Origin of the sequence: Actinoplanes subglobosus, assembly GCF_042650585.1 — a bacterium.
GTDB lineage: Bacteria > Actinomycetota > Actinomycetes > Mycobacteriales > Micromonosporaceae > Actinoplanes > Actinoplanes subglobosus.
Map to the genome: position 1 here is coordinate 1 of NZ_JBHSBL010000025.1, position 115343 is coordinate 115343.

98 protein-coding genes, 2 tRNA genes, 1 other RNA gene and 4 pseudogenes (1 of these 105 running past the window's edge) are annotated in these 115343 nt (G+C 69.5%); 50 read left to right on the plus strand and 55 right to left on the minus strand.

Translation table 11 applies throughout. The features are described from left to right. From ACFO0C_RS37365 to ACFO0C_RS37375, 3 genes and pseudogenes are all read right to left on the minus strand, one after another. A pseudogene (locus ACFO0C_RS37365) lies at positions 1-202 on the minus strand (winged helix DNA-binding domain-containing protein); the annotation flags it as partial. 129 nt (positions 203-331) lie between these two features. Continuing rightward, entirely contained in the window at positions 332-3889 is a 3558-nt protein-coding gene (locus ACFO0C_RS37370) for a hypothetical protein (RefSeq protein ID WP_378071524.1), read from the minus strand. 144 nt (positions 3890-4033) lie between these two features. Continuing rightward, positions 4034-5698, minus strand: a complete 1665-nt coding sequence (locus ACFO0C_RS37375) for a copper resistance CopC/CopD family protein (RefSeq protein WP_378071525.1) — start codon at positions 5696-5698, stop codon at positions 4034-4036. Positions 5699-5754: 56 nt separating this feature from the next. Between ACFO0C_RS37375 and ACFO0C_RS37380 the strand changes: the two genes are divergently transcribed. From ACFO0C_RS37380 to ACFO0C_RS37395, 4 genes are all read left to right on the plus strand, one after another. Beyond that, on the plus strand, positions 5755-6303 hold the full coding sequence (locus ACFO0C_RS37380) for a sigma-70 family RNA polymerase sigma factor (RefSeq protein ID WP_378071526.1): 549 nt from the start codon (positions 5755-5757) through the stop codon (positions 6301-6303). Between the two features lie 87 nt (positions 6304-6390). Then, positions 6391-6882, plus strand: a complete 492-nt coding sequence (locus ACFO0C_RS37385) for a MauE/DoxX family redox-associated membrane protein (protein ID WP_378071527.1) — start codon at positions 6391-6393, stop codon at positions 6880-6882. Continuing rightward, positions 6879-7607, plus strand: coding sequence for a DsbA family protein (locus ACFO0C_RS37390; RefSeq protein WP_378071528.1), 729 nt, complete (start codon positions 6879-6881; stop codon positions 7605-7607). Before ACFO0C_RS37385 ends, ACFO0C_RS37390 begins: the two co-directional genes overlap by 4 nt. Next, positions 7604-8569 carry a hypothetical protein gene (locus tag ACFO0C_RS37395; RefSeq protein WP_378071529.1) on the plus strand — a complete coding sequence of 322 codons (966 nt, stop codon included), beginning with the start codon at positions 7604-7606 and terminating at the stop codon, positions 8567-8569. Before ACFO0C_RS37390 ends, ACFO0C_RS37395 begins: the two co-directional genes overlap by 4 nt. A 204-nt stretch (positions 8570-8773) precedes the next feature. Here ACFO0C_RS37395 and ACFO0C_RS37400 read toward each other — a convergent pair whose 3' ends face one another. Next, positions 8774-9145 carry an Asp23/Gls24 family envelope stress response protein gene (locus ACFO0C_RS37400; protein ID WP_378071530.1) on the minus strand — a complete coding sequence of 124 codons (372 nt, stop codon included), beginning with the start codon at positions 9143-9145 and terminating at the stop codon, positions 8774-8776. Positions 9146-9435: 290 nt separating this feature from the next. On the opposite strand from ACFO0C_RS37400, the gene ACFO0C_RS37405 reads away from it, so the two are divergent. The 3 genes from ACFO0C_RS37405 (at position 9436) to ACFO0C_RS37415 (ending at position 11273) form a co-directional block, all read left to right on the plus strand. After that, entirely contained in the window at positions 9436-9861 is a 426-nt protein-coding gene (locus tag ACFO0C_RS37405) for an S-adenosylmethionine decarboxylase family protein (RefSeq protein WP_378071531.1), read from the plus strand. A gap of 20 nt (positions 9862-9881) precedes the next feature. Next, complete coding sequence (bcp, locus tag ACFO0C_RS37410; RefSeq protein WP_378071532.1) at positions 9882-10358, plus strand: thioredoxin-dependent thiol peroxidase; 477 nt, start codon at positions 9882-9884, stop codon at positions 10356-10358. Between the two features lie 831 nt (positions 10359-11189). Then, a tRNA-Leu gene (locus tag ACFO0C_RS37415) sits at positions 11190-11273 on the plus strand. Positions 11274-11551: 278 nt separating this feature from the next. On the opposite strand, the gene ACFO0C_RS37420 is transcribed toward ACFO0C_RS37415, so the two are convergent. Next, positions 11552-12496, minus strand: a complete 945-nt coding sequence (locus ACFO0C_RS37420) for an expansin EXLX1 family cellulose-binding protein (protein WP_378071533.1) — start codon at positions 12494-12496, stop codon at positions 11552-11554. 43 nt (positions 12497-12539) lie between these two features. After that, complete coding sequence (locus tag ACFO0C_RS37425; RefSeq protein WP_378071534.1) at positions 12540-13373, minus strand: MOSC domain-containing protein; 834 nt, start codon at positions 13371-13373, stop codon at positions 12540-12542. A gap of 307 nt (positions 13374-13680) precedes the next feature. On the opposite strand from ACFO0C_RS37425, the gene ACFO0C_RS37430 reads away from it, so the two are divergent. The 6 genes from ACFO0C_RS37430 (at position 13681) to hutH (ending at position 21586) form a co-directional block, all read left to right on the plus strand. Beyond that, the gene (locus tag ACFO0C_RS37430) at positions 13681-14526 is read left to right on the plus strand and encodes a MurR/RpiR family transcriptional regulator (RefSeq protein WP_378071535.1); all 846 of its coding nucleotides are present in this window, start codon (positions 13681-13683) and stop codon (positions 14524-14526) included. 21 nt (positions 14527-14547) lie between these two features. Beyond that, positions 14548-16179, plus strand: a complete 1632-nt coding sequence (hutU, locus tag ACFO0C_RS37435) for a urocanate hydratase (protein WP_378071536.1) — start codon at positions 14548-14550, stop codon at positions 16177-16179. A 73-nt stretch (positions 16180-16252) separates the two neighbouring features. Continuing rightward, entirely contained in the window at positions 16253-17407 is a 1155-nt protein-coding gene (locus ACFO0C_RS37440) for an allantoate amidohydrolase (protein ID WP_378071537.1), read from the plus strand. Next, complete coding sequence (locus ACFO0C_RS37445) at positions 17404-18684, plus strand: formimidoylglutamate deiminase (RefSeq protein ID WP_378071538.1); 1281 nt, start codon at positions 17404-17406, stop codon at positions 18682-18684. The genes ACFO0C_RS37440 and ACFO0C_RS37445 overlap by 4 nt, the downstream gene beginning before the upstream one ends. 38 nt (positions 18685-18722) lie before the next feature. Beyond that, positions 18723-19868, plus strand: coding sequence for an imidazolonepropionase (gene hutI, locus ACFO0C_RS37450; protein ID WP_378071703.1), 1146 nt, complete (start codon positions 18723-18725; stop codon positions 19866-19868). Next, positions 19865-21586: a histidine ammonia-lyase gene (gene hutH / locus ACFO0C_RS37455; protein ID WP_378071539.1), complete on the plus strand. Its 1722-nt coding sequence runs from the start codon at positions 19865-19867 to the stop codon at positions 21584-21586. Before hutI ends, hutH begins: the two co-directional genes overlap by 4 nt. A gap of 57 nt (positions 21587-21643) precedes the next feature. On the opposite strand, the pseudogene ACFO0C_RS37460 reads toward hutH, so the two are convergent. Together ACFO0C_RS37460 and ACFO0C_RS37465 are read right to left on the minus strand one after the other, a co-directional pair. Next, positions 21644-22855 (minus strand): annotated as a pseudogene (locus ACFO0C_RS37460) (MFS transporter); the annotation flags it as partial. After that, complete coding sequence (locus tag ACFO0C_RS37465) at positions 22852-23901, minus strand: MerR family transcriptional regulator (RefSeq protein WP_378071540.1); 1050 nt, start codon at positions 23899-23901, stop codon at positions 22852-22854. The gene ACFO0C_RS37465 and the pseudogene ACFO0C_RS37460, both read right to left, overlap by 4 nt. Positions 23902-24043: 142 nt before the next feature. On the opposite strand from ACFO0C_RS37465, the gene ACFO0C_RS37470 reads away from it, so the two are divergent. Beyond that, positions 24044-25288, plus strand: a complete 1245-nt coding sequence (locus ACFO0C_RS37470) for an alpha/beta fold hydrolase (RefSeq protein ID WP_378071541.1) — start codon at positions 24044-24046, stop codon at positions 25286-25288. Here ACFO0C_RS37470 and rdgB read toward each other — a convergent pair. From rdgB to ACFO0C_RS37490, 4 genes are read right to left on the minus strand one after another with little or no spacing between them, the layout of a single operon-like run. Beyond that, a complete protein-coding gene (rdgB, locus tag ACFO0C_RS37475) occupies positions 25285-25905 on the minus strand; it encodes an RdgB/HAM1 family non-canonical purine NTP pyrophosphatase (RefSeq protein ID WP_378071542.1) in 621 nt (206 codons plus the stop codon). The two genes, ACFO0C_RS37470 and rdgB, sit on opposite strands and share 4 nt — an antisense overlap. Further along, positions 25902-26630, minus strand: coding sequence for a ribonuclease PH (gene rph, locus ACFO0C_RS37480; protein ID WP_378071543.1), 729 nt, complete (start codon positions 26628-26630; stop codon positions 25902-25904). Before rph ends, rdgB begins: the two co-directional genes overlap by 4 nt. Before the next feature lie 10 nt (positions 26631-26640). After that, positions 26641-27864 (minus strand): glycosyltransferase, encoded by a 1224-nt coding sequence (locus tag ACFO0C_RS37485; RefSeq protein WP_378071544.1) that lies wholly within the window; start codon positions 27862-27864, stop codon positions 26641-26643. A gap of 49 nt (positions 27865-27913) precedes the next feature. Further along, positions 27914-28660, minus strand: a complete 747-nt coding sequence (locus ACFO0C_RS37490; protein ID WP_378071545.1) for an MBL fold metallo-hydrolase — start codon at positions 28658-28660, stop codon at positions 27914-27916. A 240-nt stretch (positions 28661-28900) separates the two neighbouring features. Here ACFO0C_RS37490 and ACFO0C_RS37495 point away from each other — a divergent pair, with 240 nt between their 5' ends. Next, positions 28901-29281 (plus strand): hypothetical protein, encoded by a 381-nt coding sequence (locus tag ACFO0C_RS37495; protein WP_378071546.1) that lies wholly within the window; start codon positions 28901-28903, stop codon positions 29279-29281. Here ACFO0C_RS37495 and ACFO0C_RS37500 read toward each other — a convergent pair. The 5 genes and pseudogenes from ACFO0C_RS37500 to clpS all read right to left on the minus strand — a co-directional run bounded on the left by ACFO0C_RS37500 (position 29278) and on the right by clpS (position 32030). Continuing rightward, positions 29278-30243 carry a PLP-dependent cysteine synthase family protein gene (locus ACFO0C_RS37500; RefSeq protein WP_378071547.1) on the minus strand — a complete coding sequence of 322 codons (966 nt, stop codon included), beginning with the start codon at positions 30241-30243 and terminating at the stop codon, positions 29278-29280. The genes ACFO0C_RS37495 and ACFO0C_RS37500 overlap by 4 nt on opposite strands. Before the next feature lie 5 nt (positions 30244-30248). After that, entirely contained in the window at positions 30249-30566 is a 318-nt protein-coding gene (locus ACFO0C_RS37505) for a MoaD family protein (protein ID WP_378071548.1), read from the minus strand. 68 nt (positions 30567-30634) lie between these two features. Next, positions 30635-31131, minus strand: a pseudogene (locus ACFO0C_RS37510) (Mov34/MPN/PAD-1 family protein). A gap of 59 nt (positions 31132-31190) precedes the next feature. After that, a complete protein-coding gene (locus ACFO0C_RS37515; RefSeq protein WP_378071549.1) occupies positions 31191-31691 on the minus strand; it encodes a DUF2017 domain-containing protein in 501 nt (166 codons plus the stop codon). 48 nt (positions 31692-31739) lie between these two features. After that, a complete protein-coding gene (clpS, locus tag ACFO0C_RS37520) occupies positions 31740-32030 on the minus strand; it encodes an ATP-dependent Clp protease adapter ClpS (RefSeq protein WP_106315234.1) in 291 nt (96 codons plus the stop codon). A gap of 106 nt (positions 32031-32136) precedes the next feature. On the opposite strand from clpS, the gene ACFO0C_RS37525 reads away from it, so the two are divergent. The 5 genes from ACFO0C_RS37525 to ACFO0C_RS37545 are packed head-to-tail and all read left to right on the plus strand — an operon-like array spanning position 32137 to position 36137. Then, a complete protein-coding gene (locus tag ACFO0C_RS37525; protein ID WP_378071550.1) occupies positions 32137-33423 on the plus strand; it encodes a nicotinate phosphoribosyltransferase in 1287 nt (428 codons plus the stop codon). 8 nt (positions 33424-33431) lie between these two features. Next, positions 33432-34010 (plus strand): isochorismatase family protein, encoded by a 579-nt coding sequence (locus tag ACFO0C_RS37530; RefSeq protein WP_378071551.1) that lies wholly within the window; start codon positions 33432-33434, stop codon positions 34008-34010. Then, complete coding sequence (locus ACFO0C_RS37535; RefSeq protein ID WP_378071552.1) at positions 34000-34500, plus strand: GNAT family N-acetyltransferase; 501 nt, start codon at positions 34000-34002, stop codon at positions 34498-34500. Before ACFO0C_RS37530 ends, ACFO0C_RS37535 begins: the two co-directional genes overlap by 11 nt. Next, the gene (locus ACFO0C_RS37540; protein ID WP_378071553.1) at positions 34497-35084 is read left to right on the plus strand and encodes an RBBP9/YdeN family alpha/beta hydrolase; all 588 of its coding nucleotides are present in this window, start codon (positions 34497-34499) and stop codon (positions 35082-35084) included. The genes ACFO0C_RS37535 and ACFO0C_RS37540 overlap by 4 nt, the downstream gene beginning before the upstream one ends. A gap of 54 nt (positions 35085-35138) precedes the next feature. Continuing rightward, on the plus strand, positions 35139-36137 hold the full coding sequence (locus ACFO0C_RS37545; RefSeq protein ID WP_378071554.1) for a hypothetical protein: 999 nt from the start codon (positions 35139-35141) through the stop codon (positions 36135-36137). A 364-nt stretch (positions 36138-36501) separates the two neighbouring features. On the opposite strand, the gene ACFO0C_RS37550 is transcribed toward ACFO0C_RS37545, so the two are convergent. The 4 genes from ACFO0C_RS37550 to ACFO0C_RS37565 all read right to left on the minus strand — a co-directional run bounded on the left by ACFO0C_RS37550 (position 36502) and on the right by ACFO0C_RS37565 (position 41126). Continuing rightward, positions 36502-37767 carry an MFS transporter gene (locus ACFO0C_RS37550; protein ID WP_378071555.1) on the minus strand — a complete coding sequence of 422 codons (1266 nt, stop codon included), beginning with the start codon at positions 37765-37767 and terminating at the stop codon, positions 36502-36504. Between the two features lie 159 nt (positions 37768-37926). Next, on the minus strand, positions 37927-39675 hold the full coding sequence (ctaD, locus tag ACFO0C_RS37555) for an aa3-type cytochrome oxidase subunit I (RefSeq protein WP_378071556.1): 1749 nt from the start codon (positions 39673-39675) through the stop codon (positions 37927-37929). 112 nt (positions 39676-39787) lie between these two features. Beyond that, positions 39788-40894 carry an FAD-dependent monooxygenase gene (locus ACFO0C_RS37560; RefSeq protein WP_378071557.1) on the minus strand — a complete coding sequence of 369 codons (1107 nt, stop codon included), beginning with the start codon at positions 40892-40894 and terminating at the stop codon, positions 39788-39790. Between the two features lie 91 nt (positions 40895-40985). After that, positions 40986-41126 carry a hypothetical protein gene (locus tag ACFO0C_RS37565; protein WP_378071558.1) on the minus strand — a complete coding sequence of 47 codons (141 nt, stop codon included), beginning with the start codon at positions 41124-41126 and terminating at the stop codon, positions 40986-40988. Between the two features lie 103 nt (positions 41127-41229). On the opposite strand from ACFO0C_RS37565, the gene ACFO0C_RS37570 reads away from it, so the two are divergent. Continuing rightward, positions 41230-42297 (plus strand): DNA polymerase ligase N-terminal domain-containing protein, encoded by a 1068-nt coding sequence (locus ACFO0C_RS37570; protein WP_378071559.1) that lies wholly within the window; start codon positions 41230-41232, stop codon positions 42295-42297. A gap of 127 nt (positions 42298-42424) precedes the next feature. Beyond that, entirely contained in the window at positions 42425-43798 is a 1374-nt protein-coding gene (locus tag ACFO0C_RS37575; RefSeq protein ID WP_378071560.1) for an MGH1-like glycoside hydrolase domain-containing protein, read from the plus strand. Here the strand turns inward: ACFO0C_RS37575 and ACFO0C_RS37580 are convergent. The 5 genes from ACFO0C_RS37580 to ACFO0C_RS37600 form a co-directional block, all read right to left on the minus strand. Then, positions 43795-44880: an S-(hydroxymethyl)mycothiol dehydrogenase gene (locus tag ACFO0C_RS37580; protein WP_378071561.1), complete on the minus strand. Its 1086-nt coding sequence runs from the start codon at positions 44878-44880 to the stop codon at positions 43795-43797. The two genes, ACFO0C_RS37575 and ACFO0C_RS37580, sit on opposite strands and share 4 nt — an antisense overlap. A gap of 54 nt (positions 44881-44934) precedes the next feature. Then, complete coding sequence (locus tag ACFO0C_RS37585; protein ID WP_378071562.1) at positions 44935-45414, minus strand: MarR family winged helix-turn-helix transcriptional regulator; 480 nt, start codon at positions 45412-45414, stop codon at positions 44935-44937. 198 nt (positions 45415-45612) lie between these two features. Continuing rightward, positions 45613-46002, minus strand: coding sequence for a cupin domain-containing protein (locus ACFO0C_RS37590; protein WP_378071563.1), 390 nt, complete (start codon positions 46000-46002; stop codon positions 45613-45615). 20 nt (positions 46003-46022) lie between these two features. Next, complete coding sequence (locus tag ACFO0C_RS37595) at positions 46023-47696, minus strand: EAL domain-containing protein (RefSeq protein ID WP_378071564.1); 1674 nt, start codon at positions 47694-47696, stop codon at positions 46023-46025. 338 nt (positions 47697-48034) lie between these two features. Beyond that, a complete protein-coding gene (locus tag ACFO0C_RS37600) occupies positions 48035-52240 on the minus strand; it encodes an AAA domain-containing protein (protein WP_378071565.1) in 4206 nt (1401 codons plus the stop codon). 129 nt (positions 52241-52369) lie between these two features. Here ACFO0C_RS37600 and ACFO0C_RS37605 point away from each other — a divergent pair, with 129 nt between their 5' ends. Next, positions 52370-53236: a hypothetical protein gene (locus ACFO0C_RS37605; RefSeq protein ID WP_378071566.1), complete on the plus strand. Its 867-nt coding sequence runs from the start codon at positions 52370-52372 to the stop codon at positions 53234-53236. A gap of 516 nt (positions 53237-53752) precedes the next feature. On the opposite strand, the gene ACFO0C_RS37610 is transcribed toward ACFO0C_RS37605, so the two are convergent. The 4 genes from ACFO0C_RS37610 to ACFO0C_RS37625 all read right to left on the minus strand — a co-directional run bounded on the left by ACFO0C_RS37610 (position 53753) and on the right by ACFO0C_RS37625 (position 56785). Continuing rightward, positions 53753-54421 (minus strand): hypothetical protein, encoded by a 669-nt coding sequence (locus ACFO0C_RS37610; protein WP_378071567.1) that lies wholly within the window; start codon positions 54419-54421, stop codon positions 53753-53755. A gap of 721 nt (positions 54422-55142) precedes the next feature. Beyond that, positions 55143-55643, minus strand: coding sequence for a hypothetical protein (locus ACFO0C_RS37615; protein WP_378071568.1), 501 nt, complete (start codon positions 55641-55643; stop codon positions 55143-55145). Between the two features lie 162 nt (positions 55644-55805). Beyond that, entirely contained in the window at positions 55806-56381 is a 576-nt protein-coding gene (locus ACFO0C_RS37620; protein ID WP_378071569.1) for a YbaB/EbfC family nucleoid-associated protein, read from the minus strand. A gap of 80 nt (positions 56382-56461) precedes the next feature. Then, a complete protein-coding gene (locus ACFO0C_RS37625) occupies positions 56462-56785 on the minus strand; it encodes a hypothetical protein (RefSeq protein WP_378071570.1) in 324 nt (107 codons plus the stop codon). Positions 56786-56835: 50 nt separating this feature from the next. Here ACFO0C_RS37625 and ACFO0C_RS37630 point away from each other — a divergent pair, with 50 nt between their 5' ends. From ACFO0C_RS37630 to ACFO0C_RS37645, 4 genes are all read left to right on the plus strand, one after another. After that, positions 56836-58140: an AAA family ATPase gene (locus ACFO0C_RS37630; RefSeq protein ID WP_378071571.1), complete on the plus strand. Its 1305-nt coding sequence runs from the start codon at positions 56836-56838 to the stop codon at positions 58138-58140. 15 nt (positions 58141-58155) lie between these two features. Further along, the gene (locus ACFO0C_RS37635) at positions 58156-59160 is read left to right on the plus strand and encodes a beta family protein (RefSeq protein ID WP_378071572.1); all 1005 of its coding nucleotides are present in this window, start codon (positions 58156-58158) and stop codon (positions 59158-59160) included. 19 nt (positions 59161-59179) lie between these two features. Then, entirely contained in the window at positions 59180-60016 is an 837-nt protein-coding gene (locus tag ACFO0C_RS37640) for a bifunctional DNA primase/polymerase (RefSeq protein ID WP_378071573.1), read from the plus strand. A gap of 335 nt (positions 60017-60351) precedes the next feature. Further along, entirely contained in the window at positions 60352-62256 is a 1905-nt protein-coding gene (locus ACFO0C_RS37645) for a GAF domain-containing SpoIIE family protein phosphatase (RefSeq protein ID WP_378071574.1), read from the plus strand. Here ACFO0C_RS37645 and ACFO0C_RS37650 read toward each other — a convergent pair. Both ACFO0C_RS37650 and ACFO0C_RS37655 read right to left on the minus strand, forming a co-directional pair. Beyond that, a complete protein-coding gene (locus ACFO0C_RS37650) occupies positions 62149-63708 on the minus strand; it encodes a hypothetical protein (RefSeq protein ID WP_378071575.1) in 1560 nt (519 codons plus the stop codon). The two genes, ACFO0C_RS37645 and ACFO0C_RS37650, sit on opposite strands and share 108 nt — an antisense overlap. Then, positions 63705-64745, minus strand: coding sequence for a hypothetical protein (locus ACFO0C_RS37655; protein ID WP_378071576.1), 1041 nt, complete (start codon positions 64743-64745; stop codon positions 63705-63707). The genes ACFO0C_RS37650 and ACFO0C_RS37655 overlap by 4 nt, the downstream gene beginning before the upstream one ends. Positions 64746-64852: 107 nt before the next feature. Between ACFO0C_RS37655 and ACFO0C_RS37660 the strand changes: the two genes are divergently transcribed. After that, entirely contained in the window at positions 64853-65137 is a 285-nt protein-coding gene (locus ACFO0C_RS37660) for a DUF427 domain-containing protein (RefSeq protein ID WP_378071577.1), read from the plus strand. Positions 65138-65153: 16 nt separating this feature from the next. Here the strand turns inward: ACFO0C_RS37660 and ACFO0C_RS37665 are convergent, their stop codons facing one another. Together ACFO0C_RS37665 and ACFO0C_RS37670 are read right to left on the minus strand one after the other, a co-directional pair. Continuing rightward, entirely contained in the window at positions 65154-65546 is a 393-nt protein-coding gene (locus ACFO0C_RS37665; protein ID WP_378071578.1) for a hypothetical protein, read from the minus strand. Continuing rightward, positions 65536-65721 carry a hypothetical protein gene (locus ACFO0C_RS37670; RefSeq protein WP_378071579.1) on the minus strand — a complete coding sequence of 62 codons (186 nt, stop codon included), beginning with the start codon at positions 65719-65721 and terminating at the stop codon, positions 65536-65538. Before ACFO0C_RS37670 ends, ACFO0C_RS37665 begins: the two co-directional genes overlap by 11 nt. Before the next feature lie 238 nt (positions 65722-65959). Here ACFO0C_RS37670 and ACFO0C_RS37675 point away from each other — a divergent pair, with 238 nt between their 5' ends. Beyond that, positions 65960-67630, plus strand: coding sequence for a putative bifunctional diguanylate cyclase/phosphodiesterase (locus ACFO0C_RS37675; RefSeq protein ID WP_378071580.1), 1671 nt, complete (start codon positions 65960-65962; stop codon positions 67628-67630). Here ACFO0C_RS37675 and ACFO0C_RS37680 read toward each other — a convergent pair. Next, positions 67614-68891: an MFS transporter gene (locus ACFO0C_RS37680; RefSeq protein WP_378071581.1), complete on the minus strand. Its 1278-nt coding sequence runs from the start codon at positions 68889-68891 to the stop codon at positions 67614-67616. The two genes, ACFO0C_RS37675 and ACFO0C_RS37680, sit on opposite strands and share 17 nt — an antisense overlap. A 53-nt stretch (positions 68892-68944) precedes the next feature. On the opposite strand from ACFO0C_RS37680, the gene ACFO0C_RS37685 reads away from it, so the two are divergent. The 10 genes from ACFO0C_RS37685 (at position 68945) to ACFO0C_RS37730 (ending at position 78437) form a co-directional block, all read left to right on the plus strand. After that, positions 68945-69916 (plus strand): GlxA family transcriptional regulator, encoded by a 972-nt coding sequence (locus ACFO0C_RS37685; RefSeq protein ID WP_378071582.1) that lies wholly within the window; start codon positions 68945-68947, stop codon positions 69914-69916. Positions 69917-70010: 94 nt separating this feature from the next. Then, complete coding sequence (locus ACFO0C_RS37690; RefSeq protein WP_378071583.1) at positions 70011-71675, plus strand: GspE/PulE family protein; 1665 nt, start codon at positions 70011-70013, stop codon at positions 71673-71675. A gap of 85 nt (positions 71676-71760) precedes the next feature. Further along, a complete protein-coding gene (locus tag ACFO0C_RS37695) occupies positions 71761-72885 on the plus strand; it encodes a type IV pilus twitching motility protein PilT (protein WP_378071584.1) in 1125 nt (374 codons plus the stop codon). Positions 72886-72889: 4 nt separating this feature from the next. Next, complete coding sequence (locus ACFO0C_RS37700) at positions 72890-74119, plus strand: type II secretion system F family protein (protein WP_378071585.1); 1230 nt, start codon at positions 72890-72892, stop codon at positions 74117-74119. A gap of 127 nt (positions 74120-74246) precedes the next feature. Continuing rightward, a complete protein-coding gene (locus tag ACFO0C_RS37705; RefSeq protein ID WP_378071586.1) occupies positions 74247-74741 on the plus strand; it encodes a type II secretion system protein in 495 nt (164 codons plus the stop codon). Positions 74742-74790: 49 nt separating this feature from the next. Next, the gene (locus tag ACFO0C_RS37710; protein ID WP_378071587.1) at positions 74791-75573 is read left to right on the plus strand and encodes a prepilin peptidase; all 783 of its coding nucleotides are present in this window, start codon (positions 74791-74793) and stop codon (positions 75571-75573) included. 43 nt (positions 75574-75616) lie between these two features. Then, on the plus strand, positions 75617-76639 hold the full coding sequence (gene pilM / locus ACFO0C_RS37715; protein ID WP_378071588.1) for a type IV pilus assembly protein PilM: 1023 nt from the start codon (positions 75617-75619) through the stop codon (positions 76637-76639). Next, entirely contained in the window at positions 76639-77331 is a 693-nt protein-coding gene (locus tag ACFO0C_RS37720) for a PilN domain-containing protein (RefSeq protein ID WP_378071589.1), read from the plus strand. The genes pilM and ACFO0C_RS37720 overlap by 1 nt, the downstream gene beginning before the upstream one ends. Then, positions 77331-77906: a type 4a pilus biogenesis protein PilO gene (pilO, locus tag ACFO0C_RS37725; protein WP_378071590.1), complete on the plus strand. Its 576-nt coding sequence runs from the start codon at positions 77331-77333 to the stop codon at positions 77904-77906. Before ACFO0C_RS37720 ends, pilO begins: the two co-directional genes overlap by 1 nt. Positions 77907-78050: 144 nt before the next feature. Then, positions 78051-78437 carry a response regulator gene (locus ACFO0C_RS37730; RefSeq protein WP_378071591.1) on the plus strand — a complete coding sequence of 129 codons (387 nt, stop codon included), beginning with the start codon at positions 78051-78053 and terminating at the stop codon, positions 78435-78437. A gap of 181 nt (positions 78438-78618) precedes the next feature. Here ACFO0C_RS37730 and ACFO0C_RS37735 read toward each other — a convergent pair. Beyond that, positions 78619-78691 (minus strand) — tRNA-Ala (locus ACFO0C_RS37735). Positions 78692-78780: 89 nt separating this feature from the next. Continuing rightward, positions 78781-79329, minus strand: coding sequence for a YqgE/AlgH family protein (locus ACFO0C_RS37740; protein WP_170167265.1), 549 nt, complete (start codon positions 79327-79329; stop codon positions 78781-78783). Positions 79330-79451: 122 nt separating this feature from the next. Here ACFO0C_RS37740 and ACFO0C_RS37745 point away from each other — a divergent pair, with 122 nt between their 5' ends. Further along, complete coding sequence (locus ACFO0C_RS37745) at positions 79452-80258, plus strand: S-methyl-5'-thioadenosine phosphorylase (protein WP_378071592.1); 807 nt, start codon at positions 79452-79454, stop codon at positions 80256-80258. 72 nt (positions 80259-80330) lie between these two features. Here ACFO0C_RS37745 and ACFO0C_RS37750 read toward each other — a convergent pair whose 3' ends face one another. Next, positions 80331-81644, minus strand: coding sequence for an extracellular catalytic domain type 1 short-chain-length polyhydroxyalkanoate depolymerase (locus ACFO0C_RS37750; RefSeq protein WP_378071593.1), 1314 nt, complete (start codon positions 81642-81644; stop codon positions 80331-80333). 253 nt (positions 81645-81897) lie between these two features. Here ACFO0C_RS37750 and ACFO0C_RS37755 point away from each other — a divergent pair, with 253 nt between their 5' ends. Then, on the plus strand, positions 81898-82590 hold the full coding sequence (locus tag ACFO0C_RS37755; RefSeq protein ID WP_378071594.1) for an aggregation-promoting factor C-terminal-like domain-containing protein: 693 nt from the start codon (positions 81898-81900) through the stop codon (positions 82588-82590). A 3-nt stretch (positions 82591-82593) separates the two neighbouring features. Here the strand turns inward: ACFO0C_RS37755 and ACFO0C_RS37760 are convergent, their stop codons facing one another. Continuing rightward, the gene (locus ACFO0C_RS37760; RefSeq protein WP_378071595.1) at positions 82594-84900 is read right to left on the minus strand and encodes an MSCRAMM family protein; all 2307 of its coding nucleotides are present in this window, start codon (positions 84898-84900) and stop codon (positions 82594-82596) included. A gap of 272 nt (positions 84901-85172) precedes the next feature. Between ACFO0C_RS37760 and ACFO0C_RS37765 the strand changes: the two genes are divergently transcribed. From ACFO0C_RS37765 to ACFO0C_RS37775, 3 genes are all read left to right on the plus strand, one after another. Next, complete coding sequence (locus ACFO0C_RS37765; RefSeq protein ID WP_378071596.1) at positions 85173-86474, plus strand: vanadium-dependent haloperoxidase; 1302 nt, start codon at positions 85173-85175, stop codon at positions 86472-86474. Between the two features lie 638 nt (positions 86475-87112). Continuing rightward, on the plus strand, positions 87113-88372 hold the full coding sequence (locus ACFO0C_RS37770; protein WP_378071597.1) for a sigma-70 family RNA polymerase sigma factor: 1260 nt from the start codon (positions 87113-87115) through the stop codon (positions 88370-88372). A 31-nt stretch (positions 88373-88403) separates the two neighbouring features. Beyond that, positions 88404-88583, plus strand: coding sequence for a hypothetical protein (locus ACFO0C_RS37775; RefSeq protein WP_378071598.1), 180 nt, complete (start codon positions 88404-88406; stop codon positions 88581-88583). Between the two features lie 390 nt (positions 88584-88973). On the opposite strand, the gene ACFO0C_RS37780 is transcribed toward ACFO0C_RS37775, so the two are convergent. After that, entirely contained in the window at positions 88974-90608 is a 1635-nt protein-coding gene (locus ACFO0C_RS37780) for a restriction endonuclease (protein ID WP_378071599.1), read from the minus strand. A 1087-nt stretch (positions 90609-91695) separates the two neighbouring features. Continuing rightward, positions 91696-92370, minus strand: coding sequence for a Kiwa anti-phage protein KwaB-like domain-containing protein (locus tag ACFO0C_RS37785; protein WP_378071600.1), 675 nt, complete (start codon positions 92368-92370; stop codon positions 91696-91698). Positions 92371-93514: 1144 nt separating this feature from the next. Here ACFO0C_RS37785 and ACFO0C_RS37790 point away from each other — a divergent pair. Together ACFO0C_RS37790 and ACFO0C_RS37795 are read left to right on the plus strand one after the other, a co-directional pair. Beyond that, a complete protein-coding gene (locus ACFO0C_RS37790) occupies positions 93515-95257 on the plus strand; it encodes an FtsK/SpoIIIE domain-containing protein (RefSeq protein WP_378071601.1) in 1743 nt (580 codons plus the stop codon). A 199-nt stretch (positions 95258-95456) separates the two neighbouring features. Then, a pseudogene (locus ACFO0C_RS37795) lies at positions 95457-96485 on the plus strand (recombinase family protein); the annotation flags it as partial. 613 nt (positions 96486-97098) lie between these two features. On the opposite strand, the gene ssrA reads toward ACFO0C_RS37795, so the two are convergent. From ssrA to ACFO0C_RS37835, 8 genes are all read right to left on the minus strand, one after another. Continuing rightward, positions 97099-97480, minus strand: a transfer-messenger RNA (tmRNA) gene (gene ssrA / locus ACFO0C_RS37800). A 25-nt stretch (positions 97481-97505) separates the two neighbouring features. Further along, entirely contained in the window at positions 97506-98180 is a 675-nt protein-coding gene (locus ACFO0C_RS37805) for a cellulose binding domain-containing protein (protein ID WP_378071602.1), read from the minus strand. A 140-nt stretch (positions 98181-98320) separates the two neighbouring features. Next, a complete protein-coding gene (smpB, locus tag ACFO0C_RS37810; RefSeq protein WP_378071603.1) occupies positions 98321-98797 on the minus strand; it encodes an SsrA-binding protein SmpB in 477 nt (158 codons plus the stop codon). A gap of 22 nt (positions 98798-98819) precedes the next feature. Continuing rightward, entirely contained in the window at positions 98820-100061 is a 1242-nt protein-coding gene (locus tag ACFO0C_RS37815; protein ID WP_378071604.1) for a M23 family metallopeptidase, read from the minus strand. A 102-nt stretch (positions 100062-100163) separates the two neighbouring features. After that, on the minus strand, positions 100164-101039 hold the full coding sequence (ftsX, locus tag ACFO0C_RS37820; protein ID WP_378071605.1) for a permease-like cell division protein FtsX: 876 nt from the start codon (positions 101037-101039) through the stop codon (positions 100164-100166). Between the two features lie 66 nt (positions 101040-101105). Beyond that, positions 101106-101786: a cell division ATP-binding protein FtsE gene (ftsE, locus tag ACFO0C_RS37825; RefSeq protein ID WP_317788419.1), complete on the minus strand. Its 681-nt coding sequence runs from the start codon at positions 101784-101786 to the stop codon at positions 101106-101108. Positions 101787-101927: 141 nt separating this feature from the next. After that, positions 101928-103040, minus strand: coding sequence for a peptide chain release factor 2 (gene prfB / locus ACFO0C_RS37830; protein ID WP_378071606.1), 1113 nt, complete (start codon positions 103038-103040; stop codon positions 101928-101930). A 50-nt stretch (positions 103041-103090) separates the two neighbouring features. Beyond that, positions 103091-103606 carry a PadR family transcriptional regulator gene (locus ACFO0C_RS37835; RefSeq protein WP_378071607.1) on the minus strand — a complete coding sequence of 172 codons (516 nt, stop codon included), beginning with the start codon at positions 103604-103606 and terminating at the stop codon, positions 103091-103093. A gap of 377 nt (positions 103607-103983) precedes the next feature. Between ACFO0C_RS37835 and ACFO0C_RS37840 the strand changes: the two genes are divergently transcribed. Then, positions 103984-104934 carry a hypothetical protein gene (locus ACFO0C_RS37840; protein WP_378071608.1) on the plus strand — a complete coding sequence of 317 codons (951 nt, stop codon included), beginning with the start codon at positions 103984-103986 and terminating at the stop codon, positions 104932-104934. Positions 104935-104965: 31 nt separating this feature from the next. Here ACFO0C_RS37840 and ACFO0C_RS37845 read toward each other — a convergent pair whose 3' ends face one another. Further along, on the minus strand, positions 104966-105427 hold the full coding sequence (locus ACFO0C_RS37845) for a DUF6912 family protein (protein WP_378071704.1): 462 nt from the start codon (positions 105425-105427) through the stop codon (positions 104966-104968). Positions 105428-105642: 215 nt separating this feature from the next. On the opposite strand from ACFO0C_RS37845, the gene ACFO0C_RS37850 reads away from it, so the two are divergent. Both ACFO0C_RS37850 and ACFO0C_RS37855 read left to right on the plus strand, forming a co-directional pair. Beyond that, positions 105643-105873 (plus strand): helix-turn-helix transcriptional regulator, encoded by a 231-nt coding sequence (locus ACFO0C_RS37850; RefSeq protein ID WP_378071609.1) that lies wholly within the window; start codon positions 105643-105645, stop codon positions 105871-105873. Positions 105874-105997: 124 nt separating this feature from the next. Next, on the plus strand, positions 105998-106552 hold the full coding sequence (locus ACFO0C_RS37855) for an Rv3235 family protein (protein WP_378071705.1): 555 nt from the start codon (positions 105998-106000) through the stop codon (positions 106550-106552). Between the two features lie 217 nt (positions 106553-106769). On the opposite strand, the gene secA is transcribed toward ACFO0C_RS37855, so the two are convergent. After that, complete coding sequence (secA, locus tag ACFO0C_RS37865; protein WP_449191655.1) at positions 106770-109670, minus strand: preprotein translocase subunit SecA; 2901 nt, start codon at positions 109668-109670, stop codon at positions 106770-106772. Positions 109671-109855: 185 nt separating this feature from the next. Between secA and ACFO0C_RS37870 the strand changes: the two genes are divergently transcribed. Beyond that, positions 109856-110815 (plus strand): GNAT family N-acetyltransferase, encoded by a 960-nt coding sequence (locus tag ACFO0C_RS37870; RefSeq protein ID WP_378071610.1) that lies wholly within the window; start codon positions 109856-109858, stop codon positions 110813-110815. Here ACFO0C_RS37870 and hpf read toward each other — a convergent pair. The 4 genes from hpf to mtrB form a co-directional block, all read right to left on the minus strand. Continuing rightward, positions 110804-111421: a ribosome hibernation-promoting factor, HPF/YfiA family gene (gene hpf / locus ACFO0C_RS37875; RefSeq protein ID WP_093618553.1), complete on the minus strand. Its 618-nt coding sequence runs from the start codon at positions 111419-111421 to the stop codon at positions 110804-110806. The genes ACFO0C_RS37870 and hpf overlap by 12 nt on opposite strands. A gap of 271 nt (positions 111422-111692) precedes the next feature. Then, entirely contained in the window at positions 111693-112409 is a 717-nt protein-coding gene (locus ACFO0C_RS37880) for a ComF family protein (protein ID WP_378071611.1), read from the minus strand. Position 112410: 1 nt separating this feature from the next. After that, positions 112411-114228, minus strand: coding sequence for an LpqB family beta-propeller domain-containing protein (locus tag ACFO0C_RS37885; RefSeq protein ID WP_378071612.1), 1818 nt, complete (start codon positions 114226-114228; stop codon positions 112411-112413). Then, positions 114228-115343, minus strand: the 3' portion of a protein-coding gene (mtrB, locus tag ACFO0C_RS37890; protein WP_378071613.1) for an MtrAB system histidine kinase MtrB. The gene runs 510 nt beyond the window's last position; 1116 of the gene's 1626 nt are visible here — the last part of the coding sequence; the start codon falls outside the window, past its right edge; its stop codon occupies positions 114228-114230. The genes ACFO0C_RS37885 and mtrB overlap by 1 nt, the downstream gene beginning before the upstream one ends.

Below are 115343 nucleotides of genomic sequence, written 5' to 3' on the forward strand. Positions count from 1 at the left end.
AGGGGCTTGACCGGCCGGTCAACTCCTCGATCTCGAACGTCGAGGACCGCGCCCACAAGCCGAGGTACGGCGAATCCGACTCCTGTCCCTGAACCGCCACCAGATGCCCGACGATCTCGGCGGCGGGGCGCGGGTGTCGCTCGGCGAGCAGCTGGCGCCGCAGGTAGGTCCGATTCAACACACGCGTGGTGAGGACTGTCATGCCGGTGACGCTATCGACCTTTGCGGCCACTTCCTGACCGCATTGTCTCGCTTCTGGCCGCAATGCGAACGGGCCGCCCCTGCGGGACGGCCCGTTCTGCTGCGCCTCTGTCGTGATGCCCTTCTGTCGCTACGGCTTGGGAGCCGCTGTGTCGCCGGGCGGCGGGTCGGACTTCGGGCGGCTGCGGCCATCGACCGTGCGACGTCGGCGCCGTTCGGTGCCCTTGGCAGCGGCCAGCAGCTCGGCGGCTTCCTCCCGGTAGCTCAGGGGCCGGGTCGCGGCGTCGGCCGCCAGGTCCGCTTTCGGGATGGTCGCGTCACCGGTCTGGCCGGTCTGGTCCGTCTGGTCCGTCTGGTCCGTCTGGCCGGTCTGGTCCGTCTGGCCGGTCTGGTCCGTCTGACCTGCCTGGCCGGCCCGTGCGGCCATCGACTCGGCGGCCTTGATCCAGGCGGCCGGGGCGCGGCGGGCCGCGGGCGCGGGCCGGGCCGGAACCGGCTTGCCGCCGGCCCTTCCCTGCGCCCGGGCCATCAGGTTGTCCGTGCCGCCCTTGGCACCGACGGTCTTCCGGGCCCGGCCGGCGCCTTTGTCCGCCTTGCCCCCGGCACTCGTGGCCCCCGTCACGGCCGCGGGGTCGGCGCCCTCCGCCTGTGCACCCGGTCGCTCGGCCGGCCGGGGGCTCGCTGGTTCGACGGCTGCGGTCTTCGCCGGACGACCGGGCGCCGGGGTCGATCGGGTGGGGACCGGGGCAGGCTTCTGCGGCAGGGTGGCCAGGCCCTGTGCCTCCACCTCGTGCATCGACCGCCGGGGCTCACCGGGTTCCGCGAGCATCTGTGGTGACATGGGAACCGCGGCCACCAGGTCCGGAGCCGAATCGGTCTTATCTGCAGAAATCGTCTCAGCCGGAGTCGCGTCATCGAGAGCCGGGATCGCGGCTTCCATCGAGTGGATCGACGCGCGGCCGGCACCGGTCTTCTCGCCGTCCTTCGTCGCCGGGTCACCGGCCGGAACGGACGACGCCGAACGAGCCGGAATCGGGACGATGGGTTCCTTGGCCGGATCCGCCGGCACCGGGGTCTCCACCGCGGTCGCGGCGACGGTCGTGGTTGCCTTCACCTCGGGCTCAACGAGCGTCGCGGTTTCCTCGGCCGGTCCGCTCGGCTGCCCGGATGGGCGTTCCGGTGAGGGAGCGACCTGTTCGATCGTCTTCGGTGATGCGGTGCCGGACGGCCTCGCCTGCGTGCCGACGATCTTCGCCGTGGTGTCGCCGGTCGCCTTCGCGGACTTCTCGGCGGCACGCTCGCCACGTGGCGGCCATTCCGGGGGCGAACCAGCGGTCTTCCGGTCGCTCGGGGCGTTCCGGGAGGTCCCGGGCCCGGACTTCTTCTGCGGAACGACCCCGGTACCCGTCGCAGCCCGGCCCGTCGTCGCCGGAGCGGACGGTGCCGGAGCCGGAGCCGGAGCCGACGATGCCGGAGCCGACGGCGCCGCAGCGGACGGCGCCGGAGCCGACAGTGCGGCAGCGGACGGCGCCGGAGTCGACGGTGCCGCAGCGGACGGCGCCGACGGGCGTCCTCCGGCGGGAACCGGCTTCGGGGAGGGACGCGGGGCCGGGCGGGGTGCCGGGGCCGGGCCGATGCGGGTGATACCGGTCGCCATCCAGTCGGTGGCCGCCGGGCCGGTGTGGACGGCGATCCGGGTCACCCTGGGCGACGCGCCATGAGCCGGGTGATCAGTGGTCTCCTTGCCACCGGCCGCGTTCGGCGACTCGCCCTGGTCTTCCGTCCGGGCGCGCCCGGAGTCCGCTGTCGCCGGTTCGACGGTCGCCTCCGCAGCCGCCGGGGTCGCTTCGAACGCCTCGCCGGCCCTCGCGGACCCGTCGGCATCCGCCACAACAGCCGCCGCCGGAACCTGGGAACCCGGAACAGGCGCCTCGGCAGAAGTCCCGTCGGCCGTCACCGATCCATCGACCGTTGCTGTGGATGCCTCGACGGCGGTGGACGCCTTCGCCGCCTGTTCGGCGGGTGCCGGCTGGGTGGGCGCACTCTTCGGGTCCGGGACGCCGGACTGCGCGGGAAGGTCGCCGTTGTCGCGCCGGGGGGCGGCGATCGGGATGCGGACGTTGGCCGGCATGTTGCGGCTTCCGGGCTGGGTGGGGGCGAACTTGCCGGCGTTGCGGCGGGCCGCCTCGGCCAGTCGGGCGGCGGCGCGGGCCTCGGTCTGGCGGGCGCGTTCCGGGGCGGTCGCGGCCACCCAGGCGCCGACCGCCGTCGCCTGGAACTGGGGCGGTTCGGCAGCGGTCTGCGGGCGACGGTCGCCACGGCGGACGGGTACCTGACCGGCCTGGAGACCGGCCGGCGCGGGGGTCTCGCCGAGCATGCTCAGGGGCTGGCCGGGAGCCGGGGTCCGGGCTCCGACGGGAAGACCGGCCGAACCAGCCGCTCCCGAGCCGGAGCGAGCCGATCCGACCGCGCCGGAGCCCGCGAGTGCGGAGCCCGCAGACCCGGAGCCGGAGCCGGAGCCGGCAAGACCAAGACCAGCAGACCCCGTGCCGGCAAGGGCGGAACCGGCTGGCCCGGAACCCGTGGGAACCGTGTCAGGACCGGCCACGCCGCCCGGCGCCGCGGCGGAGCGGGGCGTCCCGGCGGGAGCGGAACGGGAAGCGGTGGTGAGCGGGACGGCCGGGCCGGCGAGTGTGCCGGTGAGCGTTCGGGACGGCGGGTAGCCCGGGCCGGAGAGGTCGTCGTCCGGGTCGGCGGTGGCCGTACCCCGGGGGGTGGGGTCGAGGGTTGCGGTCGAAAGGGTGACCGGGTCGCCGGCGGTGAGTTCGGGAGTGAGCGTGACGGGGGCGTTCGGGGGCCAGGCGAACTGCGGGAGCGCCGGCGGGCGGGGACGGGTGTCGGCGAGGGTGCGGGGGCGGTGGGCGCCGCCGGTGCGGGTCCCGGAGAACCAGGCGACGCCGCCGGGGAGGGGCAGGGGGGCACCGATGGCGTGCATGAGTTCGGGGACCTGGCTGGGTTCGACGATGTAGACGACCTCGCGCCGCCGGGTCGGCCAGACCAGGATGATCATGCCGGCCATCAGCAGGAGGGTGCCGAGGGTGAGCAGGCCCCAGGTGCTGGAGTTGAGCCAGCCGGGGCGGACCTCGGCGACGGCGGCGATGCGGAGGACGGGCGCTCCACCGGGGTTCATCAGGACCAGGCTGTACGGCCGGTCGGTGAGCCGACCGGGCGTGAGGCTGATCTGGCCGGACCCACTGGTGGTCCAGAATCCCTGCTGGCTGGGAGCTCCGGCGGGCCCGCGACGGCCACCGACGCGGGAGGTGGTGAGCGGCAGGACCCCGGTGCCGATGTCGATGCCGTCGACCTGGCTGTACGGGACGCCGGCCAGGTAGCGGGCCACCTCGTCGGAGGGGGCGAGGCCGAGGAAGGCCCGCCCGTCGACGGTGGCCGCGGAGAGCCTCAGCTGGGTGTCGCCGATGCGGGCGAACGGCGCGTCGTCGCGCAGGAGCCGGTCGATGTCGGGGATGACGACGGCGTATCCGGGGACGGTGAGCCGCTGAAGCTCGCCACTGAACGCGCCGCCGGGATCGCGATGCTGCATGACCGCCCACAGTCCACCGCCGCCCAGCAGTGTGGGCAGTCCGATGGTGAGTAACACCATGCCGAGGATCGTGCGGAACACCCGCATCTTCTCTCCCCCTTCCCGGGCCCTACCTCGCGCACCATACAGACGCAAATAACCCCAAAGTGGTCAAATCGGCACGCGTTCCCCGATAGATGTGAAACGAGGCCCGAACCCCCGCAGGGGCCGGGCCTCGCCGAGCGTGCGACGTCAGGAGATCGTGGCCGTCATCGTCAGGGTGCTCTGGTCGATCTCGCTCGTCCGTGCGGTGAACTTGAACGTCCACTCGCCCGCCTGCGGCAGCCCGATGTCACCGATGGCGTGGAAGTCGGTGATCCGCAGCAGCGGGATCTCGATCGCCTCGATGCCCTTGGCCGGGAGCGACGCCGTGGCCTTCCACTCCACGACCGGCAACGGCTTGCTGTCGGGCGTGTACGCGTACAGATGGATCGAGTTGTTGCCGACCGCCGCCGGGTAGATGCTGACCTGGAGCGACATGTCCTTCGAGGTGAGCGTCTGCGCGATCGTGGTGCTGGCCGGGCCGGTCTCGGCGGCCTGCACGGTGCGCGGCGGCGGCTCCTGGACCAGGAAAGACGTCACGCCGAGGATCACCGCGATGATCGCCAGCTCGGCCAGGACGATCCGGCGCAACGGGCCCGGCGAGTCGTCCTCGGCGCGCTTGCTCACCAGCTTGCGGGAGAAGGCCGCGACACCGATCACCAGTGCGGCCAGGCCGATCTTGGCGAGGATCATCCGCCCGTAGGTGCTGTTGATCAGGCCGTCGAAGTCGGACACCTCGATCAGCGCCTGCACCACGCCGGCGAAGACCAGCACACCCACAGCGGTCATCGCCCAGCGTGACCAGATCGGCAGGATCGCGCCGAGCTCACGGCCGGTCGCCCGGGGCAGCAGGAACCCGAAGAGCATCACCAGGCCACCCACCCAGACGGCCATCGCGCCCAGGTGCAGTGCATCGATCACCACCGACACCCCGGCCACCGGCGAGGCCGTCGGGTGACCGGTCAACGGCCAGGTCGCGAGGGCTGCCACGCCGAGCACGCCGAGCAGCGCCAGGTCGATCCGCGACTCGCCGCCGCCGGGTCCGACCAGCAGCGGCCGCAACAGGAAGGCCGCCGCCACCACAACGCCGAGACGCACCAGCATGACCGCGCCGAAGGTGGTGCCGAGAACATCCCGGATGTCACTCACGGTGACGTCGAACAGGCCGGTGCCCAACGTGTAGGGCGCCTGCAGCCAGATGGCCAGCAGGGTGCTGCCGGCGACCAGGCCGATACCGGTCCAGATCAGCCGGCCGGGGCCACGCCGGTCCAGCCGGTGCGGCCACAGCAGGGCCAGGACGAGCACCGGGCCGACCAGGAGCACCAGTCCGGCGTACCCCAGATATTTGCCGACCGGGATCAGGGCCTTGACCAGCGGATCGACGGTGACGTCGGACTCGCCGCCGTCCGCCGGAGGCGTGGAGGCCGCGCCCACCGAATAGGTGATCGTGCCCGCCACCGGGTGGCTGTCGGCCGAGGTCACGCGGTAGCTGACCAGGTACGTCCCGCGCTCACCACCTGAACGCAGCGGGATCGTCACCTCGGTGCCGTTGACCGTCGGATCGCCCTGGTCGGCGCGGGAGCCGTCGGGCGCGAGCACCCGGATCTTGCCGGCGATCAGCTGGACCGACTCGCTGAACTTCAGCGTCACCCGGTTGGGCGCGTCCGGGACCACGGAGTTGGCGGCCGGGTCACTGCCCACCAGGGCGGCGTGCGCGCTCGCCGGAGCCGCCCCGAGGAGAGATCCGAAAAGTCCGATCAACAGCCCTACCAGCGCAGTTGTCACCCGGCGTCGGTACACGGTCTTGACTGGCATCCCTGCATGGTTCCAGATCGTCACTCGCGCTGCCGGAGCGCGTACCATGACGCCTCGTGACGGCAGGTGACGGAGAATCGGACGAGACCACCGCGCTGGCCCTGGCCGCCCGCGACGGCGACCGGGCGGCGCAGGCCGCGTTCGTTCGTGCCACCCAGGCCGAGATCTGGCGTTTCACCGCCGCGCTGGTCGATCCGGGCGCGGCCGACGACCTCACCCAGGAGACGTTCCTACGGGCCTTCCGCGCCCTCGACACGTTCGAGGGCCGCTCCAGCGTCCGCACCTGGCTGCTCGGCATCGCCCGCCGGGCCTGCGCCGATCATCTGCGCACGGTGGTGCGCCGCCGCCGGCTCGACGCCCGGCTCGCGGCCCAGGCCGTCACCGAGTCCCCGGTGCCCGACCCGGCGCACCGGCTCAGCAGCAGCGACCTGCTCAACCGGCTGAGCGAGGACCGGCGGACCGCGTTTCTTCTGACCCAGGTGCTCGGTTTGTCATACGCGGAGGCTGCCGAGGTCGAGTCCGTTCCGGTCGGCACCATCCGCTCCCGGGTCGCCCGCGCTCGTGACGAGCTCATGGACGCGGTGGCGCAAGCCAGGGCAAGTTAGGACCTTTGCCTCTTCCCCTGTGAAGATGCTGCGGATCACCATGCTCGGGAACCGAAGCGGAACGGACTCCGACCAACCTAGGTGACCATGGAAATCTCACGGCAGACCCGATTGCCGGCTGCCTGGCCGTGGATCGGCACGGCGGCGCGGATCGGTCTCGCCGCGGTCTGGCTGATCGCCGGCGGCCTCAAGGTCGGTGACCTCGCCGCCTCCGCCCGGGCCGTCAACGCCTACCAGGTGATGTCCTACGACACGGCCAAGGTGGTCGGTGCCGTCCAGCCGTTCCTGGAGATCGCTCTCGGCCTGCTGCTGCTGATCGGTCTGTCGACCCGGCTCACCGCCGCCATCTCGGCACTGCTCATGGTGGTCTTCATCGCCGGCATCGCCTCGGCGTGGGCGCGCGGGCTGCGGATCGACTGCGGCTGCTTCAGCACTGGTGGTGAGCTGGGTCAGGGTGAGAGCACGGCGTACGGCGCCGACTTCCTGCGCGACGCGGCGTTCCTGGCACTCTCCGGGCTCCTGGTATGGCGGCCCCGGACCAAGTACTCACTCGACGGCATCCTCCTGGGGGAACGATGAGCAGCGGTAAGAATCGTGCCGCCAAGGCGCGGCAGATCGTCGCCGACCAGCGGGCGGCCGAGCGCCGGCGGACCGTGACGCTCTGGACCTCGATCGCCGTGGTCCTGGTCCTCTTCGTCGCCGGCATGATCGGCTGGACCACACTGAGCGGGCAGGAGAAGGACACCGGCACGCTGGTCACCCCGAGCGTCGCCGTCGACGAGGGCACCGCGTTCGCCGTCGGCACCGGCCCGGTCGTCGTCGACGTCTACGAGGACTTCCTCTGCCCGGCCTGCGGCAACTTCGAGACCACCAGCGCGCCGGCCCTCCGGCAGCTCGCCGAGGCCGGCAAGATCACCCTGCGGTTCCACCCGGTGGCGATCCTCGACGAACTCTCCAAGGGCACCGAGTACTCCACGCGTGCCGCCGCGGCGTCCGCCGCCGCCGCACAGGAGGGCAAATTCACCGAGGTGCACGACGTGCTCTACGCCAACCGGCCCGAGGAGAACACCACCGGCCTCAGCAACGAGAAGATCATCGAGCTGGCCGCGTCGGTCGGCGTGACCAGCGACACTTTCACGACCGCGGTGAACGAGGGAACCTACAAGACGTGGGCGACCAAGGCGACCGAGACGTTCTCGAAACGGGGCTACACCAGCACGCCGACGGTCCTCGTCGCCGGGCAGCAGATCGACAGCCCCTCGACCGAGGTGCTCACCGAAGCCATCACCAAGGCAGCCGGGTGAGACGACTCCTCAGCACGATCCTGGCGGTGGCCGGCGCGATCCTCGTGCCGGCCACCCCCGCATCCGCCCACGCCGGCGACGCCACGTCGGTCAGCGACTACCGGGTCACCGTCACCGGGCTCAGCGCACCCGTCGACGGCCTCACCGTCCGCGTGGTCGAGGGCGGCGCACGACTCGAACTCAGCAACACCAGCGGCCGCACCATCGAGGTCCTCGGCTACTCCCGCGAGCCGTACCTCGAGGTACGCCCCGACGGCACCTACGAGAACGTCAACTCGCCGGCCACCTACGTCAACCAGACGCTCGGCGGCGAGACCCCGATCCCGGCCACCGCCGACCCCACCTCGCCACCCGTCTGGCGCCGCGTCTCCGGCGACACCACCGTCCGCTGGCACGACCAGCGCACCCGGTGGATGGAGGCCGCTCCCCCGGCTCTCGCCCTCGACCAGCCGCACCGCCTGCGCGAGTGGGCGGTGCCGCTGCGCGACCAGGTCCGCACCTTCGACGTCCAGGGCACTCTCGACTACGAGCCACCCCCGGCGGCCTGGGCCTGGTGGCTCGGCTCGGCCCTGCTGGGCCTCACCGTCGCCCTCCTCGCCCGTCGGTGGCCGAGGTCCGCGGGGACGCTCGCGCTCATCGGGGGTTTGACCACCTGGGGGTACGTGGTGACGACCGCCCTGGACGGTGGGGGCTGGGCGCCCGTACCGATCCTGGCCGGGCTCCTCGCCGGTGCGGCCGTGTGGCGGAGCCCGCCGTTCTACCTGACGCTGTCCGGTTTCATCCTGGCCGCGTTCGCCGGGTTCGGCAGCGCCGATGTGTTCTTCGCGTCCGTCGTCCCGTCGGCCGGGCCCGGGTGGTTCCCGCGGGCCGCCGTGGCGTGCGCCATCGGCGTGGGCGCCGGCCTGGCCCTCACCGGCGTCCTCCGCCTGCGCGCCGCGGTCCCGGCGCCGGTGCCCGCCTGACTCCCCGGTTTCCCGGCCGATCGCGTTTCCCGGCCCGCCGTCCCGGCCGATCGCGCTGCCCGGCCCGCCGTCCCGGCCGATCGCGCTGCCCGGCCCGCCGTCCCGGCCGATCGCGCTGCCCGGCCCGCCGTCCCGGCCGATCGCGTTTCCCGGCCCGCCGTCCCGGCCGATCGCGCTGCCCGGCCGGGATGCCTCTGCTGGCGGTCAGACTCCGGCGATGTCGTCGACGTTGACGTTGACGGCCAGGACGTTGAGACCGTAACCCTGGAGGGCCGCGGTCACCGCCTGCTGGACCGCCGCGGTCACCTCGGCCACCACCCGGCCGGCCTCCAGCACCAGCACCACATTCACCGTCACGTCGCTGCCGGTCACCTTCGCCGTCACGCCACGGCTCCCGTCGCCGACCTGGTCCAGGCCGACCTTGTCGAGAACGCTGTTGAAGAAGCGGGCCACGTCACCGCCCAGCTCCGCCACACCCGGCACGGCCTTCGCCGCCGCGACCGTGATCTTCTCGACGACCTCGCTGGAAACCGTGGTGGTGCCCGCCGGGGTCGTGCCGTCCGTAGCCTCGCTCATAGCGCTGATCTCCACTCTCGACGCTTGTGCCGCGCAGCGTACTCACGCCCGGCGGGCCGATGCCATCCCGGACGGCTGAAATTCTCGCGAAGGCTGTCACTCGAAGCGCAGAACCCCTTGCGGAACGCCGCCGTTTCCGTTCCCGAACGACATTCGGATCGCCAGAAAACCAGCTTCCGAATGGCTCGCGAAACGGAATCCACGGGGCTCGATTATTGGCATGAACCATTACGGACACGGGGCGTGAACAATTGCTAACGTTCAGTTACGGCAATGTTTGAGGAGGAACGATGCTCGACCATTACGGTGACGAACTCACCCTCCGGCTCTCCGGCATCACCGAGATCCGGCTCCTCGACGACGACGCGGCCCTCACCGGCTTCATGCGTGACCTGGTCGAGCGTATCGGCATGACGGTCATCGCCGGCCCGCTCGTCGGCACCGAGACCGGCACACCCGAGAAAGCCGGGAAATCCGCCGTCGTCATCCTCGCCGAATCACACGCGGCCATCCACACGTACCCGCACCTGCGCGAGATCTTCGTGAACATCTTCTCGTGCAAACCGTTCCTCGAAGCCGACGTCCTCGACGAATTCCACCGCCTCGTCGGCGACTACGAGATCAGCGAACGCACCTTCACCCGCCGCGGTGAGGAATGGCCCCGCGATCTCACCGCCGCCCGTGACTTGTGGAGCGCACAACGGATCCCACTGTGATCCCCACTATCGTCGGTTCCATGACAGACAACGTGCGTCTCAGCGCCGGCGACGCCGCGCCCGACTTCACCCTCCCCACCGACACCGGCGACAGCCTGTCCCTCAAGGACCTGCGCGGGCGCAAGGTCGTGCTGTACGCCTACCCGGCCGCCATGACGCCCGGCTGCACCAAGCAGGCCTGCGATTTTCGCGACAACCTCGCCTCGCTCCAGGCCGCCGGATACGAGGTAGTCGGGATCTCCCCCGACAAGCCGGCCAAACTCGCCAAGTTCCGCGAGCACGACGCCATCACGTTCCCGCTCGTCAGCGACGAGGACAAGAGCATCCTCACCGCTTACGGCGCCTTCGGCGAGAAGCAGCTGTACGGCAAGACCGTCACCGGCGTCATCCGGTCCACCTTCGTCATCGACGAGAACGGCGTGATCGAACGAGCCCTCTACAACGTCAAGGCCACCGGCCACGTCGCCAAGTTGCGCCGCGACCTCGGCCTCGACTGACCCACCCGTCCCGCCGGCCGAAATGTCGGCGGAAAAGCCCTAACTCCGGGCAGCCCCGGCCGATGGTGAAGACGAACCTTCCCCGGCAAGCGGAACCCGGACTCACGGCGGCCGTCATGCGGTACCAACCCGCAAGGCGGCCGCCGTGCACGTTCCATCGACGGTCGCTCCTGAAGACTGCGCACCATGTCCTGTGCCAAGTAAGCCCGTGACATGTCGACGGAGGCCGTCGCCGCCCACCCGAGGCGAAACGGCAGGCCCCGACCATGCCGCGCCGGGCATCAGAGGAGATCGGCCGGCCATATCTCTGCGCCCAGTGCGGCATCGGCGGCACCCGGAACGAGCGGCCTCTGGCCTTGCAGGTCGACGGACGAGGACCGGACCGCGGTGATCCGCCAGGCCGGTCGGAAGACATGTCCGTCGTCGATGCCGCACGCGCTCTCGGCTGCCACCCCAGCTATGTGTACAACGCTCCGGCGATGGGAGACCACCGGGACACTGGCCACGGCACCTCGACGGCGGCGTATTCCGGCAGAGACACGCGACGAGACAGTCACGTTCGCGGTGGCGAACCTCGACCCGGGTGTCGCGGTGGCGAACCTCGACCCGGGTGTCGCGGTGGCGAACCTGGACCCGGGTGCACGCAAGGTCGCCGGGGTGCTCCGGGCACGACCATTGCTGCCGATCGCGGTCTCCCCATCCACGGTGGAGAACATCCTCCGAGAGGCCAAGTTGAGCACCGCAGCGGCCAGATCAGCCACGAGCGGTGCGCCGGAGAGACATCGGACCGATTACACTCATCACAACGCATTGCCTGAACCGGCAAATCGGGCGGAAGTGGCGAAATAGGCATACGCGCGGGTTTTAGGTACCCGTGCCCGAGAGGGCGTGGGGGTTCAAGTCCCCTCTTCCGCACCCAGAAAAAGCGGCCCGGACTCTATCGCCGGGCCGCTTCGCGTACCGGTCAGCAGTTGCTCGGGTACCGCCTGGCAGACGCCCGTAAGCAGCTAGCTGCCTAGCCCCGCCAGCAGCTGCCTAGCCCCGCCAGCAGCTGCCTAGCCCCGCCAGCAGCTGCCTTGCCCCGCCAGCAGCTGCCTGGGCCCGTAAGCAGCTGCCTGGGCCCTGTAAGCAGTTGCCTAGCCCCATAAGCGGCTACCTCACGTTGTGGCCGGCAGCAGCTCGAGGGTTGCCGGTCAGCAGCCGACGGCGACTGGCTGGGCGGCCAGGTCGACCAAGGGCTGGGTAGCGGTGGCGGGCTCGGCGCCGGGAGCCGCGGTGGTGGACTCCAGCAGCGGCGCCGCGGTGGAGGCCGACGTGGAGGGGGACGGCGACTTCGCGGACTTCGCGGCGGCTGAGGTCGTGGCCTTTGCGGTGGGGGTGGTGGCCTTCTCGGCGCTCGCGACCGTCGTGGAACCGCCGGTGATGCGGGTGCTCGTCTTCTGGACGGCGCCGGGGGACATCTTGATGCCTGTGACGGTGGCCGTGTTGCCGTACACATCGGTGATTTTGATCTTGAAGGGTCCGGAGCCCGCCCCGGCGTCGATCAGCCAGTAGTTGAAGTCGGTGCGGTGCGCCGACTTGAAGCTGCCGCCGCCGCTCGCGACCTTGACCGAGGAGAGCAGGTTCGCGTGGTTGTCGATGCGGGCCGCAAACCAGTACTGGGAGGCGCCCTCCTTGATCCGCACGCTGATCCCGGCGGGCGTGGAGGGGTTCGTCACCAGCTTGTACTTGATCGGGATGATGCCGTCGATCTCGTTGCCGATCTTCTTGAACGCGGTACGACTCAGGTCGATGTGGCCGGCGGGGCACTCGGGGCAGGAGTCGAAGACCTTGACGCGGACCTTCCCCTTGGGGCCGGTGACGTCGAGGTAGGCACCGCAGGACGCACCGGCGGAGTATTCCGAGGGCCCCAGAGCGACGTAGAGGTCGTCGGCGGGAACCTCGAAGGAACAGTTCCCCGAGGTGCCGGCGAGGTCGTAGAACGTTGCCTTCCCGGATTTCTGCGTGGTGCCCGGCGGGGCGGCACAGGCCGCTCCGCTGTCGTGCAGGAGCATGGCGACGCCGAGGATGCCGGCGAGGACGGCGGCGCCGCCGGCGGCGAGCCATCGTGCACTGAAGCGGGATCGATGAGCACTCACGACCTGGCATCCTGGTCGCCCGGCGGGGGTGGGGGCAAATCTTCTAAGACTCTCCTAAGGCTGACTCACTCGCGACGGTGACCTGGTCACCCACTCGGACAAGGCCGGTCTGGCCGGCGGTGAGGTCCGGGATGAGGTTGACGGCGAAAAGGAGGCCGTCGCCGATGCGGCGGTGGCGGCCGAGGACATGCAGGGGCTGGCGGCCGGTTTCGCCGGTTTCCTGGTCGATGGTGGTGACACGGCATCGGGCGCAGGCTTCCGCGACGCGGAAGGTGAGGTCGCCGATGCGCAGGCGGTGGCCGATCCAATCGTCCTCGGCCCAGGCGGGCGCGCCGGTGAGGACGAGATTGGGGCGGAAGCGGTGCATGGGGACGGGATCGTCGCCGCCCTCGACGAGCCAGTCGTTGACGGCGTCGAGTGAGGCGGTGTTGGCGAGGAGGACGGGGTAGCCGTCGGCGAGGTTGACGCGGTCATCGGGCTGGGCGGCTCCGGCCACGGCGCGGGTGGTGGGGTCGGCCTGCCAGACCAGGCGGGCATCGCGGCCGAGGAACGCGCTGACCCAGGTGGTGTCGGCGAGGCGGGCGGGCACGGGTGGCTTGTTGCGGAAGATCCGGACCTGGATCTTGGACCCGTCGGCCGGCTCGGGAACGTCGATGTCGGGCCTGCCCGGGGCGCTGAGGTGCAGGCCGCCGGGGCGGGGCCGGGCGGTCAACTGGGTGAGTGCGGGGGTCTCGCGCTGGGTGATGCCGACGCCGTCGGGGTCGACGATCATCCAGCGGCGGTCGGCGGCCAGGCCCCACGGCTCGACGACGGCTTCGTCGTGGTCAAGGCGGTGACAGCCCTTGACCGGGTAGGTGTGAAGCGAGGTGATCCGCATGTCCGCAAGCCTGCCACAGCCCCGCTGACCCGCAGCTGAATCGCCAACGGTCGATACAGTTGCGCCGTGTCCGGTGACCGGGTTACGGATCTGCCCGGCACGGTGGCGAGCGGGGTGTGGTGTGGGTCCGGCGCGGGTGACGCTCGATCGGGCGCAGGACCGGACGTGCGGGCGTTCGCCGAGATCGCCGAGGAACGGACGCGGATCGCGTTCCGTCCGGATTACACCGTTCTCTGCGAAGGCGGCCGGGCGTTGAAACGGACACGAGGACTGGTCTTCTGAAAGATTTTATGCATAAGCTGCGTGAGTGAATGACGGAGCGGTCAGAACGGCCGGGCGGGTCCTGGATCTCTTTCAGGGCGCGCGCCTCACCCCCACTCAGCGGCGCATCGCGCACAGCCTCGTCGAGCATGCGGCGAAGGCGGCCTACCTGTCCGCCGCCGAGGTCGCCGACCTGGCCGGGGTCAGTCAGCCGTCGGTGACCCGGTTCGCGATGGCACTGGGCTACTCCGGTTACCCCGCGTTGCGACGGGAGCTGCGGGATCTCACCGCGGACGCGCCGGCCGAGCCGGCGGCACGCAACGCGATGCAGCGTGCGGTGCAGGCGGAGACCGAGCACCTGCGGCGTCTGGAGGAGCAACTGCACGACCCCGAGGATGTACGCAGAGCGGCCGCCCTCCTGATCGGGAGCCGCCCCCTGCCGGTGCTGGGCCTGCGGGCCGCGGCCCCTCTGGCGGCGTACTTCGGATATTTCGCGGCCAAGGTCTTCCCGGGCGTGCGGGTGCTCGACGGCGGCGGGACCAGCCTGCTGGACCGGCTCGATCAGGCCCGCGCGGACGGCGCCGGTGCGATGCTGGCCATCGTGCTCCCCCGCTATCCGCGTGAGTCGGTGGAGGCCGTCCGCGAGGCACGGGCGGCCGGGCTGTCGGTGGTCGCGATCACCGACTCGGCGGTCAGCCCGGTGGCCGAGCACGCTGACGTGGTGCTGCCCGCCGCGGTGGGCACGCAACTCGTCTTCGACCTGCACACCGGCCCGATGGCGATGGCCATGGTGCTGTTGCAGGCGATGTGCGACGCGGCTCCGGAGCCGGTGCAGCAGCGGCTCGAGGAGTTCGAGGCCACCGCCGCCCGACGGCACATTTTTCTCGCGTAAAGCGTGTGGGAGGAGACGAGGATGTCCGAGATCCGGGCGCCGCGCGGTACGGCGTACACCGCGAAGGGCTGGCCGCAAGAGGCCGCCAAGCGGATGCTGATGAACAACCTCGACCCGGAGGTGGCCGAAAGGCCGCAGGATCTGGTGGTCTACGGCGGGACCGGTAAGGCCGCGCGGGACTGGCCGTCGTTCCACGCGATCGTGCGTGAGCTCGACGAGCTGAAGGGTGACGAGACGCTTCTCGTGCAGTCCGGCAAGCCGGTCGGCGTGCTGCGCACGCACGAGTGGGCGCCGCGGGTGCTGATCGCGAACTCGAACCTGGTCGGCGACTGGGCGACGTGGCCGGAGTTCCGCCGGCTGGAGCAGCTGGGCCTGACCATGTACGGCCAGATGACCGCCGGCTCGTGGATCTACATCGGCACGCAGGGAATCCTCCAGGGCACCTACGAGACCTTCGCCGCGGTGGCCGCCAAGAAGTACGGCGGCGACCTGGCCGGGACGCTGACGCTGACCGGCGGCTGTGGCGGCATGGGCGGCGCGCAGCCGCTCGCCGTCACCATGAACGGTGGCGTCTGCCTGATCGTCGACGTGGACCGGACCCGGCTCCAGCGGCGTGTCGACACCCGCTATCTGGACGTGATCGCCTCCGACCTCGACGAGGCGGTCTCCCGGGCCCTGGCGGCGAAGGCGGATCGATCGGCGATCTCCATCGGTGTCGTCGGCAACGCCGCCGAGGTCTTCCCCGAACTGCTGCGCCGCGGTGTCGCGATCGACATCGTCACCGACCAGACCAGCGCCCACGACCCGCTCAGCTATCTGCCGATCGGCGTCGAGCTGGCGGACATGGCCGAGTACGCGCGGACCAAGCCGGAGGAGTTCACCGACCGGTCCCGCGTGAGCATGGCCCGGCAGGTCGAGGCGATGGTCGGTTTCCAGGACGCCGGGGCCGAGGTGTTCGACTACGGCAACTCGATCCGCGGTGAGGCGAAACTCGCGGGGTACGAACGGGCCTTCGACTTCCCCGGTTTCGTGCCCGCGTACATCCGGCCGCTGTTCGCCGAGGGCAAGGGCCCGTTCCGGTGGGCGGCGCTCTCCGGTGACCCGGCCGACATCGCCGCCACCGACCGGGCCGTGCTCGACCTGTTCCCGGACAACGACCCGCTGGCCCGGTGGATCCGGATGGCCGGGGAGCGGGTCGCCTTCCAGGGGCTGCCGTCGCGGATCTGCTGGCTGGGTTACGGCGAGCGGGACAGGGCCGGTGTCCGGTTCAACGACATGGTCGCGCGCGGCGAGGTGAGCGCGCCGATCGTGATCGGCCGTGACCACCTGGATGCCGGTTCGGTGGCGTCGCCCTATCGGGAGACCGAGGCGATGCTCGACGGCTCCGACGCGATCGCCGACTGGCCGCTGCTGAACGCGCTGGTCAACACCGCCTCCGGGGCGAGCTGGGTGTCTATTCACCATGGCGGTGGGGTGGGGATCGGGCGCAGCATCCACGCCGGGCAGGTGTGCGTGGCCGACGGGACCGCGCTGGCCGGGCAGAAGATCGAGCGGGTCCTGACCAACGACCCGGCGATGGGTGTGCTGCGGCATGTGGACGCCGGATACGAGTCGCACTCGGCCGGTGGCGTGCAGATCCCGATGAACCGATGAGCGAGCTCGCGAGCGGATCAGGCAGCAACGCCTGTGACTCATGGCGACGCCGGAGCGAAGCGGAGGTGGCGGCATGAGCCGGTTCTCCCAGCTCTGGGCGGAGATCGCGCCGATCGGGCGTGCGGACAGCGGTGGCTATCTGCGGTTCGCCCTGACCGAGCCGGAGCTGACGTTGCGTGACTGGTTCCGGGGGCAGGCCGCCCAGCGGGACATGACGGTCACCGAGGACGGGAACGGGAACCTCTTCGCGTGGCGTGGTGAACCGTGGGCGCCGGGCACGGTGCTGACCGGATCGCATTTCGACTCCGTGCCACACGGGGGCGGCTATGACGGCCCGCTCGGGATCGTGAGCGCCTTCCTCGCCGTGGACGCGGTGCCGAAGGATCGGAAGATCGGCGTCGCTGCCTTCGTCGAGGAGGAAGGCGGTCGTTTCGGCGTACCGTGCCTGGGGTCGAGGCTTCTGACCGGGGTCATGGACCCCTCTCGTGCCGCCGCCCTGACCGACCGTGACGGCATCTCCTTCGAGGAGGCGCTCGGCGCCCGGCCGGTCGGGCGGATCGAGCAGATCGCGAACATCGCCGCCGTCGTGGAGTTGCACATCGAGCAGGGCATCGCGCTGCGGACGCCGGTCGGTGTGGGTAGCGCGATCTGGCCGCACGGCCGCTGGCGGATGGATTTCGCGGGGGTCGGCGATCACGCGGGCACCACGCGGATGACCGACCGGCACGATCCGATGCTGACCTTCGCCTTCACCGTGCTCGCCGCCAACAAGGAGGCCCGCCTGTCCGGGGCGCACGCCACCGTCGGCCGGGTCCAGGTCGAACCGAACGCGACGAACGCGATCCCGTCGCTGGTCCGCGGGTGGCTCGACGCGCGCGCCGCCGACACGGCCACCCTCGACCAGCTCGTCGAGTCGGTGGTGAAGAAGGCGACCGAGCGGGCCGGCCGGGACGGGACCGCACTGTCGGTCACCCCGGAGTCGGTGACCGCGGAAGTGGCCTTCGACACAGCGCTGGCCGCCCGCTTGAGCGCACTGCTCGACGACGCGCCGATCCTGCCGACCGGCGCCGGCCACGACGCCGGGGTGCTGTCGGCGCACGTGCCGACGGCGATGCTCTTCGTCCGCAACCCGACCGGTGTCTCGCACTCCCCCGCTGAGCACGCCTCCGACGCCGACTGCGAAGCCGGTATCGAGGCCCTGGCCCGGGTGCTGGAGGACCTCTCATGAGAACTCTTTTCCACGCACGGCACGCCTGGATAGGGGACGGTGTGGCCGAGGACGTGCGGATCGAGATCGAGAACGGCCGGTTCACCGCGGTCACGCCCGGGTCGCCGGCCGAGGGCGAACCGCTGCCCGGTCTCGTGCTGCCCGGTCTCGCGAACGCGCACTCGCACGCCTTCCACCGGGTGCTGCGCGGCCGCACGCACAGCGGACGGGGCAGTTTCTGGACGTGGCGGGAGCAGATGTACGCCGTCGCGGCCACCCTCGACCCGGATGGCTATCTGGCGCTGGCCCGGGCCGTTTACGCCGAAATGGCGCTGGCCGGGATCACCTGCGTCGGCGAGTTCCATTACCTGCACCACGCACCCGGCGGAGTCCGTTACGACGACCCGAACGCGATGGGCGCGGCCCTCATCCAGGCCGCCGACGAGGCCGGCATCCGGATCACCCTGCTCGACACCCTCTACCTCACCGGTGGTGTCGACGGCACGCCCCTGGACGGTGTGCAGAAACGTTTCGGTGACGGCGATGCCGCGGCGTGGGCGTCGCGGGTGGCCGGGCTCCGCGGCGGGCCGCACTCGCTGATCGGGGCCGCCATCCATTCGGTACGGGCGGTGCCCGCCGACCAGCTGGCCACGCTCGCCGGCCGCGCGCCACTGCACGTGCACCTCTCCGAACAGCGGGCCGAGAACGAACAGTGCCGGGCCGTGCACGGCTGCACCCCCACCGAACTGCTCGCCCGGCACGGCATCCTCGGGCCGGGAACCACCGCCGTCCACGCCACCCACCTCACCGACGGTGACGTGAAGCTGCTCGGCGACAGCGGCACCGGAGTCTGTCTCTGCCCCACGACCGAACGTGACCTGGCCGACGGCATCGGCCCGGCCCGGCGGCTCGCCGACGCGCACGTGCCGCTCAGCCTGGGCAGCGACAGTCACGCCGTGATCGACCCGTTCGAGGAGATCCGCGGCCTGGAGATGAACGAACGCCTGGCCAGCGAAAGCCGCGGCCATTTCCCGGCCACCGCGCTCGTCGGGGCGGCGGCGGCTCATGCGGCCCTCGGCTGGGACGATGCGGGCACCATCGCTCCGGGCATGCGGGCCGATCTGGTGGCGATCTCCCTCTCCACCGTACGGACCACCGGCGCCCGTCCCGACCAGGCGATCCTCGCCGCCACCGCCGCGGACGTCACGCACGTGATCTCCGGCGGCCGGCGGATCGTCGCCGACGGGACGCACACCCTCGTCGACGTCCCCCGCGAGCTGGCGGCGGTGCTGTCGTGAGTGTGCTCGTCACCAACATCGGTGAGCTGGTCACCAACATGGACCGGCGGCTCGGGCTGGCCCGCGACATGGCGGTCGTGACCGAGGGCGACCGGATCGCCTGGATCGGGCCGGCTTCCCGGGCCCCGGCCGCCGACACGGCCATCGACGTGGACGGCGCCGCGGTACTGCCCGGTTTCGTCGACAGCCACGCTCACCTGGTCTTCGCCGGGGATCGTGCACCCGAGTTCGCCGCCCGGATGGCCGGTGAGCCCTACACCGGCGGCGGCATCCGCACCACCGTCGGCGCGACCCGCGCCGCGTCGGACGCGACCCTGCGCTGCAACACCACCCGCCTGGTCACCGAGATGCGCCGTCAGGGCACCACCACCGTCGAGATCAAGAGCGGTTACGGGCTGAACGTCGAGGACGAGGCCCGCTCGCTGCGGATCGCCGCCGAACTGACCAGCGAGACCACCTTCCTCGGGGCGCACGTGGTGCCGGCCGAGTACGCGGACGACCCGTGGAAGTACGTCGCCATGGTCACCGGCCCGATGCTGGCCGCCGCCCGGCCGCACGCCCGATGGATCGACGTGTTCTGTGAACGCGGCGCCTTCGACGAGGACCAGGCCCGCACGATCCTCGCCGCCGGTCAGGCCGCCGGACTGGGCTTGCGGGTGCACGGCAACCAGCTCGGCCCCGGCCCCGGGGTGCGGCTCGCCGTCGAGATGGGCGCCGCCAGCGTCGACCACTGCACCCACCTCGACGACGCCGACATCGACGCGCTCGCCTCCACCGCGATGGACTGCATGTGCGCCGAGGGTGGGCACTCCACCACGGTCGCCACGCTGCTGCCGGGCGCCGAGTTCTCCACGCGGTCGCCCTACCCGGACGCTCGGCGGCTCCTCGACGCCGGAATCACCGTCGCCCTGGCCACTGACTGCAACCCGGGGTCGTCCTACACCTCGTCCATGCCGTTCTGCATCGCCCTCGCCGTCCGCGAGATGCGGATGACACCGGCCGAGGCGGTATGGGCGGCGACCGCCGGTGGCGCGCACGCGCTGCGCCGCGACGACGTCGGCCGGATCACGATCGGCGCCCGCGCCGACCTGATCGTCCTCGACGCGCCCTCCCACCTGCACCTGGCCTACCGGCCCGGTGTCCCCCTGATCCGTTCCGTCCTGCACAACGGGGTGCTTCAATGATCGTCACCGTCCAATCCACCGGCGTCTCCGCGGCCGACGTCGTCGCCGTCGCCCGCTCGGGCGCCTCCATCTCCCCCACCGCCGACCACGGCGGCCCCAGCAACGGCACCGGCGGCCCCACCAACGGCGTTTCCACCGCCGGCCAGGGCATCCCCACCGCCGATCACGGCATCTCCGCCGCCGGCCACGGCATCTCCGCCGCCGGGCTCGGCGATTCCGCTGCCGGGCTCGGCGGGCACAGTGGTGCCGTCCATGTCGAGATCTCCCCCGCGGCCGTCGAGGCGATGGCCGCGAGCCGGGCCATCGTCGACGGCATCGAGGCGTCCGGACGGCCCGTCTACGGTGTGTCCACCGGGTTCGGTGCCCTGGCCAGCACCTCCATCGAGCCGGCCCGGCGTGCCGAACTGCAGCACGCGCTGATCCGCTCGCACGCCGCCGGCATCGGCGCGCCCATGCCCCGCGAGGTGGTCCGGGCGATGATGCTGCTGCGGGTGCGGTCGCTGGCACTCGGTCGTTCCGGGGTCCGGCCGGTCCTCGCCCAGGGCCTCGTCGACCTGCTCAACCACGACATCACGCCGTGGGTCCCGGAACACGGATCGCTCGGCGCCTCCGGCGATCTGGCTCCGCTCGCCCACTGCGCGCTCGTGCTGCTCGGTGAGGGCTGGGTGCTCGGCAAGGACGGCATCCGCATCGCCGGGGCCGAGGCGCTGCGCGGGGCCGGTCTCCGCCCGCTCGACCTGGCCGCCAAAGAGGGGCTGGCGCTGATCAACGGCACCGACGGCATGCTCGGCATGCTGCTGCTGGCGATCGCCGACGCCCGCCACCTCTTCACCATGGCCGACGTGACGGCGGCCCTGGCGATCGAGGCGATGCTCGGCTCGGACCGGCCCTTCCTGCCCGAGCTGCACGACATCCGGCCGCACCCGGGCCAGGCGGCGTCGGCCGCGAACATCCACCGGCTGCTCCAGGGCTCGGCGATCATGGACTCGCACCGGGACGACCTGGCACACGCGGTACAGGACGCATACTCCATGCGGTGTGCCCCGCAGGTCGCCGGCGCGGCCCGGGACACCCTCGATTTCGTCATCACGACGAGCGGGCGGGAACTCGTGTCGGTGGTGGACAACCCGGTCGTGCTGACGGACGGGCGGGTCGAGTCGACCGGCAACTTCCACGGGGCGCCGCTCGGTTTCGCCGCCGATTTCCTGGCCATCGCGGCCGCCGAGGTCGGTGCCATCGCCGAACGCCGGGTCGACCGGCTTCTCGACGTCACCCGCTCCCGGGAACTGCCTCCTTTCCTCTCACCGGACGCCGGCGTCAACTCGGGGTTGATGATCGCCCAATACACCGCCGCGGGAATCGTCGCCGAGAACCGCCGGCTCGCGTCGCCGGCCTCGGTGGACTCGCTGCCGACCAGCGGCATGCAGGAGGACCACGTGTCGATGGGCTGGGCCGCCGCCAAGAAACTGCGGACCGTCCTGGACAACCTCACCAGCCTCCTCGCTGTCGAACTGCTCTCCGCCGTCCGTGGGCTGCAACTACGCGCCCCGCTGACACCGTCCGCCGCCGGGCGGGCCGCCTTGGCCGCGATCGGCCCCTTCGCTGGTGAGCCCGGCCCGGACCTGTTCCTGGCCCCGGTCCTGGAACAGGCCCGTGCGGTCGTCGCCGGCCCGGCCCTCCGCGCGTCGATCGAGGCCGCGGTCGGCCCCCTCCGCTGACTGCCGCACCGCGCTGAGCTCCGGCACCGCGCTGAGCTCCGGCACCGCGGTGAACTCTGGCACCGCGCGGACGGTGGCGATCACGGCGATCATCGTGAGCAGGCCGCCCACGATGATCGCCGGACGTGGGCCGGCAACGGTGCCGGCGGCCCCGTGCAGCAGGTTCGCCAGCTGCGGGCCGCCGGTCAGGACCACGGTGAGCAGGCCCTGAACCCGGCCGCGCAGGGCATCGTCGGTGTGCGCCTGGGTGATCGCGTTGCGGTGGGTGCTGAGCACGAAATTGACTGTGCCGCCGAGCACCAGGGCGGCCAGCGCCACCCAGAGGTGAGCCGTCAAGCCCAGGACGACCACGGTGCCGCCCCAGGCGATCGCGGCGGCAGCCATCGTCCGGCCGGGGCGGCGGACCCGGGTGAACGTGCCGGAGAAGAGCCCTGCCAGGATCACGCCCGCCGGGTAGGCGGCATGGAACAGGCCCAGCACCGGTCCGCCACCGGACGGGTCGCCGTAGGTGTGCGCGGCCAGCTCCGGGAAGAGCACCACGGGCATGCCGAGAACCATCGCGGCCAGGTCCACCAGCAGAACGGCCGTCAGCATCCGGCTCGTCCGAAGATGCCGCAACCCGTCACGGAGACCGCTGGGCCGCCGCGAACCCACTCCCTCCGCAGACGACGGCGCTGGTGGTGGCATTTCGGGCAATCGGACGACCGCCCAGAGGACGGCCAGCAGCGTGACCGCGTCGCAGAGGTAGAGGGTGCTCAGACCGGCCACCGGAATGAGCAGGCCACCCAGCATCGGGCCGAGGATCCAGCCGCCGTAGCGGACCAGGGAGTTCAGGCTGTTGGCGGCGGCCAGCAGCTCCGGGGGCAGCAGACGGGGCAGGACCGCGCCCGCGGTGGTGGAGATCGCCGCGAAGGTCAGGCCCTGGCAGGTCACCAGGGCCAGCAGCAGCGGCAGTGGACCGTCGAGAAGCGCCAGCGCCCACAAACCCGCATAGGTGGCGGCGAGACCTGCCTGCGCCACCAGCAGAACCAGCCGCCGGTCCCAGCGGTCGGCCAGGGCGCCGGCGGTCAGCGCCCCGATCACCAGGCCGGCGAACGACAGCACCGCGGATCCACCGAGTGCCGCCGACGAACCTGTCTTCGCATACAGCTGAGCCGGGACGGCAACCACACTGAACGAGCCGCCGACTGCGATCACCAGGGACGCGACCCACCAGCGGCGGAACGCGGGAACGGCGAGCGGACGGCGGTCGGTGAGGGCCGCCCTCACTCGGCAACCACGTCGGCGACCACCGCGGCGACGTTGTCGTGGGCGCCGGCCCGGTAGGCACGGGCGAACAACTCGTCGAGAACCTGATGCGGGTCACCGGCGGCAGCCAGGGCGGAACGCAACTCCGGCTCCGGGACCGTCGTGGCCAGGCCGTCCGAGCAGAGCAGGTAGCGATCGCCGGCGGCTGCCTCGTGCAGGGACAGATCGGGGGTTTCGTCGCCCGCCCCGGTCAGGGCTTTGACCAGCAACGACCGCTGTGGGTGAACGGCGGCCTCGGCCTCGGTCAGGCGGCCCTCGGCCACCAGCGACCGGACATGTGTGTGGTCGACGGTGATCAGGCTCAGCTCACCGTCACGCAGGCGGTAGGCGCGGGTGTCGCCGATGTGCGCGAGCGCCAACTGTGAGCCGGACCAGTAGAGGGCGGTCAGCGTCGTGGCGGCCTCGCCGTCGATCTCGCCGACCGACCGGGACGCCACCCGCACCGCCTCGGCCAGCGCTCCGAGCAGGTCACCGGCCGGGACCGTCACCGTCTCCAGTGCCCTCAGCGCGTCGACCGCGGCGGCGCTCGCCCGGTCGCCGCCGGGTCCGCGCATCCCGTCGGCCACCGCCATCAGACGGGGGCCCGCGTAGGCGGTGTCCTCGTTGCTGTCACGTATCAGGCCGGTCTCGGACCGTGCCGCATAACGGATCCCCAGTGTGCCCATCGCGCTGCCCCTCCCGGAGAGATAGTCGACGAGGAAGGTGGCGAGGCGGCCCCGCTCGGCGGTCTCGGCGAGCACCTGGTCCCAGTAGGTGCCGATCTGGGCCGCCTGCTCGGGAGCGGGCAGCTCGCAGATCTGCCGGATCCGCTCCAGCGGCATGCCGAGCCGGCGCAGCCAGGCGATCAGACGGGCCTGGTCGAGCTGCTCCGGAGCGTAGAGCCGGTAGCCCGAGGCCACGTCGACCTCGGCCGGTCGCAGCAGACCCAGCTCGTCGTAGAGTCGCAGTGCCTTCGGCGACAGCCGGGCCGCCCGGGCGAAGACACCGATCGTCAACAGCTCACGCACCGCGTCTCCCGTCCCCGTGTCCTCGTGCCGGCCACCCGGCCGACACCGACGATGCTCGACCCTGCCCCAAGGGCAAGGTCAAGCCATTCGCGACAGACCACCGAAGTTCTGATGAGTGCCGTCGATGGGGGAGGCTCGGTGGATGATCCATCGTCATTCCGGGCTCGTCTTCGTCGGGCACACTCTGGCCGTACCACTGAATCATGCGGATCCGGACGGACCGCGCATCGAGATCTTCGCGCGGGAGGTGCGGGAATCCGGGGCCGAGGCCGAAGGCCGGCCGTTCCTGGTCTATCTCCAGGGTGGGCCGGGTAACCGGTCACCGCGGGACCTGCCGGTGTGGCTGCGCCGGGCGGCGCGTGACTACCGGGTGGTGCTGCTCGACCAGCGGGGAACCGGGCGCAGCACGCCGCTCACCCGGCAGACGCTGGCGAAGGTGGCGGATCCGGCCGGGCATCTGGCGCACTTCCGGGCGGACAGCATCGTGGCCGACGCCGAGTTGTTGCGTGCGCACCTGGCCGGCGACCGGCCGTGGAGCGTGCTGGGACAGAGTTTCGGCGGGTTCTGCGCGGTGACGTATCTCAGTTTCGCGCCGCACGGGCTCCGCGAGGTGATCATCACGGGTGGCCTTCCCGGGCTGACCGCGACGGCGGAGGACGTCTATCGGGCCGCGTATCCGCGCGTTCTCGCGCACAACGAGCGCTACTTCGCCCGCTATCCGGAGGACGAGGCGATCGCCCGGCGGGTCGTCGACGCGCTACGTGAGCAGGACGCCCGCCTGCCCGCCGGTGACCGGCTGACCCCGCGCCGGTTCCAGACCCTCGGCATCCACCTGGGCTCGAACGCCCGTTTCGACCTGCTGCACCACCTGCTCGAGGAGGCGTTCGCCGGGGACGAACTGTCGGAGCTGTTCCTGCGCCGGGTCGACGCCGCCGTCTCGTTCGCCGAGCAGCCGCTGTTCGCGGTACTGCACGAGGCGATCTACGGTCAGGGCGCGGCCACCGGATGGGCGGCGCACCGGGTGCGCGCCGAGTTCCCGGCGTTCGACCTGGACGCGGGCGGGCCGGTCCGGTTCACCGGGGAGATGATCTACCCCTGGTTGTTCGAGGAGGACCCGGCCCTGGTGCCGCTGGCCGAGGCGGCCCAGCGGCTGGCCGGGAAGACCGACTGGGCGCCCCTGTACGACGCCGACCGGCTGGCCGCCAACGAGGTGCCGGTGGCGGCCGCGGTCTACTTCGGCGACATGTATGTGGACCGGGACATGTCGCTGGCCACCGCGGCGCAGATCGGAAACCTGCGGCCGTGGGTGACCAACGAGTACGCCCACGACGGCCTCGGACGTGAGGAACGCGTCCTGGACCGTCTCCTGACGATGCTGAGGGACTAGCGGGGCAGTTCCTTGGCGATCACCTTCGCCAGCTCGCGGAACGCCTTGCCACGGTGGCTGATGGCGTCCTTTTCCGCGGGGCTGAGCTCGGCGTTCGTACGATCCTGGCCCTCGCCGAGGAAGATCGGGTCGTAACCGAACCCGCCCTCGCCGCGCCGGCTGCGCAGCAGTCGGCCGGCCTGGCGGCCCTCCACCAGGTGCTCGCGCCCGTTGGGCAGGACGAGTGCCGCGGCGCAGACGAACGCACCGCCCCGGTGCTCGTCGGCCACGTCGGAGATCTGCGCCAGCACCAGGTCGAGGTTGGCGGCGTCCTTGTCGTCGCCGCTCGTGCCGGACCATCGGGCGCTGAACACGCCGGGCATGCCGTTGAGCGCGTTGACCGCGATGCCGGAGTCGTCGGCGACCGTGGGCAGGCCGGTCCGCTTGGCGCCCTCACGGGCCTTGATCAGCGCGTTCTCACCGAAGGTGAGGCCGGTCTCGGGCACATCCGGATAATCGGGGAAGGCACCGAGGCCGACCAGCTCGATCTGGGCCACACCGAGGGCGGCGTCGAGGATGCGCTGCAGCTCGACGAGTTTCTTCTTGTTACCGGTAGCGAGTAGGAGCCGGGCGCTCACGCGGCGAGCGCCTTCTGCTGCAGCGTGGCCAGCTCGGCACAACCCAGCACGCCGAGGTCGAGCATCGCGTCCAGCTGGGCGCGGCGGAAGACGCCGTTCTCCCCGGTGCCCTGCACCTCGACGAAGTCGCCGGCACCGGTGCACACCACGTTCATGTCGACCTCGGCCGAGACGTCCTCGTCGTAGTCGAGGTCGAGGCGGGCCTCGCCGTCGAGCATGCCGACGCTGATCGCCTGGATCGACGTGTGCAGCACCTTGTCGACCTTGCCGGCGAGCGACTTGCGGTCGGCCAGCCAGGTGACCGCGTCGTGCAGCGCAACATAGGCGCCGGTGATCGCGGCCGTCCGGGTCCCCCCGTCGGCCTGGAGCACGTCACAGTCGAGGACGATCGAGTTCTCCCCGAGCGCCTTCAGATCGATGCATGCGCGCAGGCTCCGGCCGATCAGCCGGGAGATCTCCTGGGTGCGGCCGCCGACCTTGCCCTTGACGCTCTCCCGGTCACCACGCGTGTTGGTGGCCCGGGGCAGCATCGCATACTCGGCGGTGACCCAGCCGAGGCCGGAACCCTTGCGCCAGCGGGGAACCCCCTCGGTGACGCTTGCCGTGCACAGCACGCGGGTGTTGCCGAATTCCACCAGCACCGAACCTTCGGGGTGGATGCTCCAGCGCCGGGTCAGCGTCACCGGTCGCAGCTGATCGGCCGTACGGCCGTCGGGTCGCGCCATGCTACGTACCTTATGCGTAGCGTGCCGCACCCGCTTCGTCCGCCCCGGATTCACGGCCGGGCGCACCCATCCGCCGAGGCGACGGCAGCCCGTTGAACGGCGCCGCCGGCCGGATGAGCCCCGGCACCGGCACCGGGTTGGCCTCGTGGGCCTGCAGGAAGCCCTCGACCGATTTGGGCCACCCATACTGCTCGGCCTGCGCCCGCGCGGCGCCACGGCGCTCCACCCGGGGCCGCTCCATGATCCGGCTGACCGCGTCGGCGAAGTCGTCGGCGGTGCCGGGGACCGCCACGCCGCCGTCGCCGACCACCTCGGGCAGGGCGCTCTGCTCATTGACCACCACGGGCGTGCCGCAGGCCATCGCCTCCAGCGTGGCCAGGCCGAACGTCTCGATCGGGCCGGGTGACAGCACCACATCGGCGCTGGCCAGCAGGGCGGACACGTCGGCACGCTCGGCGATGTGACCGGCGAACCGGACCGGGAGCCGGGCCGCACGATAGGCCAGCGCCGTCCGCCGGGTGCCGTCACCGGCCATCACCAGCACCGCCGGCACCTTGCCGTTGCGCAGCGACGCCACGGTGTCGACGGCCAGCTCGGGCCGCTTGGCCGCGGAGAGCCGGCTGCAGTAGACCATCAGCAACTCGTCGGGCCGGGCGTAGCGGGCGCGGACCGAGACGTCCATCTTCGCCGGGTGGAACAGGTCGAGGTCGACGCCGAGCGGCACCTCGACCAGGTTGGGCACGCCGATCCGGCGGAACTCCTCGGCGGCGAACGCGGTGGTGCAGACGATCGTGTCGAACGCCTCAGCGGTCCGCCGGTTGAAACGGTCGGCGAGGGCGTCACGTTTCGGCATGCCCCAGACGCCGAGCAGGCCGGCCAGGCTCTCGTGGGACACCATCATCGACCGGACGCCCCGCTGGCGGGCCCAGCCACCGGTCCAGCGCAGCGTGGTGCGGTCGGAGACCTCGATCCGGTCCGGCTCCAGGCTGTCGAGCAGTTTGACCAGCTCACGCCGGCCGGCGAGCACCCGATATCCACCAGTGCGCGGCAAGGGGGCGCTGGGCAGCGTGATGACACGGCCCTGTCTGGTCATCTTGTCCGAATATCGGCGGCCGGGAATCACCAGAACCGCCTCGTGACCGGCGTCCTGATAGCCGCGGCCCAGTTGACGCAACGCGGTCCGCAGGCCACCGGTATGAACCGTGACGAAGTTGGCCAGGCGAACAATGCGCATGCAACAACTCCAAGGTCACGACTGCCGGTCCCTTACCCCCCGCTCCGACTCAGAGATCGTATCTGGCGCCGGGGCGGACGACTTCGACCGGTCCCGCGTAGGCGGCGGTAGCCGCCTCCACAATAGATGCCTCACTGGCCCATGCCGGAACGAGATGGGTCAGCAGCAGCTTGCCGACATCGGCCTTCGTCGCCGCCTCGCCGGCTTCCCCGCCGGTCAGGTGCAGGTCGGGCGGGTTGGCCAGGCCGTCCTGGTAACTCGCCTCACACAGGAACAGGTCGGCGCCGGCGGCCAGGCGCAGCAGCGCCTCGCAGGGTGCCGTGTCGGCCGAGTAGGCCAGCACCTTGCCATCGTGTTCGATCCGAACCCCGTACGTCTCGACGGGGTGGTTGACGCGGTCGACGGTGACCTGGAGCGGGCCGATCGGGAAGGTGCCGGGCTGCAGGCCGTAGAAGGTGTAGACGTCGTCGACCGGCTCGCCCTCGGTGCTGTAGGCGGCGGCGATCCGCTCGGCCGCACCGAGCGGGGCGTAGACGGGCAGTGCCGGCAGCGGCCCGGCCGGGTCGTAACGGCGCACCACGACGTAGGTGCACGCGTCGAGCATGTGGTCGCAGTGCAGATGGGTGAGGAGGATCGCGTCGACACGACGCATGTCCGAGTACCGCTGGAGGGCGGAGAGCGACCCGGAACCGAAGTCGATCAGGAGCCGGAACCCTTCGGCCTCCACGAGGTACGCCGAACACGCCGACTCGGGGCCGGGGAAACTGCCGGCACAACCGAGAACGGTTAGTCGCATCCGGAACCCTCTGGCTCACACCGGGTTGCCCTGCACGACCGGCCAATGCCCCAGTCAATCACGGAGCGAAGCGTACGCCGCGACCAGCGCTCAACGTTAACAACTGATCGATTTGTCGCTAAATCGACAACGCACATCACAGCCGTGATGACCAGGCTCATCACGTTTGCACCGTCACGTCCGGTGATCCATTCGCGTTGCTCAGGGTGAGTGCTCTGAAGATCATCGGATGGAGGCGACGTGACCGCGGTCGAGCAGATCCCCACCACGCGAGTCGTGATGCCCGCGGACGTCCCCCACGAGCCGCCGCCGCACGAACCGGTGCTCTTCCGGTTCCCGGCACCCGACGACCCGGCTCCGGGTGTCGGACGGATGCTCGCGATCGCCGTGTACGGCGCGGCACTCGGCCTGTGCGGAGTCGCTGTCGGCCTCTACGCGGTGGTGATCGTCCTCAGCGGGGCACCGGCGTGGTACCTGCCGGCGCTCGCGGCGCTGACGATTCTGAGCGTGGCGCTGGCGGTGGCCGCGTTCCTGGCCATCCACCAGCGCATCCTGCCCTGGCTGTTACTGCTGGCCGCGGCCCTGCCGATGGCCGCGAACGTCTATCTGACGCTTCTCTAGGCCCACAGCTGGCCCTCGAGGGCCTCTTCCGCCTCGTTGAGGGTGCCGCCGTAGGCGCCGGTCGACAGATATTTCCACCCGCCGTCGGGGACCACGAAGGCCACGTCCGCCCGGTTGCCCGCCTTGACCGCCTCGTGCGCCACCGCCAGGGCGGCGTGCAGCACCGCACCGGTGGAGAAGCCCGCGAAGATGCCTTCGACCTCGATCAATTGGCGGGTACGAAGAACCGCGTCCCGTGTGCCGACCGAGAACCGCCGGGTCAGCACCGAGGCGTCGTACAGCTCCGGCACATACCCCTCGTCGATGTTGCGCAGCCCGTAGACCAGCTCGCCGTACCGCGGCTCGGCGGCGATGATCTGCACACCGTCGACCTTCTCCCGCAGGAACCGCCCGGTGCCCATGAGCGTGCCGGTGGTGCCCAGTCCGGCCACGAAGTGCGTGATCGTCGGCAGGTCGTGCAACAACTCGGGACCGGTGGTCTCGTAGTGCGCCCGGGCGTTCGCCGGATTCCCGTACTGAAAGAGCATCTTCCAGTCGGGATGCTCGGCGGCGATCTGCTTGGCGGTCGCGACGGCCTGGTTCGACCCGCCCGCGGCCGGCGAGAAGATGATCTCCGCGCCATACATCCGGAGGATCTGGGTCCGCTCGGCGGACACGTTCTCCGGCATCACGCAGACCAGCCGGTAACCTCGCAGCTTCGCCACCATGGCCAGGGCTATGCCGGTGTTGCCGCTGGTCGGCTCGAGGATGGTGTCACCCGGGCGCAGGTGCCCGGACTCCTCGGCCTCACGCACCATGAAGAGCGCGGCACGGTCCTTGATGCTGCCCGTCGGGTTGCGGTCCTCCAGCTTGGCCCAGAGCCGCACCGGCGGCGCCCCCTCGGGCACCGCCGGCGAGAGGCGGGGCAGGCCGACGAGCGGCGTGCCCCCGCACGCGTCCAGCAGGCTCTCGTAACGAGCCATCGGTCTTACAGACCGCCGAGGAGCGCCGCGGCCGCAGCGAACCCGAGCGCGCCACCGGCGACAGCCGGGAGGATGGTGATCGAGTCGCCGTCCTTGACCTTGGCGTCGAGCGCGCCGAGGAAGCGGACGTCCTCGTCGTTGACGTAGATGTTGACGAACCGGTGCAGGCCACCCTCGGGGGTGATCAGACGGCCCTTGAGGCCGTTGTGCTTGGCGTCCAGGTCGTCGATCAGCTCGGTGAGGGTGTCACCGGAACCCTCGACGATCTTGGCGCCGCCGGTGTAGCTGCGAAGGATGGTGGGAACGCGAACTTCGATGGCCATGGCTGAATTTCTCCTAGAGGAGTCGACTTGAATGGGCGAAAAGGGTCGGTCTGGTCGGGTCGCACGCGCTAGCGGCGGCGACACTCGTAGAAGACCGACGCCGGGCTCTGCCCGAACATGAACGACTGCACTGCTGCGGAAATCACGCCTTCACCGTCGCATCCACGATGTTGACCTCTTCTTCGGTCACCACACCGTCCACGATACGGAACGACCGAATCTCCTCGGAGTCCGGCTCGCGGGTCGAGACCAGAAGGTAGTGCGCGTTGGGCTCGCCGGCGAACGAGATGTCGGTGCGGGACGGGTAGGCCTCGGTCGCGGTGTGCGAGTGGTAGATGACCACCGGCTCCTCGTCGCGATCGTCCATCTCGCGCCAGACCCGCAGATGCTCCATCGAGTCGAACTCGTAGAACGTCATCGAACGCGCGGCGTTGTCCATCGGGATGTGCCGGGCGGGCACGTCACTGTCGATCGGGCCCGCGACGACGCCGCAGGCCTCGTCCGGGTGGTCCCGGCGGGCGTGGGCGACGATCGCGTCGACGATCGCGCGGTCGATGGTCAGCACGGCGTTCACATTACCGTGGCATTTCCGTACCCGGCTGGTGGCGGTGCACACACCCGGGTTCACCGGATGTCGGGTAGCGCGTTGAGCAGCGACTCCTGTAGGTAGCCGAGGTACGCATACACCGACAGCTGGAACACCCGGCTCGATCCCGGGTCGTCGAGCACCGCCTGGTCCAGCTCCTCACCCAGGTCGGTGTCGGCGTGGATCTCCAGCCTGGTGCCCATGGCGAGGCGGGCGTCGTTGATCGCCCGGAGCCAGGCCTCGGCGGCCTCGCCGTCCAGCCGCACCTCCCCCTCGCCCTCATCGGGAAGGGCGGCGAGGATCGCGCCCGCCTGGTCGATCTTGCTGGTCTTCAGATCGCCCTCGGTGTAGAGCCGGAACTCCTGCGAGTCCTCCGGGCGATCGGGATAGATGTCCGGGAAGAGCCGGGAGACCACTGGATCGGTGTGGTCCATCCCGTCGGTCAGCAGGCCGACCACCTCAGCGGCCACCTTGCGCAGGACCCGCACCTCGTCGTGCGCGAACGTGGCAACACAGTGGCTACCGTTGCGTCGGAACATGCTTTACCCCACCCGATCGCCGTTTTGTTTCTCCGGCCCGCCGCACGGTCAACCCCGGTCGACCGTGGCCCAGAGACCGTATCCGTGCAGTTGGTTGGCGTCCATCTCCATGCGCTCGCGCGCGCCGATGGAGACCACCGCCTTCCCTTTCGTGTGCACGTCCATCATCAGCCTCTCGGCCTTTTCCTTGCTGTAGCCGAAGAGCTTCTGGAAGACCCAGGTCACATACGACATGAGGTTGACCGGGTCGTCCCAGACGATGGTCACCCACGGCCGGTCCTCGGCCGGTACTTCCTGGATCTCCGGCGTCTCGACGGGAGCAACCTGAGGCAACGCCATGCCCCCCATGGTGCCACCGGATTCGGCGAACCGGTGAACCAGGCATCCAACCCCAGGTCAGCGGCCGCGTCGCACCCCATCGTCGTCCTCGTCGTAGGGTATGACCGTGGAGACGATCGCGCCGGCCCTGATGACCGATCAGTACGAGCTGACCATGGTCAGCGCCGCGCTGCGGGACGGCACCGCCGACCGCCACTGCGTCTTCGAGGTGTTCGCCCGCCGGTTGCCGACCGGGCGCCGTTACGGCGTGGTCGCCGGCACCGGTCGCCTGATCGAGCTGATCCGCGATTTCCGGTTCGAGCCGGGCGAGATCGAATTCCTGCGCTCCGCCGGGATCGTCGACGACAATGCCGCGAAATGGCTGGCCGACTACCGTTTCAGTGGTGAGATCGAGGGCTACGGCGAGGGTGAGCTGTTCTTCCCCGGGTCACCGATCCTGACCGTTTCCGGCAGGTTCGCCGAGTGCGTGGTGCTGGAGACCCTGATCCTCTCGGTGCTCAACCACGACTGCGCGATCGCGGCCGCCGCGGCCCGCATGGTCACCGCGGCCCGGGGTCGCCCGATCATCGAGATGGGCTCCCGGCGCACCCACGAGCACGCCGCGGTCGCCGCCGCCCGGGCCGCCTATCTGGCCGGGTTCGCCTCGACGTCCAACCTGGCGGCGGGCCGCGCCTACGGCATCCCGACCACGGGCACCTCGGCCCACGCGTTCACGCTGCTGCACGACGACGAGCCGGCCGCGTTCGCGTCCCAGGTGGCCGCACTCGGTAAGAACACCACGCTGCTCGTCGACACGTACGACATCAGCCAGGGCATCCGCAACGCGATCGCGGTCGCCGGGCCGGACCTGCGGGCCGTCCGCATCGACTCCGGTGACCTGTCGGTGCTCGCCCAACAGTCCCGTGAGCTGCTCGACTCACTCGGCGCCACCGAGACGAAGATCATCGTCTCCGGCGACATGGACGAGTATTCGATCGCCACCCTCGCCGCCGAGCCGGTCGACATCTACGGCGCCGGGACCGCCGTGGTCACCGGCTCCGGCGCGCCCACCGCGAGCCTCGTCTACAAGCTGGTCGAGGTCGACGGCCGCCCGGTGGTCAAGCGCTCGGAGAACAAGGCGACGGTCGGCGGCCGCAAGACCGCGATCCGCCGCCACAAGCCCACCGGCACCGCCACCGAGGAGATCATCTACTCCCAGGGCGTGCCCGATCACCAGCCCAACGACCGGCTGCTGCAGCGCACCTACGTCGCCGGAGGCGAGGTGCTCGAGACGCCGAGCCTCGCCGAGTCACGCGACCACCTCCGGCAGAATCTGATCTCCATCCCATGGGAGGGCCTCAAGCTCTCCGCAGGCGACCCCGCCATTCCGGTCGTCATCGTTCCCACCACCTAGGGGGCACCATGTCACGCGCACTGATCATCGTGGATGTGCAGAACGACTTCTGCGAGGGCGGCTCGCTGGCGGTCGCCGGCGGGGCCGCCGTCGCCAAGGGCATCTCACTGGTGCTCGACAAGGCCGGTGACCGGTGGGAGCACGTCGTCGCCACCAAGGACTGGCACATCGATCCGGGCTCCCACTTCAGTGAGACGCCCGACTACGTCGACTCCTGGCCGGTGCACTGCGTCGCCGGTTCGGCCGGCTCCGACTTCCATCCCGAGCTGGCCACCGGCCGCATCGAGGCGGTCTTCCAGAAGGGCGAATACCAGGCGGCGTACTCCGGCTTCGAGGGCCGGGCCGAGGGCGGCGAAACCCTCGCCGGGTGGCTGCGTGGCAAGGGAGTCACCGAGGTCGAGGTCGTCGGCATCGCTACCGACCATTGTGTACGGGCGACCGCGCTCGATGCCGCGAAAGAGGGATTCACCACCACCGTGCTGCTGGAACTGACCGCCGGTGTGGCCCGTGCCACCACCGACGCCGCGCTCGAACAGCTGCGTGCCGCCTCGATCGAGACCACCGGGAGCCCTGTCGTTGACGCCTGAGATCCGCCCGTTCGCCGAGTCCGACTGGCCGGCCGTGTGGGCCGTCATCCAGGAGGTGATCCGGGCCGAGGAGACGTTCCCCTACGATCCGGCGATGCCCGAGGCGGCGGCCCGCGCCATGTGGGTCGAGCAGTCACCCGGCCTGACCGTCGTCGCGCTCCTGGACGGCGAGGTCGTCGGCACGGCCAAGATGGGCACCAACCGCCCCGGCCCCGGCGATCACGTCTCCACCGCCAGTTTCATGGTGGCGTCCACGGCGCGTGGCCGCGGGGTGGGCACGGCGCTGTGCCGGTTCGCGGTCGGCTGGGCCGAGCAACGCGGCTACGCGAGCATGCAGTTCAATGCGGTCGTCGAGACCAACACGAGCGCCGTCGAGCTCTACCGGCGGGAGGGCTTCGAGGTGATCGGCACCGTCCCGCGCACCTTCCGGCACCCGGTGCACGGCCGTGTCGGCTTGCACGTCATGTTCCTGGAGTTCGGCACGCCATGAGCTTCCTGTTGCTGCACGGCTGGCAGAATCGCCGGCCGCCCGGCCACTGGCACCACTGGCTCGCCACCGAGCTCGCCGCGGCCGGTCACCACGTCACCTACCCGCAGCTTCCCGAGCCGGACGAGCCGGTGCTCGCCGACTGGCTGGCCGCGTTGCACGACCACCTGGACGGTATGCCCGAGGGCGACCGGACCGTGGTCTGCCACAGTCTCGGCTGCCTGCTCTGGCTGCACGCGGCCGCCACCGGCCAGGTGTCGTCACCGGTCGACCGGGTACTGCTCGTCGCCCCGCCCGGCCCGGACGTCGTCGCCGGGATCCCGGAGATCGCCGGCTTCCACCCGCCGGACGTCACGGCGGGCCGCCTCGACGCGGCGGCCCGGTACACCCGGCTGGTCTGCTCCGACGACGACCCGTACTGCCCGGCGGGTGCCGCGGCCGACTACGGCGTCCCGCTCGGCATCCCGACCACGGTCCTGGACGGCGCCGGCCACCTCGACATGGAGGCCGGTTACGGTCCGTGGCCCTCGATCCGCGACTGGTGCCTCAGCGGCTCCCCCGACACGGTCCTCACCCACCGCGACTGACCTTTTCTCATCAGCCACTGTCGATACCATGTGGCGATGGCGCGACGGAGCCGCTTGACCGACAGCAGGTACCGGCTGTCCTATCTGTATTCGGCGATCGGCGCGCTCCTGCTCGTGGCCGCGTTCGTGCTGCTCTATCCGGTCCGGCACACCGCGGGCTTCGCCGACGAGCTGCGGATCAGCATCGGCGCCAACCTCATCGACCTCACGCTCGCCGTACTGGTCCTCCAGCCCCTCGTCCTCTACCTCAGCCGTAACGCGGTGCGACGACGCAACCGGCTCGACTACCGCGACGTCATCCGGCGCATCGAAACCGCCGACGATCGAGTCGACCTGTGGAAACACTGGACCGGGCTGCTGGAGGGGGCGCACGAGCCACGGTTCGCCGCGGCGGTCCGCGACGCCCTCGACCGCGGTGTCCGCTTCCGCATCATGCTGACCGACCCGTCCTCCCCCGACGCCGCCGAACGCGCCCGTCAGGTCGCACCCACCGACGCCGTCACCGCGATCCGGCAGAACATCGAACGGCTCCACCGGTTCACCGCCGACCTACCGGCCCGGCACCGGCCCGCCTTCCAGGTCCGGATCAGCGCGATCGGCCCGGCCCACGCCTTCTACCGGGTCGACGACTGGCTGTCCTACGGAGTCTTCCGCGACCGGCGGGTCAGCGAAAGCTCCCAGCGTGAGGTCCGCGTGCACGGTGACCTCGGCGAACTGGCCCTCGAAGCCTTCCAGAACCGCTGGAACGGCGTCGGGCTGCACAGCATCGCCGACCACTACCGGATGCGGCTACGCCTGACCGTCAACGACGAGACGAGCGAGAACGAACTCCAGTACGTCGTCCACGACGGCGAACACTGGGTCAACGTCAATCCGGCCGCGCTGTCACACGCCTTCCACCCGGACCATCGGGTCACCACATCGGACAACGGATCCGTCCACTGGATCCTGACCACCGCCGGCGCCGAGACGCTGGACCGGGTCACGGCCCTGTACGCGGCCAAGTACGGCCCGGGCCAGGGGCCGGTACTCCTACGACTGACCGCCCCCTGACACCCATCGGAATACGGCCCGGCTCACCGCCGTTCGGGGTGGGCACCCGCCGCTGGAGTACCTGCGGGGTCAAGGACCGCCGTTCCGCCACCGCGAGTTCGCGAGCCCTAGTCGGGGTGTCTGAGCTACGGCTCGCGAACTGGCCTTGACCGGACGACGGACCTGGTTCCGAAGGGTGTCTCGCGGTTACGCACTCCGCTGCTCTGAGGGACCCGGATCCCCCGCGGGTCCAGAGCTCTCCGACGAGCAGATCCTCCTCGGGGCACTCGTCATCGCGGACACCGTTACGCCGGAACTGCCGAACTCCGCAACGTGGCCCGACGCGCCGCCAGGTCAGCGACATACGCCAGGCCGATCACGGCCCTTACACCCCCGGCTCTCCGGAGGGGTCAGCGCCGACACCCGCACGCGCAGCGGAAACCGCGGCGTCAGTGGCGGGATCGGCGGGTGGCCCGAGCCGGGTGTCGCGGCGGTGGCGTAGCTCGGTCGGAAGGACCAGAAGGGCCACCAGGACGCCGACCGCTCCGACCGCCACGAAACCCCACGCCGGGCCCCAACGGTCGATGGCCAGGCCGGCCAAGGGGGCTCCGCAGGCGACGCCGACGGTGAGGGCCGAATTGTGCAGGCCCATGGCCTCACCACGGGCTCCGGCCGGGATGAGACGGCTGATGGCATCGGTGCTGGCGGTGATGGTGGGGGCGCACAGCGAGCCGGCCGGGATCAGCAGCAGGGCCAGCAGCGCCCAATGATCGCCACCGAGGCCGACGGGGATGGTGAGGACCGCCATCGGTGCGAAGAGGAGCAGCATCGGCAGGCCGCGCTTGATCATGCCGTAGACGAAGCCGCCGATGAGGGAGAAGAGCGCCCAGAGGGACAGGACCAGGCCGGCCCACTCGGTCTGGCCGGTCTCCCGCAGAACCGCGACGACCGCGACGTCGGTGCCGGACAGGACCAGGGTGGCGGCCATCGTGACGGCGAGGATCGCGACGAAACGGGGCTTGAGCCAGCTGCGCCGGGGAACCCGGTCGCCGGAGACGGGCGCCTCGTGGGCCGCTCGGACGGGCGGGTCGAGCAGCCACAGGCCGACACCGGCGAGGAGGATGCCGGCGGCCATGGTGAACATCGCGGTGCGGGAGCCGGCGGTGGTGACGATCAGGACGCCGAGCGCGGGACCAGCCATGAAGGACAACTCGGTGGTCATCGAGTCGAGGGCGAAGGCGGGCAGGCGATGTGACTCGGGGGTGAGCGCGGCGATCGCCTGCCGCGCGACGGAGAACGCCGGCAGGGCCAGGAAACCACCCACCACCGCGACGGGCAGCAGCGTCCAATAGGGCAGGGCCTGCGCGACCAGCCAGTAGACGACCTCGGCGACGGTGGTCAGGACGAGGACGGGCCGCAGGCCCCACCGGTCGATGAGCCGGCCCATCACCGGGGCACCGAAGGAGCCGCCGATCGTGGCCGCCGCGCCCACCAGCCCGGCCGCGCCGTAGCTCAGGTGAAGCCCTTCGACGACGTGCAGCGTGAGCACCACACCTGCCGCCGCGATCGGAATGCGGGCCAGCGTGGCGACCACCAGCAACGACATGATCTTCGGCAGGGCGAGTGTTTCGCGGTAAGGCGTTAGCGACATGTTGGATCCTGACCTCCACCGCACATCCTGCCGTGGGGGTACGACACAACGCCAACCCGATATCAGCCGAAACCGCTGCTCACGCGCACCATGTGACGAGGGACGCAAAACGGGGACGGCCCGTGCTCCTCGCGGAGCACGGGCCGTCCTGGCGTCAGGTCAGCGGTCGGTCGACACGTCTTCCTGGTAGGTCGCGCCACCGTCGGACTCCGCGGTGAGCGGCCGGGCACCACCCTCGGGCGGGCCGGCGAGCGAGTGGCCGGCGGCCAGCTCCGGGAACTTCAGGTCGAAGGCGGGACGCTCGGAGCGGATCCGCGGCATCCGGTCGAAGTTACGCAGCGGGGGCGGGCTGGTGGTGGCCCACTCCAGCGAGTTGCCGTGACCCCACGGGTCGTCGGCGGTGACGAGCTTGCCGACCTTGTACGACTTCCACACGTTGTAGATGAACGGCAGCGTCGACAGGCCGAGGATGAACGAGCCGATCGTGGAGAACGTGTTCAGGAAGGCGAACCCGTCGGCCGGCAGGTAGTCGGCGTACCGCCGCGGCATGCCCTTGGTGCCGAGCCAGTGCTGCACCAGGAACGTGCCGTGGAAGCCGATCATCGTGAGCCAGAAGTGGATCTTCGCCAGCTTCTCGTCGAGCATCCGGCCGAACATCTTGGGGAACCAGAAATAGATGCCGGCGAACACAGCGAACACGATCGTGCCGAAGAGCACGTAGTGGAAGTGGGCGATCACGAAGTACGAGTCGGAGACGTGGAAGTCGATCGGCGGCGAGGCGAGCAGGACGCCGGACAGACCACCGAAGAGGAACGTCACCAGGAAGCCGATCGCGAAGAGCATCGGCGACTCGAAACTGATCTGGCCGCGCCACATGGTGCCGATCCAGACGAAGAACTTCATGCCGGTCGGGACCGCGATCAGGAAGCTCAGGAAGCTGAAGAACGGCAGCAGCACCTGGCCGGTGGCGAACATGTGGTGTGCCCACACCGACATCGACAGCGCGCCGATCAGCAGCGTCGCGGCGACCAGGCCCTTGTAGCCGAAGACCGGCTTGCGGCTGAAGACCGGGATGACCTCGGTGATGATGCCGAAGAACGGCAGGGCGATGATGTACACCTCGGGGTGGCCGAAGAACCAGAAGAGGTGCTGCCACAGCATCGGGCCACCGGTCTCCACATCGAAGACGTGGGCGCCGAGGACGCGGTCGGCGGCGAGAGCGAAGAGCGCCGCCGCCAGGAACGGGAACACCATGACCGCGAGCAGCGCGGTGACCAGCATGTTCCACGTCATGATCGGCATCCGGAACATGGTCATGCCCGGGGCCCGCAGGGTCAGGATCGTGGTGATCAGGTTGACCGAGCCGAGGATCGTGCCGAGACCGGAGATCGCCAGGCCGACGACCCACATGTTCCCACCGACGCCCGGCGAGTGCAGGCTGTTGCTCAGCGGGGTGTAGGCGAACCAGCCGAAGTCGGCGGCGCCACCCGGCGTGAGGAACCCGCCGATAGTGATCAGGCCGCCGAACAGGTAGAGCCAGTAGGCGAACGCGTTGAGCCGCGGGAACGACACGTCGGGCGCGCCGATCTGGATGGGCACCACGTAGTTGCCGAACGCGAACACGATGGGCGTCGCGAAGAACAGCAGCATGATCGTGCCGTGCATGGTGAACAGCTGGTTGAACTGCTCCGGAGAGAGCAGCTGCATGCCCGGCCGGGCCAGCTCGGCGCGCATCAGGAGGGCCATCAGGCCACCCAGCAGGAAGAACACGAAGGCCGTGATCATGTACATGATCCCGATCTGCTTCGCGTCCGTCGTGCGCAGGATCCGAGCAAACGCCGAACCCTTGACCTGCCGCCGCACCGGGTATGGTCGGGTCGCGATCGGCGACGGCGCAACGGTCGTCACGAATTGCCTCCGTTGTCTCGTTCGTCCCTCTCGGGTTTCCCCGATGATCGGGCGTACCTCGGTGGCAGAATAGTCCCCCGTGGTCGTTCGGCCGTCGCGGGGTGACCAAACGTCAGACCTGCGACACCAGCGCCCGATAGTGATCGCTGAAGATGCGGGCACCACGACGGCGCAGCATCGGGTCGCGCAGGGACGGTGGGACGTCACGTGCACGGTCCCGCTCACGGGTCCGCTCGCGCACCTCGGAGCATCGCGGGCGCCGCCTGTCCTCGTAGGCCCGCAGTGCCGCCGGGATGTCGCCGGAGGCCGACCGCAGCTCCTGGCCGAGGACCCAGCCGTCCTCGAAGGACATCGCCGCACCCTGGGCCAGAGTCGGGGCGGTGGCGTGCGCCGCGTCGCCGACCAGCACGACCGGACCCTTCGACCAGGACGGCAGGATCACCTCGTCGGTCCGGGCGACCTGCACTTTCTCGATCTTGTCGAGGATCGCCGGGATCGGGCCGCCCCACGAGCCGAAGAGCTCGCGCAGCCGCGCCCGGGGATCCTCGGGGTTGGGCGAGTCGGGCGCGGTCTCGTCGGCGTGGCAGTAGAGCCTGCGCCCACCCATCGGCATGGCGACGAACGACGAACGCCGGCCGAGCATCCCCGTCCAGTCGGTGAGCGGCGGGCCGCCGGTGACGACCGAGCGGTAGACGATCTGGCCGGTCGGGGTGGCCGGGCCGCCGAGACCGACCTTGTCGCGGATCAGTGAACGCCGGCCGTCGGCGCCGACGACCAGGTCATACTCCGTCACCGCGCCGGTGCCGAACTCGACCTTGGCGGCACCGTCGACGATCTGCACGTCGCGCACCTCGGTCTCGAAGCGCACCTCGCCGCCCACCCCGGTGAGCAGGACCTGCTGGAGATCGGCCCGGGACAGGGCGCGGGACTCGCCGACGCCGGCCCAGAGCCCTGCGACATCCATCTCGAACAGGTCGCGGCCCCGGGTGTCGAGGAAGACCTGCCGGAAGATCAGATCACCGAGCGGGCGCAGCGGGACGTCGAGGCCGAGCAGCCGCAGGGCGCGGGACGCGTTGCCGGGTAGGTAGATGCCGGCGCCGGGAACGACGGTGGCGGGCAGCGCCTCCACCACCTCGGGCCGGAAACCCGCGACACGCAGCCCACGGGCCGCGGCCAGGCCGGCGATGCCGGCCCCCACCACGAGGATGCGCAAGCTCATCACACCATCGCTTTCTTGTCGATCTTGTCGATGGATACGCGTGGGAGCCAGAACATTACCCCCCGCAACCGTCGCGGGGGAACACCCGCGATCAGGACCCGGCGAGGACTGTCTCCTGTGGCGTGACCGGCGGCTCAGCGGTGACGGAAGCGAAAGCACGGCCCGCGCGGGCGAGCGCGACGGCCCGGCGGCGGGCGTAGAAACGGTTGAGGGAACGCGGCGAGCGGTTCATGCCGACAGCAAACCATCGGGGTACGACACTTTCGGCTGACGCGGTACGCAGGGGCTAGTTACACCGGTGTATTTCTGTCGTACCCCGGGCAGACAATCGAGGCATGACCGACCGCCTCGACGAGTACCGGCGCAAGCGCGACGCCCGGCGTACCCCGGAGCCCGTGCCACGGACCGGCCCGGTGGCCACGACCACGAGACGGTTCGTCATCCAGCAGCACCACGCGCGCAGCCTGCACTGGGATGTCCGGCTGGAGCGTGACGGAGTGCTCGTCTCGTTCGCCGTGCCGCGGGGGCTGCCCCGCGACCAGGCCCGCAACCACCTGGCCAAACACACCGAGGACCACCCGCTCGAATACCTCGGTTTCGCCGGGGAGATCCCGGCCGGGGAGTATGGCGGCGGCCGCATGACGATCTTCGACCAGGGCACCTACGAGGCAGACAAATGGCGTGACGACGAGATCGGCGTCACCTTCCACGGAGACCGCACCAACGGACGTTACGTCTTCTTCCAGACGGACGGGCCGGACTGGATGGTTCGGCGGATGGATCCGTCCGAACCGGGCTGGGAGCCGATGCCCGAGGCGGTGGCGCCGATGCTGACCACCCCGTTCACGGGGCTGCCGCCCGATGACGCCGACTGGGGCTATGAGATGGCGTGGGGCGGGCGCCGCGTCCTGGCGTACGTCTCGGGCGGAAGACTGCGTCTCACCGATGGCGGCGGCACCGATGTGACCAGGTGGTTTCCGGAGATCCGGCCGATCGGGCCGGCGCTCGCGCCGATGGAGGCCGTGCTCGACGGGGAGATCGTCGCGTTCGCCGGGCCTCGTCCCGATCCGGGCCTGCTGGCCCGGCGCGAGGCGCCGAAGGACGCCGCCGCGGCGAAACGAGCGGCCGAGCGGACCCCGGTGCAGTTCCTGGTGTATGACCTGCTGTGGCTGGAGGGTCACTCCACGATGGAGCTGGTCCGGTATGCCGAGCGCCGCGAGCTGCTGGAGGGCCTGGCGCTGGCCGGGCCGCACTGGCAGACGCCGCCGTTCTTCGCCGGTGGCGGCGGGTTCGCCCTCGACGCCGCCCGCGCGCAGGGTCTGCCGGGAGTCGTGGCGAAACGCCTGGACTCCCCCTATCTGCCGGGTCGCGCCAGCCGCCTGTGGCGCAGCATCGGGGTGTGACGAAAAACGCCACCCCGGTCGGCGGGCCGTGAGCCGGCGACGCCAGAATGCGTGCGCCCGTTTTCCTGGAGCCGGCCACCCGCCGGCCGATGAGCCGGGCGGCCCAGTGGAAAGGCGCGTTGCCAGCATGCATCCCGTCCCGTCCCCGACCGCGCCCGTCGTCCCGGACATGTGCGCCGAGCTGTGGCGCTCGGCCGCCGGGGTGCTCGACGCGAACTGGACCGGCGACTACACCGTGCCGTCGCGGACGCTCTATCCGCACCAGTGGAGCTGGGACAGCGCCTTCGCCGCGATCGGCCTGGCCTACGTCAATCCGGCGCGGGCGTGGCGTGAGCTGCGGAGCCTGTTCGCCGCGCAGTGGCCGGACGGCCGGGTGCCGCACATCGTCTTCGACCCGGAGATCGGTGAGGACGCCTACTTCCCCGGCCCGCGGTTCTGGAACGTGCCCGCCTACAACGGCCGGGCGGCGCGGGGCAGCACCGGTCTGGTCCAGCCGCCGATGCACGCGCTCGCCGCCTGGGAGGTCTACCGGCACGCGGCCGCGCACGGGGCCGACGCCGTGCAGCAGGCCCGGATCGAGCTGGGCTGGCTCTACCCGCGGCTGGTGGCGCAGCAGGAGTTCCTCGGTGACCGGCGGGACGCGGGCGGTGGCGGGCTCGCCTCGATCGTGCACCCGTGGGAGTCGGGTCTGGACAACAGCCCGGCCTGGGACGACGCACTCGCGTCGGTTCCGGCCGACATGCGCCTGCTGGACACCTACCAGCGGCGTGACCTGGACGTCTCGGATGTCACGCACCGACCCACCGACACCGACTACGCCCGCTACCTGGGTCTGGTGGAGAGCTACCGGGACGGTGGTTACTCGGACACCGGGCTGGCCGAGCGGCACGCGTTCGTCGTCGAGTGTCCGGGTTTCAACTCCCTGCTGGCGACCGCCGAGCTGGCGCTGGCGCAGATCGCCGGCGTGCTGGGCCGGCCCGTCGAGGCACGACGGCACCGGGAGCACGCGCGGGGCATCACCGCGGCCATCACGGATCGGCTCTGGGATCCGGAGACCGGCTTCTTTCATGCCTTGGATGTACGGTCGGGGCGCCGCACCCCGGCCCGGAGCGTGAGCGGCCTGCTCCCGCTGATGCTCCCGGACCTCGACCGGGACCGGGCATCCGCGCTGGCCGACGCGGCCCGGTCACCCCGGTTCGGGCTGCCCGCGCCCAGTTACGACCGCACCGGGCCGGCCTTCGACGATCGCCGTTACTGGCGCGGCCCGGTCTGGGTCAACGTGAACTGGTTGCTGCGCCGGGGTCTGCTGGTGCACGGCAGGCACGACGACGCGGAGCGGTTGCGGCAGGCGCTGGTCCGGCTGGTGCACCACAACGGGCACTACGAGTACTTCCATCCGGAGGACGGCAGTGGCCTCGGCTCACCGGCTTTCGGCTGGACGGCCGCCCTCTGTCTGGATCTGCTCGCCGACCGGTCGGCGCCCGCTTACGCCAGGGCTTAGAAGATCACTACCGAGCGCAGCACGTCGCCGGTGTGCATCTTGCCGAACGCCTGCTCGACCTCGTCCAGCGCGATCTCCTCGGTGACGAACGCGTCCAGGTCGAGCCGGCCCTGCTTGTAGAGCTCGACCAGCATCGGGAAGTCCCGGCTGGGCAGGCAGTCGCCGTACCAGCTGGATTTGAGCGCCCCGCCGCGGCCGAAGACGTCGAGCAGCGGCAGCTCGATGGTCATGTCCGGGGTGGGCACGCCGACCAGCACCACCGTGCCGGCCAGATCCCGGGCGTAGAACGCCTGCCGGTAGGTCTCCGGGCGGCCGACCGCCTCGACCACCACGTCGGCGCCGTTGCCGCCGGTGAGCGCCTGGACCGCCTCGACCACGTCGGCCTCGCGCGCGTTGATCGTGTGGGTCGCGCCGAACCCGCGCGCCCACTCCAGTTTCCGGTCGTCGGTGTCGATCGCGATGATCGTGGTCGCGCCGGCCAGGGCCGCGCCCGCCACCGCACCGTCCCCGACACCGCCGCAACCGATGACCGCGACCGAGTCGCCGCGGGTCACGCCGCCGGTGTTGATCGCCGCGCCGAGCCCGGCCATCACGCCGCAGCCGAGCAGGCCGACGGCCGCGGCCCGGGCGGACGGGTCGACCTTGGTGCACTGGCCGGCGTGGACCAGCGTCTTCTCCACGAACGCGCCGATGCCCAGGGCCGGGGACAGCTCGGTCCCGTCCTCCAGGGTCATCTTCTGCTTGGCGTTGTGGGTGGCGAAGCAATACCACGGCTTGCCCTTGTTGCAGGCCCGGCAGTTGCCACAGACGGCACGCCAGTTGAGCACCACGAAGTCGCCGGGCGCCACGTCGGTCACGCCGGCACCGACCGACTCGACCACCCCGGCCGCCTCGTGGCCGAGCAGGAACGGGAACTCGTCGTTGATCCCGCCCTCGCGATAGTGCAGGTCGGTGTGGCAGACCCCGCAGGCCTGCACCTTGACGACCGCCTCGCCCGGTCCTGGGTCGGGGACCACGATGGTGGTCACCTCGACCGGTTTGCCCTTCTCCCGGGCGATCACGCCCCGCACCCGCTGGCTCATGCCTGCACACACCTTTCACCGGTCGGTGGTCCGATCAGGACAGCCTTGCAGATCTCACCGGGAAACGGGACGGGAACGCACCTCCAGCGGAGTCTCCAGCAGTGACTCGGCGACCTTGGTCAACTGCCGGACCTGCGCCGTGCTCAGCCGGTCGAAGATGAGCTGCTGGACCGCCTCGGCGTGGCCGGGCGCCGACTCGGTGACCTTGTCCCAGCCCTCGTCGGTGAGTACGGCGATCTGGACCCGGCCGTCCTCGGCGTCCCGTTCGCGACGCACCCACCCCTTCTCCTCCAGGCGGGCCACCACGTGGGAGAGCCGGGAGAGCGAGGCGCTGGCGCGTTTGGCCAGCTTGCTCATGGCCAGGCGGCGGTCCGGTCGCTCGGAGAGGGTCATCAGGACTAGGTAGCCCATGTGGGTCAGACCGGCGTCGCGCTGGAGTTGCGCCTCGAGCGCGGCCGGGACCCGGACGAGCACCTCGACCACCTGGCGCCAGGCGTACTGCTGCTCATCGGTCAACCAGCGCGGCTCTTCCATCCTGGCAGGTTAGTGGCGATCGACCGTTACGGTAGTGACCGGACAGGTGAGATCCAGCCAAGGCGTTACGGATGGCCCATCGATTCGATCGACTTCCGTGAACTTTGGCAGGTAGGCTGTCCGGGGACTTTAACCCCTGAACACGGCGCCGGAACCGGCTGGCTGGGGGGCCTCGGCCGGTTCCGGCGCCGTGACTTATCACTCGGTGGGCGGTTCGTCCTTGCCCGCCTCTTCGAGAGCGTCGGCTTCTTCCTTGGTCTTGTGCACGGCGCCGTCAGCGTGCTCCGGCGGGCCGTAAACGGTGTAGAGGACCAGTGGGTTCGGACCCTCGTTGACGAAGTTGTGTTTACGGCCGGCGGGCACCACCACCAGGTCGCCCTGCTCGACGTTGCGGGTCTGGCCGCTGACCACGGCCTTGCCGACACCGCTGACGAAGGTCAGGATCTGATCCACCTCGTGGACCTCCTCGCCGATCTCACCGCCCGGCGGGACGGTCATGACGACGAGCTGGGTGTGCTTACCGGTCCAGAGCACGCGGCGGAAGTCGGGGCTCTGCTCGGCGACGGTGGCAATCGTGAAGTGCTCCATAGCACTGCTCGTTACCCAGGTCAGGACTTGCGCAACCGGCCCGGGACGACCGGGGACGGCCGGCCGATCAGGTAGCCCTGGACGTAGTCGACGCCCAGCTCGCGCAGCATCCGCAGGGTGGCCTCGTCCTGCACGAACTCGGCGACGGTGTGGATGCCGTACGCCTGGCAGACCTGCACCAGTGCCCGTACCAGAACCTGGTCCTGCGGATTGTCGACCAGGTCGACGACGTACTCACCGTCGATCTTCACCAGGTCGATCGGGAAGAGCCGCAGGTAGCGGAACGACGCGTACCCGGAGCCGAAGTCGTCGAGCGCCAGCCCGCAGCCGAGGTCACGGACCCGGTCGGCGAACCGGCGGGCCTCGCTCAGGTTGCCGATCAGCGCCGTCTCGGTGATCTCGAAGGTCAGCTGGGCCGGGTCGACCCGGTAGCGCTCCAGCAGCTTCTCCACCTCGTTGGTGAGCCGCGGATCGCCGACCGACCGGCCGGACAGGTTGACCTGCAGGCAGAGGCCGGGCTGCTCGGCGGCGAGCCGCATGGCCCGCTCGACCACCCACAGGTCGATGTCGAAGATCGCGTCGAGTCGCTCGGCGGTGTCCAGCACCTGGATCGGCGACTGCGGGCCGTCGGTCTCGTCGAGTACCCGCAGCAGCAGTTCGTGCCGGGTCACCCGGTTCGTCTGCAGCTCCAGGATCGGCTGGGAGTAGAGGGTGAACCGGTCGGTGCCGAGCGCGTCGGCGACCCGGCTGCGATAGGAGCCCTGCCGGTCCCGGACCGGCACCGGGTGCGCGACCAGGGTGAGTGACCGCTCGGCCTCGCGGGACTGCCGCCACGCCTGCTCGGCGTCGATCAGCAGGCCGTGGCTGCCGGCCTCGGCGTCGCGCTCGAACCGGACCAGGCCGCCCCAGCAGTGCGACTGCTCGCCGAGCGCTGTGATCAGGTCGCGAGCCTGCTCCCGGGCGGCACGCCAGGTGGTCCTCGCGAACAGCACGGCGATCTCGTTGGGTCCGACCCGGCCGATCAGGTGCTCCGGGCGGGCCTTCTCCTCGACCAGCCGGGCCGCGCTGTGCAGCAGGTCGGCGTTACGGTCCGGGCGTACCCCCTCGGCGGTGTCGCCCGCCTGGACCCGCATCACCAGCAGGGCGCCGCCGGCGCCGCGCAGTGCACGGTCGACCTCGTCGGCGAACCGGGCGCGGATCAGCAGGCCGGTCGCCGGGTCCGGTTCGACCAGGGAGGCCTGTACGGTCTCGCCGCGCCGGGTGAGCCGGGCCGACTCGCGGCGGTCCCGTTCGCGGGCGGAGACGTCGCGGACGGTGCCGCGGATGCCGCGGACCGCACCGTCCGGGCCGCCCATCGGCTCCAGGGTGCAGTCGACGTCGAACCAGCCGCCGTCGGCACGCATCAGCCGGACCGTGGTGTGCACGGTGGCCTGGCTGGTCCAGGCCTCGGTGATGGCGCCGAGCGCCTTGGCGTGGTCGTCGCGGTGCACGTGCCGGGCCAGGATCTGCCGGGTCTTGCCCTTTTCGGCGGGGACTCGCCCGACCATCGCGGCGAACGCGGGCGACCAGACGATCTGGTCACCGGCGGCGGTGTAGGTGAACCAGGCGGTCCGCTCGTCGGCCGGCTGCCGTGGCTCCGGGAGGGTGTGCGGCGGCGCGGGAGTCCAGCGCTCCCGTTCTTCGGGCACCGTCATATGCCGCCACCTCCCCCCTTGCGCACGGCCGCTCCCCCTGCCACCAAGACACCTCACCTATTACGACCTGTCACCGGGCCGTAGTAACAGTGGACGCGAGCGTCAAACTTTTACCGAATTCGCAAGCAAGGCCAGGAGCAGGGAATTATCGCCCATCCAGAGTAACGAAACAACCGAATGGATGACCTCGTTCCCTTACATTTCCGTCGAAATACCCTGGCCTATTCCATGACAGACAGTCACTACGCGTATTTGCTGTGGAACCTTCCGCATTCCCCTACCCGATCAGCACCGTCCACATGCACCCAGCGCATCCGTCGATGTGCTCTGCGTGAGGTCTAGACGGAGGTGATCTCCAGCTCATCGAGACGCTGCCAGACCGGCCGCATCGCCACCTCCGGCTCCCGGGCGAACACGCTGCCCCTGATCCGCACGAACACACAGTTACCGACACGCTCGAGGACCGACTGCCGGCGCATGTCGCTCTCCCACTGCTCCGGCCCCTGATAGGCGTCCCCGTCGCACTCGATCGCGAGTCGCCGCCCGTCCGGCGCGTTCACCACGAAATCGATCCGGTAGGCGCCGATCCGGAACTGCGGAATCGGCCGGAAACCCCGGCCCACCAGCAACTTCAAGACCTCACGCTCGAAGTCGGTCTCGCAGTGCGCGGACGGATCGGCCGCCGCCGCCTCCGAGGGCAGATCGATGGCGTACGACAGAAGCCGCCCCCGGGCATCGTCGGCGAGAAGCACGCCCGGCCGGACCGAGTGGAAGATCCACAGCTGGTCGCGGGCCCGGGACGCCGCCACATTGATGCGCCGGTGGTAGTCGCGTTTCGTGAACGCCGCGATCCGGGGATCCTTCTCGGACACCACCATCGACACCAGCACCACGTCCCGCTCGTCGCCCTGGAACGTGTACGCGTCACCGACCCGCAGCCGCCGGGCCTGGATCTCGTCCTCGCCGATCGCCTCGTGCAACTGCTCCAGCAGATAGCCGGCCTGCCCGCTGCTGCTCAACAGGCTGATCACGCCGAGGGTCCGCCCGTCGTAGCGGGGATCCGCGACGATCTTCGTGACCCGCTCGACGAGTGCGGCCGCCTCCTCCACGTTCACGTCGCCGAACCCGGCGATCGGCTGCCGCACCCCCTCCGCGCAGTGCACGGTCTGGATCGGGGGCAGCGCCGGCCGGTCCGCCCGCAACGGCCGGATCTTGCCGTCGTAGTAGTGCCGCGACGAGAACTCGATGATCTGCGGTACGCACCGGAAGTGCTCGGTCAGCAGGATCCGTTCCGGCGAACGGCGTACCGCATGGTCGTAGAGCGACGACTCCGGATCGAAGTGCTCGGCCGACGGCACGCCCGTCAGATGCCGCTTGACCAGGCCCTCGACCGAGCCGACGAACCCCAGCTGCGGCCCGATCTGCTGGTCGTCGCCGACCACCACCGCCCGCTCGGCGAGCGACAGCACCGGCAGCGCGAACAGATCGGCCTGCGACGCCTCGTCGACGATCACCACGTCGAACTTCGCACCACCGGCGAACTGCTCGATCGCCCGGTCCACCGACATGACCCAGACCGGAACGGCGCTGACCGCCGACTCCATCGCCCGTTGCGCGTGGGCCTGCCAGGTCGCCGCGCTCCGGCCGGTCCCCTTGCCGATCTTGCGGAGGGCCGTGGTCCAGTCGGCCAGCGCGGCCCGCCGCCGGTCGTCGAGCGCCCGGGACACCTCCAGCCACGCCGACGCCACGACCAGTTCGCTGGTCAGGCGCCGGATCCGGTCACGGGCCCGCTCCACCCGCCGGGCCAGCACCGCCGGGTCGACCTCACCGACCACCCCGTCGAACCAGGTCTGCGCGCGCCGCCACTCCCACGCCTCCAGACAGGCCTGACCGGAGACGACCGGGTGCTCACCGCTGCCGATCTGCGCGGCCCACTCCGGCGCGGCCACCGCCAGCCGACGGTACGCGGCGTCGAACCGCATCACGTCCGGCTGCAACAGCACCAGCCGGCGCACCTCGGCGATCGCCTCGTCCCAGCCGTCGAGTGTCTTCCACGCCTCGGCCAGGTGCGGCCAGGCCGCCACCCGCTCGGCGACCGCCTTCTCCACGGCCACCGTCTTCTCCATGCCGAACACCTCGGCCAGGGCCTCCAGCACCTCCAGCACGCCGGACAGCCGGGTCGCGTCGACCGCCAGCTCCCGCTGCGGCATCAGCGCCGAGATCCGCCCGGCCAGCGGCGGCCAGCGGTTCAGGTCGAAGTCCAGTGACTGGTTCGCCTCGGCGAGCAGGCCACCGGCCCAGATCTCCGGGTCACCCCAGCCGCCCTCCGGCTCCGGGATCGCCAGCCGCTGCACCCACTCGAACCAGGACTCACCCAGCCGCTGGCGGGCCTGCGCACGGCGGACCGCCTTCTGCGCGAGGTCGACGTCGGCGACGGTGCGTATCGGCTCACCGTCCACCCGCACCTCGTCGGCCAGCCGGTACAGCCCGGCCTGCAGGATCCGGTTCAGGCCGCGGCCCGCCTCGAACCGCTGCCGGATCTCGGCCAGGCGGGTGAGCAGCAGTTTCGGCTCGGCGAGGACCTGCTCCGGCATCACGATCCGGTGGCCGGACACCTCCCGGGCCAGCGCCGCCAGCTCCGCGAACAGGGTCTCCGTGGTGACCACCTGGTCGTTCCAGAGCGAGCGCCAATGGTGGTCGTCGAGCAGCCGGCCCAGCCGGTCGGTCCAGGTGCCCTCACGCCGTCGCAGCCACGCGAGAGCCTCCCGCACCTCGGTCAACAGGTCGACCATGCCGGAACGGCGCTCCGCTCGTACCGCCGCCATGTCGACGCCCTCGTCCGCCAACCGGGACAGGGTCGCCTCGGTCCGTGCCACCTGCTCCCTCGCCGCGGTCGCCGCCGCGGTGTCCGGAAGGTCGGAGATCTCGGGAAGTGGCCGCATCGAGGCCGCCCGGTCCTCCGGCGTCAGCCGGGCCGCGAGTTTCAGCAGCGTGGCGAACTCTTCGATGGTCAGCGGCGCCGGACCCGAGATCGGGTCCGGGATGCCACCGTGCGCGACGGCCCGCTCCCGCAGCCATCCGCCGACCTCGGCGGGGAGAAGAGCGACACCACCGATCTGGTACGTCTGAGCCTCGTTCTCGGCGATCAGTCGCAGTCCCGCCATCGCGGCAGCCAGCTCCCGCTCCGCCTCCTCCAGGTTGCGGGTCAGCCGGTCGACGCGGCGCTCCTCCGCCTCCTTGTCGAGCGTCGCCGCCCGGTCGGAGAGCTCACGCGCCGCCAGCTGCAGCTGCACCAGCTGGTCGGTGGTCCGCCCGAGCACCGCGAGACACAGTGCCTGAACCTCCTCCGGCAGCCCGTCACGCAGCACCCGCAGCGGCTCCTCCTTCTGCGCCACCACCAGGACCCGCTTGCCGTTCGCCATCAGATGGCAGATCAGATTGCGGATCGTGTGCGTCTTGCCGGTACCCGGCGGGCCCTGCACGGCCACGTTGCGGTGATGCGCCAGACGACGGGCGATCGACTCCTGCGCCTCGTTCGTCGGCAGGGGCATCAGCAGCCGGTCCCCCACCCGCTCCCACGTCTCCGGGGTGTCGTCCGGCATCAGCAGGCGGCTCGGCTCGTGCGCCACGATCGCGGCCAGCGCACCCACCCGGCCCTCACCGGCGGCGCTGTTTCCGCTGGTCAACCTGTTCCGCATGCTCTCCAGGAAGCCGCGGAGCTGCCGCTGCCGGGGTCGGGCGAACAGGACCGCCACATCGCGGACGAACGCCTCCGCCGACGGTTTCTCATCGGTCGCACCCACCACCGTGCGGTCGAAACCCAGCCGGGTCAGCGCGCGCTCGAACAGCTCCCGGCGATCGACGTCGCTCCACAGGTCGACCTCGACGGCGCCACCCGGGCCGGTCAGCGCCGACAACTGGGCGAGGTGACGGTCGTCCAGCCCGGTGAGCGCCTCCGTCTGCAACCGGGACGGGCCGGCCGGGGACACCGTGATCAGGGCGCGGTCGGCGTCATACTCGATGATGACCGGGGTCGCGACCAGCGGATAGCGGACCCGGGTGCCGTCGATCACCGTCTCCAGGACACCGTGACCCCAGACCAGCTCGGTAGTGGCGGCCGCCATGTCCAGCTGATGCATCCGGTCGAAGAGACGGCGGTGCAGCTCACGGGTCTGCTCGGCGGCGGCCGTGGCCAGCGACCACGGCCGCCACACCTCGTCCCGCCAGGTCCCGAAATCGTCGCCGGCCTCGTCGAGCTGCGGCTCCTCACCGGCGGTCACCTCACCGCGCAGCCGTCGCCGCAGAGCCGCCGGCACCGGCGCCGGACCGGGCAACTCCGGACGGCCCACCCGCAGCCAGGACGCGCCGTCCGCACCCGGGCCGGTCTGACAGTCGGCATGCTGAGGAAGGGAATGCAGCCAGTGCGCGTCGGACGGCACCGTCCGGGCCGGTCGCTCCATCTGGGCCCGGACCGCGAGCAGGTAGTCAGCGACCGCCACGGCCCTGTCACGGATCGTGGAGGGCGATTCCCGCTGGTCGGCCATCTCCGGAGTGTAGGGCCTGTCCGCGCCTGTTGTTCCGGGGCGGCGCACGGGTTCCGGAACAGCTAAGGTGTCGCCGCTGATCTTGCAACGACAGTCCTGGGGAAGCACGTGAATCAAGGTTGGGCGGACATGGACGGTAACGGGCACTACTGGCCCGGGCAGCCGCCCGCACTCCCGCCGGCGTATTACGCGACACCGGCCGACCCACTGGTCAGCCCCAACTACGAAGGCTGGTGGCAGAGGGGCTTCGCCCTCACCCGGCAGACGTGGAAACAGGTACTGACCGTCCAGGCGGTCGCCGTGCTGCCGATGGCCGCCGTCACACTGCCGGTCAGCATCCGGCTCGCCGACGAGAGCGCCCGGATGATGGCCGCCAGCCAGGCCGACCCCCGCCGGCTACCGGACATGAGCGGCTACTTCGAGGCCGCCCTCCCGTTCGGCGCCCTCACCCTCCTCACGAGCCTCGTCTCGGTCGTCGCCATGGCCGTCTGCATCCGGCTGGTCGTCCTCGCCGCCACCGGGCAGCCGGTCAGTATCGCGGCCGCCTTCAGCACCGGGATCCGTCGTGCGCCGGCCGTCGTCGGCTGGGGACTCCTCGCCGGTTTCGTCTATATCGCCGCCATCCTCGCCTGCTTCCTGCCGATCTTCTATGTCGCCGCCGCGCTGATGGTCCTGCCCGTGGTGGTGACCCTCGAACGCGGATCCGGCATCGGCCGCTGCTTCGCCCTCTTCAACGCCGACATCGGCACCTCCGTCGCCCGGGTCGCCACCCTGTTCGGGATCAGCGTCGGCAGCGCATTCGTCGCCGGGGTCCTCGGCGCCGGCTTCGAGACCATCGCCGGCGGAACCGCCGGTGTCCTCTTCTCCACGGTGTTCAACAGCATCACCGCGTTGGCCATCAGCGTCATCGTCGCGCCGCTGCTGGTAGCCGCCTACGCCGACATGCGCTCCCGCCGCGAGCCGTTCTCCACCGCCTACCTGACCGAACCGGCCTGACCCGGCCTGACCCGCCAGCCGGCCCGACCACGAGCCGGCCCGACCACGAGCCGGCCCGACCGCGAGCCCGCCCGACCGCGAGCCCGCCCGACCACGAGCCGGCCCGACCCAGCCATCCGCAGCCAGGCCACCCACCGCTGGGTTTCGGCGGCGTCACCTCCCGTCCCACCCCTCACGTTGAACCGGACCGGCCTTTCGGCCGGTCCGGTTCGCGTTGGGCGGGCTGGCGGCTGGCCTGCCTTCCGCGGGGCAAGTCGTTCGCTGGGCCTGATCGGAGTGGTCGGGCTGTCAGATCGGCCGGTCCGGCAGGTGCCGGGTGGGATGCTCGGGCCACCTGGTCCGACGGCTACCGGGCCGGGATGCTCGGGCCACCTGGTCCGACGGCTGCCGGGACGGAGTGCTCGGGCCACCTGGTCCGACGGCTGCCGGGCCGGGCCGGGCTGCTTGGATCACTCGGTCCGGCAGCTGGCGGGCCGGGATGCTCGGGCCACCTGGTCCGGTGGCTGCCGGGCGAGGTCAGGGGAACTGCATGCGGCGTGGGCGCGGGATCACCGGCGGCGGCAGCGGCAGGTCGTCGAGGTGGCTCCAGCTCAACGTGCCGTTGTCGGTGGACTTGATCTCGCCGAGGCAGGCGCGGAGCAGTCCCAGGTTCGGTGCGCCCGCGTAACCGGCGATGACCACCTCCGGTTTCGGCGCGATCCGGGCGATCGCCGCGCAGATCTTGGCCACCTCCCGCTCGTCGACCGCGTCGAGTGGCAACGGGGCCTCGACCGGCGACCGGCGCCAGGGCGGGCCGAACCGGCGGAGCAGCTCACGAGCGAGACGGCCGAACGAACGACCGACCTCCGCGTCCCGCATCGAGATCCGCGCGGACTGGCCGTAGCACCAGGGCACCACGACGTGGCCGTTGATCAGAACCAACTGGTAGACGGAGCGCGGCACACTGATGATCTCCGCTCCCGGTAGCGTCCCCAGGAAGAGCACCAGCTCCTCATAGGGAAGTGGCCACCGGGGATTCGCCAGGACCCGCTCCATGGTCTGGGTCATGGCCGGGTGAGCGTGAACCTCGCGGTCGATCGCCGTGCTCAAGGCCTCCGGCACCCGGGTCCACAGTTCATCAGCGACCTTGTCGCCGAACTGCTCGATCAGCCATTCACTAGGACCGACGAGAACGTCTGGACGCATTCCCCACCACCACCGTCCGTGATGCCGACGTCACTGCTGGCTAGAAGAGTTGCACTTTCATTGATCGACTGGAAGGGGGAAGAACGAGATCACAACAACAAGCATGAATGAAATCGAACATGTCGATCAGCGCTTGGCCACAACGATGGAGCGGCGGGGCGGCGAGACGCAAAACATGCAACTTGCGCAGCGGAGCACGGGCGCAACTTGCATGCCCCTATCGCTTTTCGCCAGTACCCCGTATTCAAGTCGAGAGATATTTCCAAGTGGTGACGCGCACGCAAACAATGCCTCACAGAGCGTGATCAAATACCGCGCGACCAGCGGAACGTCCGACCAATTGATCAACTGGCGGATGCCCTGTGACCGCGTGAGGGAGCTGAAATGAATTGCAGTACACGCGTCCCTTTTCACGTGAACGCCTCCGACGACCCTCCTGAGCGAGCCTGACCCCGACGGGACAGCCGTCAAGTGTCAGATACCCGTCAGATCACTCCGAGAGATGCCGAGGTCGGCGGGCAAACGCTCTCCCAGCCAAGATCCACCTAGCTACCAAAATCCGACTTTCCGGAATGTTCGCCTGTAGGCGGTTAGCACCTTTCACGGCTTTCACGGCCGTTTCCCGTACCCCTCGGATTCAAACCGACCGTGCGGTGGATTCACGGCAGGCGCCTAAAGCGTGGCGGATCGATTCCGGCCAAACTATTTGGCACGGCGCCAATTAGCCGCGGGTGTCCGGTTGAAATGGCAACCATCTCTCCCGATCCTCCGCATACGGAGTGACGTTCTCCGGAAACCACACGAGCTTCTTAGCGCTGTCCGCCGCACCGAGCAGGAAGTCGTAACCGCGCACCAGAGCGACCGGCACCGGCGACACCCCGGCGAATTCGGTGAACAGCGCACGTGCCTCGGCCAGCTGACGCCCCCGGTCACCGATGGTGATCCCCAGGTCGAGGACCAGTGGGAACACATCGAGGAACGACGGCTCCCCCGGATCAGACAGCTCGTTGGCGCGCAGCTCACCACCGACCGCCCCGCCGTCCGGCAAGGGCCGCGACAGGAACGTCTCCCCACGCCCGCCCCGGATCACCACCATGCCGACCGCCGGGCCGATCCGTGCGGCGAACTCCGCCGCGCTGTCCTCCGAATGAAAGTAGACGTGCTCCTGAGTGGACACGATGCTGCTCCTCTCCTCCCCGATGTCGTTGTCGGTCCCGGTCATCGGCGGGCCGGAACCATTCGCCGGACCGGCTCACCGAACCGGTCCCGTTGGGCGCCCGGCCACCGGCGGGCGCCGTCAATCCGTGTCAGTCGGCACGACCCGCTCGAGCCCGGCCGCCGCCCAGTGAGCGCAGCCCGTCAAGGCCAGCCGGCACGGAGCCAATCAAGCGCGGCCGCCGACACCCGGCCCCGCCCGGCCGGAAGAGGCAGGGACACCCGACGGCCCGGAAGAGCCGGAGACACCCGACGGCCCGCAAGAGCCGGAGACACCCGACGGCCCGCAAGAGCCAGGGACACCCGACGGCCCGGAAGAGCCAGGAACGGCCGACGGCCCGGAGGACGCGGGAACAGTCGGCGGGGCGGGAGCGAGACAGTCCGCGTACGCCGAGATGATCGCCTGGCCGGCCGCACTCTCCGTCCCGACCGTCTCGGCGGTCGCGACCGTGACCGCCGAAACCAGCGCACCCCGGGCGGCCCGCATCGTCGCCATGATCTCCCGCGCGGTGACCGACGCGGCCCGCTGCCGGATGCCCTCGCCCAGGTCGAGCCGGGTCAGGTCGAGAGCGGCACTGACCGTGACGGTGACCAGCCCGTCAGGACTTCGCGCGGTCTCGGAGAGCTGTGCCAGCCGCGCCTCCAGCGCCCGGGCCCGGGCCGTGCGGTCCTCGATCGTCCCGCGCCACTCGTCGATCAGCCGCTCGATCTCGTCGGGATCGCGTCCCGCGAATCCGTCGAACATGTCGCCTCCTCATTCACCGTGATGACTTCGCGGCAGACGGTAGCGAGATTGGCGACAACGCGGAGAAGGCCTGTGGATAACTACTCTCCGTGCGGGTCGACGGTGTCCCAGGAGGAGCGGAAACGGTCCGGCGGGAGTTGCCATTCACGCAGCACAGCGAGGAGTTCGGCCTCATCGGCGGCGGCCGCGCGACGGAGGCGTACCGCTGCCAGATCGTGATCGTGACCTTCCAGGCGGTCGGCTTCGAACTCCCAATGCGCGATCACGAAACCCGGCGTCTCGGGAACGATGTGCACGAACGACCACCGATGTGGCCGGGAGGCCGGGACCCGCACACCGAGCCGCCGGCCCAACCGCAGCGCGGTCAGCTCCGCGACCGGCCAGTCCCATTCGCGCTCACCCATGATCTGGGGAGGCTACCGGTTCTGTCAGGGGTGGGCGCTACCGTGCCGGAATGGGTTCGAACACGCTCGTCAGCCCGGCCGAGGAGGCCGCGACCGTCATCGCCGCGGTCCTCCGCGATCTCACCGAGGGTGACCACCGCGGGGTGGTCGTCGACTCCCCACCCGGCGCCGGCAAGTCGACGCTCGTGGTCCGCGCAGCCGGGGAGCTGGCCGCCACCGGTGCGCCGTTGATGATCGTGGCTCAGACCAACGAGCAGGTGGACGACCTGATCGAGCGGCTCGGGGTGCGGTCGCCGGAGCTTCGGGTGGGCCGATTGTCGGCTGTCGACTACGAGCCGACGCCACGGGTCCGGGCGCATCCGGGGTGCCGGGTGGCGGCCAAGGTGGCGGATCTGGGGTCACCGCCGGTCACCATCGGCACGGCTGCCAAGTGGGCCACGGTCACCGAGGGCACCTGGCCGTGGGCGATCGTCGACGAGGCGTACCAGATGCGCTCCGATGCTCTTCTCCGTGTCGCGCCGCGTTTCGCGCGCGCCCTGTTCGTCGGTGACCCGGGCCAGCTGGACCCGTTCTCCACGGTGGAGGTGGAGCGGTGGATCGGCCTGTCCTGGGATCCGATGCAGAGTGCGGTGGCGGTGCTGCTGCGGCACAACCCTGATCTGCCGGTGCACCGGCTGCCGGTGTCGTGGCGGCTCCCGGCGTCGGCGGCACCGGTCGTGGCGGCGGCGTTCTACCCGTTCACCGGGTTTCGCTCGGGGACCGGGCCGGGCGACCGCACACTGGCCTTCGGGCAGCCGCCACGCGACGCGTTCGACGCCGTGCTGGATGGTGCGGCCGCCACCGGGTGGGGGCTGCACGAGCTGGCCGAGCGGTTCACCGTGCGGACCGACGCGGAGGCCGCGGCGGCCTGTGCGACGCTTGCCGCACGTGCCCTGACCAGGGAGGGGGTTGCGACGTCGGAGTCCGGCTCCGGCCCGCTGACACCGGACCGGATCGCGATCGGCGCCGCCCACCGTGATCAGGTCGCGGTGATCCGCTCGTTGTTGCCGGCGGAGGCGGCCGAGGTCACTGTGGATACGGCGAACAGGTTGCAGGGCCGGGAGTACGACTTGACCGTGGTGCTGCACCCGCTCTCCGGCCGGCGTGACGCGACCGCCTTCCACCTGGAGTCGGGCCGTCTCTGCGTGCTGACCTCCCGGCACCGGCACGCGTGCGTGGTGGTGGCCCGGGCCGGCATCGCCGAGCTGCTCGACGCGCACCCGTCGACCGAGCCGGTGCACCTCAATGTTCCGGTGAAATTCCCGGACGGGTGGGAGGCCAATCAATCGATGCTCGCCCATCTATACCGTCCGTGACGGTACCGTTGGTGAATGAAGCGCGACCGGGTCTACCACCCGATCCTGCGACCCCGCCGGGGTGAGTTCACCGCCCTGGCACACCTGTCGGTCGACGAGGCCGATCGGGTCGTCCCCATCGTCGAGCTGGAGCCGGACGGCGTCGTCCTTCCCCTGGTCCGCGAGCTGCGACCACACGTCCGGGCGCTGGCTGTCGACTTCGGAGACGTGCCCGAGGCGACCGCCGGGCCGGAGCCGCTCGCCGAGCGCATGGCAGGTCTCGGCCTGGCCATGACCCCGGTGCTGCGGCCGCACGAGAGCGGGCCACGACTGGCCGCGCACGGGCGGGCCGCCCGGCTGCACCGGCACGGCGCGGTGTTGCGGATGCGCCCGCACACCGACGCCGCCAACCCGGCCGAGGCGGATGCCGTCACCGAGCGGCTGTTGCGTTCCGCGGCCCTCGACCCGTGCGAGGTCGACCTGCTGATCGATCTCGCCGAGACGGCGTGCCTGTCGCACGCCACCGAGGTGGAGGACCGGGCCCGCCGGGTGCTGCGCTGGGCCCGTGGCGCGCCGTGGCGCTCGGTGAGCGTGGCGTCCGGTGCGATGCCACCGAACCTCGACGATCTGCCCACCGACCGGCCGGTGGCGCTGGGCCGGCTCGACGCCCGTGTCTGGGAGCGCCTCGGCGAGCCGGATCTCGGATATGCCGACTACGGCGTGACCTCGCCGGTCCGGCGGCGCGGGGTCCAGCCGCACCGGCAGCTCCCCACGCTGAGGTATACGACGGAGCGCGAGTGGTGGATCTACCGCTGGGCGCGGCGGGGCGGGCGCAGCGACGACCGGTGCCACGACCTGTGCCGGACCCTCGTGACCTCACCGCAGTGGCCGTCGGCCGGAGCACGGTTCTCCTGGGGTGACGCCGAGATCGCGAAACGTGCCAGGACCGCGCGGGGTGCCGGGAGTTCGGCCAGCTGGATCGCCTGGAGCACATCGCACCACATCGCACACGTGCTGCGCACCCTGCCGGACGGGGGCTGATTGTCGTACGGTTGTTCTAATGTCGCTAACGGCTGCCCTGGCGTATGCCCGGCATGGCGTCCCCGTCCTGCCGGTGCACACGCCTGACCTGAGGGGCGCCTGTTCCTGCGACAGAGGAGCCCGATGCGAGCGTTCCGGCAAACATCCCCGCCTGCGGCACGGCCTGACCGAGGCGTCCACCGACCCTCGGCAGATCCGGTTGTGGTGGACGTTCTGGCCGCGCGCCAACGTGGGCCTGCGCACCGGCGTGGTCATGGATGTGGCCGACGTCGACTCGGCGGAGGGCTGGCACGGGCTGCGCCACCTGCTCGGCGGCGACGTCCCGCCCGGTCCGCAGGTGCGCACCGGCTCGGGTGGCCGTCATCTCTGGTTCCGCCCGACGGGCTTCGGCAACCGGGTCCGCCTGCTCCCCGGGCTGGATTGGCGCGGTTCCGGCGGTTACGTCCTGGCGCCTCCGTCCCGGCACGCGAGCGGCATGCCGTACAGGTGGATCCAACGCCCCGCGGTCACCCTGCCGGCCGGCCCGGCGGCCCTGGTGGCGCTGATCGCCGGCCCACAGCCCGAGCCGGTTCCGCGGCGCCCGCTGGCCCATCCGGACCGCTATGCGGAGGCGGCTCTCGACGCCGAGGCCGGCCGCGTCGCCGACGCGCCACCGGGCACCCGCAACGACACCCTGAACAGGGCGGCCTTCGCCCTGGGGCGACTGGTCGGCGCGGGCCTGCTCGACGAGGGCGAGGTGCGGTGGGCACTGTCCGCGGCGGCCCGGCACGCCGGGCTCGGCTGGGCCGAGATCCGCGGCACGATCCGGTCCGGCTTGTCGGCCGGGCGGCGGCAGCCGTTCGGTCACGCCGCTTGATCTTCTTTGTACGGCTACGAGGGGTCCCGTGACTGTCCCCGCGACGTCACCCCGGCGCGGGGCCGCAACGCGACCGCCGGGGTTACTGCCTCCTCACCGCCCCACCCCCTCCCGACTCACCGCCCCCACCCCGTCCCGACTCACCGCCCCACCCCGTCCCGAAATATGAGACCGAAGCAGCGTGGAAAGTCGTGGCCACACGGGGCGGGCGTGGCCACGGAGCGGGGGCGACTCGTCCTTTCGGGTGGGTTGAAACGGATGATCGGGTCACGACGGTAACGGTCGTTGCCCGTGAGCCGCCGGTAACCTGACGGTCGAGACCGCGGAGGGCGAAGGTGCTTCAGTGGGGCCTGATCGGCGAAGGTGTGCTCGCTGATCCGCCGCGCCTGCTATCGGTGCGCCGGATCACCGCGGGCCCGGTTCCGGATGACGCGTTCAACCGGGTCGCGATGCTGGTGCACAAGCTGATCGACGCTCCGATGGGTGTGGTCTGCCTGGTCGACGAGGACCGGCAGTTCCTGGCCGGGCAGGTCGGGGTGCCGGAGCCACTGGCCTCGGCACGGGAGATGCCGCTCACACACTCGTTCAGCCGGCATGTGGTGATGGCCGGGGAGATGCAGATCGTGCCGGATGTGCGCGACGACCCCCGGATGCGGGACAACCCGGTGATCGGCGAGATCGGCGCGATCGCGTATGTGGGTGCGCCGATCACCGACCCGGACGGCTTGATCGTGGGTGCGCTCTGCGCCATCGACCAGGAGCCGCGCGCCTGGACCCCGAGCGAGGTCGCCCTGATCCGCGAGCTGGCCGAGGTGTGCTCGTCGGAGGTCTGCCTGCGCATCGCCCGGGAGAACGCCGAGGAGGCCCGGACCGCCGCCGAGGAGGCCCGGACCGCCGCGGAGGAGGCCCGGACCGCGGCCGAGGAGGCGCGGACCGCCGCCGAGCAGGCACGCACGTCGGCCGAGGACGACCGCCGGGCGGCCGAGTCCGCGCACCACCAGCTGGAGCTGCTGGCCGAGCTGACCGAGTCCCTGGCCGCGACCATGGATGTGGACGAGGCGATGCGCCGGCTCGGCGACATCGTCACGGCGGCTCTGGCCGACTGGTGTGTGGTGGCGGTCGCCGACGATCCGGGCGGGACGGCCCGGGTGTCGGCCGCGCACTGCGACCCGGAGCGGGCGGCCGACATGGCCCGGCTCGCCGAGCTGGCGGCCGGCTCCCACGTCGATCTGCGGGCGATGATCGTGGCGGTGCGGGCCCGGGGGCGGACGATGCGTTCCGCTGACGGTGACGCCGAGATGCGCAGCCGGATCACCGATGCGGAGCTCGCCGAGATCACCGCGCGGGCCGGGTTCGGTGCGTCGCTGATCGTGCCGGTGGTCTCCCCGGTGCGGCGGCGGGCGCTCGGCGCGATCCTGCTGGTCAACCGGCCGGAGAGGGCCGCGTTCACGGCTGCCGAGGAGTGGACGGCGGCGGAGGTGGGCCGCCGGGCGGGTCTCGCGGTGGAGAACAGCCGGCTCTACCGGGAGCAGCGGCACGTCGCCGAGGTGCTGCAGCGCAGCCTGCTCACCGAGCTGCCGGTGATCCCGGGGATCCAGCTGCACGCCCGCTATCTCCCGGCGCAGGACGGCGCGGCCGTCGGCGGCGACTGGTATGACGCGTTCGCCCAGCCCGACGGCAGTGTCGTGGTGGCGGTCGGGGACGTGTCCGGTCACGACATCGAGGCCGCCGCGACGATGGGCCAGCTCCGCAATCTGGTCCGGGGCGACGCCTACGGGCGCGACGAGGAGCCGGGCGCCCTGCTCACGGCGCTCGACCAGGCACTGCACGGCTTGCGGGTGGCCGCTTCGGCGACGGCGGTGCTGGCCCGGGTGCGGACGTGCTGGTCGGGTTACGAGGTGGGGTTCGCCAACGCCGGGCATCCACCGCCGTTGCTGCTGTTGCCGGACGGGAACGTCCAGGTGTGGTGGGTGCCACCGGAGCCACTGCTCGGCCTGCCGCCGCGCGGGGAGTCCCGGACCACGTCGCGGCGGTTCGTGCCGGCCGGTTCGACGCTGGTGCTCTACACCGACGGCCTGGTCGAGGACCGGGAGCAACTGCTGGACGACGGCATCGCCGGCCTGTCGGCGGTCCTACGGGAGAACGCGGGCCGCACCGGTGACGAGCTCTGCGCCCGGCTGTTGGAGATCGCCCCGCGCCGCAGCGACGACATCGCCCTCCTGCTGGTCAGGCTCATCTGACGCGGAAAGCGACGACGGGCCGGTGCCTGACGGGCCGGTTTCGGACGGGTCGGTGTAGGGGACCGGCGGGCCGCCGTGGGTCCAGGGGGTCTCGGCGGGGTCGGGCAACGTGCCGCCCGGCCGGTAGGCCTCGCTCAGCGTGGTCAGGACGAGCCGCTCCCCCACCGAGGGAACGCTGCCGGGCTCGGCCACCAACCGCCGCCCCATCCCGCCGGACAGTTCGAGGAGGACGTCGTGCCCGTCGCCGGCCGGGCTCACCGAGACGACCCGCGCCTTCTGCGACGGCCGGGCCGGTGACGTCAGTGCGACTCCGGCCTCGACCCGGACCGGCTCGGTGGTGTGCACCATGATCCGGGGGCGGAGCACGGGCCGTTTGCCGCTGTCGTCGACCCGGTCGGGATTGGCGAGGGTGACGGTCCCGGCGAAGGCGGCGCCGCTGAGCCGGTACTCGGCCAGGACGAGCGGGTCGTCGAAGGCGCGCTGGACCGCATAGCGGGAGGCCGCGCTCTCCAGGCGCTGGAGGCGGGCGGCCGCGGCGACCGCACCGTCGCGGCGGGGTTGTGGTGGGCCGCCCTCGGCGAGGTTCTGCGCGAAGGCGGTGAACGCGTCGCGGTCGCTGTCCCACCGCAGCCGGACACGCTCGCCGGCGGGCAGGCGGCGCAGCAGCCCGAGGGTCCGCCACATCCGCTCCCAGGTGGGCAGCAGGAGGTCGTGGAGAACCTGCGGGAGTTCCGGTGCGGACCGTTCGATGAGCGGGGCGAGCACCCGGTTGTCGAAGTCGGGATCGGTGGCGGGCCCGGCGACCGGCCCGTTCTCGGCGTCGCGGGCGGCGGCCGCACCGGACTCGATCCAGGCGAGTTGGACCCCGAACTGCGCGTCCTCGGCGCTGCTCTGCCCGGTCACCCAGTGCAGCCCGAGCGCCTGTACCGCGTTGACCAGCAGTGCCGAGCCGGGCATCTCGGCGGTGCCGGCGAAGAAGGTGAGCCAGCGCCCGAGCAGTGGCACTGCGGCGGGCACCGGGTTGTCGCCGTCGGTACGCCGGAACCGGGTCGACCGCCCGAAGAGGCGCACGAAGTCGACTCCGCCCGGGTTGGGCACCCAGATCTGTGGTGCGTCGACGTACCGCTGCCGGACGTCTCTGCCCCGGTCGACGGCGACGTCCTCGGTGTCGGTGGTGAACGAGTCGGCGTAGGTCACGAGGGTGGTGGCGAGGTCGGCGGCGAAGGCGAACCGCTCGTCGCGGTTGCGCGGCTGACCGACGGTGAGCAGGCGGGGCCGGGCCGGATCGGTGCCGACCATCGCGGCCAGCGGCGCGTTCGCCTCGCCGGCCATCACCAGCGGGATCAGCACCAGCGGGTGGTCGTGGACGTGCAGGTGGCGCACGGTGGCGATGGGCTGGGCGTGACCGGTGGCCGCCGCCTGTGCCCGGGCGAGCGCGGTCAACGTACTCAAGAGAGGGCCTCGGTCCGCAGGCGCAGCGCGGCCCGCAGCATGGCCGCCGCCTCGGCCTGGTCCTCGGCCGGCTCGCGGCTGCCGTCGGCCAGGGCGAGCACCTCGTCGACGGAGTCGATGCCGCCGAGCGCCTCCCGGACGGTCCGGCCGAGTGCCGCCGTGCTGCCGGACGCCTCGTTCCGGCAGTAGACGGAGAGTTCGCAGGCGGACAGGCACTCGGGCGCGTAGCGGGCCGCGACGTGGCCGAGCGCGGTGACGAGCTCCTCGGGGTCGAGTGCGAGGTCGAAGGTGAGGCCGGCCGGGAGGGCGTCGATCAGGTCGGTGACCGAGGCGAGACGGGACAGCTGACGGCGCAGGGTGGAGAGCTGCTTGCGCACGTCGAGGACGACCGCGGTGGGGCTGAAGCTGAAGTCGGCCGGGCAGACCAGGACGACCTCGTGGCTGACCGTGGACGGGTCCTGGCCGAGGCGTTCGAGCAGGTCGCGGAGGGCGAGGACGTAGACGGCGGCCTGCACGGCGGCGGCCGAGACCTTGGCGCTGTCGGCCTGCCCGTCGACGATCGCGAACGACTTGATCTCGACGACCTGGAGGCGGCCGTGGTGGGCGTACGCGATCAGGTCGGGCTCGAGATAGACGGTCTGGCCGGCGACGTCGAGGGTGAGGAGCGGGTGGTCGATGAGCGCGGACCGGGCGTCGGCGAGCGTCTTGACGGTCTGCTCGTGCCGGTCGCTGAGGGTGTCGGCGGCGAGGTCCTGGTAGTCGAGCGCGGCGTCGGCGGCGAGCACCTCGCGCAGCACGGCGCAGTCGTCGGCCTTGAGCATGGCCTCGAAGGCGTTGCCGCGGGAGAGCGCGAACCGGGACTGGCCGAAGCTGCCGGGGAAGCCGATGTGCTCGGCGAGTCTCTGTTTGTCGATGCCGGCCGCGTCGAGGACGGCCCGGCGGTTGCAACCCGGGTTTCCGGTGAGCGCGGCGATGGTGCGGGCGTTGTGGCGTTTCGCCCGCCCGGAGCCACGCAGCTGGTCCAACCGAGACTCCATAAGGAGATTGACTCTAGATCTTCAGCCGGGTCGCGGCAATTCACCCACGAGAGGTGAATAAATCGCACATATCAGACACAAACCCGGCTTCGCGCTAGGTTCGGGACATGCCGAAGGCCATCTGGAACGACGAAGTGATCGCCGACAGTGACGACACGGTGGTACTCGAGGGCAACCACTACTTCCCCCTCGCCAGCGTCCGCGAGGACGTCCTCGTCCCCTCGGAAACGCACACCGTCTGCCCGTGGAAGGGCAAGGCGTCCTACTACTCGCTCCGGGCGGACGGACAGACCGCGGCGGACGCCGCGTGGTTCTACCCCGACCCGAAACCGGACGCCTCGGCCGTACGCGATCGGGTCGCGTTCCGCAGAGACGTCCGCGTCGAATCCTGACCGCACGGAGGCCCGCTCACGTGATCCGCGGGTGGGCCTCCTCGATCCTCGTGACCTCCAGGTAATCGAGCATGTCCCGCTGCTCCTCCTGGTCCAGCGCGCCGAACGCGGCGTAGGCCTCGTCCCGCGAGTGCTCGGTCTCGGCCGCCAGCAGCGCGATGATCGCCGACCAGGCCAGTGACACCCGGTCGAAGAGCCGCGCCCGCCGCAGCGAGGTGAGCCGGGACAGCATGCCGACCTTGGTCGCCGCGTCGTCGTCCAGCGCGATCCGGTCGCAGAGCTCGAAGAGCGCCTTGCCACGGTACGGGTGCTCGGACTCGATCATCCGGGCCAGTTCGGCGTTGTCCATCCGGTCGACCGGCGGGGCCGGGCCGCGCCGGGGCAGCGAGGGGCTGGGTTCACCGTGCACGACTGTCGCGTCCGCTCTCGAATCCGTTGCCGGGCGACTGTTGAGGCAGTCCCGCCGTACGGGTGAAGGTCGGGAACTCGGGTGCCGGCATCACCGGCTCCTCCACGTCGACCGGTGTCACGCCCTCGGTGGCACGTGGGACGCCGTCGTCGGCGCCACGATCTCCATCCAGCACGTTATAGCCCTCCGTTACCGACTTACCGTGATGAAGTCCCATGAGATCACGACCGCGCAAACCCCGCGACCCTGGTCACCCGACCCGACGACCGGTGTAACGCCGTGGCAACGCATCGACCGGAGAGCCGAGCCGTCACCGAACGTGAAGCCCGTACCCCAATAGATCTTGAAGTAACCGCGACGCGATGACTCAACCGGGCCCGGCCAGGACCGATGTGTCTCGCCGGAGGTGGATCGTGGGTCGCAACGCTCTGTGGGACCGGGTTCGGGTCGTCGTCGACGACACCGTGGTACTCGCGTCGCTGGTACTGCTCGCCTGGCCGGTGGCCGATCCCGCGCAGCCCGGTGGGCTGGTGGGCCGCATCATGCCGCTCCTGGCGGCGCTCTGCCTTGGCCTCGCCGTCCTGCTGCTGGACACCAGGCGCGGGGTGCTGCGGTACATCACCGTGGGGACCGCCCTGGCCGTCGCCGGTTTCCGGCACGTCAACGGCGATCTCCCACCGATGGCGACCTGGCTGGTCCTGCTCGTGGCCGGGGCGGGAGTGTTGCGGCAGTTCCTCGGCAACCGGATCGACCCGGACCGGAACCGGCAGCAGACGCTGCTCGCCCAGCAGGCGTTCCGCGACCCGCTGACCGGCCTCGGCAACCGGCGCATGTTCGTCGAGTACGCCGAGGAGGTACTCGCCGAGCCCGCACGCACCAAGACCGCGGTGATCGTGGTCGACCTCGACGGCCTCAAGGAGGTCAACGACGTGCTCGGGCACGCCGCCGGCGACGATCTGCTGCGTGCCGCGGCCGACCGTCTCGCCGTGAACGTGCGTGCCAACGACACCGTCGCGCGGTTGGACGGCGACGAGTTCGTCGTGCTGCTGCCCGGACTGGAGGACGAGCAGGCCGCCGTCGCGGTGGCCGAGCGTGTCCTCACCGAGCTGCACCGCCCGCTCCAGCTGGCGGGCGTGGCGCTGAGCATCCGGGCCAGCGCCGGTGTCGCGATCACCGACGGCCTCGACGGGCTGGACGGGGTGCTGCGCCGCGCCGATCAGGCACTGATCCGGGCCAAGCGGGACGGCGGTGGCGTGGCCCGCCGCTTCGACCCGGTGCTGTTCGCGAAGGCGGAGCAGCGTCGCCTGGCCGAGCAGGACCTCATGCGCGGCCTGGAGGCCGGCGAGTTCGAGGTGCACTACCAGCCGATCGTCGACCTGGATCAGGGCGGCATCACCGTCGGCGTGGAGGCCCTGGTCCGCTGGCGTCACCCGGAGAAGGGCCTGGTCCCGCCGGCACTCTTCCTCGACCTGGCCGAGCAGCTGGGCCAGGTGCCCCGGCTCGGCGGCTGGGTCCTGGAGGAGGCCTGCCGGCAGGCGCTGACCTGGCAGGACCGTCACCCCGGATTCGAGATGAACGTCAACCTGTCCGCCTCCCAGCTGACCAACCCGAACCTGATCGACGAGGTGCGGGAGGTGCTGGAGCGTACCGGCCTGCCGCCGAGGGACCTGGTGCTTGAGCTGACCGAGTCGGTCGCGCTCACCGACCTGGTCGAGTCGGCACGGGTGCTGAGCCAGCTCAAGGAGCTCGGTGTCCGGATCGCCTTGGACGACTTCGGCACCGGTTTCTCCTCGCTCAGCCACCTCAGCACCCTGCCGGTGGACGTCGTCAAGATCGACCGCTCGTTCGTGCAGGCGATGCCGGAGACCGGCGGCGCCTCGGTGGCCGAGGCGGTGCTGCACATCGCGCGGACCTTCAACCTGTCACCGGTGGCCGAGGGCGTCGAGGATGCCGGTCAGGCCGAACGGCTCAAGGATCTGGGTGCCGGCCGGGCCCAGGGCTACCACTTCGCCCGGCCGATGCCGGCGATCGGGGTGACCGAACTGCTCGACAAACAGTCCGCCGAGGTCAAGCTCGAGACGTAGCCCCCTGCACGGACTGCTCCAGCAGCGGGAGACGCTTCCCGGCGTACAGCATCAGGCTCAGGACCGCGCCGAGGATCGCCAGGCCGCCGGCCACGTACCAGGCGACCGTGTAGTCGCCGAACCGGTCACGCACCAGGCCGGCGGACGTGGCCGCGGCCGCGGCACCGAACTGGTGCGAGGCGAAGACCCAGCCGAACACGATCGGCCCGGCGGCCCCGAAGTACTCCCGGCAGAGCGCCACGGTCGGCGGCACGGTGGCCACCCAGTCCAGCCCGTAGAAGAGGATGAAGATCAGCATGCTGGGGTGCGCGGTCGCGGCGAACAGCGACGGCAGGACCAGCAGCGACAGCCCGCGCAGCGCGTAGTAGGCGCCGAGCAGGATCCGGCTGTCCACCCGGTCGGTCAGCCAGCCGGAGGCGATCGTCCCGACCACGTCGAAGACGCCGACCAGCGCCAGCAGGGTCGCCGCGGTGGTCTGCGGCATGCCGTGGTCGTGCGCGGCCGGGATGAAGTGGGTGCCGACCAGGCCGTTGGTCGTCGCCCCACAGATCGCGAAACCGCCGGCGAGCAGCCAGAACGGCCGGGTCCGGGCGGCATCCCGGAGCGCGCGCAGGGCGTTTCCGGCGGCGCCGCCGGCCGGTTTCACCGGCGCCTCGATCTCCGTGGCACCGAGCGCGGGCACGTTCAGGTCGGCCGGATGGTCCCGCAACCGCCACCCCAGCAGCGGTACGACCAGAAGCGCCGCGATCGACACGGTGAGAGCGGCGGTCCGCCACCCGTCGGACTCGACGATCCGGGACAGGACCGGCAGGAAGATCAGGTTGCCGGTCGCCCCGGCCGCGGTCAGCACCCCCGTGACCAGGCCGCGGTGCTTGACGAACCAGCGCCCGGTGATGGTGGCCACGAACCCGAGGGCGAGCGACCCGGTACCGAGCCCGACCAGGACGCCCCAGCAGAGGACCAGCTGCCAGCTCTGCGTCATCCACAGGGTGAGCCCGGAGCCGGCCGAGACCAGCAGCAGCGCGGCCATCGCGACCCGGCGGATGCCGAACCGGGCCATCAGGGCCGCCGCGAACGGTGCGGTCAGGCCGTAGAGCAGCAGATTGACCGAGACGGCGGCGGAGATGGTGCCGAGCGACCAGCCGAACTCGTCGTGCAGCGGCTGGAGCATGACGGACGGTGTGGCCCGGAAACCGGCCGCACCCAGTAGAGCGACGAAGGTGACCGCGGCGACGGCCCAGGCGGGATGGAAACGTCTCACAGCACTGATCCTTCTGCTTCGCGCCCGTGCGGACGAGTGGCCAGAGAGCCATCATGCGCAAGAATCGAGCCATGAAGCACCTGATTTCCGTGCTGATCCTCGACGGCCTCGTCCCCTTCGACCTGGGCACACCCACCCAGGTGTTCCTCTCCGCCCGCGACGAGACGATGACCAGGCTGTACGACGTCCGCGTCTGCGGCCCCGGCCCGGTCACCGCCGAGGCGGGTTTCACCGTCGTCCCCGACCACGGCCTGGAGCAACTGGAGATCGCGGACACCGTGATCGTCCCCGGTATCCACCGGGGCGGCCCGGTCACCGACGGCACACTGCCGGCCGACGTCCGGGACGCGCTCGTCGCCGCCGCGGCCCGGGGCGCCCGGATCGTCTCGATCTGCACCGGCGCGTCGGTGCTGGCCGCGGCCGGTCTGCTGGACGGCCGTCCGGCAGCCACCCACTGGGCCTGGGCGGAGCGGATCGGCGGGCTCTATCCGCGGGTGAAGTGGGACTTCGACGTGCTCTTCGTCGACGACGGCAACGTGCTGACCTCGGCCGGGGTGGGCGCCGGGGTGGACCTGTGCCTGCACATCATCCGCACCGACCACGGCGCCGCGGTGGCGAACCGGACGGCCCGGCGCTGTGTGGTGCCGCCGTGGCGGGACGGCGGCCAGGCGCAGTACATCGAACGGCCGGTCCCGGCCGCGAACGGCGCGGGGACCGAGGGGACCCGGGCGTGGGTGCTGGACCGGCTCTCCGATCCGGTCACCCTGGAGGAGATGGCCGGACACGCCCGGATGAGCGTACGGACGTTCACCCGCCGATTCCGCGACGAGACCGGCCTGAGCCCGCGGCAGTGGCTGCTCCGCCAGCGGGTCGAGCACGCCCGCATCCTGCTGGAGTCCACCGACCTGGCGGTCGACACGGTGGCCCGCCGCTCCGGGCTCGGCAGCGCGACCGCCCTGCGCCAGCACATGCACGCCACCATCGGGGTCGCCCCGTCGGCGTACCGCCGCACCTTCCGTCACTGATCCGCCTTTCCGCCACCGGCCGTCGCGCTCAGTTCCGCACGGAAGTGTCCGACTGGATCTCTGAGCCCTCTTTTCCGCCCCGGCAGAGGAACACATGGATCAGACCTTCCGTCCGCTTCTCGACGCCCTCAAACAGATCGGCGTCGACCCCGACGCGGTGGACCGGGCCGCGGCGGAGGCACAGCGCAGCGGCCGCCCGGTGCGTGCCGTCCTGATCAACGACCAGGTCGTCACCGAGGAACAGCTGACCAAGGCCGCCGCCGCGGCGTTCGGGATCAACACCCTGGATCTGGTCGGTTTCACCCCGGACCCGCAGGCCCTGAAGCGGATCCCGTTGACCGTGGTGCTGCGCCACCGGGTCCTCGGCCTGGCCATCAACGACGGCGAACTGGTCGTCGGCGTGACCGACCCGGCCGACGTGGTGGCCCTCGACGACGTGCGGGCCGCGACCGGCATGACGATCCGCCCGGTGGTGGTGGCCCGCAGCGAGGTCCGCCGGATCATCGAGCGGCTCCAGCGCGAGGGCGCCGACCTGGCCGATCTGGTCGACGAGGTGGACGACCAGGCCGGCATGGCCGCGCAGGCGACCAGCACCGACGACGCCCCGATCGTCCGCTACGTGAACAGCCTGATCGAGCAGGCCGTCATGAACCGGGCCTCCGACCTGCACCTGGAGCCGACCGAGGACGACATGCGGGTCCGCTACCGGATCGACGGCGTACTGCACGAGGTCGACCTGGTGCCCCGGGGCGTGATGAACGCCCTGATCTCCCGGATCAAGATCATGTCCGGGGTGGACATCACCGAGAAGCGCATCCCGCAGAACGGCCGCATCACCGCGATGATCCGCGATCGTACGGTCGACCTGCGCACGGCCACGCTGCCCACGGTCTGGGGCGAGAAGATCGTGCTCCGCGTCCTGGACACCGGCGGCATCGACCTGGACCTGGCGAAACTCGGCTTCACACAGCACAACCTGAAGCGCTTCTCCGAGTCGTTCACCAAACCGCACGGCATGGTGCTGGTGACCGGCCCGACCGGTTCCGGCAAGTCGACGACGCTCTACGCGACCCTCGGCAAGATCAGCCGGCCCGAGGTGAACGTGATCACGGTCGAGGACCCGGTGGAGTACCGGCTGCGCGGCATCAACCAGGTGCAGGTCAACGCGAAGGCCGGACTGACCTTCGCGGCGGTGTTGCCGGCCATTCTGCGTACCGACCCGGACGTCGTGCTGATCGGTGAGATCCGGGACGGCAACACCGCGCAGATCGCCGTCGAGGCCGCGCTCACCGGTCACCTCCTGCTCTCCACGCTGCACACCAACGACGCACCGGGCGCGGTGACCCGTCTCACCGAGATGGGCATCGAGCCGTTCCTGGTCGGGTCGTCGCTGGACTGCGTGCTCGCCCAGCGTCTGGCCCGGCGGATCTGTGACTGGTGCAAGGAGCCGTACACACCGACCGAGGAGGAGGTGCTCGGCGCCAACTGGCCGTTGCAGGACCTGGCCTATCCGGAGGTGCTGTACAAGCCGGTGGGCTGCCGCAACTGCGCGAACACCGGTTACAAGGGCCGGATCGCGATCCACGAGGTGATGCAGGTGAGCCCGGAGATCGAGTCGCTGACGATCAAACGCGCGTCGGCCGGTGAGATCCGCGAGGTCGCGCTGACCCAGGGGATGTACGACCTGCGCGCCGACGGCCTGGCCAAGGCGGCGGGTGGGCTGACCTCGATCCGCGAGGTCTCCCGGGTGGCCGTCTAGCGCTCCTGTTCCGCTACTAAACCCGGTCCTGGTGGTGCCGATTCAACAGGCGTCGGAAACACCGAGGACGGACCGGGAGGGACAGATGGACACGCTCCAGCACGGCGGGCGGCAGGCGCACAGCGCCGGCACGTCGGCGGACGATCTGGACGTGCTCGACCAGATGCTCATCACCCTGGTCGAGTCGGGTGGCTCCGACCTGCACCTGACGGTCGGCTCCCCGCCGATGATCCGCGTGCACGGCTCGCTGCGGCCGATCCCCGGTTACGGCAAGCTCAACACCGCCGACACCGAGCTGCTGGCCCGCGCGGCCGTCAGCCGCGAGCAGTGGGAGACGTTCCTCGCCGACCAGGAGATGGACTTCGCGCACAGCATCGTCGGTGTCTCCCGCTTCCGCGGCAACCTCTACCGGCAGCGGACCTCGTGCGGCGCGGTCTTCCGGGCCATCCCGCACAAGATCAAGCCACTGGACGAGCTGGGCATGCCGGAGTCGGTGGCGCGCTTCGCCCACCTGCCCCGTGGTCTGGTGCTGGTGACCGGCCCGACCGGTTCCGGCAAGACCACCACCCTGGCATCGCTGCTCGACCTGGCCAACCGCAGCCGAGCCGACCACATCATCACCATCGAGGACCCGATCGAGTTCCTGCACCCGCACAAACGGTGTGTGGTGAACCAGCGGGAGGTCGGCACCGACACCGACACCTTCGCCTCCGCGCTCAAGCACGCGCTGCGGCAGGACCCGGACATCATCCTGGTCGGCGAGCTGCGTGACCTGACCACGACCGCGACCGCGCTGACCGCCGCGGAGACCGGTCACCTGGTGATGGCGACCCTGCACACGCAGAGCGCCACCCAGACCATCGACCGTGTCATCGACATCTTCCCCCCGCATCAGCAGCTGCAGATCCGGGCTCAGCTGGCGGCCAGTCTCCAGGGCGTGATCACTCAAGCGCTGGCGCCGACCGCCGATGGGAAGGGGCGTGCCGTGATCTGCGAGATCCTCACCGCCACCCCGGCCATCCGCAGCCTGATCCGGGAGGGCAAGACGCACCAGATCCCGTCCTTCATGCAGGCCGGTGGCGCCGAGGGCATGCTCGCCTTCGACCAGCACCTGGCCGAGAAGGTCCGCGAGGGCATCGTCAGCATGCCGGCCGCCCTGGAGATCTGCCACGGCGCCGACGAACTCAAGCGACTCGTGGGACGGAACTGATCCGATGGCGTCCACCAAGACCTTCACCTATCACGCGATCGACGCCTCCGGTAAGAAGGCCAAAGGCACGATCGAGGCCCCCAACGAGGCGGCCGCCACCCACATGCTGCGCCAGCGTGGCGAGGTCCCGCTCGACCTGATCGAGGCGGGTCACGGTCTCCAGATGGAGATCAAGATCCCCGGCCTGGGGAACCGCGTCAAGCTCAAGGACCTCGCGGTCTTCGCGCGGCAGTTCGCCACCATGACCGCCTCCGGCATGTCCCTGCTGCGGTCGCTGGCGATCCTGGAGGAGCAGACGTCGTCGCTGCCGCTGAAGAAGGCGCTCGGCGAGGTGCGTACCGACGTGGCCGGCGGTGCCGGGCTGTCGGCCTCGATGGTGAAGCACGACCGGGTCTTCCCGCGCCTGATGATCGCCATGATCAGGGCCGGTGAGACCGGCGGTATGATCGACAAGGCCCTCGAACAGATCGCCGAGAGCCTGGAGAAGGACACCGCGCTCCGCGGCAAGATCAAGGGTGCGCTGACCTATCCGGCGATCGTGCTGGGCTTCACCTTCGTGATGATCGCCGGTGTTCTGATCTTCATCGTCCCGATCTTCGAGGCGATGTTCAAAAGCCTCGGCGGCGAGCTGCCCGCCATCACCCAGTTCCTGGTCACCGCCAGCCACAACATGGGCTGGATCGGGCCGCTGGTGCTGGGCCTGATGTTCGGCGGCAGCTTCACCTACAAGCGCAAGATGCGGTCCAGCGAGGAGTTCCGGCTCAAGGTCGACAAGATCAAGCTCCGGCTCCCGGTCTTCGGCCCGCTGCTGCGCAAGCTCGCGATGAGCCGCTTCTCCCGCAACCTCGGCCTGCTCCTGAACGTCGGCGTTCCGGTCATGCAGGCGCTCGCGGTGGTCGGTGAAACCACCGGTAACGAGGTCATCAATGCCGCGATGAAGGACGTGCAGTCGACCGTTCGTGACGGTCAACCCATGTCGACGGCGCTACGCCATCATCCGATCTTCCCCGAGATGGTCACCCAGATGATCGAAGTCGGAGAAGAGAGCGGTCAGATCAGTCAGATGCTCGACAAGATTGCCGACTTCTACGACCGCGAGGTCGATGAGGCCGCGGAATCACTGACCGCATCGATCGAACCCATCATGGTGCTCGTCATGGGCACCGTGGTCGGCGGCATGGTGATCTGCCTCTACCTGCCGATGTTCACGATCTACCAGAACATCCAGAGCTGACGGCCTTCGCAACGAAGCGACTGCCGATTCCCCGGCCGACTCCCGACGGCCGGCCGCACCACCCGGGCACCCGAGCCCGATGTCACCCCTTCCCCGCCCCACCCCCATGCCCTGGAGGCACCCCGAAATGCAGCTTCACGAGGTCATCGCCCGTCTCCGTGCCGGCAAGAAGAACGACGAGGGCTTCACCCTGATCGAGCTTCTCGTCGTGGTCGTGATCATCGGTGTCCTGGTCGCCATCGCCGTGCCGGTCTACCTGAACTACCGGCAGGGTGCCGCGGACAAGTCGGCCCAGTCCGACGTGCGTGGCGCCATCAGCGCGATCGAGCAGTACTACACCAGCAACGGCAACACCTACCCCTCCGGTCACCTGACCCAGGACAACTCCGGCGGCGCCGCGGCGACGCTGACGCTTCCCGGCGCCACCACCGCCTCGAACGGCACCGTCACCCTCTCGGACAAGAGCGTGCTGCACTACATCGCGGTCGGCACCACCGGCTACCGGGTCTGCGCGACCAACTCCGGTGGCAGCGGCAAGTACTACCTGTACGACAGCAGCGCCGGTGGCTCCGTCAAGGAGTCGACCACCGTCACCGCGTCCAACTTCGCCAACTGCGGCTGACGCAGGCGGCAAGCTGACGAAGTCACCGTCGAGCCCGAGGAGGACCACCGTGCCGGACTACTTCCTGCTCTGTGTCACGGCCCTCTTCGGGCTCGCGGTCGGCTCGTTCCTGAACGTGGTGATCCACCGGGTGCCCCGCGACGAGTCGCTGGTGCACCCGGGCTCGCACTGCCCGCAGTGCGGCAACCCGGTCCGGGCCCGGCACAACGTGCCGGTGCTCGGCTGGCTGATGCTCCGCGGCCGGTGCGCCGACTGCGGCAACCGGATCAGCGCCCGCTACCCGCTCGTCGAGGCCGGCACCGCCGCCCTCTTCGTGGCGGTCGCCGCCCGGTTCGGCCTCAGCTGGGAACTGCCCGCCTATCTCTACCTCGCCGCCGTCGCGGTCGCTCTCACGATGATCGACCTGGACGTCATGCGACTGCCTGACAAGATCGTCCTTCCCTCGTACGGCGTGGCGGTCGCCCTGCTCACCCCGGTCTCGATCGCGGCCGGCGACCCGGGTGCCCTGCTCCGCGGCGGCCTCGCCGCCCTCGCCCTCTACCTGCTCTACCTGGTGCTGGCCACCTTCGGCATGGGTGGTGGCGACGTGAAGCTGGCCCCGCTGCTCGGCTTCTACCTCGGCTGGCTCGGCTGGAGCGCGGTCGCGGTCGGCGCCTTCGCCGGATTCCTGCTCGGCGGCCTGGTCGGCGGCGTGCTGATGGCCCTCAAGCTGGCCTCCCGCAAGAGCCGCATCCCGTTCGGCCCGTACATGCTGGCCGGCGCCTTCCTCGCGGTCTTCGCCGCGGCGCCGCTCGCCGGCTGGTACGCGAACCTGCTCGTCCCCACCGTCTGACCACTCCGCAAAGGCCGACAACTCCGAGAAGGAAGGAAGACCGATGGCTGGCTCAACGCCGATCGGGCTCGACATCGGCTCGTCCTCCATCCGGGCCGTCGAGGTCCGCCGCAACAAGGACGACTACACGCTCATCAACTTCGGCCAGTTCCCGCTGGAGCCGGGCACCGTCGCGGCCGGCGTCGTGCAGGACCCGGGCTCGGTCACCGCCGCGCTCAAGCAGCTGTGGGCCGCCTCGAAGTTCGGCAGCAAGAAGGTCACCCTGGCGGTCACCAACCCGCAGCTGGTCGTCCGTGAGACGTCGGTCGCGAACCTGCCGCAGAGCCAGATGCGCCAGGCCCTGCCGTTCCAGGTCAAGGAGCAGCTCCCGCTCGCGGTCGAACGCTCCCTGCTGGACTTCTATCCGCTGGAGAAGCCCGGCGACAACCCGACCGTACGCGGCCTGCTGATCGCCATGCCCAAGGACGCGGTGCTCGCGCTGGTCGAGGCGGTCCAGAAGGCCGGCCTGAAGGTGGTGGGCGTCGACCTCGCCTCCTTCGCCATGCTGCGCTCCGCCTCCCGGCTGGACGCCCAGGTCGAGGCCATCGTGGACATCGGTGCCAACATCACCAGCGTGGTGGTGCACGCGGACGGCGAGCCGCTGTTCGTGCGTACCCTCCCGCGCGGTGGTTCCGAGGTGACCGAGAACATCGCGACCCGCCTGGGCCTGCCGACCGCCGAGGCGGAGACCCTCAAGTGCCGGTACGGCCTGCACGGCGACGGCAACCCGGACACCGTGGCCGCCCTCGTCGACGCGGTCCGCCCGCTCTCCAGTGAGCTGCGCAGCTCGTTCACGTACCTGGCCTCCGGCGAACGGCAGAAGCAGGTCACCCGTATCTCGCTCTGCGGCGGCAGCGCCCTCATGCCCGGTCTCGCCGAGCACCTCCAGGAGCAGCTCGGCGTCCCGGTGATGTACGCGGACAGCGCGTCCCGCCTGCGCGACACGCGCAAGGCCCGGGAGCGCGGGTTCGGCAGTTTCGTGCCTTCGGCGGCCGTGTCGATCGGCCTCACCCTCGGAGCAGCCTGATGACCACCACAGCACTGATGCCGGTGGACCCCTCGGTCTCGCCGCAGCAGGCGGCCCGGGTCCTCTCCATCCGCGCCGATCTGCTGCCTCCGGAGATCCGCGACGGCCGGCGCTCCCGCAAGGTCCGCTCGCTCATCGCGTTCGTGGTGCTGCTCGTCGTCGCTGGCCTCGGCGTCTGGTACTGGCAGGCGACGCAGGCGAAGCAGACCGCCGACGAGGAGTACGAGCAGATGTTCCAGACGCTGACCAGGACGCGAGCCGCCCAGAAGACCGACGAGCTCAAGGCGCTCGTCGAGTACCAGGACGGCGGCAAGCTCCTGAACACCGAGCTGACCGCGATCCTCGCCGACGACCTGTCCTGGACCAACCTGCTCAACCTGATCCAGAAGGAGGCCGCCGACGAGAAGGTGGAGCTCACCGAGATCAGCGGCGGCCTCTCCGCGGAGAACAGCGGCACGACGTCCGACTCCTCGACGATCGGCACGCTGACCATCTCAGGCCAGGCCGACAACAAGAAGATCGTCGCCGACTACGTGAACGATCTCGGCACCCTCAAGCACGTGACGAACCCGTTCGTCACGAGCGTCAACAAGGTGGAGACCGGAAGATACGCCTTCTCCCTCACGGTGACCGTCACGTCCGAGGCTCTCTGCGGCCGGTTCACCAGCGACTGCCCGAAGGCCGGTGAGTGATGACGACACGACGCGTCGACCAGATCTGGCTCTTCGGTGGCCTGGCCCTCGTCATCATGCTCGTGGTGGGCGGCTGGTTCATGATGGTCAAGCCGCAGTACAACGCCCGGGACAGCGTGCAGGCCGACACGGCCGAGACCCAGACGCAGCTGATCACCGAGCAGAAGCGCCTCGCCGTGCTGAAGACCGAGCTCAAGAAGATCAACGAGTACAAGGCCGACCTGATCACCGCTCAGCAGGCTCTGCCGCACGACAACACCACCAACAAGATCCCGGAGTTCCTGAAGCAGCTCCAGACCCTCGGTCTCAAGTACGACGTCGAGGTCAGCGGTTACGCCGCGACCGGCGAGGAATCGTCGGCCACCACGCCCACGGTGACCGAGCTGCCGATCACCCTCAACATCGAGGGCCCGGTCGACAACATCATGAAGCTGGTGAAGCACCTCCAGACCGAGCAGCCACGAGCCCTGCTGGTCGAGAACGCCAAGCTCACCCTCTCCGATGACGAGTCGGGGCTGTTGCTCACCCTCAAGGCGTTCATCACCAAGACCGACACCGCCACGGTCAAGTCCTGATCCGTACCACCGGAAAGCCCCTGTTCCTCGCGAACGGGGGCTTCCGTTCATCCCCGGCACGACGCTCCCGACTCGCAACCCGACAGCTCTGTTGCCCCTCAGGTTGCCGCCGATCAGACCGGTGACATTAGGAGGACAGCCCCCGTGAACCAGAACCTGATCCTGATCGCCGACGACGACAGTGACGTCCGCGATCTCCTGTCCGTCACCCTGGAGGCGGCCGGTTACCGCGCTCTCGGCGCGAAGGACGGCAACACCGCGGCCCGGATCCTCACCGTCGCCAAGCCGGTCGGCATGATCACCGACGTACGGATGCCGGCCATGAACGGCATGGAGCTCTGTCAGCTGGCCCGCAGCAACCCGGCGATCCGCGACATGGCGATCCTGATGGTCTCCGGCAACAGCCACGCCTACGACGTCAACGCGGGCCTGGGCGCGGGCGCCGACGGATACCTGCCGAAGCCGCTCTCCCCGCGGGACCTGGTGGCGCAGATGCAGACCTTGATCAGCAAGCGCCACCTGGGAGGATGACGACACTTTCCTGTGTTATTTCTATGGATAGCCGCCAAACCCTCGCATCTGCCCGAAAAGACGGTTATCGTTACGCACGGCCCGTGCCGCTCCCCCCGTAGCGGCGCGGGCCACTTTCGTTGCGCGACATCCACTCAGGACAGCAAAAACGCCCGGACCGAAGTCCGGGCGTTCGTAAGGGTGGAGCTGAGGGGACTCGAACCCCTGACCCCCACACTGCCAGTGTGGTGCGCTACCAGCTGCGCCACAGCCCCTTACCTATCACTGCTGTCTGCCCCCGGCGTTTCCCCCGGGCACGCTGGAAATACTACACACCTTCGCGGGGCCCCCTGAGGCACCCCCCTCAGTTCAGGGAGACGTCCGGGGGGAAGTGGGCCACCGCGGCGAGGATGTCGCCCTGTCGCCGCAGGACCATCGCCCAGAGGTCATCGGGGCGCTCGACGAACGGGTCGCCCGGCAGCGCGTCGAAGACGAACCACGAACCGGACGCGATCTCCTCCTCCAACTGCCCCGCCGACCAGCCGGAATAACCGGCGAAGACCCGGATGCCGGCCACGCTCTCGCGCATCCGCTCCGGATCGGCGGAGAGGTCGAGGGTGCCGAGCGCGCCGCTGACCGGATGGAAACCGGACAGGCGCTTCTTCACCTCCGGTTTGGTCCGGGCCAGGCAGATCGCCGACTCCGGCTGGACCGGGCCGCCCTCGAAGAGGACCGCGGGGTCACCGGCGAGCTCACCCCAGGTGCCGAGGACCTCGGCCACCGGGACCTCGGTCGCGCGGTTCAGCACGACCCCCAGTGCGCCGCCCGTCTCGTGGGCCACCAGCAGCACGACCGTCCGGTCGAAGTTGGGGTCCTTGAGGGTGGGCGTGGCGACGAGCAGCTGACCGGTCATCGACTCCACCGACCGGCCCCCGATCCGCTGCTGCTCACCGAACACCTGATTACCGCCGTCCGCTCGACGTAGCCATGCTCAGCACATTAGCTTGGCTTTCCGGCCGCGGATAAGGTCTGGACATGAACCCGCCACCTACGGCAGCAGAGATCGGCGTCATCGGCGGATCGGGGCTTTACGCGCTCCTCGACAACGCCACCGAGCACGAGGTCGACACCCCGTACGGTCCGCCGTCGGACCGGATCACCGTGGCCGAGGTGGGCGGACGCCGGGTGGCGTTCCTGCCCCGGCACGGCCGTGACCACCGGTTTCCCCCGCACAGGATTCCCTATCGGGCCAATCTGTGGGCGCTGCGTTCGCTCGGTGTCCGGCAGATCATCGCACCGTGCGCGGTCGGTGGCCTGCGCCCGGAGCTGGGTCCCGGCACATTCGTGGTGCCGGACCAGCTGATCGACCGGACGAGTGGCCGTGAGCAGACGTTCTACGACTCCGGCGCGGTGCACGTGTCGTTCGCCGATCCGTACTGTCCGGTGGGCCGGGCCGCGGTGCTGGATTCCGCCGAGCGGGTGAGCGCCGTCGACGGCGGGACGATGGTGGTCGTCGAGGGCCCGCGCTTCTCGACCCGGGCCGAGTCGCGCTGGTTCACCGCGATCGGCGGCACGATCGTGAACATGACCGGTCACCCGGAAGCGGTCCTGGCCCGCGAGCTGGCTCTCTGCTACACGGCGATCGCCCTGGTCACCGACCTGGACGCCGGCGTCGAGGGCGATCACGGTGTCACGCAGGAGGAGGTGTTCTCGGTCTTCGCCGAGAACACCGCGCGTCTGCGCGACGTCCTTCTCGATGCGGTGGCCAAGCTTCCGGCGGAGCGTTCCTGCCCCTGCCCGGATGCCCTGGCGGGCATCAAACTGCCTTTCGAGCTTCCTTAGCGGTACGGCTACGCGCTCCCGTTCCGGGGATGAGGCCGAGGTGGGGAACCCGGTCTCACCCCCCGGAGCTCGTCAGACGACGGCGCAGTTGGCGCCGTTGAGCGTGAACGCGGTGGGCTTGGCGGCGCTGCCGGTGTGGGTGGCCTGGAAGCCGAAGGTCTGCGACCCGCCGGCGGTGAGTGTGGCGTTGTAGGAGACGTTGGTCGCGGCGACCGCCCCGGTGGACGGACTGACCGTGGCGTTCCACGCGTTGGTCACGGTCTGTCCGGCCGGCAGGGTGAACCTCAGCGTCCAGCCGTTGACCGCCGTGGTGCCGGTGTTGGTGACGGTGACCGACGCGGTGAAGCCGGTGTTCCAGGAGTTGACCGTGTAACCGACCCGGCAGCCACCGGTCGGCGCCGGCGACGACGGTGCCGGTGATGACGGTGCCGGTGACGACGGTGCCGGTGACGACGGCGACGGCGTGGTGGTGTCGAGCCCCAGGAAGTGCACCGCCGCCGCGGCGTCGACCGGCAGGTTGTGACTGACCCCGTTCATGCTGATCGCCTCGACCGGGGCGGTGTCTCCCGTGCCGCCGTACCGGGTGCGGGTGTATCCGGTCTGCGGGGTGTCGGTGAACGACGGTGTCTGGGTGAGACCGTGGATGTTGGTCCACTGATCGATCTGTTCACCGAAGTTGGGGTAACGCAGGATCTCGTCGTTGGTGCCGTGCCAGGTCTGCATGCGCGGCCGGCGTCCGGTGTACCCGGGGTAGGCGTTGCGGATCAGGTCACCCCACTGCTGCGGGGTCTTCGTGACCAGGCCGTTGGCGCAGTCACTGTTCCATTCGGAGCCGTTGGTGGTGGCGAAGCAGCCGAACGGCACGCCGGCGAAGGCCGATCCCGCGCTGAAGACGTCGGGGTAGAGGCCGAGCAGCACGTTCGTCATCATCGCCCCGCTGGACACGCCGGTGGCCACGATCTTGTCGGCGTCGACCGGGTAGCGGGCCCGCACGTAGTCGATCATCGACTTGATACCGACCGGGTCGCTGCCGCCGCCACGGGTCAGCGCCTGCGGGGAGGCGACGTCGAAGCACTGGCTGCTCCGGGTCACCGACGGGTAGATGACGATGTAGCCGTACCGGTCGGCCAGCGCGGCGAACTGCGATCCGCTGTAGAAGGCCGGCCCGGTGCCGGTGCAGTAGTGGACGGCCACGAGCAGACCCGGCCGGGGCGCCAGGTTGTCCGGGACGTAGAGATACATCCGCAGGTTGCTGGGGTTGGTCCCGAATCCGGTGACCTCGGTCAGCGCGGCCGCGGAGGCGGCTTGTGGCATGGAAACGGCGGCCACTGCCGTCGCCAGCACGGTGGCTGCGGCGGCGAGCAGGGCCTTGATCTTTCGTTTCATGGGGGATTCCTTGCGGGGATCGTGGGGACGGGGCGACTTCGGCACGGAGGCGGCCCGGCTCCCCACATCGCCCCCGACCCAAAGCATCGACAAGTATGTATTGGTGGCGTGGGTCACGCCAGCCCGTCCCACGACCGGCGCGGACCCCATGCCGAGGGCGTCGCGCGTATGATCCGTCCCACTTCACTGCACAGCGCTCTGCCGGTGATCGTCGTTCCCCGAGGACGATCCATGGCTGTCGAAGGGACCCCCGGTGACTCGACCGCAACGTTTCCAGGCCGTCGGCGCGCGCGTCGCGTCGGTGACGCTGCTGCTGGCCGGTGTGGCCGGCGGCATCGTGATGGTGCGGCACAGCGACGCCCGCGAGCAGTCGGCCGCCGACGCCCACCAGGCGGTGCTCGCCGCCGAGCAGGCCGCCGTGCAGCGCGAGGCTCAGCACGCCGCGGACCGGGCGGCCCGCGCCGAGTCGGAGCGCACCGCGGCACAGAAGGCGTCGACGATGGCCGACACGGCCGCGGCCGACGCGCGGAAGCTGGAGGCCGCACAGAAGAAGGCGACCGCCGAGAAGAAGGCCGCCGCCGAGCGGGCCGCACAGACCGGCCCGGTCCCCTACACCGGCACGATCCCGGCCTCCTGCCAGAGCTTCAGCGGCAGCCGTGAGATCGGCTGCGCCCTGATGATCAAGGCCGGGTTCGGGTTCGGCGAGTTCTCCTGCCTGAACAAACTGTGGGACCACGAGAGCGGCTGGAACTACAAGGCCACTAACCGCAGCTCCGGCGCCTACGGCATCCCGCAGGCCTACCCCGGCTCCAAAATGGGTCAGGTCGCCGACGACTGGCGCATCAACCCGGCCACCCAGATCACCTGGGGTCTGGGCTACATCAAGGGCCGGTACGACTCGCCGTGCGGTGCGTGGAACCACTTCCAGAGCGCCGGCTCCTACTGAGCCTCAGCCGACCGTCACGTCCACGCGTGTCGTACCTGCTCCCGGTAGGTCGATCGGGTGGGCGTACCACCCGGTCTGTCCGGCCACCGACCACCGGATCCGGACCGGCTGGCCGCCGCTGACCGGCATCGTATAGGTCCCGTCGGGACCCTGGTCGTAGCTGTCGAACTCGGCCATCGGATCGCCGGTCACGGCGTTGACCGCGGTCAGGCGCCAGTCGGTCGCCGGCTTGCCGGGCGTGACGGTGACCCGGCCGGTCAGCGCCGGCCCGCCCGTCAACGCCATGTCGTAGGCCGCCTCCGCACCCGCCGTGACCGGGACACGGTCGGCCTGGAACCGGTCGCCGGTGTTGCCCGACCACTGACGCGGATGGCCGGCGGTGGTGAAGGAGAGCGGCCACGCGTACGGCCCGAGCTTGCCGATCCGGTAGCGGCCCCGCTCGTCGGTGGTCGCGCTGTGGACCGGGCCCGCACCGAAACCCCAGGCGGTGAGCGAGACGTCGGCGTCGGCGACCGGGGAGCCGTGCGCTCCGGTCACGACACCGGTGACCGCGCCGGCCCGGTCGAGGCGGGCGGCCGGCGCCACCACGGTCCGGCCGGTCTCGACCACGATCCGGGCCGCCGCCTGCTGGTCGCCGGTGCCGCCGTCGGCACCGACCCACTGGTGGCCGTAGTCGCCCGGCGCGATGGCGAACGCCTGGTAGGTGCCGGGTGCCACCGCCGCGCCGGTCACCCGGCCGTCCGCGGTCGTGCAGTCGCCGACCCCGTCGGGCAGGCCGCCCCCGCCGGGCGCCATCAGCACGAAGCAGGTCTCCTCCACGGCCGCGCCGGAACCGCTGTCGGCAGAACTCAGCGTCACCTTCCCGCCCGCGCCGAGCGGCACCGTGACGGTGGCCGCCTGGCCGCTGGTGAGCGTCACCGGGGTGTCCTCGTCGCGCAGCAGGTAGGTCGGCTCCCCCGGCAGGACGTCGACGGTGGCCACACCCGGGGACAGGTCGGTGACGATCGCCGTACCGCCGATGGAGCAGCCCTTGTCGAAGCCGCCGCCGGCCGCGACCTCGACGCAGAAGTCGCCGACCGGGGCGCCGGTGGCCTCATCGGTGGCCTTGACGATCAGGGTGGCGCCGGTCAGCCACGTGTCGTCCACGGTGACCCGGGCACCGCCGCCGACGGCGAAGACCCCGGCGCCTCCGGCGGTGCTCTTCCCGTACGCCCACTGGGTCCGCGAACCGGCCGGGTTGGTGAACGAGACCCGGTAGTCACTCGGGTGCACGTCGTCGACCCGCCACGTGCCGTCGGCCGCCGTGGTGGCGCCGTAGCTGTACTGGTCGTCGGTCGACATGACGAAGACCTCGAAACCGGCCTGCGCCCGGCCGTCCGCCGCGACCAGCCGTCCCGACACCGACGCCGGCCCCAGCACCGAGTCGTCCGCGACGACCGTCTGCCCCGCCGCGACCGTGTGCACCCTGCCCTTGCCCCGGTCGACGGCGCCCGGAACGAACTGCTCCACGCCGTCGGGATCCGCACGGAACGCCACGACGTAGTCGCCGGGCAGCACCGGGACCGAGTAGTCGCCGTGCTCGTCGGAGGAGCCCGCGTAGATCCGGCGGTCCCCCGCATACAGAAGGATCTCGGCCGACGGCAACGGCCCGCCGCCGGCCACGCTCAGCCGCCCACGGATGGTCCCGGTGGGCAGGAGCCGCTCATCGACGCGGACGGACGCACCCGCGGCCACCGCGACCTTGCCGGCGCCGTCCTCGGTGACCGCCCGCGGCGCCCACTGGCGCGCCGTCTCCGGCCCGAAACCCACGTGGTGGTCGCCCACCCACACGCCCACCCGGTAGCGCCCCGCGTCATCGGTGAATCCGTAGGCGTGACTGTCACCGGCGAGATCACGCACGTCGACCCGCACCCAGGCGGCCGGCGCACCATCGGCCCCGGTGACCACGCCCTCGACCAGACCCACCGGCCGCTGCCGCTCGTCGACGGTGATCGTCGAGCCGCCGGTCACCGGGAAGACGCGCCCCGCCTCCTGACCGAGCACACCCGGAGCCCACTGCACCAGCGTCCCGGCCTGGAACGAGAGCCTGACCCCGCCCTCCGGAACACCGGCGAGGTCATAGCGCCCGGCACTGTCGGTGGACGAGCCGGCCAGATAGGCCCCGTCCGCGGCGCTCCAGGCCACCACCCACGCATCGGCGACCGGCGCGCCCGCATGATCGGTGAAGACCCCGGCGACGCTCCCCACAGCGGCAGCCGACGCGGGCACTCCCACAGCCCCGGCCATCAGCAGCCCGGCACCGACCACCACGCCAAGCCGACCCAAAAAGGCTCTGATCAACAAAAAGCCCCCCATGGCCCAGGCCGCCAACCACGACCACTTTCGATCCGTCAGGCCCAGGCCGCAGCATAGATCAGCCCTCACCCCCACGAAACCCCGAACACACCACACGCCCCAAACCACCCACGCGACGAAACTGTCGGATCACGACCGGAACGCCTTCACCCCGGCCACTCGCCGATACAGTCCCCAAAGCGCCTCGATATTGATGTACACCAATACCGAGATCGACTGGAGAAGTCATGAGACGTCATGCGGGAATGGTCGCCACCCTGATCCTGGCAGTGATCTCGCCGCTCGCCGCGACGCCGGCCGCCGCCACCACCACCACGGGGACGGCGAACTCCGTCGTCAGATGGGACCGCAACGCCCAGACAGCGATCTGGGATGTCGCCCAGCAGCAGCCGTGGGAGCAGGGCCGCAGCTTCGCGATGGTCAACGGCGCCGTGTACGACGCGGTGAACGCCATCGCCGGCAAGCCGTACCAGCCGTATCTGATCTCACCGCGGACCACCGGCCGCGAGTCGGTCGACGCCGCCGTCGCAACCGCCGCCTACCGGGTTCTCGACGCGCTGTTCCCCGCGCAGGCGGACCGGCTGAGCGAACAGTACGGTCAGGAGCTCGCCGGGATCCCGGAGGGCCCGGCCAAGCGCGGCGGGATCGCGGTGGGCACCCGGACGGCGGCCGCGATGATCGCCGCACGGCAGAACGACGGATCCGACGGCGACCAGCAATGGGTGATCGGCACGGAGCCCGGCGAGTGGCGCCCGACACCGCCCACCTTCACCGCCGCCGGCGCGATGACTCCGTTCATCCGGCCGTACCTGATTCCGAACGCCGCGATGTTCCGCACAGCAGGGCCGCTGCCGCTCGGCAGCACCGGCTATGCCACCGAGTTCAACGAGATCAAACAGGTTGGCGCGGTGAACAGCACGACTCGCACGCCGGATCAGACCGAGGCCGCGATCTGGTGGCACGACCGGCACGTGACCGAATGGGAGATCAAACGGCAACTGGCCCAGAGCCGGCGCCTGACCGTCCTGCAGACCGCCCGGATGTTCGCGATGACCGATCTCACCGTCGCCGACACCGGCATCGCCTGCTTCGACGACAAGCGCGCGTGGAGTTTCTGGCGGCCGGTCAGCGCCATTCAGCTCGCCGGCACCGACGGCAACCCGGGCACCAGCCCGGACCCGGATTGGATGCCGCTGCTCGTCACCCCGCCGTTCCCCGACCACCCGTCCGGCCACACCTGCGCCACCGCGGCACGCATGGCGATCTGGCGCACCGTCCTGGGCAGTGACCGCATCGCCTTCCACGCCTACAGCGAGGCAACGGGCACGACCCGTTACTTCCACAGCTTCTCCGAAGCCGTCAACGAGGTGGTCTCCGCACGGGTCTGGGGAGGCATCCACTTCCGGACCGCAAGCCTCCAGGGCAAACAGTTGGGCGACGCTACCAGCGCATATGTGTCAGCCCACTACTTCAAAAAGCTCCACACCCAGCCACCTCCCGTGGTCGAGGCCCAGTTCCAACAGCCGTGATCGCCGTTCAGCGCATCGCCGACCGCGATCGCGGCCCCCACTGCTGAACGGCCGTCGGCGGGTGACCGGCCGGATCACGCCGGGCTGACGACTTAGCCAAGGAGGTCGCCACGTCGGAAGCAGCCGCGCAGTTCAACATCCGCGACGCGAAAACGAACCTCTCGCAGGACGGCAGCCCGGGGTAAGCGGGACACAACCGCCTGCGGCACCCACCGTGATGCGGGGTTTCCGGGGGCTCGGCCCCCGGAGCAGACAAACCGAAACGGCCCCCCGGTTCGCGCTTTCCGCGAACAGGGGGCCGCAATGCCGCGGAGCTGATGACCGCTTACTTGAACCTCGGCGAACGGGTCGAACGGCTACGGGCGAACGTCGATAGATGACCGACTGGGAGCACACCCAGCACTCCCGCACCGGACGCCGTGAAGATCGATCTCCTTTACTGCAGGCACGTACGGCGTGATCGACGCCAGACCTGCATGTCCGCAACCCACTTGGCCGGGTTCGTTGCCGCGGGCGAGCCGGGGGGTGCTCGCACCGCACTCGCTTGAGCCACTCGGAGTGGCGAGGGTCACAGCATCGCGGCGCCTTTCCCGAAGAATGCTGGAACAGAACAGCAGTCGAGCGTCGTGAGATGCATCGTGAACAACGACATCAACGGAGCAGGCGCGACCATGACCGACGCGCGAACCCCAGAAGACGATGACGACTTCGGGCCGGTACTGGACCCCAACGATGCACTGGCGTCACCCGAGTACCACCCGCGGCTGTGGAACATCTCGGCCGCCTTTATGTTCAACGCCGTAGTTCGGGCGCAGGAACCGACCCGCCCGGAGTACGTAACCGTCCCCGTCCGAACCCGAACCTGGGACGAGTCGAACCTGAAGCTGTCCCTCGCGATCTCCAAGTGGAACCTGCTGTGGGAAGCCGCCCAGTTCCGCCGCCGGTTCTTCGACGACGAGGAACTGCCCCCACCGCTGCACAAGATCGCCGATCAGGGCGACGTCAACGTCATCTTCGTTCCGCGTACCGAGTCGCGCTACCACGAACTCGCGCCCTTGTTCCACCTGCTGCCTCAGGCCGCGCTGCAACGGCACGGCCTTCCGCTGCTAAAGGGCGGTCAGTGGCCCTACCTTCAGCACGTCGAGCCCATCGATGGTTACCTACCGGCCGACTTCCGTGAACGGCTGGCGCGAGCCTGGGCCGGCACTGTCTGGCGTCATCTCATGCCGCAACCGAACTCCGGGATCTCCAAGTTCACCACCGATGACCCAATTCGAATCTTGGCCCATGACCTGGACTTCTGGATCCCGCCGGTGACTCAGGTTCTTGAGGGCTACCTGCGTGATTTTCCGGTGGTAGAGAATGACGTCGACTCCGGGCCGGTGTCACTGGTGGACGGGTCGATGCTTCCCGGAGCAAGTGCCGCCAACCCGCGGATGGGCGGAGACATCTGGCGCGGGGAGGAGGAGGCCGCTGAGGCGGTTCGATTGACGGTCGAGGCGGCTGACGCCACAGGCCGGTTGCGCGGCATCCTCGACGCGGTCCGCTCGCACCGATGCGAGGATGACTTCTCGCCGAACTGGAGCGGTGCCCGGGAAGACTTCGAGCGCAAGCTCTACCGCAAGCGGGCCAAGATCAGAGTGCGGTTCGTTGAACTAACCGACACCATCCCTGTGCACGGTCCGGAGACCGAGGTCATCGACCAGATGCTATTCGGTGATTTCCTGGCTCTTCTGGACACCCGCGACCGCACCCTCGTGGTGCTGTTGCGCAGCGGATTCACCAAGTTGACCGAGGTTGCCGAGGCCATGGGATACCGCACTCACAGCGCTGTCTCCAAACGGCTCGACCACATCCTCCAGCAAGCGGACAAGTTCGGCCGGAGCATCCAATCGTGACCATGCAGAGTCCCCATAAGGCGGTAACCCGATGACGGCAAGAATCCCGTGGCTACTGGTGATCATACTTCTGGCCCTATTGGCGGGCACGATCATCGCTTGGATCTGGACCAGATTCGGCACAACACCGCTGGAAGCGCTCAAGGCGGGCGGAGGGGCCGGCGCGTTCACCTTCGGCGCCGGAATAACAACCTTTTACTTCTTCTCCTAGCGATGCCCCTGGTGCGCAGTCTGAGCATTTGAACATCCCTCGCCGGTGAAGGACCGGCAACTGCGGTCCGGCTCGCCGCTGATGCCAATGAGGTGCCGTTCCAGGACCGTCACGGAACAAGCCGTACAGGCTGCCAGCACGTCGACGCCGCTCCAAACCCTCGATACCAGACGGGGCGCGGAGTTGACGTGTTAGCGGCACCGGGCTACGAAGCGGACATAAGCGAGAACGACATCAGCCCGGTACCCATTTGGGTACCGGGCTGACGGTGGGGCCACGCTGTGCAGCCTGGCCTTTCCTATCCTCGCCTACGCCCCGCAAGCTATCCCCATCCACCGGCGAACCATCCAGTAGGAATAAACATCGCCTACAAGGCCGCCGTCCATACAGTCAGCGCAACTCGAAATCTCGAATTAGATGCGGCCGCTCACTTAGCAAAGATTCAAGTCGAGCGTCATTCCATACTTCAATCCGAGGATGACCACCTCGCGCATTGTGCCGCTCAATCCAGGCAACGGCATCGGAGGTGAAACGCCCGCTGGTGGCCATTACCAGAACATCAAAGGGAGGATCACGCCAATGATCGATGCTTACGATAGCTGCACTTACGTCCACATCACGGATAGCCCGTGACAGGTAGTGTTTGCACTGAATCGCGACACGTTGGGAACTGTGACCACTCAACGGATCCCGCCGAAGGCGTGCCGCACTCACATCTCGACCGTGATCCGGCGCATTCGTATGCATCAACCATTCGACGTTCTCATATCCTTCAGTCTCCTCGACAAGCCGAAATATGAGTCGCTCGAAGGCTGACGAATCGATATTTCCCCACGCCAATTCAAAACCTGCGCGACGCAGGGGGAGATCAACGGGCGAGTACGCCATCGGGTTATCAAGTTTGAGAGCGCGCGTAAACAGGATATGCGAAAGCGTAGAGATCGGGACTTTTGAGTCGCGATGAAACACGCTGACCTGCCATCCCTGAGCATAGGCCCGATCAACTTCTGCGGCGATCCTCGTGACCGCGCTGTTTGCTGCCTGCTTTTTGGGCACCTCTCTACGTGCCGAATAGGCTGCGGAATCTTTAGCAGATCGATATATGAAGTAGTAAACCTGGCCAATAGAATACCATCTAAGTGCTCGACGGAAAACGTCGTCTGTCTTCTGACCTGGGGTGAAATCTAATCCATGCTGCCGCAGCAGATATACCAGGCGAGATTTGCACTCCTCGGCAGCGACATCGAACCAAAAGCTGGAAAGTTGATCGCCCCAGTGATCAGGCCAAGACTCGCGCGATATGACTTCGGCAAGATCTTTCCGGAATCTTTCAACCCGACTTTCAGGCGTACCCGAACCGACGAGATAGTACGAGGCTCGACTGGGATAGTACGAGTCACCAAGACTGCCGTCATCCTTCCACGTAAATGCCTCCAACGGAGATGAAGGATGAATGCTTATAAGCCCTCGATCAATCAGGGTTTCAAGCGCCTTGAAGTCATATTCGGAGGTTGGAGTCAGCTGATCGGCTCGGTCATAGATTGGAACAGTCGCACCCTGACAAACGTCCTCCCCGTCCTCCAATAGCGCGGCTAGAAAGAACGCCGATCGCAGATCAAGATCGGTGGCCCTAAACGACACACTATCGTCATGGACAGCGTGACGATTCGCAATTTCTAAATGCCGAGAAACATTTTCCTTGTCGCGAGCTTCTTTGGCCTCTCGCTGCGCCCTGTTGATGCATTCTGCGCATCGCTCAACAGCATATCTGGAGGACGCAGTCCAGCTAGCACGAGAGGTATAGGAAAAACCTTCTGAACAGTCGACGCACCGCCGGCTCGTCGAGCGCGCGACGCACACCTCTGCAACGATCTTGCTGATCTTGTGAGATGGCTGACCAAACCGTTCCGACAACGCCTTCACGGTGTACGAGAAGGAACCGTCATCCTTGATATCCCAATACATGTGACAGAGCTCGACGAGGTCGTCGTCATCCGTACCGACCTCGACGTCAAACTCCGGCACCAGGGCCTCCTTACTGCTCAGTGGGGTTTCCTTGGCACCGCAAGTGAGCCGCCCCAAAACTATGCGACTGGCCACCTTGATAGTGACCCTGTCACCGAGGAAGTCTAGCGGCCAACATGCCCGATCTCCCGATCCATATAGCCCGGCGTTCGCCTGCGATGTATTTCCATCTGGATTCAGCTTTTACCCTATTCACCCGAATTGCGGTGCTTGCGCTTAGGAAGGAGAGGCCACCAGCGTGACGGCCCGGGCACGTCTACCAAGGTGCCTGCAACTCGTTGTTCGCTGCGCCCGCAATGGAACGCTGCAGCCGTGACGTCCAACAGAAAACCCAACACTCGGCGATCTTGGCGTTGATCCCCCACTCGCAGCGCGGCCGGGTGGCAGGGTGAAGGCTGGTCACTCATCGGTGTTGATCGCCACGTGAGCTGTCACTTCAGATCTGGCAATTTGATCTCCACACCTTGTCCCACTCCTTCGTGCATCAACGTGTCACGATGCGTGTCATGGGACTGACATGGACCACGGCGACTGCAGCGTATGCCGCAGTTGTCGCTACAGCCTCTCTCGTTGTGGCGACTCTGGCTTACCGAAGCGGAGGGTCACGCCTCAAGATCCGCGCCCGAATTGTTCGCGGGGCGCCCGGCCACGGATGGATTCTTGTCAGCGCGACGAATAAGGGCCGGGCTGAGATAACCATTGACTCCATAAACCTATGGGTAGGCCATTCGATTCTTGGGATTTCCAACCAGCCACTTGCAATCGTGAGCTATGAGTTCGAGAAAGGCCCCGAATTACCACATCGACTCCGTGCGCAAGATCTGCAGACCTGGGTTATATCGATTTCACATCTTGATGATGTTTTGGGCACGCGAAGGTTACGCTGGCGCGATTTCGTCCGAGTATGCGTAAGCACGCCATTCGGCACGGCTCGCCTCCGATTGCGTCAAGACTTTGCAGGTTCCCCATTCTGGCAAGCACTTAAGCGCGTAGACGACCGGATAGAGCGGCGTCCGACGCCTATACAGGACGGTTCGAGCACCTGAATGCGATCGACAGTTAGCTTTAGCTGACGCTGCACATGAAACTATGAGCCGGGGCGAGGAGACTTCTTACTAGCAGCGTACCTATCCCCTGAAAAATCGCCCTTGAAGAGGTCTTCGTTGAGAAGCTGCAGAATCTCCCGCTCGGTCGAGGATGAGAAGACTAGTTCCTCATTCTGAATCAGGTCGCTCGGTTCAAGATCATGCTTCTGCATCGCAGAAACGAGGTCCACCGTGGTCAGCCTATGAAGGTGAGGCTTCTTCAGAATTGCCTGGACCTTACGCCGGAGATGGACGTTTGCCTTAAGCCTATCTGCCAAGTACGCCTTGCTTGCACTTTCGACCGGCAGAACTGCGGAAAGCTCCTCCACCCATTGGCTGGTCTTAGCCAGTACCGGCTCACTATCCTTGAAGAGTGCCTCGAAGCTCTTCTGATTGAGAGCAAAAACGCCTGAGGGAGAGATAACTACATCAAATTCCGGCCTGAAGGCAAAAATTGGATTCTCTACTCGCGTAAGAGCGCTGCTTAACACTGCAACCAGGCCCTTAGTTGCAAGTTGAACGGGGCTACCCCGATGCACGAACGCGGTACGGTTGCCGGGATCGTCTCCAATTAGAACTGCATAGAACTTCAGACGCTTGATTTCCTCTGTTTGCGCAACAGGAAGGGAACGGCAGGAGATAACTTGCAACGTACCCAGCCGCCTGACTCCCTGCATCGGTTACCTTGGTCAACAAGTGCGGTTCCTGGGATTTTTTGCTATCCAATCGCAGGATTAAATACATGGCAACGACGCCGAGCGTCGCTAGGCCAGCACAGGCGAGTACTAGCAGCCTCTCCTCGAAACGAATCGCGAAAAGGGCGAAGAGTGGTGAATACGAGGACACGAACAACATGATCTTGATGGCCACGCAATCCACCCCCTATAGGTAAACGTCCGACGGCAGATCTCTTGGGATCTCTCTACTGCGTCTACGGACACTGCGGCGAGCCTTGGCTACGGGAAGATACAACAGAGCCGGGTCGAGCCCTCCAAAGCCCGGCACTGGGGTTATAGGTAACGTTCACAGGTTGCACGGGTAGACCATACGGCGGGGGTACGACAGTTCCCGGCACCTCGGCGCAATCACCTCGTAGCTCCCAAGATCCGTCGGACCGCTTCTAGACCCTTCGCCACGAGACGCCACACGACCTCCCGTGCTGCTATGCGGTCATTTGCATGCCGCCGAGATCAGCCAGGAGGCGGACACAGTGTGCTTCACCTGGTTGTTCTGCGAGCTGTGGCACCGGCTGTGAGGAGCTGAGTATCGACCAGCCTCAAGAGGGACGACCAGACGTACCCCGGACGTCCGTGCAAACGCGGTTGGAGCGCATCTGAGCGCACTCGAAGCTGTAAGCAACGCCGAGGTAGCTGCGCACCAGGGGTCACGAAGCGCCCCGAAGCCGTGTGGTGCGGGTGGCAACGGCGTCAGCCAGGGTCCGGTCGTGCGTGTTCCCACAGCGCACGGCCGGACCTCTGCTTGTTCGCCAGCTTGCGGAGGAAGCGATGCCACACTCACGTCGGCGTGCACCCGCCACAACCCCGCCGAAGCACCGCACCAGCAACAGCCATCGACCGTCACGCGGCTCCCACGCGCTCGACGGCGCGCGCTACTTGCGGGGCTCGATATCTGGACCGCCGTAGCGGACCTGCCGCTGGTACTTGCGGAGGTCCAACGACTACGCCGACTGCTTCCCTGGACTCGCATCGAACACGCCAACTTGCTCGCTGCTGCCCGTGCCACGCTGGCCGCCGAGTCGGACGGCGAGGAAGATCCGCTCTACTACCTGCGCGACGAGGTAGCCGCGCAGCGGGAGGCTCGATGAGGGCCTACGGCTGGCGGCACCGCCGCTGGCGCCGTCATGGGCAGCCACTCCTACTGGTCGCCAATGAGCCCCGGCTGTTCGAGATGGTCGCCGGACTCGGCCGGCTTGTCTTCCGGTACCGCTCCGAACTCGCACCGCTGGTACTCGCCGCAATCCTCGACCTGACGGCTCTCTGGCTGCACTCGGCGCATCCGGAGGGCTGGGGCTGGGTTCTCGCTGTCACCGCCATAGCGGCCGCGGTGGCAGCGTTCCGAGGGGCGCCCTGGGGCGTTGTCCGATCCGAAGACCGGGCGTACGCAGCGGTCGCGACCACGGTTGCCGGTACGTGGCTCGCAGCAGCGACCGCGCTCGGTCCGGGACAGAGTCCGCTGCAGTCGCTTCTGCTGGTCGCCATGGCGGCCGGTGCGATCCCGTGGTGGTCGCACCGGCGCCGCCGAGCACGTGTACGCGTGGACCGCACCATTCAGGCCTGGCCGGACCTGGCCGAGCAGATCGGCCTTGCCGGGTCGCGGGTCCTCTCCGCCGTGGTGGACGTGTGGGGCTGGCGTGCTCGGATGACGCTGCGAGCAGGACAAACGGTCGCGGATGCCGTCGCGCAGATCCCCGCGATCGAGTCCGGGCTAGGCACACGGCCCGGAGCGGTCCGGGTCGAACCGGATCCAGCTCACGCCGGCCGGTTCGTCATGCGTGTGCTGGCCGAGGATCCACACGCCAACGCCGTCCCGTGGCGCGGACCGGCCGCTCGATCGGTCGCCGACCCCATCCGGCTGGGTGTCTTCGAGGATGCGGCTCACGTCGCGGTGCCGATGCTGCGTCGGCACGTCCTGGTGGGCGGCATCGCGGGCGCCGGCAAGAGCGGCATTCTCAACGTCATCATCGGCAACCTGGTCGCCTGCCCGGACGTCGTGCTTTGGGGTATCGACCTCAAGGGCGGCATGGAGCTGGGCCCCTGGGCGCCCTGCCTTGCTCGGCTGGCCACGACGCCGGCCGAAGCGGAGACGATGCTGCGTGACGCGGTTCGGGTGCTCGAAGCGCGTGCCCGCGCGATGGCCGAGTCGTCCTCGCGGCTCTGGATACCGACCGAGAGCACACCCGCGCTGGTCATCGTGGTGGACGAGTACGCGGAGCTTGCCGAGCAGTCCCCCGCCGCCGTCGAGTATGCGGACTCGATCGCTCGTCGTGGCCGCGCAGTCGCCGAGACTCTGCTCGCGGCGACCCAGCGTCCGACCCAGCAGGCCATGGGTAGGGGCGCGATCCGTTCACAGATGGATGTGCGGGTATGCCTGCGCGTCCGTGAGCGCCGGGACACCGACCTCATCCTCGGTCAGGGCATGGTGGCGGCCGGCTGGCACGCGCACGACCTGGACGCGCCCGGCAAGTTCCTCGTCTCGGCCGAGGGCTTCAACCATCCGCGTCGTGCTCGCGCCTACCTGGTGACCGACGACGACGTCCGGGCCACCGTCGAACGGTACGCACCCGATCGCCCCGCCTTGGATCGTCTGTCAGCCGATGCGCTGGATGACGAAGACGTCTACGACGGCGTGATCGTCGATGAGGCCGACCCCGAGAAGGTCCTCCAGACGGCGCTCAACGAGGCACCCGAGCACGGCCTGTCCGTCCCCGAACTCATGCGAATGACTGGAATGAGGCGCACATGGATCTACGACCGGCTCCAAGCTCACGCCACGCAGGTACGCCGCGGACGCTGGCGGATGCCACGGGACGAGTCCGATGGATAGTCCGCGCGGACGTCCGTCCCCGCGCACGCGTCTGCGCAGCTACGGGCGCGGACGGACGACGGACGGATGAACCGACGCGAGCCCCGCCGGAAGCGCCGACGCAGGCCCGTACGTGAGATCCGCATCGATCCCGAAATCCTCGCGCGGGTGCTCGTCACGATCGCCGAGGAGATCACCAACGACTGGGGAGGAACCCGAGATGGCGCAGATCCAGCGCCAGCACGACCGGCCGGCGAGCACGAACAAGCGCGCGTTCAGCTACCTGCGTGTCTCGTCGGCCGGGCAGGTCAACACCGACTATGACCCCGAAGGCATCTCATTGCCCGCCCAGCGCACGGCCATCCAGCGCCGTGCGGCCGAGTTGGGCGCCGAGATCGTTGCCGAGTTCGTCGAGCCCGGCCGCTCCGCGACGACCGTGGACGGCCGGCCGGTGTTCCGCGAGATGATGGCCCGGCTCAAAGCCGAGAAGAACGTCGACTACGTACTCGTCTACGCCCGGTCCCGGCTCCACCGGAACAGCATCGACGCGGCGATCACCAAGCGGGATCTCCGCAGCGCGGGCGCGACTTTGATCTCGGTTATGGACTACACCGAGGACTCGGCGATCGGCGACCTGGTCGCCACGGTGCTCGACGGGGTCAACGAGTACCAGTCCCGCGCGTCGGGTGCGGACATCGCGTACAAGATGGGCCAGAAGATCATCCGAGGTGGGTCCGTCGGCCGTGCGCCGATCGGCTACCTCAACGTGAGAGAGACGTTCGAGGGACGCGAAGTCCGCACCATCGCCGTCGACCCGGTGCGCGGCCCGCTGGTCCGGATGGCCTTTGAGCTGTACGCCACCGGCACCTACGGGTTCCACGCCTTGATCGCGGCCCTGACCGACGCCGGCCTTCGGACCAAGCCGACCAAGCGCTTCCCTGCCGGAACGGCGATCTCGCTGAACTCGCTCGGCAACCTGCTCCGCGACCGCTATTACCTCGGATACGTCGCTTACCGCGGAGTCGAGTACCAGGGTCGGCACGAGCCGCTGGTCACGCCGGAGGTCTTCGACCGGGTGCAGCACATGTTGGAGACCCGCCGGGCCGGTGGCGTCCGCGAGCGCACCCACAACCACTACCTCAAAGGCGTGGTTTGGTGTCATCGGTGCCGTCGTCGCTTGATGATCATGCGAGGCAAGAGCCACACCGGCGATCTGCACTTCTACTACTTCTGCCGCGGGCGCCAGCAGCACGCCTGCGACCTGCCCTATCTGCCGGTTGCCCGAGTGGAGACCGCCGTCGTCGACAACTACGCGACGATCATGCTGCCCGCGGACCTCCGGGCTCAGCTCACCTCACGCATCGGCGAAGTGCTGTCCGAGTCCGCCGGGACCAGCGCCGAGCTGCGCGGCCGGATCAAGGATCAGCTCAAGACCCTCGACCAGCAGGAGGACCGGTTCCTCGACCTCGTCGGCAATCCCGACTGGCCGCAGGACAAGATCGGGGCGCGGCTGAGGAAGATCCGCGACGAACGTGACCGGTTGGCTCGGCAGCTCGACGAGTCAGACACTCCGCGGCTCGATGCGGCCGGCGAGACGATGCTCTACCTACTCGACCTGCTCGCTGACCCGCAGGAGCTATACCGCCGGGCTGGGCAGCAGGGGCGCCGCGTACTCAATCAGTCGTTCTTCGCCAAGGTCTACTTCGACGCCGACGAGGCCGGACCCTACGTCGCGGCCGACGAGCTTTCGGACCTTGTGTTGCCGCTGGTCAACGAGGCGAGAAACGAAAGCGGCGGCACCGATGGTGCCGCCGCTTCGAGCGAACTCTCTCCCGCTGTCGCGGGTTCAAGTAAGCCCTCTCTCGTGGAGGTGCCGGGAATCGAACCCGGGTCCTTCGTTGTTTTGTCAGGGCTTCTCCGAGCGCAGCTCACTATGTCCCTACTCGGCCCTCCGACTCACGTGAGCAAGTTCGGACGACGGGCCCAGTCACTGATTGATCTCGCCGCGCGGTCCCCGTGACCGGGACCGGTTGGCCAGCCTCCTAGCTGATGCCGGCAGCTGGGACGGAGGCGCTCCCAGACCGACAGACCACGCTACTTGCCTCAGGCGGCGAGAGCGTACTGGTCAGCGTCAAACTTTTCGTTGGCGCTTATAAGTTTCCGACGACCGATTCTCGAGACGACGTCGGCTTCCTCGGCTCGCTTCCCCTGTCTCCACGTACGAAGTCGAAACCAGTCACCCCCATGTCTGTTACACAGCTCCGCAATCTTAGCTCATCCGGCAGGAACCCTCGCCGACGGAGCAACTGGTCGGCTTCCCGGTGGCGGAGCTTCCCTTCGAGCCCTGGAAACCGGCGGTGACGGACGCTCCGGCGGCCAGGCCGCGGCCGCGCAGGGTGACGGTATCCCCGCTCATGGTCACCGTCGCGTTCCAGCCTCCGCGCACCTCGACGCCGGCGCTGGAGGGGTAGGTCAGCGTCACCGACCAGTCCCGGGCGGTGCCCCCGTTGTTGACGACACTGACCGCGGCGATGAAACCGTCACGCCACGTGGCGCTGGTGGCGTAGCTGACCGCGAAGACGTCCGGTGCCGGTGGCGGGGTCGTGCGGGATGGCGACGCGCTGGGCGTACGGCTGGCACTCTTCGAGGGTTTGGGTTTCGCCGAGGCCGACGGTGACCTGGAGGCGGACGGTGTCGGCGATGGCGAAGCCGAGACGGAGACCGACGGTGGCACCGAGACGGATTCGGTCGACGGCGCGGCGGCGGGCAGTGATCCCCCGGCGGCCTGGAGAGCCGCGGTCGGCTGAACCATCAGCGGATCACCGTTGCTGCCCGATCCGCCGGCGACGACGGCGACCCACACGACGAGGGCGAGCAGGACCGCGGCGGCAGAACCGAGGACGAGGCGGGCAAGGATGAACTGGCGGGTGGCATGCTTCGCCAACGGGTGGTTCTCCCTCACGGCAACGGAAGATCGAACAGCGACAGGAAAGCGGGCGGCGACAGCACAAGGTCGCACGACGACGGGAGGACGGGCAACAGCGGATCAGGCGAGGATCGGAGCCTGGCGGGCGAGAATACCCGTCAGTCCATGCCCTTCGCACGGCGGCCCATCGCCTTGTTGATCTCCCGCTGGGCGTCCCGGCTGGCCATGTCCTGGCGCTTGTCGTAGCTCTTCTTGCCCTTGGCGAGGCCGATCTCGACCTTCGCATACCCGTTGTGGAAGTAGACCGAGAGCGGGACCAGAGTGACGCCGTCGTCGCGCAGCTTGCCGAGCATCTTGTGGATCTCTTCGCGGTGCAGCAGCAGTTTGCGGACCCGGCGCGGCTCGTGGTTGGTCCAGGTGCCCTGCGTGTACTCCGGGATGTGCATCCCGTGCAGGTAGATCTCGCCGTCCTTCTCGTGGCCGAACGCGTCGACCAGCGACGATCGACCGGCGCGCAGCGACTTCACCTCGGTGCCGGTGAGGACCATGCCGGCCTCGTAGGTGTCGAAGATGGTGTAGTCGTGGTACGCCTTGCGGTTGGAGGCGACGACCTTGCGGCCCTGTTCCCGTGGCATGAGGGAAAAGACTACCCGTGGTTCAACAGAGACAGCCGGGCAGGTAATTGAGCGGGTTGCGGGGCGTGCCACCGAACCGGGTCTCGAAGTGCAGATGCGCCCCGGTGGAGGCACCGGTGCTGCCGACCCGGCCGATCACCTCTCCACGACGGACGTAGTCGCCGACGTCGACATAGATCCGGGACTGGTGCGCGTAGCAGGTCGTGAAGCCGTACCCGCTGAGCCGGCCGTGGTTGATGCAGGTGTACTGGCCGTAGCCGCCGTTCCAGCCGGCCTGGATGACCCGGCCGGAGGCCGCGGCCCGGATGGGGCTTCCCGATCCGGCCGCGAAGTCGGTGCCGGCATGCAGTTGCCAGACCCGGTAGTAGGGGTCGTAACGGTTGCCGTAGTCACTGCTCTTCCACCCGCGTACGGGCATCAGGAGGTGACCGCCCGGATAGCGGCTGCCGACGCCGCCCCGGTTCTCCCAGCCGCGCACGGCGGTCCGGACCCGGCGTTCGGCCTGGACCGCCGCCCGGTACTGGGCGAGGACGGTGGTGCGCTGCGCTTCGGCGGCCCGTAGTGCGGTCTGCCGCGCGAGCACCAGGTGGTAAAGGGCCTGCCGGGCTCGCATCGCGGCGGCCTGGGCACTCTGTGCGGCGCGGAGCTTGTCGACGGCGGCCCGCTCGGCGGTCTCGGCGACGCGCTTGGCGGCGCCGGCACGGTCCTGCGCGGTGCGGGCCTCCCGCCGGGCTCCGAAGAGGGTACGAACCTCCTCCCGCTCCCGGGTCTGGAGGTATTCGACGAGCCCGAGCCGGTCCATCAGGTCCTGTGGCCCGGACGCCTGGGCGAGCATGTTGACCCGGGTGAGGCGACTGCCCATGTAGCTGACCCGGGCGATCTCGTCGACCCGGGCGCGGGCTTCGTCGAGTCGTCCGGCCGCGACCTGGTAGTTGTCGGCGACCCGCTGATAGCTGCTGCGGGCGGCGTCGGCGTTGCGCCGGGCCACATCGGCCTGGACGCGGGTGGCGACGACCACGCCGCGGGTGGTGGCGACCCGGTTCTGGGCGGCCGGGAGTGCGGCGGTGGCACGGGCCAGATTGGTCGCGGCGGTACGGGCGGCCGCGCTGGCGTTCTCCAGGAGGGCTTCGGCCCTGCGGACGGCCCGTGCGGCGTCGTCGTTGCGGTCCGCGCCGGCGGGCCGGGGTCCGGTCAGGACGCTCGCCATGATGCCGAGGAGGCAGAGGTAGGCGGTGATCAGGCGATCAAGCTGGCGAGACCTCACCGCGCCACGCTACCGCGACCAATCGTCCCCAAAGCCCCAAATCGCCCGATGGCCGCAACCCTGTCCCGGGTTGCGGCCATCGGCACGATATCTGTCGGGTGGTCAGACCTTCAGGTAGAAGCGCAGCGTGACCCACGCCGTCACCGCACTGACCAGCGCCCCCACGCCGGCCAGAAGTGGCAGCATGAGCATCACGTTGCCGGTCGGGATCGGTGTGAGGATCGTGGTGAGCGCCTGGAGCTTGTTGTCCAGCAGGACCACCTTGGCGATGAAGAGCGCCACGAAGCCCAGGATCGCGCCGATCAGACCGGCGACCACCGCCTCGAGCACGAACGGCGCCTGGATGAACCAGTTCGAGGCGCCGACCAGCTTCATCACCGCCACCTCGCGCCGCTTGCTGTACGCGGCCACCTGGATGGTGTTACCCACGAGGAGCAAGGCGGCCACCGCCATGAAGCCCGCGACGATCAGTGACGCCAGCTGGATCGAGTTGAAGATGTCGAAGACCTCTTCGAGGATGTCGCTCTGGTCGATGATCTGCCGGATGCCCGGCATGCCCTCGATCACCTTGGCGAAATCCTTGTACTGCTCAGGATTCTTGAGCGTCACCCGATACGACTCGGGCAGGCTGTCCGCGTTGATCGCGTTCACGAAGTCCGGAGAGTCGGCCCAGAGCTGCTGGAAACGCTTGAGAGCGTCTTCCTTGGTCTCGTAGGTCTTGTCCTTGACGAGGTCACTACTCGTGATCGCCTGGTCGATCGTCGCCTTCTGACCGTCGGTGACGTCGTCAGTCAGGAAGATCGAGACCTGGATGTTCCCGTAGTAGTAGTCCTTCATCTGGTCGACCTGCATATACAGCAGCACACTGGCGCCCAGCATGCTCAACGAGACCGACATGGTGATGATCATGGCGATCGTCATCGTGACGTTTCGCCACAGGCCCACCAGGACCTCGTTGAGTACGTACTTCACGCGCATCGGGGGGATCCTTCCAGGACTCCGCGTGTCACAGCTTCAGCGTTCGTTCGGGGGGCGGAGCCGGGCTTATCCGTAGACACCGCGCGCCTGGTCACGGACGATCCGTCCGCTCTCGATCTCGATGACCCGGCGGCGCATCTGGTTGACGATGTTGGAGTCGTGCGTGACCATCACGACGGTCGTGCCGGTCCGGTTGATCCGGTCCAGCAGCCGCATGATCTCGATGGAGGTGTCCGGGTCGAGGTTACCCGTGGGCTCGTCGGCCAGCAGGATCAGCGGCCGGTTGACGAAGGCACGCGCCACCGCGACACGCTGCTGCTCACCACCGGAGAGCTCGTGCGGGTAACGGTGCTCCTTGCCACCCAGACCGACCAGCTCGAGCACCTCGGGCACGACGCGCCGGGCGACCGCCTTGGTCTTGCCGATGACTTCAAGGGCAAAGGCCACATTTTCGTACGCCGTACGGTTCGGCAGCAGACGGAAGTCCTGGAACACGCAGCCGATCGAGCGCCGGAAGTGCGGAACCTTCCAGGACCGGAGCGTGGTCACGTCCTTCTGGTTCACCACCACTTTGCCGCTGGTCGGGGAGACCTCGTGCAGCAACAGCTTGATGATCGTCGACTTGCCGGAACCGGAGGGGCCGATGAAGAAGACGAACTCACCCTTCTCGATCCCGACGCTGACATTGTCCAGCGACGGCCGAGACCCCTTCGGATACGTCTTCGTCACGTTCTCGAGCTGAATCACGGGACTGGAGTCTACGCGGTGTAACGAAAACGCCAAGCCCGCCGGGGCCGGGAATATTCACGAGCTGCAGTAACGGCACATTCGAGCGCAACCTGGCCTGACTCACCGTTCAGGTCAGGTTGCGCTGCGTCACTGCCTGGATCAGCCGGCGATCTGGTTCTGCTTGCGCCAACGGATGCCTGCCTCGATGAACCCGTCCACATCGCCGTCGAAGACCGACGAAGGGTTACCGGTCTCGAACTCGGTACGCAGATCCTTCACCATTTGGTACGGGTGGAGGACGTACGAACGCATCTGGTCGCCCCACGATCCGGTGGTGTCCTGCTTGAGATCGGCCATCTTGGCCGCCTCCTCCTGGCGTTTGCGCTCCAGGAGCCGGGCCTGGAGCACGCGCAGGGCGGCCGCCTTGTTCTGCAGCTGCGACTTCTCATTCTGGCAGGAGGCCACGATGCCGGTCGGGATGTGGGTCAGCCGGACCGCCGAGTCGGTGGTGTTGACGCTCTGCCCACCGGGACCGGAGGAGCGGTAGACGTCGGTCCGGATCTCGTTCTCCGGGATGTCGATGCTGTCGGTCTGCTCGACGACCGGCATCACCTCGACACTGGCGAAGCTGGTCTGACGGCGACCCTGGTTGTCGAACGGGCTGATCCGCACCAGGCGGTGGGTGCCCGACTCGACGCCGAGGGTGCCGTAGGCATACGGCACCTTGACGGTGAAGGTGGCGGACTTGAGACCCGCCTCCTCCGCGTAGGAGGTGTCGTAGACCTCGGTCGGATAGCCGTGGCGCTCGGCCCAGCGCAGATACATCCGCATCAGCATCTCGGCGAAGTCGGCGGCGTCCACGCCACCCGCCCCGGCCCGGATGGCGACGAGCGCCTCGCGGGAGTCGTACTCCCCGGAGAGGAGGGTGCGGACCTCCATCTCCTCGACCGCCTTGGTCAGGGTGGCGAGCTCGTCGCCGACCTCGGCGAGCGAGCCGGCGTCGCCCTCGGCCTCGGCCAGCTCGAGGAGCACCCCGGCGTCGTCGAGGCGGGAACGCAGGCGCTCCAGCTTGGAGATCTCACCGGAGACGTACGCCAGACGGCTGTTGACCTCCTGCGCGCGGGCCTGGTCGTCCCAGAGGTCCGGCGCGGAGGCCTGCTCCTCGAGGTCCGCCTTGTCCCGGCGCAGCTTGTCGACGTCCAGGACGTTCTCGATGTTGCGCAGGGTCGCGTCGAGGGCCTTCAGTTGCTCGGGAAAGTCGGCAGCGGTCACGACACTCAAGACTACGCCGCCCGGCCAGATTGCTGGCCGGGGCGGTCGGTTCAACTCGTCGGAGCGGCCTTGAGCCAGGTGAGTGCGGCCTTGTGATAGGCGACCGCGAACTCCAGCGCCGCCGCGCCGAACGGGTCACCGTTCTTCTTGGCCTCCTTGGCCTGCTCCTTCGCCATCGCCATAGCTTCGGAGTGGTACTGGTTGGCATGGGTGTAGAGCGTCTCCAGCTGGTCGCCGCTGTGCTGCTGACCGAAGGCGACGCGGAGAGCGACCGGATTACGCAGGGCGTCCCGCCCGGGCGACTCGGCGAGCCACCGGGTGAAGGCGCGTTTCCCGGACGCGGTGATGGCGTAGGGCTGACTGGATCGAGGACCCGGCTTTCCGAGGCGGACGTACCCCATTTCGGCCAGTACGGGCAGTTCGCGGTAGACCTGGCTCCGCGTCATCGACCAATAGGGCCCGAGGCGGCGTTCGGCAGCCGCCATCAGCTGACCGCCGGTCATCGCCCCCTCGTGGAGGAGGCCGAGAAGAGCAGCCGCCGTCGGATTGATTTGGAAGTCGGGCATGCCTAATAAGCTGCCACTTTGTCGCGCCCCCGTCCAGGATTTAGCCCGATCCGTCCAGTTTGCGCCTCCACAAACGACTGTCCCGCACAGACAGTCCGACAACGAGCGTCCGGATCGGGCGTTTCGGGCTTGTAAAGCGCGTTGACCAGGTAATATGGCGCAGATAAACGGTCACTCGACACGTTGCGGGCAGGAAAGGCGCGAAACCCCGCGATTCGCCATGCAAAACCAGACAATCGGCGCTTACCGCCCACGGTCCCTCCATGTGCGAATAGCGCCACCCGTTCCAGGCCTCCGCCGGCGGGCAACGGTCCATCGTCGCACCTCACCGGACGGCCGGTCGGGTCTCCACGGGCACGCCGGTTACCCTGAGCCCCATGACTGAGCGCCAGACCGCCCCGGAGAGCGTCGAGGAGTCCCGGCTCACCGCGGCGCTGCTCGCGGTGGCCGCCGTGGGGTGGACCGCCGCGATGCTCTGGTCGGCCCGGGCCAGCATCACCAGCCGCGCGGACGCGGCGATGGAGGTGACCTCCACGGCGTACGCGTTGCCCGGCGCGGTCTCCGCCGACCTGGTCGCCGGCGCGGCCGTGGCCCTGCTGGTGCTCTCCCTGATCGGCGGACGGTGGTCGCTCGGCGCGACCGCCCGGTTCGCCGTGGCCACCGGGTCCGGTCTGCTCGTCGGCGTGGCCAGCGCCCTGCCGATCATCACGATCAACACGCTCGGCACCATCTACGCCGCGGTCGGTGGCACCGTCGCGGCGGCGGCGACCATCGGTGGCGCACTGGCCGGGCTGCGGATCCCCCGGGTGATCGCGGCGACGGCGGCCGCGGCGGTCGGGGTCTTCCTGATCGGATTCGTGCTCAACCTCTTCCAGGAGCCGGTGCTCAGCGCCTTCGGTGCGGGCGACACCGCGTCGTCCGCCAACGCGGCACAGTGGTTCTCGTACAGTCAGGCCGCCCTCAGCGGGCTCGCCGCCGGGCTCATCTCCTACCTGCTGCTGCGCCGCGCCGGTACGGACGTCCGCTGGCCGATGTATGCGCTGGCCGGTGCCGGCCCCGGCCTCCTGCTGGTGATCGGCGAGCTGCTGTCGCGCACCGCCGGGGCTGAGGTGCTGGAGCTCGCCGGCAAGGTCAGTGAGCTGGAGCGGACGGTGCAGGACCTGCTCAGCACGGCCCGGCTCAACAACGCGCTGATCGTCCTCTTCGCCGGCACCCTCACCGCGATCTTCGCGGTCGGCCGGACGCTGGGTTCACCGCCCGACGACGCCGACCCGGCCGACGACGCCACCGCGACCCCCGAGGACGCCCCGGCCGACAAGGCTGTCTAGGCCGGCGACGAGATCGCTGCCGGCAGCGGCGTCAGAGGAGTTCGTCCAGCTCGGAGACGGCGTACCACTCCAGCTCGTGATCCTCGGCGCCGTCGACGGTGAACTGGGCGTCCGGGTCGCCGGCCAGAGCCTCCTCGACCACTCCGGCGGCCTCCGCGATCGCCTCCTCGGCGTCGGTGCCGTCGACGTGGATGCTGGCCACCTCGGCCAGGCTCACCGGCTGCGGCAGGCGCACCGTGCTCGACCCCAGCTCGGTCTCCTCGCGGATCAGGCTCGAGGCCGGCACATCGGCGGAGACGACGACCCGCCGGCGCGGCGCGGCCGGGTCATGGCGCAACAGCTGGAGGGCACCCTGTGCGGCGCGGGTGAACGCGACGTACTCCAGCTCCTCCTCGTCGCCCTCCGCATACCACTCGCGGAGCGCGGGCGTCACCGCGTGCGCGACCGTCGTCTGGTCGCCGAGCCGCCCGTCGGTCCGCAGCGCGGCGAGCATCGGCAGCGTGGCCGGTACGTAAACCCGGACCAGATCGGTGATCGGCACGTCTTCCTCCTGCACGCGGCGCCTTCTGCGGTCCCGGACAGTACACCGTCCGCACCGACCGGGAACGCACCATTCCACCAGGCGTCTCCGGATCGGGGCGGTCCGGGGCCGAGATGGGTGGGCAACAGCAAACGGTGGCAAACTGAAGCCAACGTGAGGAGATTGCCGTGCCGGAGCCCCGCTTCCTGCTGCTGTCCGACGTGGCGGCCGAGCTCAACGTCTCGGATTCGCAGGTCTACCACATGGTCCGCAGCGGCGAGCTGCCCGCGATCAAGGTCGGTGGCCGCGGGCAGTGGCGTGTCGAGCGCGCCAAGCTGGAGGAATACATCGCGGGTAAGTATGCGGAGACCGCCGCGTGGGTCCGTGACAATCCGTTGGCCGAGCGCGAGGCGGATTGACCGTCAGGCGGCTTTTGTTCCTCTTCCCGGATCGATGACCGGCGCTTGCCGCCACAACCGTCACTGAGCAAGACTCGACGCTATCGAAGGTAAACGAAGCCAAACGCAAGAATTGGCGGTGGCGATGCGCTCGGCGGTCGAGATGGCACCCACCGGGTCCCGGGCGGCGATCCGCCTGCGCCCGGTTCCCCGGTATGAACCCCCGTTCGACGACGAGGCGACACCACAGGTGTGGACGTCGTCGCGGCAGCTGACCCTGGAGTGGCCGGCCGACGGCCCAGCGGCGCCCGCCCCGCCCGCCGCCGAGCCACCGGTCGTGGCCGGCGCCTCCGGTGACGCCAAGCTCGCGGTCCGCCGGTTCGTCCGGCTCTGCGTCGAGGTCCTCAACGGATTCCGGCCGGCCGCTCACCTGCGCCAACTGGCGCTGCCGTCCCACGCGGCCGATGTGGTCGCGCAGGGGTTGGCCGGCGCGCGGCGGGCAGCCGACCTGCGGCGGGTCCGGCAGCCGACGGCCCGACGGCCTCCGGTCGGCGTGATCAAGGTGCGGTTGTGCGAACCCCGGGCCGGCGCGGTCGAGGCGGCGGTCACCCTGGTCACCGGCGACCGCACCTGGGCGATGGCCTTCCGTCTCGAACTGCACCAGCAGACCTGGTCCGCAACCACCTTGCTGGTCATCTGACCCACCCCGTCGAGAGAGCCCGGCGGGAAGGCCAGCGGCACCGCGGGAAAGCGACACCACGGGAAACGGCACCGCGGGAAGACGGCACCGCGGGAAGACGCCACCGCGGGAAGACGCCACCGCGGGAAGACGCCACCGCGGGAAAGCGGCGCCATGCGACACGGCCCGTGCGAGCCGGCTGCGAGGCCGGACCGCACGGGCCGTGTCGTCGGGATCGTCAGACCGCTCCGGGCGCCCCGTGGCAGCGCTTGTACTTCTTGCCCGAACCGCAGTAGCACGGCGCGTTGCGGGACGGTCCGTTCGACTCCGACTGGCCGGAGGCCGACCGGCTCGCAGCCGCGCGGGCCGTGGTGTGCGCCGGGCTCGCCGGGACGGGCGAGCCGCCCGGGCCGATCGCGACCGGCGGCTCGGGCTGGACCTGCGCGCGGCCCGTGCCGGCCTCACCGTCGATCGTCGGAGCCGTGTACTGCAGGTTCTGCGGGCGGCTCGGCGTGTTGAGGCCCTTGGCGTGCACCTCGACCCGCTCGGGCTCGTCGTCCGGCACCTCGCCGACGCGCGGCAGCTCGAAGGCCTGGCTCGGGTCCAGGGTGACCGGCGGCGGCGCCTCCTCGACCTGGACCTCCAGGTTGAAGACGAGACCGACGGCCTCCTCCTTGATGCCCTCCATCATCTGGTTGAACATGTCGAAGCCCTCGCGCTGGTACTCCACGACCGGGTCGCGCTGCGCGTAGGCCCGCAGGGAGATGCCCTCCTGCAGGTAGTCCATCTCGTAGAGGTGCTCACGCCACTTGCGGTCGATGACCGAGAGCAGCACCTGGCGCTCCAGCTCACGGATCGCCTCGGAGCCGAGCTCCTCCTCGCGGGCCTCGTAGGCGGCCTGCGCGTCCTGCTTCAACTGGACGAGCAGGAACTCCTGGTCGAGCGTGTTCCGCTCGCCACCGGACTCCTCGACGATGTCGTCGATCGTGAGGGTGATCGGGTAGAGCCGCTTCAGGTTGGTCCACAGGTCGTCGAGGTCCCAGTCCTCGGCGAACCCGTCGGCGGTCGCGGCGTTCACGTAGTCGGCCACCACGTCGTCGATCATGTGGGTGACCTGCTCGTGCATGTCCTCGCCGTCGAGCACGCGCTTGCGCTCGGCGTAGACGACCTGCCGCTGCTTGTTCATCACCTCGTCGTACTTGAGGACGTTCTTCCGGATCTCCGCGTTCTGCGCCTCGATCTGGGTCTGCGCGTTGCGGATCTGCTTGCTCACCATCTTCGACTCGATGGGAACGTCCTCGGGGATGTTGAAGCGCTCCATGACCGCCTCGACGGCACCCGCCCGGAACCGCTTCATCAGGTCATCCTGAAGCGACAGGTAGAACCGGGACTCGCCCGGGTCACCCTGACGGCCGGACCGGCCGCGCAGCTGGTTGTCGATGCGGCGGGAGTCGTGGCGCTCGGTGCCGAGCACGTAGAGACCACCGGCGGCCTGCACCTCGGCGGCCTCCTGCTCGGTGGCCCGCTTGACGGTCGGGAGGATGTCCTCCAGTGCCTTCGCGTACTCCTCCGGGTCCTCCACCGGGTCGAGGCCACGCTGACGCAGCTCGGCCGCCGCGGTGAAGTCAGCGTTGCCGCCGAGCAGGATGTCGGTGCCACGACCGGCCATGTTGGTCGCGACGGTGACCGCGCCCTTCCGCCCGGCCTGCGCGATGATCGTGGCCTCCTGCGCGTGGAACTTCGCGTTCAGCACGCTGTGCGGGATGCCGCGGCGGCGCAGCAGGGTGGAGAGGATCTCCGAGTTCTCCACGGAGACGGTGCCGACGAGGACCGGCTGACCGGTCGCGTGCCGCTCGGCGATGTCCTCGATGACCGCGTTGAACTTGGCCTTCTCGGTCTTGTAGATGACGTCCGGGTGGTCGATCCGGACCATCGGGCGGTGCGTCGGGATGGTCACGACGCCGACCTTGTAGACGCTGTTGAACTCGCCGGCCTCGGTCTGCGCCGTACCGGTCATGCCGCCGAGCTTCTCGTAGAGGCGGAAGTAGTTCTGCAGGGTGACGGTCGCCAGGGTCTGGTTCTCCTGCTTGACCTCCACCCCCTCCTTCGCCTCGATGGCCTGGTGCATGCCCTCGTTGTAGCGGCGGCCGTGCAGGATGCGGCCGGTGAACTCGTCGACGATCAGGACCTCGCCCTCGGGGCTGACGATGTAGTCCTTGTCGCGCTTGTAGAGCTCCTTGGCCTTGATGGCGTTGTTCAGATACCCGACCAGCGGGGTGTTCACCGACTCGTACAGATTGTCGATGCCGATCCGGTCCTCGACCCGGGCGACGCCGCGCTCGGTGACCGCGATGGTCCGCTTGGCCACGTCGACCTCGTAGTCGCCCTCGCCGTCCTTGCCGGCCTGCAGGCGGGCGACGATCTGGGCGAACTCGCCATACCACCGCTGCGAGTGCTCGGCCGGGCCGGAGATGATCAGCGGGGTCCGCGCCTCGTCGATGAGGATCGAGTCCACCTCGTCGACGATCGCGAAGTTGTGGCCGCGCTGCACCCGCTCGTCCCTCGACCACGCCATGTTGTCGCGCAGGTAGTCGAAGCCGAACTCGTTGTTCGTCCCATACGTGATGTCGCACTGGTAGGCGGCACGGTGCTCGGCGGACGGCCGGTTCGGCAGGATCACGCCGACGGTGAGGCCGAGGAACACGTGCACCCGGCCGACCCACTCGGCGTCACGCTGGGCGAGGTAGTCGTTGACCGTGATGATGTGCACGCCCTTGCCGCTCAACGCGTTGAGGTAGGCCGGGAACACACCGGTCAGGGTCTTACCCTCACCGGTCTTCATCTCCGGGATGTTGCCGAAGTGCAGTGCGGCGCCGCCCATCAGCTGGACGTCGTAGGCCCGCTGGCCGAGCACACGCTTGGCACCCTCACGGGCCACCGCGAAGGCCTCCGGGAGCAACGAGTCGAGGGACTCGCCCTCCTCATAGCGCTCCTTGAACTGCTGGGTGCAGTCGCGCAACTCGTCATCGGTGAGGTCGACATAGTCGTCCTCGATCGAATTGACCGCGTCCGCGATCGCCTTGAGCCGTCGCACCATGCGGCCTTCGCCGGCGCGAAGAATCTTTTCCAAAATCGACACGGGTCAACGCTCCCCTAGACAGTCTGCCGAACCATCGTAGGCACCTTCGCCCGGCACCTGTGACCCTGGCCTCCGGTGAAACTCGCAAACAGGGCGAAAGATTCCATGAAGTTCGCTGACAGCGCAGTCCTCGACGCGTCGGAAACGTGTTTGGCGGCCGGGCGCGTCCCGGAGAGGATGGCCACGTGGATCAGAACACCGAAGTACGGGTCGAGGACGCGGGTGCCGGCAGCGGAGTCCGCTTCCGTGGCGACGCGATCATCGACGAGCACACCGGCAAGGTTCTCGGTCGTATCGGTCTCGAACACGGGATCCTGACCTTCGAGGTGGTGCCGGCTGCCCGGCGGCGCGGTGTGGCCACCGCGGCGGTTCGCGAGTTCAGCCGCGCGACACTGACCCGGCGTGACCGGCTGGAGATGCGGACCGCGTGGGACAACCCGGCGGCCCAGCGTGTCGCCCTGGCGGCCGGCTACACCCGGGAGGGCGTCCGCCGTGGCGATCCCGAGCTGATCGTCTGGTCCCGGCTGGCCGGCGACCCGGAGGGCCCGGCTCCGCGGCTGCTGCCCGACCTGCCCGGCGGTGAGCTGTCCGACGGCGTGATCACGCTGCGCCCGCTCGGCGAGCAGGACGTCGACTTCTACACCGAGCTGCACAACGTGCCCGACGTCATCGCCACCAGCGTGCCGCCCGAGCCGAAACCGGCCGCCGAGATCCAGCGCCGCTGTCTCCGGGCGCAGGCGCACTGGCTGGCCGGCAACCGGGCCGACCTCGTCATCCTCGACACGGCGACCGGGGCGCGGGCCGGCGAGATCGACCTGTATTACCAGGAGCCACCCACCGGTCAGGCCATGATCGGCTACAGCATGCTCCCGGCGTACCGGAAAAGGGGTTTCGCCTCGCGCGCCGCGCAGTTGCTCGCCCTGTGGGCCTTCGCCGAGACGGGCATCGCGCGCCTGATCGCCGGGACGCTCCCGACGAACGCCGGATCCCAGCGGGTGCTGGAGAAGGCCGGCTTCACGCGCGAGGCCTACCTGCGCTCGCGCCTGCCCGGTCCGGACGGCACGCGCACCGACGACGTCCAGTTCGTGCTCCTCGCCGGAGACCTGCTCGCACAGGCCTCCGGCGGAGGAACCTCACATGCCTAGGCTGAGGATGCCGTAGTCGTAACCCCGGCGTCGGTAGACCACACTGGGCCGCCCGCTGTCCTTGTCATGGAACAGATAGAAGTCGTGGCCGACGAGCTCCATCTGGAAGAGAGCGTCGTCGACGGTCATCGGCTCGGCCGAGTGCTCCTTCTCCCGCACGATCCGCCACGGCTGGTCCTCGTCGTGCTCGGTCGGCTCGGTGTCGAGGACCGGCTCGGTCAGCGTCGCGGTGCGACCGTGCGTCAGGTCGGTGGGGAGATTGGCGGTGGCCGCGGCGACGGAGACCGGCGCGTGCCGTCCGCGATGCACCCGGCGCCGGTCGGCGGAGCGGCGCAGCCGGGCGTCGAGTTTGTTGATGGCGCAGTCCAGGGCTGCGTAGAAATCCTGTGCCTGGGCCTCGGCGCGTACCACCGGACCCTTGGTCATGACGGTGATCTCGACCCGCTGGCAGGTGTCGGACTGTCGCGGATTGCGTTCGTGGAAGAGCTCCACGTCCGCCCTCATCAGCTTCTGGTCGTATCGTTCGACCTTGCTCAGCTTGTCGGCGACATGCTCTCGATAGTGGTCGGGAACCTCTACGTTGCGGCCCTTGACGACAATGTCCACTCGTGACCTCCCCCAACGTTGGTGCTGCGGGCGCCGATTCGCGGCGCACCCGGCAGCTGGGTGAAAAACGCCGCGTCGCGATCAGACGTCAGACGCGGCTCTGAGAGTGAGACGACTCCTTTCCGGTGCGGCTGAGTGCGCTCCCGGTGGCGGGCGAGTCCGATTCCTTGCCCTCGTCACCTAGACGCTAACCCGCCTATGCCCGCCAGTCACCCCTCGTTCGGGATACCGGAAGGCTGACCTTCGGCTCTATCGGCAACCCGGGGCACGATCACAGGCAATTGCCGGGGCGGATCTTGCGCAACTCTGTCGCTGCGAGCACCGCGGCACCTGTGACCTGCATGTCCGCCTCCTCTAGCCGGCGTGCCACCGCCGCCAAGGTGGCGCCGGTGGTGACGATGTCATCCGCCACCACAAGCGTGCCTCGGGATCTTCCGTCGCGTAGGGGATTGCTCATACGAGGCATCATTCGCAGCGAATTGACAGCTACGGTCGCCCGTTCGGATGCTTCCAGTGACGTTGAGTCAGGGCGGGGCAGTGCACGAAGCGGCTGCACGACGTTCACCCGGTAGCCCGCGGCCCGCAACCGGCGGGCCGCATGGTCGGCGAGACGGGCCATGTGGTCGCCGTACCGCTCCCGGCGGGCCGCAGCCGTCGACGGGACCGGGATCAGGGTCACCGGGCGGTCGCGCGGCGCGAGCGCCGCCACCGCACCGGCGAGCAGGGTGCCGAGCGGCCGGGCGAGACGGTGCCGGCCTTTCTCCTTGTACGCCAGCAGCGCGCCCCGCAACGCCCCGGAGTAGGCCCCGACCGTCACGCAGTCCGGAAAACCGGGCGGCGGCGGGCTCGGCAGGGCCGGACGCGGCCGCAGCGACTCCAGCGCCGCCACACACGCCGCGCACGTGCCGTAGGTGAGCCGCACCCGCTCCGCCCCGCAACCCGCGCAGGCGCCGGGCAGCACGAGATCGGCCAGTTCGGAGAGGACCATGTCAGTTCAGGAAGAACGGCGCCCCGGGCACCAATTCGGGTCGCGGCTCACCGGTCGGCCCGGCCAGATCCTTCGCCTGGATCTGCACCGGTGACGACAGCGCCTCCCAGGCGTTCGGCCCCGGAGCGGTCGAGTAGAGCACCGAGCCGACACTGTTGCGCCGGGTCAGCGGGTTGGCCGGATAGGAGGTGAGGTAGGTGACCACCTCCCGGCCCATGTCCGCGAGCACCGGCGACTGGAGTGCGCCGTCGATCGACGTGTAGATGATCGACGTCCGGTCGTTGTCACGCTGCACACCGGACACCGCCAGCCAGCCCTCACCGCTGAAGTCCGCCGCGGTGATCGACGTCAGCGGGGAGAACACCTGCTGGAGCCCGGTGAGGGCCAGCCCGTCGCCGCTGACGTTGAGGACCGCCCGATAGAGCCGTCCGCCGACGACCAGGGCCACCCGGTGCCCGTCCGGAGCCACCGTGATCGCCGTGATCGCGCCGGTCGCCCCCGGGGAGGAGACCTCCAGCGCCGGGCCGCCCTGCGCCCGGAACCGCCAGAGTCGGCCACCCGCGATGACCAGACCGACCGCACCGTCGACGTTGCTGTCCGGGGTGATCGCCCAGACCGGGTTACCCGGGCCCTCCGGCAGCCCCGGGATCTCTTTCAGCTCCGCCGTCTCACCGATCTCCGCGCTGCCCACGCGCAACCGCTCGTTCTTGCCCGAGCCGGTGACCAGGGCGGCGAACAGGTGCGTCCCGGAGGTGGTGAGGGCGGCGCGCGAGACGTCCTTGTTGTCGTCCGGCGCGATGCCGGGCACCGTGTCCGAGGTCGGCCGGGTCGCCTCCACCAGGCGCCGGATGGTGTGGTCGTAGATCACATAGCGTTCCGGGTTGGGCACCAGACGGCTCGCCGGGTTGCTCGTCACGAAGTCCTCACCGGAGTAGCTCCGGAGCTGCTGGTGGCCGACCGTCAGGTCCAGGAACTCCGGCAGCAGGCTCCGCAGCGACCACTGCAGCTGGATGCGCAGACGCTCCATGGCCTCGACCGCGCCCTCGGTCGGCACCGCCTGCGCGCTCAGTTTGACCTGGAGCCGGTCGTTGTCGATCGCCGGCACCCGGTTCTCCAGCTTGGTGCCGTCCGGCAGGGGCTCCACGGCGTCCTGCAGCCACGGGGCGGGACCGCCGATCAACCAGTTCAGGATGATCGTCGGCTCCTGCTCGATCGGCACGTCACGCAGCAGGTAGCGGATGTCCGGGACCAGGCCGGTCCGGTCGGTGTTCCAGAAGTAGATCGTGCGCTCTTCGTAGTACTCCGTCAGAGCGGTATCGCTGAGCAGCAGGAACGGCGGCGCCTGGACCACGTAGAGCCCCTCGCCGGTGACCTCGCCGAGGACCAGCTCGTACTTACCCTCGACCTTCTCCGGTGACGGCTCGAGCAACCCGTTCTTCCCCAGCGTGCCGAGCAGCTGGTAGGACAGCTCGACCCGGTCGGTGGTCGAGTCGACCAGGGGCTCGTCGATCAGACGGATCACCCGCGGCGCGGCGGGCGGGTTGAAATTGTCCCGCGCGCTCGCCGCCATGAACTCCTTGACCCGGTCGAGGGTCCCGTCGTACTCCCCCGCGGCCGCGCGCAGGTAGTTGAGGGCGAACTGCCGGCGATCGCTGGTCAGGTCACGGGTGATCCGGCTGCGCAGGCCGCCCTCGCCGAGGGAGGTGCCGGTGGACGGGCCGGGACCGACCACGGTGACGTCCGAGTTGTCGGGAATGCCGCAGCCGCCGGTGAGCAGCAGCGCGGCGACGGCCGTGCAGGCCAGGACACGACGGACCATCAGCTCACCTCCACGTTGCGGTCACGCGGGATCAACGGCAGCGGCGCGGCCACCAGACGGTCGCCGGCCCGCACCGGCAGCGTCAGCCGGAACTGGGCACCCTCACCGGGCGATCCCCACGCCTCCAGCCAGCCGCCGTGCAGCCGCGCGTCCTCCACGCTGATCGACAGGCCGAGGCCGGTACCGCCGGTCTGCCGGGCCCGGGACGGATCGGCCCGCCAGAACCGGTTGAAGACCAGGCGCTCCTCACCCGGTTTCAGACCGATCCCGTGGTCGCGCACGGTGATCGCCACCGCCGCGTCGTCGGTGGCCAGGGTGACCTGCACCGGTTTCGCCTCGGCGTGCTCGACCGCGTTACCCACCAGGTTACGCAGCACCCGCTCCACCCGCCGCGGGTCGACCTCGGCGATCACCGGCGTGTCCGGCAGGTTCAGCTGGATCTCCACACCGACCCGCTCGGCCAGGCCGGCCAGCCGCTCGGCCACCCGCTCGACGATCGGGACCAGGTCGGTGTGCTCGGCGTCGAGGGCGGCGAAACCGGCGTCGAACCGGCTGATCTCCAGCAGGTCGGTGAGCAGCTCCTCGAACCGGTCCAGCTCGGCCTGGAGCAGCTCGGCGCTGCGCGCCACCGCCGGGTCGAACTCGTCGCGCTCGGAGAAGATCAGGTCGGCGGCCATCCGGACGGTGGTCAGCGGCGTACGCAACTCGTGCGACACGTCCGAGGTGAACCGGCGCTGCAGCCGGGACATCTCCTCGAGCCGGACGATCTGCCGCTGCAGGTTCGCCGCCATCTGGTTGAACGCGGCCGCGAGCAGGGCCAGGTCGTCCTCACCGTCGACCTTCATCCGCTGGTCGAGCAGGCCGGCCGAGAGGCGCTGGGCGGTCCGGGCGGCGACCCGGACCGGAGTGACGACCAGCCGGGTGACCAGGCCTGCCACCACACCGAGCAGGATCACCAGGGCCAGGCCGGTGGCCAGCACGGTGGTCCGCATCAGGTTCGCGTCCTGGTCCTCGCTGGTGAGCGGAACCATGTAGTAGAGCTCGACCTGGCCGAATCTGGTGGTGACCGGTGACCCGTACACCAGGAATTTGATCGTCTCGCCCTCGATCTCGGC

What these genes read in the sequence shown, in the direction of transcription:
- ACFO0C_RS37370 (WP_378071524.1), bottom strand. Translation starts at nt 3,889, where the DNA reads ATGCGGGTGTTCCGCACGATCCTCGGCATGGTGTTACTCACCATCGGA.
- ACFO0C_RS37375 (WP_378071525.1), bottom strand. Translation starts at nt 5,698, where the DNA reads ATGCCAGTCAAGACCGTGTACCGACGCCGGGTGACAACTGCGCTGGTA.
- ACFO0C_RS37385 (WP_378071527.1), top strand. Translation starts at nt 6,391, where the DNA reads ATGGAAATCTCACGGCAGACCCGATTGCCGGCTGCCTGGCCGTGGATC.
- ACFO0C_RS37390 (WP_378071528.1), top strand. Translation starts at nt 6,879, where the DNA reads ATGAGCAGCGGTAAGAATCGTGCCGCCAAGGCGCGGCAGATCGTCGCC.
- ACFO0C_RS37400 (WP_378071530.1), bottom strand. Translation starts at nt 9,145, where the DNA reads ATGAGCGAGGCTACGGACGGCACGACCCCGGCGGGCACCACCACGGTT.
- ACFO0C_RS37405 (WP_378071531.1), top strand. Translation starts at nt 9,436, where the DNA reads ATGCTCGACCATTACGGTGACGAACTCACCCTCCGGCTCTCCGGCATC.
- bcp (WP_378071532.1), top strand. Translation starts at nt 9,882, where the DNA reads ATGACAGACAACGTGCGTCTCAGCGCCGGCGACGCCGCGCCCGACTTC.
- ACFO0C_RS37425 (WP_378071534.1), bottom strand. Translation starts at nt 13,373, where the DNA reads ATGCGGATCACCTCGCTTCACACCTACCCGGTCAAGGGCTGTCACCGC.
- hutU (WP_378071536.1), top strand. Translation starts at nt 14,548, where the DNA reads ATGTCCGAGATCCGGGCGCCGCGCGGTACGGCGTACACCGCGAAGGGC.
- ACFO0C_RS37440 (WP_378071537.1), top strand. Translation starts at nt 16,253, where the DNA reads ATGAGCCGGTTCTCCCAGCTCTGGGCGGAGATCGCGCCGATCGGGCGT.
- ACFO0C_RS37445 (WP_378071538.1), top strand. Translation starts at nt 17,404, where the DNA reads ATGAGAACTCTTTTCCACGCACGGCACGCCTGGATAGGGGACGGTGTG.
- hutI (WP_378071703.1), top strand. Translation starts at nt 18,723, where the DNA reads ATGGACCGGCGGCTCGGGCTGGCCCGCGACATGGCGGTCGTGACCGAG.
- hutH (WP_378071539.1), top strand. Translation starts at nt 19,865, where the DNA reads ATGATCGTCACCGTCCAATCCACCGGCGTCTCCGCGGCCGACGTCGTC.
- ACFO0C_RS37470 (WP_378071541.1), top strand. Translation starts at nt 24,044, where the DNA reads ATGATCCATCGTCATTCCGGGCTCGTCTTCGTCGGGCACACTCTGGCC.
- rph (WP_378071543.1), bottom strand. Translation starts at nt 26,630, where the DNA reads ATGGCGCGACCCGACGGCCGTACGGCCGATCAGCTGCGACCGGTGACG.
- ACFO0C_RS37485 (WP_378071544.1), bottom strand. Translation starts at nt 27,864, where the DNA reads ATGCGCATTGTTCGCCTGGCCAACTTCGTCACGGTTCATACCGGTGGC.
- ACFO0C_RS37490 (WP_378071545.1), bottom strand. Translation starts at nt 28,660, where the DNA reads ATGCGACTAACCGTTCTCGGTTGTGCCGGCAGTTTCCCCGGCCCCGAG.
- ACFO0C_RS37500 (WP_378071547.1), bottom strand. Translation starts at nt 30,243, where the DNA reads ATGGCTCGTTACGAGAGCCTGCTGGACGCGTGCGGGGGCACGCCGCTC.
- ACFO0C_RS37505 (WP_378071548.1), bottom strand. Translation starts at nt 30,566, where the DNA reads ATGGCCATCGAAGTTCGCGTTCCCACCATCCTTCGCAGCTACACCGGC.
- ACFO0C_RS37515 (WP_378071549.1), bottom strand. Translation starts at nt 31,691, where the DNA reads ATGTTCCGACGCAACGGTAGCCACTGTGTTGCCACGTTCGCGCACGAC.
- clpS (WP_106315234.1), bottom strand. Translation starts at nt 32,030, where the DNA reads ATGGCGTTGCCTCAGGTTGCTCCCGTCGAGACGCCGGAGATCCAGGAA.
- ACFO0C_RS37530 (WP_378071551.1), top strand. Translation starts at nt 33,432, where the DNA reads ATGTCACGCGCACTGATCATCGTGGATGTGCAGAACGACTTCTGCGAG.
- ACFO0C_RS37540 (WP_378071553.1), top strand. Translation starts at nt 34,497, where the DNA reads ATGAGCTTCCTGTTGCTGCACGGCTGGCAGAATCGCCGGCCGCCCGGC.
- ACFO0C_RS37550 (WP_378071555.1), bottom strand. Translation starts at nt 37,767, where the DNA reads ATGTCGCTAACGCCTTACCGCGAAACACTCGCCCTGCCGAAGATCATG.
- ACFO0C_RS37560 (WP_378071557.1), bottom strand. Translation starts at nt 40,894, where the DNA reads ATGAGCTTGCGCATCCTCGTGGTGGGGGCCGGCATCGCCGGCCTGGCC.
- ACFO0C_RS37565 (WP_378071558.1), bottom strand. Translation starts at nt 41,126, where the DNA reads ATGAACCGCTCGCCGCGTTCCCTCAACCGTTTCTACGCCCGCCGCCGG.
- ACFO0C_RS37570 (WP_378071559.1), top strand. Translation starts at nt 41,230, where the DNA reads ATGACCGACCGCCTCGACGAGTACCGGCGCAAGCGCGACGCCCGGCGT.
- ACFO0C_RS37575 (WP_378071560.1), top strand. Translation starts at nt 42,425, where the DNA reads ATGCATCCCGTCCCGTCCCCGACCGCGCCCGTCGTCCCGGACATGTGC.
- ACFO0C_RS37580 (WP_378071561.1), bottom strand. Translation starts at nt 44,880, where the DNA reads ATGAGCCAGCGGGTGCGGGGCGTGATCGCCCGGGAGAAGGGCAAACCG.
- ACFO0C_RS37585 (WP_378071562.1), bottom strand. Translation starts at nt 45,414, where the DNA reads ATGGAAGAGCCGCGCTGGTTGACCGATGAGCAGCAGTACGCCTGGCGC.
- ACFO0C_RS37590 (WP_378071563.1), bottom strand. Translation starts at nt 46,002, where the DNA reads ATGGAGCACTTCACGATTGCCACCGTCGCCGAGCAGAGCCCCGACTTC.
- ACFO0C_RS37595 (WP_378071564.1), bottom strand. Translation starts at nt 47,696, where the DNA reads ATGACGGTGCCCGAAGAACGGGAGCGCTGGACTCCCGCGCCGCCGCAC.
- ACFO0C_RS37600 (WP_378071565.1), bottom strand. Translation starts at nt 52,240, where the DNA reads ATGGCCGACCAGCGGGAATCGCCCTCCACGATCCGTGACAGGGCCGTG.
- ACFO0C_RS37605 (WP_378071566.1), top strand. Translation starts at nt 52,370, where the DNA reads ATGGACGGTAACGGGCACTACTGGCCCGGGCAGCCGCCCGCACTCCCG.
- ACFO0C_RS37610 (WP_378071567.1), bottom strand. Translation starts at nt 54,421, where the DNA reads ATGCGTCCAGACGTTCTCGTCGGTCCTAGTGAATGGCTGATCGAGCAG.
- ACFO0C_RS37615 (WP_378071568.1), bottom strand. Translation starts at nt 55,643, where the DNA reads ATGACCGGGACCGACAACGACATCGGGGAGGAGAGGAGCAGCATCGTG.
- ACFO0C_RS37620 (WP_378071569.1), bottom strand. Translation starts at nt 56,381, where the DNA reads ATGTTCGACGGATTCGCGGGACGCGATCCCGACGAGATCGAGCGGCTG.
- ACFO0C_RS37625 (WP_378071570.1), bottom strand. Translation starts at nt 56,785, where the DNA reads ATGGGTGAGCGCGAATGGGACTGGCCGGTCGCGGAGCTGACCGCGCTG.
- ACFO0C_RS37630 (WP_378071571.1), top strand. Translation starts at nt 56,836, where the DNA reads ATGGGTTCGAACACGCTCGTCAGCCCGGCCGAGGAGGCCGCGACCGTC.
- ACFO0C_RS37635 (WP_378071572.1), top strand. Translation starts at nt 58,156, where the DNA reads ATGAAGCGCGACCGGGTCTACCACCCGATCCTGCGACCCCGCCGGGGT.
- ACFO0C_RS37640 (WP_378071573.1), top strand. Translation starts at nt 59,180, where the DNA reads ATGTCGCTAACGGCTGCCCTGGCGTATGCCCGGCATGGCGTCCCCGTC.
- ACFO0C_RS37655 (WP_378071576.1), bottom strand. Translation starts at nt 64,745, where the DNA reads ATGGAGTCTCGGTTGGACCAGCTGCGTGGCTCCGGGCGGGCGAAACGC.
- ACFO0C_RS37660 (WP_378071577.1), top strand. Translation starts at nt 64,853, where the DNA reads ATGCCGAAGGCCATCTGGAACGACGAAGTGATCGCCGACAGTGACGAC.
- ACFO0C_RS37685 (WP_378071582.1), top strand. Translation starts at nt 68,945, where the DNA reads ATGCGCAAGAATCGAGCCATGAAGCACCTGATTTCCGTGCTGATCCTC.
- ACFO0C_RS37690 (WP_378071583.1), top strand. Translation starts at nt 70,011, where the DNA reads ATGGATCAGACCTTCCGTCCGCTTCTCGACGCCCTCAAACAGATCGGC.
- ACFO0C_RS37695 (WP_378071584.1), top strand. Translation starts at nt 71,761, where the DNA reads ATGGACACGCTCCAGCACGGCGGGCGGCAGGCGCACAGCGCCGGCACG.
- ACFO0C_RS37700 (WP_378071585.1), top strand. Translation starts at nt 72,890, where the DNA reads ATGGCGTCCACCAAGACCTTCACCTATCACGCGATCGACGCCTCCGGT.
- ACFO0C_RS37705 (WP_378071586.1), top strand. Translation starts at nt 74,247, where the DNA reads ATGCAGCTTCACGAGGTCATCGCCCGTCTCCGTGCCGGCAAGAAGAAC.
- pilM (WP_378071588.1), top strand. Translation starts at nt 75,617, where the DNA reads ATGGCTGGCTCAACGCCGATCGGGCTCGACATCGGCTCGTCCTCCATC.
- ACFO0C_RS37720 (WP_378071589.1), top strand. Translation starts at nt 76,639, where the DNA reads ATGACCACCACAGCACTGATGCCGGTGGACCCCTCGGTCTCGCCGCAG.
- pilO (WP_378071590.1), top strand. Translation starts at nt 77,331, where the DNA reads ATGACGACACGACGCGTCGACCAGATCTGGCTCTTCGGTGGCCTGGCC.
- ACFO0C_RS37740 (WP_170167265.1), bottom strand. Translation starts at nt 79,329, where the DNA reads ATGACCGGTCAGCTGCTCGTCGCCACGCCCACCCTCAAGGACCCCAAC.
- ACFO0C_RS37745 (WP_378071592.1), top strand. Translation starts at nt 79,452, where the DNA reads ATGAACCCGCCACCTACGGCAGCAGAGATCGGCGTCATCGGCGGATCG.
- ACFO0C_RS37750 (WP_378071593.1), bottom strand. Translation starts at nt 81,644, where the DNA reads ATGAAACGAAAGATCAAGGCCCTGCTCGCCGCCGCAGCCACCGTGCTG.
- ACFO0C_RS37765 (WP_378071596.1), top strand. Translation starts at nt 85,173, where the DNA reads ATGAGACGTCATGCGGGAATGGTCGCCACCCTGATCCTGGCAGTGATC.
- ACFO0C_RS37775 (WP_378071598.1), top strand. Translation starts at nt 88,404, where the DNA reads ATGACGGCAAGAATCCCGTGGCTACTGGTGATCATACTTCTGGCCCTA.
- ACFO0C_RS37785 (WP_378071600.1), bottom strand. Translation starts at nt 92,370, where the DNA reads ATGCAGGGAGTCAGGCGGCTGGGTACGTTGCAAGTTATCTCCTGCCGT.
- ACFO0C_RS37790 (WP_378071601.1), top strand. Translation starts at nt 93,515, where the DNA reads ATGAGGGCCTACGGCTGGCGGCACCGCCGCTGGCGCCGTCATGGGCAG.
- smpB (WP_378071603.1), bottom strand. Translation starts at nt 98,797, where the DNA reads ATGCCACGGGAACAGGGCCGCAAGGTCGTCGCCTCCAACCGCAAGGCG.
- ftsX (WP_378071605.1), bottom strand. Translation starts at nt 101,039, where the DNA reads ATGCGCGTGAAGTACGTACTCAACGAGGTCCTGGTGGGCCTGTGGCGA.
- ACFO0C_RS37835 (WP_378071607.1), bottom strand. Translation starts at nt 103,606, where the DNA reads ATGCCCGACTTCCAAATCAATCCGACGGCGGCTGCTCTTCTCGGCCTC.
- ACFO0C_RS37840 (WP_378071608.1), top strand. Translation starts at nt 103,984, where the DNA reads ATGACTGAGCGCCAGACCGCCCCGGAGAGCGTCGAGGAGTCCCGGCTC.
- ACFO0C_RS37845 (WP_378071704.1), bottom strand. Translation starts at nt 105,427, where the DNA reads ATGCTCGCCGCGCTGCGGACCGACGGGCGGCTCGGCGACCAGACGACG.
- ACFO0C_RS37855 (WP_378071705.1), top strand. Translation starts at nt 105,998, where the DNA reads ATGCGCTCGGCGGTCGAGATGGCACCCACCGGGTCCCGGGCGGCGATC.
- ACFO0C_RS37880 (WP_378071611.1), bottom strand. Translation starts at nt 112,409, where the DNA reads ATGGTCCTCTCCGAACTGGCCGATCTCGTGCTGCCCGGCGCCTGCGCG.
- ACFO0C_RS37885 (WP_378071612.1), bottom strand. Translation starts at nt 114,228, where the DNA reads ATGGTCCGTCGTGTCCTGGCCTGCACGGCCGTCGCCGCGCTGCTGCTC.